We start from the raw sequence: 115,343 nt of genomic DNA on the forward strand, positions 1-115,343 counted from the left end.
GGCTCATGTGCTGCTCCCGCCTGTGTTCGCTCCGGAGTGGACGTCGAGGCGGGCATTGCTACTACGAGCAGGGCAGTCCCTTCTTGGGCCACACCTCGTCACGGTGCCCGGCAGGCGGCAGACCGATGGCGAGCCACACCCGGAAACGGGTGGGCAGCCCAATAGAGAGCGAACCCGCCGGGCACCTGGACCGAGTCTGGCCAGACACCGGCCCTACGGGAATCGTCTAGTAGCCCAGAGTGTCGCATCGCCTAGGGCGAAGTGCTGCGTTTGCTGGTTCTATCGCCTTTGTAGCCTGTCGTGGGGCCGCAGAACATCCCGAAAGGCCGCCCGCTTGTGAGCGATGATCGGCAACGTGGCGCAGCGTGCCGTTACTCGGACCGGAGGTATTCGGCGAACCTCTCGGATTCCGGCTACCACCCCCAGCGGCTCTCGCTGAGGGACACCTGCCGGGCGACGCCGGCGACCGTTCGGAGGGCGAACTTCAACTTCCCCTCCTCGATCGGGTCGCTCGGGTTGCCCACGTCGTCGGCGAGGATGAGCTCGCGTGCCTTGAGGTCGTCGATGAGCAACTCGAACGCAGGTTCTGCCCGGCGGGCGTAGAACGACGCGAAGCTCGGATACTGGTTGTGCTTGCATAACCATCAGTGCCTGCCTGGTAACAGCCCTGCCGGTGTTCATTCGCCGGGAAGGGTGTCGCCCAAGGCGGCGGCCCGCCTCATGCCGCGATCGCGCGTGAAAGCGGGATCGGATTCGTCATCCGATGTCGCGTGGCGCCCGGGTCGAGCTCCCTCAGGAGAGCGCACTGATCGGGCTTCAGCACTCTGGTGTCAGGCTGCATGCAAGCGGCCAGCAAGCGACGACTTGGTTTGGGTTACCCCGGTCGCGCCCGCGCCCCTCACTATTCCTAGCGCAAGCGCGCGTGACCCTGGCCCGAGGCGAAGCGGCGGAGCCCGTCGAGGTCGGTCACAACGATCCTGCGGCGCATCGTCCTGATCAGGCCTCTGGTTCGTAGTGTCCCCAATCCTCGAACAGCCGAGTCGCGCGAGCAGGAGATCAGCCCTGCCAGCTCCTCCTGCGTCAACGGGAAGGCGACGTCGATGCCGGATTCGCCTGCCATGCCATACCGGTCGGCGAGCTCGATGAGATAACTTGCGAGACTGCGTCCCACGTCCATGGACGCGGAGGCCTCGCGACGACGATCCGCCGAGATCAACCGGCCGACCAGAACCCGCATCAGCGCCAGCGCCAAGGCGGGATGGGAGGTCAGCGCGGTCATGAATCTCTCTCCAGCGATGACCAGACAATCCAGTCTCTGGACGGCAACGTTGCCCGCCATCCGAACCGACGCGCCGCCCTCGATGATCTCGAACTCACCGAGGAGGTCACCCGGGCCTAACAACGACAGAACGACCTCGCGGCCCTCCGGAGTGTCGACGGTGACCTTGACCAGGCCCGAGATCACGAGGAACACCGTGTCGCTGTGATCCCCCTGCACGATCGGCCTGGCTCCTGCACGGAAGGTCCTGGGCTCACCGAGCGAAAGCAGGAACTCCCGGTCGGCCGTGTCGAGCATGCCGAGGAACGAGCGGTGGTCAACAGACGCCGCAATGGCCACCTGGTCAGCGTAGTAGTGCATCCGGAGGTTTCCGGGTTCAGTGCGTGCCAACCGATCCATGATCCGCACAGCCGCTGTCGAGAATCCACGCGGTCAGGTTGGGGGAGTAGTCGACTCCGTGACCTCCGTAGGCACCGGGTGGCACCCGATCTCGCCGGATGGCCACGACGCGGTCGCCGATGATGTACACCGCAGGGTTGGACTCGCGAGGTGACGAACCGGACTCATCTGATCGAGGGTGGGCTGCGACCGGTGCGGTCAGCATCGCGGCGCCGAGGGCAATCACAGCACCGACTGCTGCGGCAGACAGCCAGCGCGGACGAGGGTTCGGCTTCATCGTCATCACTCCTTGGCCTGGATGAATCCTGCGTTCTTGATGGCCAGAATGCGTGCGCCCCAACTCGGTGTCTGCCGCAAATGACGCGGACCGAGTGCGTCATTTCCGCCACTCGGCAGAACCGAAAGGCCAGGAGCCGTCAACAGTGCTGACAGACTCCTCAACAACGTCACCTAGAAGGGGTGTCCCTTCGAGCGAGTGCACCTGACGCCACCGAGGTGCGTCCTACCGCCGCGTGTGACTGTCAAGCGCGAGAGGCCACCCGGCCCGGCACTCCGGTCCGTTCGTCCCGCATGCGGAACCTCTGCAGGACCCTCGATCACGCTCGGAACTGCGCTTGGCCGTCGTCCCGCAGGGGATCCCTTGCGGGACGGCCTGCGCGGGGCACCTCCCACCGCGTCGCACGGCTGGGCGCCCCGCACGCCGGTTCCGTGACTGAAACTGCTGCGCCCACTCCAGAATGATGCCGTACCCCACTCAGAAAGACTTGGCGCCGTTCATCGGTGCCATTCCCAGGGGCCCGCCCCTGGTCCCGGCGCACATGGCTGGGCCTGAAGTCGTGGGGATCAGATGTCCGTATCGTGTGGATTGTGGATGCTGACCTACGCGCGGCCGTGGCCAAGTCGCACCTGCACGCGCTGGCACCCGACGTACTGGAAGGGCTGATGGCCGGGGCGGTTCGTACCAGGATTCCGGCCGGGTCGGTCACCCACCGGGAAGGCGAGCAGGGCGCGCACCTCGAGTTGGTGATCTCCGGTCTCGTCCGGGTCTTCGTCACCGCGCCGGACGGTCGCACCATGACCGTCCGCTACTGCCGGCCGGGCGCACTGATCGGCGTCGCGTCCTTGTTCGCGGCCGGGTTTGCGCTGCCGGCCGCGATCCAGCCGCTGGTGGACACCGAGGTTCTCAGGATGTCTTCGACCATGGCGCGCCGAATGGCGGAGCGTGATGTGCGGGTGGCACTGGCCTTCCTCGGCGAGCTCAGCGAGAGGGTCATGAGCTTCATCCACGAGATCCCCGGCAGCGCCTTCGCAACCGTGCGGCAGCGGGTGTCCCGGCACCTGCTCGACCTCGCCGTCCAGCGGGAACCGGGACGCGACCGCGGAACCCAGATCATCGTCCCGGTCAGCCAGCAGGAGTTGGCCGATGCCGTGGGGACGGTGCGCGAGGTCGTCGTGAGAGTGCTGCGGGAACTGCGCCAAGAGGGCCTAGTACGGACCGAGCGCGACCAGATCGTGATCCTCCACCCGGCACGGCTCGTGGCAATGCAGGGATGGAACCCAGGTTCCTGACAACCTCTGCCCCGCGGGCCGACACTCGGTCCATGATCACATCGACCAGGCCCCAGCAAGTCCTCCTCGAGCCGCTTGCCGTCGATGTGTTCGCGACGACGCTCCGCGGTGAGCTCATCCCCCCAGGTGACCCCAGCTACGAGCAACACCGCAGGGTCTGGAACGGCTCCATCGACCGGCATCCCGGTCTGATTGCGCGCTGCGCCGGCATCGCTGATGTCCGGTCGGCCATCCGGTTCGCCCGGGAGCAAGGGCTGCTGGTCGCCGTACGAGGTGGAGGGCACAGCTTTCCCGGTTACTCGGTCTGTGACGGCGGCATGGTGATCGACCTGTCCCTGATGAAGGGGATCCGGGTCGATCCCGAGGCTCGTACCGCGCGCGTCCAGGCCGGGGCGCTGCTAGGCGAGCTGGACCGGGAGACACAAGAGTTCGGGCTCGCCGTCACCACGGGCATCGTCACCCACACCGGCGTCGCCGGCCTGACCCTGGGCGGCGGCCTCGGTTGGTTGCAGCGCAAGCACGGGCTGATGATCGACAACCTGCTCTCGGTCGACGTGGTCACCGCGGACGGCGAGTTCGTGACGGCAAGCCAGTCGCGCAACGCCGACCTGTTCTGGGGCCTGCGCGGAGGCGGCGGCAACTTCGGCATCGCGACCGAGTTCGAGTTCCGGCTGCACCCGGTCGGGCCCGACATCTTCGCGGGGCCGGTCTTCTGGGCGATGGAGGATGCGCCGGAGGTGCTGCGGTTCTACCGCGACTGGATCGCGGATTGCCCAGACGAGTTGATGACGATCGTCGTGCAGCGGCGGGCCCCCGACCTGCCCGTCATCCCCCGCGACCTAGTGGGGCGGCACATGATCGCCGTTGTGGCCTGCCACGTGGGCACGGTGAACGACGGCGAACGGGTTATGCGCCCGCTGAAGTCCTTCGGCCGGCCGCTGCTCGACCTCTGCCAGCCCAAGCCGTACCTGGTCCACCAGTCGATGTTCGATCCCAGCTACCCGCACGGCTGGTGGTACTACGTCCGAGCCTGCGACGTCGCCGAGCTCACCAACGACGTGATCGACATCATGGCCGAACACGGCCGGCGGATCGTTTCACCGATCTCGAGTATCGGTCTGTGGCAGATGGGCGGAGCGGTCGCCCGCGTCCGCGACGAGGACACCGCCTTCAACGGCCGCGGAGCCGGCTTCACGTTCAACATCAACGGGAACAGCTACACAGCGGACGGCTTCGACGCCGAGCGAGAGTGGGCGCGCGACTACTGGTCGGCGCTCGCGCCGTACCACTCCAGCGTCTACGTCAATTTCCTGATGGACGAGGGCAAGGGGCGGGTGCGTGAGGCGTACGGGCCGGCGAAGTACGACCGGCTGACGACGCTCAAGCGCCGGTACGACCCCGACAACGTCTTCCGACTCAACCAGAACATCCCGCCCGCCCCCTGAGGCACGACCTCAGCCTGACACCTCCCGCCCCTCGCCGCCGGAGAATTTCCCCCGGGGCTCGATCAACTCCGACCTGCATTCTTGGTTAATCTCCAACACGCGTGGCTCGGCGTTCGCAGCGTCCTCATCGAGCACCTCAACACCAGCCTGCCCGGATCGGAGCCGTAGGAGAAGACAACAAGGTGCCGCGTATACCGTCCCGGAGACGCGGCAATGCATGTCCGCGACTACCGTCCGGTGCGCCCATATCACCGCCATTGGGCGTGGTAGAGGTGCCGGAGTCTGTTACTCGCTCCCCCGCTTTGCCTCGGACGGGTCTACGTGAACGAGCTACCGCCGATACCACAGGCGTCAGGATTTCGGACCCGGTTGACCGCACCGGAAACCGTCGATGCCTTAGGTCGATAAGGGCCTCATCCGGCCCCTTGCGGATGTTGACCGCGGTGAAGAAAACCACTCTTGCTGGAACTGCAAGAACGCTCGCCAGAGTGCACCCGATCCGGCGCCGAGTCTCGAGCCGCCCCTCGCATGCGTTGGGCCTCCAGCGCCCCGGGGGCGTAAGGAACTCCGCGTCAGTTCGCCACTGACTAGGTCCTTGCGTGACTAGGTCCTTGCGGCGCGGACACTCGGTGATCCAGTTGAGAGGGCAGGATCTGTTCGCGGTCCGACAGCGAAGGCCGCCACGCCCTCGGGGCCGAAGATTTCCACGACCGGTCCGTCCACCAGGAGACGCACCGGTCCTCCCCTGCAGGGCATAGTCCAGCGCTGCGAGTCGATCTCGACAGCCAGGACGTCGTCGTCGAGCTGGAGGTTTGCGCGGCCGATCCTGCGGGCTGTGCCGGGGGGCAGGGGCTCGGCGGCGAACGCGACAACGGGATGCGGCTCTGCGAGCAGCCGGTCGCCCTGCAAGCTGAGGACATGGGAGACCGAATGGGCTCCGGCCCAGCCTCGCTCGGGGTCCACGACGTCGCGGAGCCAGTGGAGCAGGCAGGGCCGGCCGTCGTTATCTGTGAAGGCCGAGCCTGCGTAGTGACCGGGTCCGTAGGTCAGTCGGCGCCACGCCCTAGGCATGAATTTCCCGTCGACCAGGTCTCCCACGGCGTACGCCTCATAGCGGGTCTGGTGTTCCGCCCACACGGACACGACCAGCACCCAGGCGCTCCCGACTTGGAACAGCTGCGGGCACTCCCAGACTGTGCCCGTCCACACCGGGTCAACGCTGCTGCTCGGCCGGGACGCAAGGACGCCGACGTAACTCCACGTATCAAGGTCCGGCGAGGTCCAGCTCAGCGCCAGGGCCGTGCCGTCGGGCGTGCCTGCGCCGACAAGCATCCGCCACTGGTGACCGTCATGCAGCACATACGGATCGCGGAAGGCAGCAAGTCGTAGGCCCTCGGGCGGTGCTGCGACCGTGGCCTCCTTGTGCCACACGTTCCAGGAAGGGTCGGCGGGACGTGCCGCTCTCACGACGCCGATCTGCGGGTGGTCGACTCGTACGGCCGTGTAGAACATGCGGCCGTCACCGGAGTCGGTGCGCACGACGCTTCCCGACCAGATGCCACCGTCGATGTCATCTGGCGACAGGACGACCTCGTGCTCGGTCCAACGCAGGAGGTCGTCGCTGACGGCGTGGCCCCAGTGCTGTTCGGGTGCCCAGCTCACTTGCCCGGGAAGGTGCTGGAAGAACAGGTGGTAGCGGCCGTCGTGCCAGGTCACGCCGTAGGGATCGTTGATCCAGCCACTGGTCGGCGTGAAGTGGAAGCGTGGGCGGTTGCTGCCGCTCACACTGACTCCCGGATGATGATCGGGCATTCGATGACGTGGCGAAGCAGTCCTGGTGGCTCACCGGTGTCGATCCCGAGCAGCACCTGGACGGCGCGCACGCCGATCTCGTAGTGGGGAAGCGCCACGGTCGTCAGTGGGGGCCGGAGATGACCGGAAATGATCTCCTGGTTGTCGAATCCCACGACCGCCATGTCCGTCGGCACTCGGAGGCCCCGCTCACGCAGGGCGTCGTACAGGCCCATGGCAACTCGGTCGTTGTAGCAGAACACCGCCGTGGGCCGCTGTTCAATCTCGACCAGCTTGTCCCCTGCAATCGAGCCGCTCTCTTGGTGGCTCCCCAGTGTGAGGACCAGGTTCTCGTCGAATGGGATGCCGGCGGCCTCCAATGCGATGCGGTACCCCTGGAGTCGGCCCTTGGTCGCTGGGGCGTCCTCGACGGAGTTTACGAACGCAACCCGGCGGTGTCCGGCGGCGAGCAGCACTTCGGTCGCAGTCCGCCCGCCTTGGACCTCGTCGGGAACCACGCACGGCGCGACCGCGCCCTCCGCATAGCAGTTTGCCAGCACCACCGACGCGTTCCCTAGGGATGGGGGCAGCTCCACTTCCCGGTGGTAGTAGGTCGAGTAGAGAATGCCGGCGACCTGGTGCTCGAGCAGCATGCGCAGCGCCTGCACCTCGACCTCGGGTTCCTCGTCGGTGTTAGTCACCAGCAGTACGTAGCCGTGCCGCCAGGCCTCATCCTGCGCGCCCTGGATCAGCTGGCCGGCGAAGGGTGTGGTTGCGATGGCGTCGGCTACCACCCCGATGAAGCGTGAGCTGCCAGAGCTCAGGCTCTTGGCCAGCGCATTGGGTCGGTATCCCAGCTCGCGGACAGCGGCCCAGACCCGCTCGCGTGTGGCGGCGCTGATCCGCATGGCGTGCTTGTTGTTGATGACGAACGAGACCGTGGCCGAGGAGACCTCGGCCAACCTTGCTACGTCGGCGATAGTTGCGCGGCGGGTGTGGTGACCGTCCTGGGCCTTGCCACTCCCCGACGATTCAGCGTTCGTCATCGCCTCCACCCTCCCATGCGGCGTCCGGGGACATGTTGGATCATCCTTTGGTCGCACCGCTCTCGAGGCCGTAGATGATCGCCTTGTTCAGCACCAGGAAGATGAGCAGCAGGGGCGTGACGGTGACACACACTGCCGCGAACGTCGCCGTCCAGTCCATCGATCCCATCGCGCCCATGTAGTTCTGCAACCCCAGGGGGATCGTCTTCAGGTTCTCGCTCAGCACGAAGGTGTTGGCAAATACGAAGTCGTTCCAGATGAAGATGCTGTTGACGAACACCACCGTGATGACGGTGTTGGACGACAGCGGCGCGGTGATCTGCAGAAAGATCCGATACGGCCCGGCACCGTCCAGCTCCGCCGCCTCGTAGGTCTCGCGCGGAATGTAGGAGTAGAAGGACGAGAAGAGGTACACCGACATCGGCAACGAGAACCCGGCCAACGGCAGGATCATCGATTGATAGGTGTCAAGCAGGCCCACCCGTGAGTAGGTGATGAAGAGCGGCACGAGCGCGACGTGCACCGGCACGATGATGCCGATAAGGAACAGGCCCAGGACCACCTTGCTGCCGCGGAACCCGAGCACGGTCAGGGCATAGGCCGCCATCATCCCCAGGCCCACGATGAGCACGTTCGACACGACGGTCACGACCAGGCTGTTGATGATGAAGGTCGGCAGCGGCGCCATCTCCCACGCGCGGCGGTAGTTCTCCAGCGTCAGGTCCGTGGGCAGCGAGAATGGGTTGCCCGCCGCGAATTCACCGGCTGGCCGGAGGCTCGTCAGGAAGACCCACACCAATGGGTAGATCTGCACCAGAACGATGGCAGTGACCAGCGCCGGCGCTGCTCGGCGCGCCACGTGGAGACGCCTGCGACCGGCCGGCACCGGCACGCGTGTCTCGCTCCGCAGGGAGGCTGAGGGGGCGACCTGGACGCTCACGATGCATCCCTTCCGGTGCGGCGGACACCAAGAATGAGGGCGACCGCGACGATGCACTGCAGCACGATGAAGACTGACAACGTGCTGGCATAGCCGAAGTCAGTGTTCGTGAATGCCGTCTTGTACATGTAAGTCGTCAGGAGCTCCGACGCGTGACCGGGGCCGCCGTTGGTGAGCAGGTACGGGATGTCGAATCCGCGGAGGCTGTACGTCGCGGCCATGATGGCCGTGGTCAGGAACACCGGCCGGATGTAGGGAAACCGGATCTGGGTGAAGACCCGCCACTCTGAGGCGCCGTCAAGCCTCGCGGCCTCCTCGAGCTCTTTCGGCACGGCGATCAGCGCGGCGTACAGGATGAGCATGTACAGACCCGCGAACCGCCATCCCTCCGGCGCGGAGACGGCCACCAGGACGGTGTCCAGGTCCGACAAGAAGGGGCGCTGCAGGACGTCGAGGCCCACGGCCCCGAGTGCTGCGTTCACGAGGCCGAGCGGCTCCAGCGAGTAGATGCGACGGAACATCAACGCGATCGCCACCGTCGAGACGATCGCCGGCAGCAGGTAGACCGTCTTCACCAGCTCGCGCCCACGGCTGATGTACGTCAACAGGTTGGCCAGCATGAGCGCCACGACGAGCTGGAAGAAGAGGCTGACCGCCAGGTAGACAAGCCCGTGACCGGTTGCGGTCCAGAAGATGTCGTCGCTGAAGAGCATCTGTCGGTAGTTGTCCAGTCCAACAAAGCGCATGTCCGACAGTCCGTCCCACTCGAACAGGCTGAGAACGAGTGAGTACAGGATCGGTCCGACGACAGCGAGAAGGTACAGCCCGAGCGGCGGCAGTAGGAACACGACCACGGCAGTTCGCTGCTTGGTCCTGAGCATCGTTTTCGTTCCCTTCGGGATCGAGGCGTAAGGCGTACGCTCCGGCGTCTGGGGCGGGCGAGTTGCGGTCGCCCGCTCCAGACGTCCGTGAGCCGGGCGAGCTATTCCGCGTTCTCCTTGATCGTCTCGTCGACGATCGTCAGGAACTCCTCCGCCGTGATCTCACCTTGGGCAAGGAGGGTCAGCTCCTGCTGCAGGCGGGTGTTGGACGTGGGATCGAGCTGCGTGTCCCACGGCATGGCGGTCTCGTCGCCGAGATTGTCCAGCTCCGCGACCACCTTGTCGTACAGCGGCGAGGCACCCTCAGGCTTCGTCGTCTCCACATTCGTCGTCGGACTGAACCGGCCCTGCGCGGCGTAACGCTCCGGGTACTCCTGCAGCACGTAGGTGACGAAGTCCTTGACGAGCGGGTCGAAGGTGCGGGAGCTGAGTGCCGTGCCGATACCGGAGACGACGGTGTAGTCGTTGTCGTCGGTCACGGCACCGTCGACGGTGGGCAGCGTGAAGTAGTCCACGGCTCCCTCGGTCTCAGGGGGCAGTGGCCCCGCCAGCGTCGGCAGCTCCCAGGTGCCGATCTGGTAGATCGCTGCCTTCCCCGTCGTGAACAGGTCGCGTGCGTCGGTGTAGCCGGTTGACGAGAAGCCCTCGGGGAAACAGCCCGCCTGGCCAAGCTCGTAGATCCACTCAGCAGCGGCCCGGCCGGGCTCCTCGGTGATCGACGCCTCCCCCTTCTTCAGCTCCTTGACGTAATCCGGCCCGGCAAGGCGGAACGGGTAGTAGGACAGGTAGCGCTCCAGCGGCCACTGGTCCTGGCCATCCAGAGCTATGGGGACCACCCCTGCGTCCCGCAGCGGGCCACAGACATCCACGAGGTCGTCGAGCGTCGCGGGAACCTCCACGCCGGCCTTCTCGAAGAGCTTGGTGTTGTACCAGAAGAACTCCGCCTCGAACTCGAAGGGCAACATGAACAGGCCACCGTCGTCGAAGCGCTGGTAGTCAAGGGCGAGCGGCCGATAGTCGTCGAGCATGTCGAGCGACTCCAGCAATGCCTCGACGTCGACCATGTCACCCCGCTGCCGCAGCTTGTCGGCGAACGGCGTGGCGTCGGTGTCGAAGAAGTCCGGCAGCTTGTTGGCGGTGGCGAGGGTCTCGAACTTCTGCAGGTATGAGGGCCTGTCGGGCGTCGTGATCAGGTTCAGGGAGAAGCCCGGATGCTCCTCGGCGTAGTCGGCGGCGATCTCCTCGATCGTGGCAATGACCGCGCCATCGGCGGGGCGGGACAGCAGCCACGAGACCTCGCGCGGCTCGATCTCCCCCGTGACCTTGCTCGGATCGGTCTCCCCGCCCGCTCCCGCCCCATTGCAGGCCGAGAGGGCCAGGGCCATCGCGGCCGCCAGCGCCCATCGCGTGTGCTTCATGTCGTTTCCTCCATCAGTTCTCTCACAAGTGGCACGCCGGGTCGGCGCGTAGACCGGGTCAAGGGGCGCAGCCGCACGCTGACGTCCGTGAAGGTCGCCTGACCCTCGGTGACGAACAGCCCGAGCCCGCCGTCGCGTCGGTCGTACATGCGGCCGCTCATGGCGACCCGTTCGTCCAGGTAGGCGACGAAGGCGGTGCCGTCGACCAGCACCTCCAGCCGATGGGTGCCGGGCGTCAGGTCCGCGGCACGTTCCAGCTCAAGGACCTGCGGCACATCGCCGCCGATCTGCCACTGAGCCTCACCTGTGTGCTGCCGCGGCCAACGGTCGAATGTGATTCGCCCGTCTCGTGGTTCGAGCCGGACCGCGTAGCCCTCGTCGCCATCGTCGCTCGCGCGGAGAAGGACCCCCACCGCACTGGTTCCCGCGGCGACTTCGATGTCAGCCGAGAGCAGGAACTGGTCCGGCAAATCTTCTGCGACCGCGCAGGCGTGTCCGTCCGGCACCGACACGCGCAATCCCTCGTCGTGGCTGGACCATGCCCCGAGCACAGCCGTGAACCCCACTTCGACCGTCTCGGTGAACGAGTCCCTGATCGTCGCCGGGAGACGAAAGTCGAGCGTCCCGTCCTGGCGCTGGACGACCTGATGGACGGCCAGCTCTCCCGCCCACTCCCAGGCTCCGTCATCGCTGAGACCGAGCCGTGTCGGTATCCAGCCGAAGGCATACCGGACACCCCGCTCGTCGGCCGCTGTCTTGGCAGCATAGAAGGCGCGGGCATCGACGGAGCCGTCGCTTCCGGGAGGAAGCTGCCACGGGCCGAGGGGGCTGTGGCTCATTCGGTAACGAGTGGTGAAGCGCTCGGAGAACTCCGAGTACACCAGGTACCACCACTCACCCATCGAGAAGACGTCCGGACACTCATGGGTGACGTACAGGGCCGGATCCCAAAACGGCTCGGTCACCTCCCAGTTGTGCAGGTCCCAGGACACGCACTGGGCGATGAGGCCTCGTCGACGGCTGGGACCCGTCAGGTGCCGAGAGGCGATCAACATTCGCCATGGGCCCTGCGGATCCGGCCGGAACACGAACGGGTCGCGCCAGTCGGCCAGGTCATACCGGTCGGCCGGCGCCGTGAAGGTGTCCTCCGGCTGCTTCACCCACGTCGCCATTCCATCGTGGCTGATCGCGTGCATGACGACCTGGCGCGGGACGCCGGTGCGCTCGTCGAGGATCTTCGGGTTCTGCCCGGTGTAGAAGAGATGATGCTTGCCATCGGCCTCGACGATGCTGCCGGTGTAGGCGTTGAAATCGTCCGCCGCCGCGTCGCCATTCGCGAGTCCCGTGCCTGCCTCGACGAAGTCGACGAAGTCCCCGGTTCGCACCAGCCGCCACGGCGTTCCCTCACCCGGATGCCGATCCAGCAGGTAGTACAACCAGAACTCGCCGTCATGCCAGAACGGAATGACGTCGCCGACGAAGCCGTCCTGCGGCGAATAGAAGACCTGCTTGCCCTGTAGTGGCACGAGTGACGCCTCTCTGCTTAAGCGCTTTAGTTAACCGCTTAAGCAGACGATAGGGCCCCTCTCGTGTGACGTCAAGCACACAGGCTCCACAGCCGTCGCCGTGCTCCTCGGAAGCAACGGCACGTCGCACGGGGTCCGTCCCTCGTGGCAGCCAGGAGCTCTCCTCACCCTCACGCAGGCCCAGCTCGTCCCATGGGGCGGACCCACTGAACCCGTCTGCCACATCGACCGATGAGCGTGCCGCCCGTTTACGCACGGACGTGCCGCCCATGACCGCGCGCTTAGCACCGCGTCTATCCACCGCCATGGGGCGTGGGTGAGATGCCGGGATCTAGTACGCCGCTCCCCCTGCTGCCAGCGTCGATCTGCACGGGAGAGCTGCCGCCGAAGAACAGGCATCAAAGTTTTGTGGCGCCGGTTGATCGCACCGGAACCCGTCGACGCCTTAGGTGGATGGGGGCCTCATGCGGCTTACTTGCGGATGTTGACCGCAGTGAAGAAATCCACTGCAGGCTGTGATGGTCGCGTTCACATCGGCTGTCGTCACACTGATGCCGGGCGCCTTCAGGTGGTACATGCTCGGTCTAATTCATGCCGGCCTGATCGCAGCCGGCATGCACCTAATGCACTCGGCTTTCCTCGCGCACGACCGAGAAGCCCTCTGGCACGTCCGCGGTGCCTGGGGCGAGGACAACACCCGCAGCGGGCTGCAGCGCGCGAAACGGAGGCGCTTGACCTGGGGCTGGGTCGACAGCATCAGCCTCCAAGCCGGCGACCTCGACCACGTCGTGATCGCTCGGCGAGGTGGGCTCGTCGCGCTCGACTCGAAGTGGCGGAACGAAGTGACGGCACATGACACCGCCGACATGGCGCATGCCGCCCGCAAGGCAAAGACCAGAGCCGAGGGACTGGCGCGGACGCTACTGAAGAACGAACGCGGCGCCCGACACCGCGCCAATATCCCGTCCCTTACCGTCACACCCGTGGTCGTGCTGTGGGGCAGCTCATCGGACCGTGCCCGACGACGCCGTCATCGAAGGCGTCAGGTTCGTGTCCGGTCGACAGCTCCTGAAATGGCTGGGCGAACTGGACGGTCCCGTAGTCCCAAAGGACGCTGCCCTGGATGCGCTGGAGCGCCTAGAGAAGTACCGCGCATCAGCCGTGGCAGGCCGGAGTTGGCAGCTCGGTCCTGCTTTGTGGATTCGCTTGACGATCCGCCTTTTTGGGAGGGCGCGAGGCGCCCATTCCGCCTCCTGTCGGTGCCGCTGTACGCAGATTGTCGTTACCGGCGAATCAGCGTTCGCAGTGGCGGTCCAGTTCCGCAGCGCACCGGTCGCGGCCTTGATGGCCGTCCGCCCTGTCGCGCCCTCGGTTACCCAACAGAGTGTCGGGTCCAGGATTGCCTTTCAACGTGTCGTTGCCTCCGTTGCCCCGCAGGAGGTCTCGACTGGCGCCGCCCTCCAGTTCGTCGTTGCCCGCGCCTCCGAGCATCAGATCCGCGTCGGCGCCGCCCTGCAGGAGGTCGTTGCCGCGGTTGCCTGCCAGACGGTCGTGCCCGCCTCGTCCGCGGATCTTGTCGTCGCCCTGGCCGCCGGACAGGCGGGACTTCGTTTCGCACTCGAAGATCAGCGTGTCGTCGCCGGCGTAGGGATTGGAGATGATCCTGTCATCGCCGCCCGCGCCGTCGATCCGGAGGCTGCACCCTCGCACGGCCAGATAGTTGTCGTCGCTGTTTCCACGCAGCACCGCGCCGGGTGCCTGCACGTGGGCGAAGTGGAAGCCCGTGATCTCGGCAGCGGGAACGCCGTCAACGACCACCTGCCCGTCCAGCTCGACTGTGACGTCCCGGTCCGTGCTTCGCACTCCAATGAAGTCGACACCGGAACCCCTGTAAGAACCCGTGACACTTCCGGCGGGCCCGGTGATCTCGAGGGTCATACCGTTGGAACCCCCTGCTGCATCAAAGGTGTCATCTGCGCCATTGGCGGAGACGCTGTCCAGTCCGGGCGATCCGAGGTAGCGGTCGACTCCCAGACCCAGGTCAGCGGCAGTCCTTCGAGCGGTCGACGCGGAGGCGTCAACGACGTCGTCGCCTGGTCCGGTGTCCACCCAGATCTGGTCGGCAGCCGAGGGCGTGACGCACACCAAGTCGTTCCCGGCATGGGTGTAGGCCACGGTGGAGGTCCCGGTGACGATCACGTCGTCCCCGTCGGTGCCCTGGATGTCAGCGCCGGTGCCCACGATCGTGGCCGGCCTGCCTTGGCAACTCTCACCGACCGCCGTGGCAGGCGCCCACATCAGCAGCGCTCCGCCGAAGAGCGTGATGACTACAAGGGCGGTTGAACGCTGGTGCACGATTCCTCCCGGCTGAGCTGCCCTTCGAAGTCGAGGGAGTCGAGGAGCAGCATCTCGACCACGCTACCGACGAACTGATCAATCTCCCGGCTTGTGACGCATGGAACTCCGCACTGGTTGTTGGCGCGGTGTGCGTTACTTCGCCGCGTGAGAATCCCGGATGTCTCAGCGCTCTGCGGCCGCGTGCTCTCGCGCACAGGCAATGACCGCGGTCAGGTCGAGGCCGTACGCCGGACCGTGGCCAGCGTCGTACTGTTCGACTCGGGCCGCACCTCGCTCGAGGAGTCGGGCAGCTCCGGTGCTATTACCGCGGGCGGCGTGCGTCAGGCCGACACAGACCTGCGCGAGACCTTGCCACAAGTCGCTTTCCTCGTCCGGACCAGCCTTCCAGCGGGCCTCCAAGACCTCATGCGCAGCGAACGGCCGGCCTTCCTGCACGAGCTTCCGGGCCAGGTCCACTGTCTCCACCGGCGGCAGCGCCTCTTCCGGGACCGGCTCGACGCCGGCAGCCCCATAGGGCAGCGGGCGGCCAAGAGCATCCCGAGGGCGTGCCTGCCGTGGCCGACCAGCATCGTCCCGGTCTCGGCCCCGAGCGCCGGTCACTGCGGGCACCCACCCGCAGGGCCTCGACCAAGTACCGTCGTCATTCATCCATGGTAGGTGGCGGCCAGCTCAGCACGGCCAAGGGCAACGAATCGGAAGACCACGTCAACTGGTCTTGAGGTGCGTCAATTCGCCGCGAGACGACCATGGGCGGGAGCGAATCTAGAACTGGGGCGCATGACTCGTCGAACCTCCCGCTCCTCGTGACAGTTCGGCTCGCCACCAGGTGCCGCTCTCGATCCGTTCGACGCCCCGCAGGATGAGGCCGCCGCTCGCAAACTCCTCGAGCTCTGCACGGGTCAGCGGCCACGGCGGTCCCTTCACCTCGGACCCTTCGTCCCGTGTGGTCGCGAGGACCAGCAGAGTGCCTTCTGGAGCCACTAGAGCGGCTATGTTCTGCGCGGCTGCCGTGTGCTGCTCAGGCGGCATCGACTGCACGGTAAGACTCTCTACAACCAGGTCGAACCTACGATGCCACTCACGCGGAAGGTCCAAGACGTCGGCAACGAGGTAGTTCACCTTGCTGGCGGGATACTTTCGCCGCGCTGCAGCAATCGCGGTCGGCGCGAAGTCAAAGCCCGTGGTGCGAAATCCCAACCGCGCTAGGAACTCGGCGTCGGCGCCGTAGCCGCATCCCACCACCAGCGCCTCGCGGTCCCCGCCCGCTAGGTCTCGCGCCTCGGCCCACTCCACGAGCTGTGGACGAGGGGCGCCGTAGTCCCAGGGCGGCTTGGCTTCACCGGCCTCCGCGCCTGCGTAGATCGCCTCGAACATGCTGGAGGGCTCGCCCGTCACGATTCGAGGCTACCGACCACGCTGGACCCGCGGTCCCCAGTCGACCATGACGACGGAGCATGATCACTCGGCTCGCAGTCCCGGCCAGACGCGACGTTCCGAGGCGAGCTGGACACAGGATTTTTCGGATGAGCGAGTTCGTTGCCGCCCCGCGTTCCCGGCGGCCGGCGTGGGATGGTGGAGGCGATGAGACGACACCAGCACGTCACAGCCAGCGGGGTGCGCTGGCCGCAGAGCGAGCGGCTGCGCCGGCGTCAGCGGTGGTACTTCGCCCTGATGGGCGTTTGCCTGGTGCTGATCCTGCTGGCCTGGAACCTGGTCCGGTTGTGGTCGACGACGGCAGCCGTGGTCATGTCAGTCGTCGCTGCTGTGCTTCCACCGATCGCCGTGGTCATTGCCAACTGGGGCGAGGACCGCTGACGACGAGCGTGGCGGTCGTCATGCGCCGGGGTGCCGACCGAGAGGCGACTCGGCCGGCGCCTCGGAACTAGACGCGCTGCGACGTGCGTTGCGGCATCCGGACCTAGCGCGATCCGCTCGCCACCAAGGTGCCCCGTTCCGCCGCCTTTCGGCGCGGTCTCCGGTCAGTCCACGGACCACGGGCTGCACACTTGAACCGTGCCGCTGTTCGCCGAGGTCCTCAAGCGCAGAGTTGTGATCCTCGACGGCGGGATGTCCAACGCCCTGGAGGACCGAGGTCACGATCTCTCCGACGACCTGTGGACCGCGCGGCTGCTCCGTGATGACCCCGCTGAGATCGTCGCTGTGCACCGCGCGTACTTCGAGGCGGGCGCCGACGTCGCGACGACGGCGAGCTACCAGGCCAGCATGCCCGGCCTGATCCGCGCCGGTCTCTCCGATGAGGCCGCGGCCGGACTGATCCGGAGCAGCGTCCACCGTGCCCGGGAGGCGGCGGAAGCGGTCGCCGCGTCGACCGGTCGGGAGCTGCTGGTCGCAGCCTCGGTCGGGCCCTACGGTGCCGCGCTGGCGGACGGCTCTGAGTACCGCGGCAGGTACGGCGTCTCCGCGGCCACCCTCCGCGACTTCCACGCGCCGCGGCTCGAGCTCCTCGCCTCGGCGGCTCCGGACCTACTGGCGGTCGAGACCATCCCAGACCTCGACGAAGCCGAGGTCCTGGTGCCGCTGCTGGACGCGCTCGGCGTGCCGGCTTGGTTCTCCTACTCCGTCAGCGGCGGCGAGACGCGCGCGGGGCAGCCGCTGCTCGCGGCGTACGAGGTCCTCGCCGGGAGTACGGCGGTCGTCGCCGCCGGGGTCAACTGCTCCGCGCCCGCCGACGTCCTCACCGCCGTCGAGACGGCGGTCTCGGTCACCGGGAAGCCAGGTGTCGCCTATCCCAACCGCGGCGAGGCGTGGGACGCCCGGTCGCACTCCTGGGCGGGGCAGGGAGCGTTCGACCCCGCGCTCGCTACCACCTGGGTGGAAGCGGGGGCACGTCTGATCGGCGGCTGTTGCCGGGTCGGACCCGCGGACATCGCGCGACTGGCGACGACGCTCCTACGCTGATGGCATCAAGAGTCGGCGCGTCACAGCGCCGCCTATGACTGTCAAGCCGTAGAGGGGCGTCGGTCCGGCGTGGCCGTGCTCGGTTGCCCCGTTGAACCGGGCTCCCCTCTCCCCCGCTTTCGCACACACTGCAGGGGAAGCGGCTGCAGGCCAACATGGGCAGTGTGCAGCTCCACGCTCAAAGCGTGGGGCTAGGTCTCGCCAGACAACATCACCGCCCGATTTCGCCCACGCGGTGCGTCCAACCGCTGCGAGTGCGGCGGCTCGCCACACCCGTCGACGAGCACCGCTCGGCGTGTTCCTGAGCTGAGCCGGCAACCGTTGTCATCGGGGCCACGTGCGCAACTCGCGACGACGTGCCCGAGGTGATCGACGGAGCCGAGGCCCTGTCCCTCCCAGCGCCGTCCCGCGGGCCAACGCGCGTGCACCCCTGAGGGTGCACGTCGATTCGGAGATCGCCGTCATCTGTCCAGAAAGTTGCCGTGGAGTGATCGCCCAATGCCAGCACTTCGACTTAGGTGACTGGAACGAGCCCACAACCACACCAGGAGGGCCACGCCGCAGCAACGGCGCCAACCGAACATCGTGAGGCACTCCAAGCCCCCGGCGACACAGCGTTCGGCCGGAATGGACGAAGCCCCGGATCCGAGGACCCGGGGCCAGTCACTCACGTGCGCGAGGGGGGAGTTGAACCCCCACGTCCTTTCGGACACACGGACCTGAACCGTGCGCGTCTGCCTATTCCGCCACTCGCGCGTGAAGCGTGGGCAACGTTATCCCACGACGTCGGCGACTTCCCAATCACTGCCTCGAGTCTCGACACGCTCGCTCCGCCCGCTGCTCAACCGGCGAAACCTCGATGCCCCCGCTGACAGTACGATCGGGCGGGACCACCGGGGCGGACCAGTCGACGAGGAGGTGCGCGTGAACGGGCTTCAACGCTTCGAGCACAGGCTCGAGCAGCTGATCAGCGGCGTGTTCGCACGAGCCTTCCGCAGCGCGGTGCAGCCGGTCGAGATCGCGGCCGCCCTGCAGCGCGAGTGCGACAACAACGCGCAGATCCTCAGCCGGGACCGGCGGCTGGTCCCCAACGACTTCCACGTCGAGCTGTCCGACGTCGACCTCGAGCGGCTGCGCGACTACGACTCGGCACTCCAGAAGGACCTCGCCGACCAGCTGCAGGACCACGCCGAGCAGCAGGGCTACGTCTTCCCGGGCCCGGTGTCCATCGCGCTGGAGGCGGCCGACGACCTGACCACCGGCCGGTTCCGGATCCGCAGCCGCGCGCTGGCGCAGGTCACGGACAACGACCAGCGCACCAGGGCGCGGGCGGCGTCCGCGTTCCTCGAGGTCAACGGGACCCGCCACCCGCTGCGCCCGCCGGGCCTGGTGGTGGGCCGCGGCACGGAGGCCGACCTGCGCATCAACGACCCCGGCGTGAGCCGCCGCCACGTGGAGTTCACCGTGGAGGGCGAGACCGTGCACGTCGTCGACCTGGGCTCGACCAACGGGATGGCCGTCGATGGCGCCAAGACCACCCGAGCGAGGCTCAGGGACGGCTCGACCGTGAAGATCGGCCACACCGAGATGACCGTCCGGCTCGAACGAGGTGGCGATGTCTGAGCTGACGCTCTTCCTGATCCGCTTCGCCTACCTCGCGATCCTGTGGATCTTCGTCCTCTCGGCGATCTCGGTGATCCGGTCCGACATGTTCGGCGCCCGGGTGCCCGAGACCGCGCGGGGCGCGGCCCCCAAGCCCGCGGCCCGCGGCAAGGGCAAGTCGCCCAGCCGGCGCCGCGGGTCCCCGACCCACCTGATCGTGGTGGAGGGGGAGAACTCCGGCGCCCGCGCCGAGCTGGCCGACGCGCCCCTCATCATCGGTCGCGGTGCCGACGCCGCGATCAAGCTCGACGACGACTACGTCTCCACGCGACACGCCCGAGTCGCCGCCAGCGGCGAGGAGTGGTTCGTGGAGGACCTCGGCTCCACCAACGGCACCTACATCGGGTCCGTGCGGATCACCCAGCCGACCACGATCGGCCTCGGCGTGCAGGTGCGCATCGGCAAGACCGTCCTCGAGCTGCGGAAGTAGGCACCCGGACATGACCGAGCTCCGTCTGCAGTACGCCGCGATCAGCGACGTCGGGCGAGTGCGCCGGGACAACCAGGACTCGGGCTACGCGGGCCCCTGGCTGCTGACCGTCTGCGACGGCGTGGGCGGTGCGGCGCGGGGCGACCTCGCCTCCAGTACGGCGGTCCAGCAGCTCCGCCGCCTCGACACCCAGCCCAGCGACGACGTGCTCGGCCAGGTCGCCGGAGCGATCCACCGCGCCGACGACCGGATCGGCGAGCTGGTCGACGAGGATCCGTCGATCAGCGGCACCAGCACCACCGCGACGGTCGCGCTCTTCGACGGCACGAAGTTCGCCTTCGGCCACCTCGGCGACAGCCGCGCCTACCTCCTCCGCGACGGCGAGCTGCGCCAGCTCACCCACGACCACACCTTCGTGCAGAGCCTCATCGACGAGGGGCGCATCAGCGAGGAGCAGTCGCGCACCCACCCGCACCGCAACCTGATCCTCAAGGCGCTCGACGGTGTCCGGCACGAGGAGCCCGACCTCTTCGAGGTGCCCGCCCGGCTGGGCGACCGGGTGCTGGTGTGCAGTGACGGCGCCTCGGGCTTCCTCGACGACCTGCGCATCGCCGACATCCTCGGCACCGGCACTCCCGACTACGCCGCGGTCGAGCTGGTGCGCGCGAGCCTCGAGGCCGGCAGCACCGACAACGTGACCTGCGTGGTGGCCGAGGTCGTCGACACCGAGCCCGATCCGTCGCTGCAGCCGCTCCTGGTCGGCGCCGCGGCCGAGCTGCCCCGCCGGATGCCGCTCTCCGGCGGGGTGGGCGGGCTGTTCCGCGGCCACCGCTCGGGCGACACCGGCGAGATGGAGCCGATCCCCGACGACATCCCTGCCGACGTGCACGCCATCCCGGCCGACCCGATCGACCCGGAGACCGCCCGCTACGCGCCGCGTCCCCCCGGCCGACACCCGCGGCTCAAGCGGGTGATGGTGCTCGCCCTGCTCGGTGGCCTGGCCTGGGTGGCGCTCGCCGCGGCCTGGACCTGGAGCCAGCAGCAGTTCTACGTCGGCGTCCACGACGGCCAGGTGGCCATCTTCCGCGGTGTCAACGCGGAGATCCCGGGCATCCCGCTCTCGCACCCCTACGAGACCACCGACGTCGCCGTCGACAACCTCAGCGAGATCTACGCCGAGCAGGTCACCGAGGGCATCGAGGCCACCGACCTCGACGACGCGCGCGCCACGGTCGACAACTACGCAGCTCTCCAAGAGACGACGCAGTGACCCAGACCGGCTCCCTGATGGACTTCGTGCACCGACGGCGTCGGGGCGCGGAGCTGTTCCTACTGCTCCTCGCCCTCGTCGTCGGCATCGGCGCCTATGCCGCCGTGGGCCTCGGGGTCGAGGGCACCATTCCCGCCGACATCGCGGCGTACGGCGGTTGGCTCACCGCCCTGGTGGTGGCGGCCCACATCGCGGTGCGGCTCACGGCGCCGTACGCCGACCCCGTGCTCCTCCCGCTCGTCGCGGCCCTCAACGGCCTCGGCCTTGCGGTGATCCACCGGCTCGACCTGGCCTACGAGGCCAAGGGCCGCGACAACCACGACTTCGCCCAGCAGCAGCTGATCTGGATGACGCTCGGGGTGGTGCTCTTCATCGGCACGCTGTTCTTCCTGCGCGACCACCGGACGCTGCAGCGGTTCACCTACACCTCGGGGCTCGCCGCGGTTGTGCTGCTGCTCCTGCCGTTCCTGCCGTTCCTCGGCCGCGAGATCAACGGCGCCAACATCTGGATCTCCTTCGCCGGCTTCAGCTTCCAGCCCGGCGAGGTCGCCAAGGTGCTGCTGGTGATCGCGTTCGCCGGCTACCTCGTGCTCCACCGTGACGCGCTCGCCCTCGCCGGCACGCGGGTCCTGTTCGTCGACCTGCCGCGGGGACGCGACCTCGGCCCGATCCTGGCGATGTTCGCCATCGCCATGATGGTGCTGGTCTTCCAGAACGACCTGGGCTCCTCGCTGCTGTTCTTCTGCCTCTTCCTGGCGATGCTCTACGTCGCGACCGAGCGCCCCGGCTGGCTGGTGGTCGGGGGGCTGCTGTTCGCGGGCGGCGCGACCGCGGCGTACTTCGCCGTCGGCAACGTGCGCAACCGCTTCAACTTCTGGCTCGACCCGATGGCCTACTACGACCAGAGCCCGGGCAGCGGCCAGCTGGTGGAGTCGATGTTCGGGATGGCGTGGGGCGGGCTGATCGGCCGCGGCTTCGGCAACGGGATGCCCGACCGGGTGCCGTACGCCGAGTCCGACTTCATCCTCTCCGCCATCGGCGAGGAGCTCGGCCTGACCGCGGTGATGGCCGTCATCGTCTGCTACGGCCTGATCGTCGAGCGCGCCCTGCGCATCGCGCTGATCTCCCGCGACGGCTTCGGCAAGCTGCTCGCCGTCGGCCTGGGCAGCATCTTCGCGCTGCAGGTCTTCGTCGTCATCGGCGGCGTCACCGGCCTGATCCCGCTGACCGGCCTGACCACCCCGTTCCTCTCCTACGGCGGCTCCTCGCTGGTGGCCAACTGGGTCGTCGTGGCCCTGCTGCTGCGCATCTCCGAGCAGGCCCGCCGGCCGGTGCCCCGGCTCGAGGAGCCCGAGCCCGACAGCGAGACCACCCAGGTGGTGCGAGTCCTGTGAACAAGCCGATCCGCACGATCGCCGTCTTCTGCCTGCTGCTGTTCCTCGCACTGCTGGGCAACGCGACCTACCTGATGTACGTCGACGCCGGCGACCTCAACGCCGACGCCAAGAACCGCCGGGTGATCACCGCCGCGTTCTCCCGCGAGCGCGGGGCGATCCTGGTCGGCAAGGAGCCGGTGGCGCGCAGCGTGCCCTCGGACGACGAGTACGACTTCCAGCGCCGCTATCCCAAGCCGTTCATGTACGCCCCGATCACCGGCTTCTTCTCCTACTACAGCCAGTCCGGCATCGAGCGCTCGCAGAACGACGTGCTCTCCGGCGACGACTCGCGCCTCTTCGTGACCCGGCTCGTCGACATGCTCAGCAACGCCGAGCCCAAGGGCGGCAACGTCGAGCTGACCCTCGACCCCGAGGCGCAGCAGGCGGCCTGGGACGGCCTGCAGGCGCTGCCGGGTGACGCCCGTGGCGCCGTGGTGGCCCTGGAGCCGACGACGGGTCGCGTGCTCGCGATGGTCTCCAACCCGACGTACGACCCGAACGTGCTGGCCTCCCACGACTTCTCCGCCGTCACCAAGGCCTACGAGCAGCTGGAGGCGGACTTGGCCGACCCGCTCATCAACCGCGGGATCGGCACGACGCTGCCGCCCGGCTCGACGTTCAAGCTGGTCACCGCCGCGGCGGCGATCGAGTCGGGCAACTACGACGCCAGCTCGATGGTGCCCGGCGGCTCGTCCTTCCAGCTGCCGCAGTCGACGTCGCGGATCGGCAACCACGACGGCGGCAACTGCGGCGGCAACCGGATCACCCTGACCCAGGCGATGCAGGTCTCCTGCAACGTCACGTTCCTGACCCTGGCCAACGAGCTGGGCATCGAGAAGATGACCGCGCAGGCCGAGGCGTTCGGCTTCAACAGCACGGCGCTGGAGGACCTCGGCGGCCAGGCCCGGTCGCTCTACCCGCCGACGATGGACCCGCCGCAGACCGCGATGTCGGGCATCGGCCAGGCGTCGGTGACCGCGACCCCGCTGCAGATGGCGATGGTCGCCGCGGGCATCGCCAACGGCGGCACCGTGATGCGCCCCTATCTCGTCGACGAGGTGCGCGCCCCCAACCTCGACGTGCTCGACCAGAGCCAGCCCGAGGAGCTCTCGCAGGCCGTCTCGCGGGCGACCGCCGACGAGCTCACCGACATGCTGGTCGCGACCGTGGAGAGCGGCACGGCGACGCCCGCGCAGATCCCCGGCTACCAGGTCGCCGGCAAGACAGGCACGGCCCAGTCGACGCCGGACCGCCCGCCGTACGCCTGGTTCGTCTCCTTCGCCCCGGCCGACGACCCGCGGGTCGCCGTGGCGGTGATGGTGGAGGCGAGCGAGACGGCGCGCGACGAGATCGCCGGCGGCACGCTCGGCGGCCCGATCGCGAAGGCCGTGATGGAGGCGGTGATCACCCCGTGACCCCCCTCGCGCCCGGCGTCTTCGTCGACGACGCGCAGCGCTACGAGCTGGTCTCGCGGATCGCCACCGGTGGCATGGGCGAGGTCTGGCGGGCCACCGACACGGTGCTGCACCGAGACGTCGCGGTGAAGCTGCTCAAGGCGGAGTATGCCGACGACTCGCGCTTCCGCACCCGCTTCGAGACCGAGGCCCGGCACGCCGCCTCGCTGCACCACCCGGGCGTCGCGGCCGTCTTCGACTTCGGCGAGGCCTCCCCCGTGGCCGGCTCCACCACCCCGGTCCCCTACCTCGTGATGGAGCTCGTCGACGGCCAGCCGCTGTCGGTGCTGCTCCGGCCGTCGGCGCCCATGGACGCCACCGCGGTGCGTGACCTGCTCGCGCAGGCGGCCGAGGCTCTCGGCGTCGCCCACGCGCGTGGCCTGGTGCACCGCGACGTCAAGCCGGCCAACCTGATCGTCACGCCCGACCGCCGGGTCAAGGTCACCGACTTCGGGATCGCCCGCGCCGCCGAGGGGATGGCGCTCACCGAGACCGGCCAGGTGATGGGCACGCCGCAGTACATCTCCCCCGAGCAGGCCGAGGGCCACCGCGCCACGCCGGCCTCCGACGTCTATTCGCTCGGCGTCGTGGCCTTCGAGTGCCTCGCCGGCCGGCCGCCCTTCTCGGCCGAGACGCCGATCGCCACCGCCATCGCACACGTGCGCCAGCCGGTCCCCGACCTTCCCGCCAGTGTGCCCGCCGACCTGGCGGCGGTGGTCCAGCGGGCCCTGTCGAAGGCGCCGGGGGAGCGGTACGCCGACGGGTCGGCCTTCGCGGCTGCGCTGCGCCAGCCCGCCGCCGTGGCGGCTGGAGGACTGGAGTCGTCTGGTCCAACGGAGTCGAGACCCACCACCGTGCTCCCCGCCGCGCCCGTCACCCGAGCGGAGCCGGCCGATCGAGCGGAGTCGGTCGGTCGAACGGAGTCGGTCGGTCGAGCGGAGTCGGTCGGTCGAGCGGAGTCGAGACCACCGTCACGGCGCACTCCCATGGCCTGGCTACCGTGGGTCGGGATCGCCCTGCTGCTGTTGATCGCCTTCGCCGTCTGGCAGGGCGTCATCGCCGGCCGGGACGACCCGGGCGACGACAACACGCCGCAGCAGCCGACGCAGTCACAGTCGCCGACCGAGACGCCGACCGAGACGGCGACCGAGACCCCGGAGTCCCCGTCTCCCACCACGGAGGAGCCGGCGACGGTCGACGTCGACCCGGACGCCTACGTCGGCCGCGACCACAAGGACGTGGAGAAGGAGCTCGAGGAGCTCGGCCTCCTGGTCGACGAGGTGGAGATCGAGAACCCGGGCGACCAGGGCGAGGGCCTCGTGGCGTCGGTGGAGCCGACGGGACAGGTCGAGGTGGGCTCCACCGTGACGGTCACCTACTACGGCAAAGCGCCCGACGACAGCTCCGGCGAGGGGTCCGAGGGGGAGGGCGAGGGCGACGGCAGCTCGGGCAACGAGGGCCAGGGCAACGGCCAGGACCAGGGCCAGGGCAACGACGAGTGAGTGACGAGTGAGAGGGCGATGATGAGCCAGTCCGAGCCGACCATCATCGGCGGGCGCTACCAGCTCGGCGAGCTGCTGGGCCGCGGCGGCATGGCCGAGGTGCGCAAGGGCGTGGACACCCGGCTCGGCCGGACGGTCGCGGTCAAGCGGCTGCGCACCGACCTCGCCAGCGACGCGACGTTCCAGGCCCGGTTCCGCCGGGAGGCGCAGTCGTCGGCCTCGCTGAACCACCCCGCCATCGTGTCGGTCTACGACACCGGCGAGGAGATGGCCACCGACGGGTCCGACGTCGCGCAGCCCTACATCGTGATGGAGTGCGTCACCGGGCGTACCCTGCGCGACATCCTCCGCGAGGGCCGCAAGATCCTTCCCGAGCGCGCCCTGGAGATCACCAGCGGCGTGCTCTCGGCGCTCGACTACAGCCACCGCGCAGGGATCATCCACCGCGACATCAAGCCCGCCAACGTCATGCTCACGCCGACGGGCGACGTGAAGGTGATGGACTTCGGCATCGCCCGGGCCGTCTCCGACGCCTCGTCGACGATGACCCAGACGGCCGCCGTGGTCGGGACCGCGCAGTACCTCTCCCCCGAGCAGGCGCGCGGCGAGACCGTCGACTCCCGCTCCGACGTCTACTCCACCGGCTGCCTGCTCTTCGAGCTGCTCACCGGCCGCCCGCCCTTCGTCGGTGACTCGCCCGTCGCCGTGGCCTACCAGCACGTCCGCGAGCAGCCCGTCCCGCCGTCGGACTTCGACGACCAGCTCGACCCCGAGATCGACGCGATCGTGCTGCGCGCCCTGGCCAAGCGGGTCGAGGACCGCTACCAGAGTGCCGCCGCGATGCGCGCCGACATCGAGCGCTACCTCGCGGGCCACCCCATCCAGGCCGGCACGGCGCCTGTGGTGCCCCCCGACGAGGACGCCTCCGAGCGCACCACCACCATGGCGGCCGCGCCCAGCCTCGCGCCGACCCCGGACGAGCCCGAGTCGCGGGGCGGCCGCACCGGCCTGGTCGTCCTGCTCGCGCTGCTGCTCATCGGCGGCATCGCGCTCGCGGCGTACCTCCTGCCGAGGATGTTCGAGCAGGAGCCCGAGGAGGTCCCCGTCCCCAACCTGATCGGCCTCACCGAGGCCGACGCGCGGCTCGCGATCGCCGACGCGGAGCTCACGGTCGGCAACGTCCGCCGCGAGCCGTCGGACACCGTGCCGGTCGACCAGGTGATCGAGCAGGACCCCAACCGGGACATCTACGTCGCGCCGGACACGGCGGTCGATTTCGTGGTGTCGACCGGTCGACAGCAGGTGGAGATCCCCGTCGTCGCCGGGCAGCCGGTCGACGTGGCCCGGCAGCAGCTCGAGGCGCTCGAGCTGCGGGTCCAGGTCACCCGGGAGGAGTCCGACGAGCCGGCGGACGAGGTGCTGCGCACCGACCCGGCGGCGGGCCAGAGTGTCGCAGAGGGTGCCACGGTCGAGGTCTTCGTCTCCGACGGGCCCGAGACCGTGCCCTCGGTCGTGGGCAAGAAGGAGCAGTTCGCGATCCGGGCGCTGGAGAGGCGCGGCTTCGCGGTGGAGGTCGCTCCCGACCTGGCCTCGACCGAGCCGCGGGGCACGGTCGTCCGGCAGAACCCGGAGGGCGGCAGCACGGCCGACTCCGGCGCCACGGTGATCATCTTCGTCTCCGTCTACGAGCCTCCCACCGAGACACCGACGCCGACCCCGACGGAGACGCCGCTGCCGACGGAGACGCCGACGCCCACCGAGACGGTGCCGCCGACGGAGACGCCGACGACGCCGGTCCAGCGCCGGCGCTGAGCCTGCCTCAGCCCTGCTGCCGGCCGGGCTCCTCGAGCGGGGCGGCGTAGCGAAGGTCGAGCAGGCCGTCGTACGCCGGAGCCGTGGCCTCGGCCAGCACCTGCACGTCCCAGCCGACGCCGCCCGTCGGGTCGGCTGCGTCCTCGCGGTAGATGTCGAGGTAGCGGTCGCCCTCGATCGAGGACAGGAGCTCCCCCTGGTCGCCGATGCCGACGATGACGTACGGCGGGGAGTAGGGCACGCCGTGCAGGCTGACCGAGGTGCCGTCGCACTTGATGCCGGTGGTCGAGATCAGTCGCTGGCCCTGCAGCGTGACCGCGGTGGCGCCGGCACGCCACATCGCGTTGACCACGGCCTGGATGTCCTGCTGGTGCACGACGTAGAGGTTCGGGTCGTACTCCAGGTCGTCGTCCGGGTCGGTATCGGCCAGCGCCTTGGCGGCCGCCGCCTCCTCCGCCGTGGCGTCGGTCAGCGTCACCTGCACCGCAGGGCCGGTCTTCGGCACCATGCCGGCTCGGTCCTCCAGGACCTCGATCTCCTCCTGGTAGCGGTTGACGTCGCGGCCGCCCAGCTCGGCGCTCAGCTGCTCGACCTCAGCGTCGAGCTGGGCGACCTGCCAGGTGAGCTCCTCGGTCTCCTCACGCTCCTCCCGCACGACAGACGCGAGGTCGCCGTAGCGGCCGCCGCGCAGGTCGGTGCCCTCGCTGTGCTCGGCACTCACCGCGAAGAGCGCGCCACTGGCCAGCACCACCACCGGGGTGCCGATCCGCCATGCGAGTGCCCTGCCGCGTGCCACGACGACTACGCTAGCCCCCCGGTGGCGACTGCTAGCTGCCGCCGACGATCCGCGAAGAGGGAGAACCCCTGTGTCCAAGTCCAGCTCGTCCGTGTCCAGCTCGGTGGGCGCCGGCCCCGGCCCCAAGACCTGGTCCATCCGCTTCCTGGTGGCCCTCCTGCTCATCGTCGCCGGCATCGGCTGGATCGCCTGGTACTACACGTTCGTTCGCCCCGACCCCACCGCCTTCCCGCCCGTCGAGGGCAAGCCGAAGGCGATCGCCGACCTCGGCCTGTGGAACTACGCCATCGGCTTCGGCGCGTTCATGGTGGGCCTGGCGCTCTCGGCGCACCCCTCGACGCCCTTCGGCCGCGGCCGCGGCGTCGTGATCGGCATGCTCGGCTGCTTCCTGGCCGGCCTGCTGTGGATCTGCACGTTCTACGTCTTCTCCGACGACCTCTCCGCCCTGTGGGTCCTCAACGACCTGGGCCAGTGGAACCTCGTCGTCGGCATCGCCTTCATGGCCGTCGGCTTCACCTTCGCCACGCGCTGGGAGTGACCGAGCGCCTCTTCGTCTACGGCACCCTCGCCCCGGGTCGCCCCAACCACCACATCCTCGCGGAGGTGTCCGGCGAGTGGGAGCCGGCGACGGTCCGGGGCCGGCTGCTGCCCCACGGCTGGGGCGCCGCGATCGGCTACCCCGCCCTCGTCCTCGACGACCGCGCCCCCGAGGTCGCGGGCTACCTCTTCAGCTCCGAGCGGCTGCGCGAGCTCTGGGATCGGCTCGACGAGTTCGAGGGTCCCGGCTACGCGCGGGTGCTCACCTCGGTCACGCGCCAGGGCGGGGACGTCGTCGAGGCCCAGCTCTACGTCCTGCGCGAGCTCCCCGACGGCTGACAGGCGCGCACGGCGCCGAGCGCAGGCGACTCCCAGCACCGCTCGGTCTTGCCCCCGCTGAGCCGGGGCAAGACCGAGCGCGTCCGCGACCCCCATCGACTCGCGGGCGGGATGAACGCGCCGAGGCAGAAATCGACCGTCCAGTCTTCGCCGTCGAGACGGTTCGGTCATGCCCAAAAGTGGGTAGATCACCCGGTCCGTCCTCCACAGGTTGGGGAGGAACCTGTGGAGAGTTACACACGTGTAGTTCTCCACAGGTGAGTCCACAAGCTGGGGACAACTCAGGCGGGACAGCCCAGCCGAGGACAGCCGTCACGTCAGCGCGGCGGCGCGGACCGCGGTGAGCACGAGCAGCGCGGCGCCCAGCCCGCCGACGCCGAGCAGCTGCAGCTGGGACCGCCGGGCGCGCGGCGCGTAGACCAGGATGGCCGTCACCGCGAGGCCGGCGAGGAAGCCGCCGAGGTGGCCCTGCCAGGAGATGTTGGGCACGGCGAAGGTGATGAAGAGGTTCACGGCGAGCAGCCCGAGCATCGGGCGGAGGTCGGCGCCCACCTTGATCACGAGCACCAGCAGGGCGCCGAAGAGCCCGTAGATCGCGCCCGAGGCGCCGAGGGTGAGCTGCAGCGGCGACGCGAGCCAGAAGGCCGCGACCGACCCGGCGAGCCCGGCGATCAGGTAGAGCGCGAGGAACCGCACCCGGCCGAGCACCGCCTCGAGCTGCGGGCCGAGCATGTAGAGGGCCAGCATGTTGCCGGCGATGTGCCAGAGCTCGACGTGCAGGAAGGCGCTGGACACCAGCTGCCACCAGGCGCCGTCGACGACCCCGGGCAGCCACACGGCGCCCTCGGCCACGCACGTCCCCTCGGGCAGGTCGTAGACGTAGCCGTCACCCGGCGCGCACGCCCCGTCGGCCCGGAGCCCGAGCAGCTCGATCAGCCGGCTGTTTCGCCAGCCACTCGTCAGCACCCCCAGCCACACCGCGAGGTTGATGCCGATCAGGACGAGCGAGGTGAGCGCGGGATTGGCGCTGCGCGCCCCGCCGTACGCCGCGCGTCCCTGCCGCGTGGACTTCGCGCCCTCCGCGACGCAGCTGGGGCACTGGAAGCCGACGGCCGCGTCGCGCATGCAGTCGGGGCAGATCGGGCGTTCGCAGCGCTGACACCGGATCCAGGTCTCCCGGCCGGCGTGCCGGTAGCAGGTCGGCACGCCGGCGGGCGGCTCCCCTCCCGCGGAGGGGCCGTGCTGGGAGGGGGGCACCGTCATGTGCGTGAGGTCAGCGCTCGATCGTGACCGACTCGATGACGACCGGGTCGACCGGGCGGTCCATCTGGCCGGTGCGGGTCGTGGCGATGGCGTCGACGACGTCGCGCGAGGCCTGGTCGGCCACCTCGCCGAAGATCGTGTGCTTGCGGTTCAGCCACGGCGTCGGCGCCACCGTGATGAAGAACTGCGAGCCGTTGGTCCCCGGGCCGGCGTTGGCCATCGCGAGCAGGTAGGGCTTGTCGAAGACGAGCTCGGGGTGGATCTCGTCCTTGAAGGTGTAGCCCGGGCCGCCGGTGCCGGTGCCCTGCGGGCAGCCGCCCTGGATCATGAACCCGTCGATCACGCGGTGGAAGCCCAGGCCGTCGTAGAACGGGCCGGTCCTGCCGTCGCCGGCGTCGTAGGACTTGGTGCCCTCGGCGAGACCGACGAAGTTGTCGACCGTCTCGGGCGCGTGGTTGGGGAAGAGATTGATGACGATGTCGCCCCGGTTGGTCTTCAGGGTGGCCTTCGGCTCAGCCATGGTGTGCCTCTCTCGCGTACGTCGTGCGTGTCGCGTCGATCCTGCCACGACCCCATGTGTGCAGACGCCGGCCCCTCCGCAGGAGTTGATGCCGCCGGGCGTCGGGCTGGCCCCGGTTGGGTACCCATGGTGGGATGGTGGGACCAGGCGACATCAGTGGCGACCAGGAGGCACGCATGCACATCCGCCGGAAGCAGACGTTCATGGACCGGGCTCAGGACTACGTCGAGTCGGTCATCCCCCAGCTCGAGGCCGCAATCGAGTCGGCGATCGAGAAGGCCGGTCCGGCCATCGCTGACGCCCGCGACAAGGCCGCCCCGATCCTCGCCGAGGGCAAGGCGAAGGCCGCCGACAAGGCCGCCACCGGCGCTGCACTCGCGTCGACCGGCGCCGCCCTGGCCGCCGAGAAGGCCGCGGCCGGCCGCGACCTCGCAGCCGCGAAGGTCGCGGAGATCAAGGGGGGCGAGCCCGAGCCCAGCGGCGGCAAGCTGAAGAAGTTGCTCCTCCTCGGTGGCCTGCTGGCGATCGGCGGCGCGGTGTACGCCAAGCTCCGCGGCCAGCAGCACAGCAACTCCTGGCAGTCGTCCTACACCCCGACCCCACCGCCGTCGTCCGCCGGCTCCTCGACTCCCTCGACCGCGCCCGGCGCCGCGGTTACCGGGACCGCGCCCGGCGGCACGGACGCGCTCGAGGACCCGCTGACCGACCCGCTCCCGCCCTCGGGGGGCACCTACGGTGGGGAGACCGTGAGCGACGACATCGGCGGCGCCGAGCCCGGCGAGGCGCTCAGTGACGCCGCCGAGCACCCGCACCGTGCGACCACGCCCGACGACCCGGCCGAGAGCGTCGACGTCACCGACCCGGGCGCCCCGCGGCCCTGACCCCGTGCGGGCTGGCCGTCGACTGCTCAGACGAGCTCGGGGTGCTCCACCCGCAGCCGGCCGGCGACCCTGGCCTCGACCCAGAAGATGAGCAGCGGCACGAGGCCGGCGAGCAGCATCAGGCCCATGAACTGCATCGACCAGTTGGCCCGCCGCGCGAGCAGGAAAGCGACGACGACGTAGGCGATGTAGACCCACCCGTGGATCAGCCAGATGATGCTCAGCGACTCGCCGAGCTGCTGCAGGGTGCTGCCCTCGGCGAGCAGGTACTTCATCAGCGAGCCGATGCTGCCCACGACGAGCAGGACACCGACCACGAGCGCCAGGATCCGGTAGGCGGGGAAGAGCTTCACGCCGGCGAGTCTGTCACGGCGTCGGCGGCCGCCTCGGCGCGGGTGTCCCGCACCCAGCGCCACCAGATGAAGGCGGCGAAGCCCCCGAAGACCCACCACTCGATGGCGTAGAGCAGGTTGCGCAGCGCCGTGAACCGGCCGGCCTCCGGCAGCGAGGCGAGCGACGCCGGCTCCAGCCCGGTGCCAGCGGCGTCGGCAACGACGTACGCCGAGTAGAGGTCCGTGTCGACGCGCTGCACGGCGTCGGCGACGCGGAGCTCGGGCAGCACGTCGTCAGACGGGTCTTCGTCGACCGCCGTACCGCTGCCCTCCGGCGGCTGCAGCCAGCCGGTCACCTCGCCGGCCCCGGACGGCGCCGGCACCTCGGTCGTCGGGGCCCAGCCGCGCACCACGAGCACCGCCGCGTCCGCGGCCCCGAGCGCCAGCGGCGTCACAGCCCAGTAGCCGTCCCGGCCCGCGTCGGAGCGTGGCACCAGGAAGGAGCCCTCGGGCAGCCAGGTGCCGGAGACCGTCACCGGCCGGCCGACGTCCCCGCCCGGGAACGGGTCGTCGGCGCCCATCACCGACGTCAACGGCACCGGCTCGGCGCTGGTGAGGTCGCGCGCCTCGGCCGCCCGCCGCGCCTGCCACGCCTCGAGCTGCCACCAGCCCAGGGCGCCGGCGGCGCCGACGAGCACGAGCGCGACGAGCGTCGCGGCGACCAGCCGCCTCAGCAAGGACGTCACAGGCCCGTCGGCTCCTCCATCGGCGTCACCTCGGGGCACACCGCGAACGGCAGCACGTCGGTGAGCACGAGAGTGGCGGCGGCGGCCGGGTCGGCGACGTCCCAACCGATCCGCCCGGTCGAGGGGTCGGACACCTGCCGGGTGAAGCCGTCGGCCCAGCCGATCGAGCCGCTCATCGGGCCAGTCGTCGAGGACATGGACTTCACCAGCGCCGCCCGCGCGAAAACGTCGGTGCGGTCCAGTCCCAGCCGGGCCGTCGCCTTGCCGTCCACGAAGGAGATCGAGAACGCCTCGAGGCCGCCGAAGTGCGCCACGTCGTGCGCGGCCAGCACGGCGTCCTGGTCCTCGACGCCGGCATCCGGCCCGAGGACGTCGCCGAGCGGCACGCAGCCGGCGCGGTAGTACGCCGACTCCGCGGCGGCGTCGGGCACCAGCTCGGAGATCCCCGGCCGCTCGCCCCAGGTGTCCTCGCCCGCCTCGGCCATCCCCACGGAGACGAGGTGGCGCTTCCGGTCGACCTCGGCGCCGCCCAGCCCGGCGACCCCCGCCTTCACGGCGCCCGCCACCCGCGCCATGTCCAGGTCGGGCCGGAAGCCGAGGATCCAGCCCGCGCCCTCCGGCGTGGTGAACCGCGCCTCCCAGTCCACGTCGTCCTGGGTGAAGCCGTGGTCGAGCCAGAGCTCGGAGCTGTCCTCCCGGAGCATCCCGCCGGCCAGCAGCACCGTCGTGCGGGGCGCCTGCTCCCAGTAGGCGCTGCGGTCGGTCATCAGGTCGTCACTGGTCAGGTCCGGCACGCCCAGCTGCGCACGCGACTCGTCGAAGTCGGTCACGGTCACGACGGCGGCGTCCGCCGGGACGAGGGAGAGGGCGGCTTCCGCGGCGGGCTGCGCCGTCTTCGCGTCGTACGCCGCGATGGTGGGCTCCGGCGTCGGGACGACCGGGGCGGGCCGGAGCTCGGGCTCGCCGCCGCAGGCAGCAGCACCCAGCAGCACCGCCGCCGAGGCGAGCCGGGTGAGCGTGGGCAGCCTGGACACAGAGGGAAGTCTCCCCCACGCGTGGCCGAACGCCCGCGGGAGGGCCGCTCGATCCTCCCGCAAATGGGGCATGCCTGTGATGCAGTGCCTCGCCTAGCGTTCAAACCACACAAGCCAAGGGGCCGTGATGTGGGGTGCGCTCAGACGCTGGGCCGTGTGGCCGGCAGGTCTCGCCGTGGCCCTGGCAATCGCAGGCGCCGTCACGGAGCCGCACGGAGCCACCCTCGATGCGCCCGGGCAGGGATCGCTCCACGGGCACCATCGGCAAGCGCACGGTTCCATGCCGATGGTGGCCGTGCCGGCAGCGGCGTACGCACCCGTCGCGCCGACCCTCGACCGATCGGACTGGACCGCCATGTCGCCGCCGGGCCGGCCGGGGCGGCGCGCTCGCGCCGAGGCGAGGAAGAGGGCGATGAAGGTGCTCGACGACCGCCGGAGCACGGCGTGGCGCCCGGCCGAGCCGCTTCCGGGTGCGAGTCGCGCCACCATCCTCCGCCTGCACCGGCTCACGATCGATCTGCACGGCCCGGCCATGGTCTCGGCGCTGCGCTACACCCCAGGGCGCAGGCCTCTCGGGCGGATCGAGCGCTACGCCATCCACGTCAGCTTCGAGGGGCGGACGTGGCAACGGGTCACCCACGGCCGCTGGGCGAACACCTCGCGCACCAAGACGGCCACGTTCGCTCCCGTCCCGGCCGCCCGCGTCCGGCTCAGTGCCAGGCCCAGTGGCGGCAACCGGGTGGTGAGCGCGGCCGAGATCGAGCTCCTCGGGATGCCGCCGGTCGAGCCACCGCCCCCACCGCCCCCACCGCCCCCGCCGCCCCCACCGCCACCTCCACCGTCCGCGCTCCCCCCGCCGCCACCTCCACCGTCCTCCGAGCCACCGCCGGGCTTCCACCCGGGGCAGTGGAGTGCCCCGATCGGGCTGCCGATCGTTCCCGCGTCGGCCATTCTGCTGCCGAACGACAAGGTGCTGACGTTCTCGGGCGTGGCCGCGGACGGATTCACGACCGACACCACCAACGGCGGCAAGACCCAGGTCTCGATCCTCGACGTCGGCAAGGGTGTCCACGCCGGCAGGCGTGAGGTCGCCGAGACGGGCCACGAGATGTTCTGCACGGGCCTCTCGATCCTGGCCGACGGCCGGGTCGTGATCACCGGCGGTTCCGGCGGTTCCAACACCACGGTCTACGACCCCCGGACCGACACGTTCAGCACCGGGCCCCAGATGGCGATCCCGCGGGGCTACCACACGTCGGTGACCCTCTCCGACGGGCGGGTCTTCGCCCTCGGAGGCTCGTGGAGCGGCGGCGAGACCGACAAGGACGGCGAGGTGATGGCCGCTGCCGGGACCTCCTGGCGCCGCCTCCCAGGGACAACGGCCGATTCCATCCTGACCCCAGACTGGCAAGGCTGGTCGCGCCAGGACAACCACGCCTGGCTCTTCTCGACGTCGGGCGGTGGGGTCTTCCACGCCGGCCCCAGCACCCAGATGAACTGGTTCGGCACCTCGGGTGAGGGCACGACGACCCTTGCAGGCCATCGGGCAGACGCGCCGGTGATGATGAACGGCAACGCCGTGATGTACGACGCCGGCAAGATCCTCGCCGTCGGGGGTGCCCCCAACTACGTGGAGAACCACGACGACTCCGCGCGATGGGCCACGCCGCGGGCCTACACGGTTGACATCTCCGCCGGGTTCGGCCAGCCGGTCGGTGTACGCCGGGTCGGGGACATGTCGGAGCCGCGGACCTACGCCAACAGCGTCGTGCTGCCCGACGGCTCGGTCGTGGTCACCGGGGGTCAGCGGCGCGCGTGGCAGTTCACGGACACCGAAGGGGTCAGGGTGGCCGAGCTGTGGGACCCAGTGACCGGGCTGTTCACCGAGCTGGCCACCGAGGCCATCCCGCGTACGTACCACTCGTTCTCGCTGCTGCTCGCCGACGGCCGCGTGATGGCAGGTGGCGGCGGGTTGTGCTGGGGCTGCGAGACCAACCACCCCGATGTCGAGATCCTCACTCCGCCATACCTGCTCAAGTCCGACGGCACTCTCCGCACCCGGCCCGCCATGACGGGAGGCGTCCCCGCCCAGGTCTCAGCGGGTGCCACCCTCACCGTCACCACGGACAGGCCGGTCGCGTCGTTCGCGCTGGTCCGGGTGGGGACGTCGACGCATTCGATCAACTCCGACCAGCGCCGCGTGGCGCTGAGCTCGGCCCCGGCCGGGCAGAACGCCTACCAGGTGACGATCCCGGCTGACCGCGGCACGACCGTCCCCGGCCCGTGGCTCCTGTTCGCGCTCGACCAGTACGGCACCCCGAGCGTCGGCGCGTGGCTGCGGATCCCCTGACAGCGGTCAGCCCACGTGGACATGGGGCCGGCTGGCCCGGTTCGACTCGGCACGTCTGATGACCTCACGGGTGACCGGTGCGACGTCACCGACGCCGAACAGCAGGAACCGCAGCACGTGCATCAAGGGGTTGCCCTCGGTCCACTCGAAGTAGATGTGCGGCCGAACACCGGTCCGGTCCCGGATGTCGAGGACGAGTGCGGCCAGCGCGTTGGGGATCGAAGACGCCTCGACGGTGAGCACGCGATACCGCCCGTGCAGGGACACGCCGCGCACCTGGATGCTGCTCTCGAAGTCGGAGTAGTCCGGGACGGTGACCTCGACGAAGATGATGTCGCCGGAGTCGGGGAGGTCGTGGTCGTCGACGAGCTGGGCGATCTTCTCCTCGTACTCGGCCTCGTCCCGTGCGTCAGGCGCGTTGGCAACGAGCCGGATCGTGCGGCGTGCGCAGTCCCGCAGGAATGACTCCGCACGTGCGTCGTAGGAGATCTCGATGGCGCGCAGCTCGAGCGCGCGCGAGATCCTGGACAGCAGGGAGACGGTGATGATCGCGGCGATGAAGCAGGCACCGATCTTCGCGCCGTCCGGACGCTCGAGGACGTTGTCGGCAGTCGTGTAGACGAAGACCAGGCAGATCAGCCCGAACGCGACCGTCAGCTTGCGCTGCCCGGCCCGACGAGCGGCGAGCGTCACCGCGACGGCAGCCGACGTCATCAGCACCAGGACGCCCGTGGCGTACGCGCCGCCCTGCGCGTCAACGTCGGCGTCGAAGATCCAGGTGATGAGGAACGCGGTCAGGGTGAGGACGACGACCAGCGGTCGGACGGCGCCCGCCCACTCCGGTGACATGCCGTAGCGCGGCAGGTAGCGGGGGATCAGGTTCAGCATGCCCGCCATGGCCGAAGCGCCGGCGAACCACAGGATCAGGATCGTCGAGACGTCGTACAACGTGCCGAAGCCCTCGCCGAGGTAGAGATGTGCCAGGTACGCCAGCGCGCGCCCGTTGGCGCTGCCACCGTCCTCGAACTCGTGCGCCGGGATCAGCAGGGTGGTCACCAGGCTGGACGCGATCAGGTAGCAGCTCATGATGCAGGCGGCGACCGTGAGCAGGCGCTTCGTGTTGCGGATCCTTCCCGCAGGCCGCTCCGCGTCGTCACCGGGGTCGCCCTCGACGTGGCTCATCACGGCAACTCCGGTCTCGAACCCGGACATCCCCAGGGCCAGCTTGGGGAACAGGGTGAGCGAGACCGCGATCATCAGCGCGATGTTGCCGTGCTCGGCGGTGAGGGCACTGCTCCAGTCCGTCACCAGGTGGCCGTCCTCGAGGACGTGGGCCGCGGCCACGACGATGACCACGGCGTTCAAGGCCAGGTAGAGCACCACCAGCACCACGGCGACGCCGATCGCCTCACGAAACCCCTTCAGGAACACGGCTCCCAGCAGCGCGATCAGGCCTAGGGTGATCCACAGCTCCTGTCCGTGCAGCGCCGCGGGTACGTGCGGGTTCTCCACGATGTGCACGCTCGCGTCAGCGGCGGACAGCGTGATCGTGATGATGAAGTCGGTCAGGGCGAAGCCGATCAGACCGAGCACGAAGAGCTTGCCCCGCCAGAACGGCAGCAGCCGCTCGAGCATCGCGATCGAGCCCTGTCCGTGCGGGCTCTCGGCCGCCACCCGGCGATAGACCGGCAGCGCTCCGAAAAGGGTGAGCAGGACCAGGATCAGCGTCGCGAGCGGACTGAGCAGGCCAGCGGCGAGGAAGGCGATGCCAGGCTGGTAGCCGAGGGTCGAGAAGTAGTCGACGCCGGTCAGGCACATGACCCGCCACCACGGCTGCGGCTGATCGGAGGGCGGAAGGTCGGCGGGTGCCTCCTCCACGATGTCCAATGCGAGAGTCACGCAGGCCATGAAAGCCCTGGATCGTGGTCATTCCGGTGGACCTAACGACTCCCTAACGCGACCTGGGTCACACCTCGTGAGGGGATCGTCAGGGATCGGTGGGCGGTTGTGAGGATCTTGTCAGCGCGACGCTGGACGCGACGGTCGCCCGCTTGGCTGGGGGCGTGTGCGCTGCTCCTCGGTGGCGAGCGGTTCCCGGCACAATGACCGACATGCGGTCGGGAAACCTCAGCGCGCGCCGTCGGGCCTGGGGCTACGGCGTCGCGGTCGCCGGGCCCGTCGCGCTGCTGCCCGCCCTCGTCCCGCTCCGAGGCACGGTCAACCTCGCCGGTGACGTCGCGGTCTACCTGGTGCTCGTCGTGGCCGCCTCGCTGGTCGGGGGCCTCGGGCCCGCCCTCGTCGCGTCCGCGGTGTCGGCTGGCGTGCTCAACTTCTTCTTCACCCGTCCCTACCACAGGCTCACGATCAGCGACCCCGACAACGTCGTCGCGCTCTGTGCGTTCGTCCTGGTGGGCGTGATGGTGAGCTGGCTCGTCGACGTGGCCGAGCGTCGGGCGGCCGCGGCGGCGGCGGCCGCAGAGATCGAGGCCGCGGACCGGCTCCGTGCGGCGATCCTCACCGCGGTCGGCCACGACCTGCGCTCACCGCTCGCAGCCGCGAAGGCCGTGGTCTCGGGCTTGCGGGCCGAGGACATCACCCTCGACGAACGCGACCGGCGCGAGCTGCTCGAAGCCGCCGACGGCGCGCTCGACCGGCTCGCGGGCCTCGTCGACAACCTGCTCGACATGAGTCGTCTGCAGGCTGGCGCGCTGCCAGTCCATCCCCGTCCGACGGCGGTCGAGGACGTGCTCGCCCGCGCGCTGGACAATCTCGGTGTCGAGCCACGGGCCGTCGTGCTGGAGGTGGAGGAAGGACTCCCGGACGTCGTCGTGGACGCCGGACTGCTCGAGCGGGCGGTCGCCAATCTCGTTGCGAACGCACAGCGCTTCGCCCCGATCGGCGAACCGCCGGTGGTCCGGGTCGACCTCGATGGCGACACGGTGCGGCTGCGGGTCATCGACCGCGGTCGCGGGATCCCCGAGGCGGCCCGTGAGGAGGTCTTCCAGCCCTTCCAACGCCTCGGCGACACCGGGACCGGCCTCGGCCTCGGGCTGGCGCTCGCCCGCGGACTGGTCGAGGCGATGGGTGGCTCCGTGACGCCCACGGAGACCCCCGGCGGTGGCCTGACGATGGTCGTCACCCTGCCCACCGGGAGGCCGGCATGATCCGGGTCCTCGTGGTAGACGACGAACCCCGGATCCTCCGGGCGCTCCGGATAAACCTCGCGGCGCGCGGCTACGACGTGATCACCGCATCGGACGGTGCGGGTGCGCTCCGTGCCGCGGCAGAGGACCCTCCCGACCTGGTCGTCCTCGACCTCGGACTGCCCGACATCGACGGTGCCGAGGTCATCGCTGGGCTCCGCGGATGGACGAGCGTTCCGATCCTGGTCCTGTCCGGTCGGACCGACAGCACGGACAAGGTCGATGCCCTCGATGCCGGCGCCGACGACTACGTCACCAAACCGTTCGGCATGGACGAGCTGCTCGCACGCCTGCGGGCGATGCTGCGTCGGGCAGGCAGCGTGGACGACGAGCCACTCATCGCCTTCGGCGACGTGGTCGTCGACCTGGCCGCCACGCGGGTCACGGTGCGTGGCGAGGAGATCCGACTGACTCCCACGGAGTGGCACCTGCTCGCCGTACTCGCGCGCAACCCCGGGAAGCTGATGAGCCAGCGCCAGTTGCTCCTCGAGGTGTGGGGCCCCGGCTACGAGACCGCCCAAGGCAATCTGCGCCTCTACATGGCGCAGCTCCGCAGCAAGCTCGAGCCGGATCCCTCGCGGCCGGCGTACTTCCGCACCGAGCCCGGCATGGGCTACCGCTTCGACCCGTGAGCGACGACGGACTCGTTGGTTGCTAGACCTGGGTTCGCCTAGAAGCCGACCGTAGGAGTAGGCCTGAAGGCGTTAGCAGCTCTGTCTGCGACAACTTGGGTGTCGCTTCCGGAATCAAGGATCGTATTCCCAGATGATTCGGGGTCGACCAGGACGCTCGTAACGGAGAGTCTGACCGAAGCCTCAGTCGTCAACAGCGCGTCCACCTGAGCCGAGAAGCAGGAGTCACCTGACTTGGGGTGAACGTCCATCGCGACCACGTGGTTATTGGAGACAAAGTTGCCAGCGCCAGCCCTCAGCCGAATGATGACAGGCGTCGCACCGGCCGGCTGGATGCTCTGTGAGTCGATGATCTGGGAGAAGTGGTTGCCGATGACAGAGTTGTTGGTGCCGCTGACACAGAGAAGCCCGTTGAGGTCATCCAGCCCGTTGTCGATTCCCAGGAAGGGTGTCCAAGGCTCGTGGTCACGCAAGAAATGATTGGTGGCCACGAGGTTCTCCGAACTGCCCCCTCCGAGGATCAGCATCCCGGGGTAGAAGGAATGCAAACGGTTGTTGGTGACGCTTGAACGCGTGACGCCGTCGAGTCGGACGCTGCTCGCCCCTCGAGGGAAGACGTTGTTCGCGGTTATCAGGAGCCCGCCATGGTTCTCGGCGTAGATCGAGTGGCCCCGGAACCCTGCCCCGATCAGGTTGTCGCTGATCTTTGATGCCTGTCCCCACCCGCGGAGCTCTATGCAACTTCCGCATTCAGCAATGAAATTGTCATGAACGGAAAGCGCGTCTGCGTGGTAGATGGTGAGGGCGTTCTCCAGGTAGACGAAGCCCATGCCAGTAACGCGGAATGAGTCATTGGAGCTGGCGACATAGATACCGGTCTTGCCGTTGACGTACGTGTTCTCGGGATGCATCCCGGAGCCATCCGGCTTGAAGTGCAATCCGTCGATGCAGAAGTCGGAGAACTCGACCGAGCTGAGTCGCGGGCTCCCGTTTCGCTCGACGTAAAAGGCAGCCCCCTTGGACTCATCTTCGTCTACCTCGAGCGGAAGGTCGACCAGGATGCGGCTCCCTCCGGGCCACAGCTCATGTAAGTCGGGCCATTCTTCTTCGGGAACGTTGAAGCGGATGCTCGACGACGTGAAGCCGTGTCCGGAGCCCTGGATCCTGAGGAAGCTGACGTCGATCACTACCTGCGTACGGAGACGGTAATCCCCGGGGGGAATGTAGATCACCGCGCCTGGCTTTCCCCCGTTGCTCGCGTCGGCAACGGTCTGCCGACACTTGATGTCAGCGATCATGCTGTTGATTACTTCACCGACGTCCTGAGACGGGTTGCCCACGGGCCAGGTGGTGACGTCGTAATAGTTGCTGCTTGACATATTCTTCCTCTTACGTTTGGGGTTTCGCAGCAAGTCCCGGCAGTCCCGTTCAGGAGCCAGTCGGGTAGCGGGTCGCACCCAGCACAACCTCGTGCTCCTCCGGGACCCACTCCGCGGGGGGATCGACCAGTCGAAGTGCCGTCCCGTCCGCGTTCCAGGCGACCGGGACGGGGTCGGCGATCTCACCCACGAACGAGCCGTCGCCGTCGACGTGGCGGAACGCCAGCATCACCCACCGGCCCGACGGGTCCTGGAGGACCCGCCCGCTGTAGGCGGCCTCGGTGGTCAGGCGCCGGGCCTTGGTGATGTCGAATGGCCCCGTTGCCCTGTCAATCGGGACGGACCAGACGCCGCCGAGCTGGCCTGCGGTGCGTCGCTCGTGGGACATCTCGGTGTGCAGGCATGAGAACAACAGCACCCGCCGCCCGTCGACCTCCGCGATCTGGAGCACCTCCAGCTGGCCGAACCCGGCATCCGGTTGACTCAGCGGGGGCTGCAACGCCCAGCGCTCGAGGTCAGGCGACGTGGCGTGTCCCACGACCCCCCGGTCGTACTTCGGGCCGGTGCGGGCTCGTGCGGTGATCAGCATGTGCCACGGCCCGTCGGGCGTCTCGCGGAAGACCCACGGGTCGCGGAAGGCCTCGTCCTGCCAGTTGTCGTCGGCGAGGTTCTCGTACCAGCGGGGGTCGCTCTCGAGGATGAGGTCGGCGTGCTTGTGCCAGGTCATCAGGTCGGTCGAGGTGGCGGCGCGGATCCGCTGGACCTGGCCTTGATCCAACCGGTCGACGCCGGTGTAGAACATCCACCAGCGGCCGGTGTCGTCCCGGACCACGGAGCCCGTCCAGGTGGCGAGGTCGTCTGGCGCTGGGCTGTCCGAAGGCACGAGCGCGTCGGCCACTTCCGTCCACGAGCGCAGGTCGTCGCTGACGGCGTGTCCAATGGTCGCTCGCCAATGGCGTTGGTCGGGGTCGTGCAGGGCACGCGAGGCCTTGAGGAAGAACAGGTGGTAGGTCTCCTGGTCCTTCGCCAGCCAGAAGTCCCAGGTCCAGGAGGCGGGGAGTCTCAGCAAGGTAGTGTCCTTCGTTCTCAGTGCAACGGTTGGCGGCTCAGGACGGCGCGGCGACGGAGGATCGGCGCACGAGCGGGCAGGGAAGGGCTACGGGGAAGGTGACTCCGTCGTCGGCCACTGGGCGCCCATCGAGGAGTGCGATGAGTGCTTCGACCGCCCACGCGCCCATCTCGTAGTGGGGCAGGGCCACCGTCGTCAGCTCCGGATAGAGACCCTCGGCCAGGAGGAGCTGGTTGTCGAAGCCCACCACGGACAGGTCCTCGGGGATCCGGAGCCCCAGCTCGGCGGCGGCGCGGTAGGCACCCATCGCCATCCGGTCGTTGTAGCAGAACAGCGCGGTCGGACGATCCTCGCGGTCGAGCATCTGGCGGGCGGTGCGGTACCCACCCGCTGTGACGGACTCATCATCGAGGACCAGGCCGGGATCGAAGTCGATGCCCGCGCGGGTCAGTGAGTTGCGATACCCCTCGAGACGGCCGTGGGTCGCAGGTACGTCGTCCTGGTTGGTGAGGAACCCGATCCGTCGGTGACCGTGGGCGAGCAGCTCCCCGACCGCTGCCTCGGCTCCGCCGACCTCGTCGGGGACCACCGACGGCAGCTCGGCCCGGTCCGAGGCCGCGTCCAGGAGCACCGTCGGGACACGCTCCAGCGCCGGTGGCAGGTCCACCCGGCGGTGGAACATGGTCGCGTAGAGGAACCCGTCCACCTGGTGCCTCAGGAGCGCGTTGGCCGACTCCTGCTCCACCGTCGGGTCGCCGTCGGTGCTGACCAGGACGAGCGTGCAGCCGTGCTTCAGCGCGGTGTCCTGGGCACCGACCACGATGCTGCCGGCAAATGGGGTGGTCGCGATCGTGTCGCTGATCAGCCCCAGCATTCCGGATCGCCCGGTGCGCATCCCGCGGGCCAGCCGGTTGGGGACGTAGCCGAGGTCGGCCGCGGCCCGATGGATCCGTTGCCGGGTCTCGACGCTGATCCGGGAGCCGGGCACCTCGTTGAGCACCTGCGAGACGGTTGCTGCGGACACTCCGGCCAGCCGAGCGACGTCCTTGATGCCCGGCGGCTTTGCGGAGCGCCCCTGCGGGTCGGTCCCCTCTGGTCGACTCATGTCACTCGTCCTCCGAGAGGGCTGTTGGGGTCCGGAAGTCCACGAGGATTCTGCTTTCTGGGTTGTGTGTTGTCTCGAAGTGCGCGGGTCAGCCCTTGACTGCACCCAGGGTCATCCCGGCCACGATGTAGCGCTGGAGGAGAAGGGTCAGCAGGATCACTGGGAGTGAGTAGACCGTGGCGAGCGCTGTCATCGCTCCCCACTCCAGACCGAACTGGGTCTGGAAGTTCGCGATCACCAGCGGCGTGGTCTGTGCCCGGATGGCGGTGAGCAGCAGGGCGAAGAGGAACTCGTTCCACGAAGCCAGGAAGGCGAAGATGGCGGTGACCGCGACCCCGCCCCGGACCACGGGGAGGATGATGTACCACAGCGCGGCGAGCCGGCCCGCGCCGTCCACCCGTGCCGCCTCGTCCAGCTCGTCGGGAACCGACTCGAGGAAGCTCGACATCAGCCAGATCGAGAGTGGCAGTGAGATGGTCGTGTGCGCGATCGCAACCCCGGTGGGGGTGTCGGTCAGCCCCAACGCCCGCATCATGCCCACCATCGGGACCCCGATGGCGACGGGAGGGATCATCCGCGTCACGAGGGCCGCCATCACGAAGACGCGGCCGCTGACGGTGCGGAACCTGGTCACGCCGTACGCCGCCGGCACTGCCAGGACCAGGGAGAGCACAGTGCTGATCGTGGCGGCACTGACGCTGTTGATGAAGGAGGCGAGGACCCCTTCTCGGCTCAGCGCCCTCTCGTAGTTGGCCAGCGTCCACTCATCCGGGAGGACCTTGGGCGGGACGGCGAGCGCATCCAGCGGGGTCTTGAACGAGGTGAGCAGCAGGTAGAGGAACGGGAAGGCGTAGAGGACCACCATCGAGCCGAGGAGGAACCACAGCAGCAGGCGGGTTGGGGTCTTGCGTACCTCGAGCGTGCTCATGCTTGCCTCCCACCGGGTCGCCAGATGAGTCCGACCGCGACGACGGCCACCACGAGCATCGCGACGAGATAGAGGGTGCCCATGGCGCTGGCGGTGCCGGGCTCCCCGAAACGAACCATGGTCTGGTAGATCAGCAGGCTGAGGGTCTCGGTGGAGTTCTGCGGCCCGCCCCCGGTCTGGATCAGGATGATGTCGAACGCCTTCGCGGCGTCGACGCCGCGCACCACGAGGGCCACGGCGATCACCGGCCGCAGCAGCGGCAGGATGATGCGGAACAGGGTTGAGACGGGGCCGGCGCCGTCGATCCGGGCGGCCTCGATGATGTCCCCGGGGATGTTCTGCAGTCCCGCGAAGAGGACGAGGGTCATGAACGACGTGGTCAGCCAGATGTCGGGCACCGCGACCGCGAACAGGGCGATCGAGGAGTCGCTGAGCCAGCCGATGTCGTTGCGGTCGTTCAGGATGCCGAGGCGGAAGAGAAGCTCGTTGACGATGCCGAAGTTGTCGATGAGCAGGAAGCGCCACAGCAAGCCGGCGACGATGGGCGCGATCATCAGCGGGTACAGGAACGCCGTGCGCAGGATGCGGGATCGATTGCCCAGGCTGTTGAAGAGGAGTGCGGCGGCCAGGCCGAGCACGAACTCGAAGGTGACCACGAGCGTGGTGTAGCCGAGGGTTCGGGCCGCGGCCGCCTGGAACGCCGACGAGCCGAGGACATCGACATAGTTGTCGAGACCGACGAAGGTGCGCGGGCCGCCGGCAATCGGGGAGATCTCGAAGAAGCTGTCGACGACCAGCTTGACGAGCGGCCAGGCCACGAACGCGAGCATGAACAGTGCGGCCGGGATCATCAGCAGGAGCGCGAAGCGCCGGTCATCGATGCGGGAGCCCTTGCCAGGTCGCCTGCCGTGCTCCGCGCGGGTCGGGCGGGGCAGGGTGGTGACCTGCCCTGGTTCGCTGACGCTCATGTCTCTCCTCTCAGGGGCGGAACGAGCGGGAATGGGGTGTCCGGTCGACGCCCGCCTTGACGGAGGCGGGCGCCGACCGGGAGTGGTCAGCCGAGGATTTCCTCGATCTGGGCCTTGGCCTCGTCGAGCAGGGCCTGGTTGTCGGCTCCCGGCTCCACAGCCTTCTGGAGCATCGGGATCAGTGCCGTGTCGACGATCTGCTGCCACTTGGCGTTGGCCGGCCGCGGCATGGTGGCAGGACCCTCGAGGGTGGCGATCAGCGCCTCGAAGTGCTCGTAGCCCGGCTGGTCGGCGTACTTCTCGAAGGCCGACTTGCGTGCCGCGAGCCCCAGCGCGGAGTCGATGCTCAGGTCGTTGTGGTCATAGGCGAACTGGATGAACTCCTGGGCGAGCTCCTTGTTGTCCCCCGCCTTGGGGATCGAGAGGTACCAGTTGCCCGGCACGGCGCCGATACCAGCATCTCCTGCGATCATCGGCGCGGCGCCCACCTTGCCCTTGACCTTCGAGTCTTCAGGGATCTGGGGATACGCGTGTGCCCAGAACTTCGTCATCGCCACCTGGCCCTGGTTGAACAGGTTCTGCGCTGCAGCCCAGTCGACCTGGGACGCACCCTCGGGCGCATCCGCCACGGCCTCGGTGTAGAAGTCCAGGGCGGCCAGGTGCTCGGCGTTGTCGATGATGACGTTGCCGTCCGCGTCGAGAACCATGCCGGGCGAGCCAGCCTGCGCGACATGTGCCAGCCACTCCGTCTCGACCGCACCCTTGACGTCGGTGCCGTAGAGGTCGGTCGTGCCGTCGCCGTCGGTGTCCTGGGTGAAGAACGCCGCCATGTCCTGGAACTGCTGCCAGTCGGTCGGGGGCGCCAGCGGGTAACCGTACTCCTTCTCGAAGGCAGCCTGCTGCTTGGGGTCCTCGAACAGGTCGGTGCGGTAGAACAGGATCTCCGCGTTGGTCCACACCGGCATCCCGACGAACGTGCCGTCGACCTGGGCCTCTTCGACCAGCGCCGGGAAGAGGTCCGCCTGGACCTCGTCGGTGAACATGTCGTCCAGGGGCTCGACCCCGTCCGCGAACCCGGTCAGCCAGATGGCGTCCAGGGCCGCGACGTCGAACGACACCGACCCCGAGGAGAACTCACTCGAGAGCCGGTCGTACAACCCGTCGTAGGGCAGCTCGACCAGCGAGACCTTCGTGCCGGTCTCCTCAGTGAACGCCTCGGCCACCGGTTCGAGCTCGGCCTTGCCGCCGCCCTCGACCAGGACCGTGACCGTCTCGGCCCCGTCACTCGACGACGCGTTCCCGCCTGCGCCGCAGGCAGCCATCCCAGCCGCCATCACGAGCGCTGTTGCCGCGGCTCCCATCGTGCGGCCGAACCTCGGCCGAAGCGCTACTTCCGGAAGTCCATGTCCCATCGCATTGCCCTTATCTGTGTGCCCGAGGAGGTTGCCTAATCGTTTAGGCTAAACGTTTAGGCAAAGGTAGATGTGACTGCGATCACGTGTCAATGCCCAAGGCGGGCGGATCTCGTGATCGTGGCCGCACCAGTCACCGTCAGGGACCAGAGATCAGGAGGGGAGGCCCCTGGAAGTGCCAGGTACCGGAGGGTGACCTGCGGTCTCACGTGGGGGAGCCCAGGGGACCCGCGGTGAGGCGCACCCATGAGTAGCCGCGGATGCGGCGGCCCTCCCCGCCGCCGCATCTCCCATCAGAAGGCAGGCACGGATTGTTCTGCAGGCTGGCCTCGACGACGTGCCTCGAGTACCGCGGCTCGTAGCCGGTCCCGAGCCAACGTCAGGCCCGCGTACGCGGCGCCTCGAGCCGTCGACAGACCGAGGACGTGTGTCACCGCTTTGATCTCTGGGACTGTTGGATGGCTCTTGTCGAGTCTTCCGCGCAGCTCGGGCAGTACCTCGTCGACGAGCGGGCGCAATCGGCCCACGAAGTACACCGATTCAGGGTCTAGCGTCACGGCAACGGCACTGACAGCAGTCACGAGCGCCGTGGTGAACGCCTCCAGCACCTCGGCGCGCGCCACCTCGTTGTGCGGCTCCAGCCAGAGATCGTCGATGCGCTGAAGGTTGAGCCCCCGCCCGCGAGCGAACCGTAGAAGCCCGCTCGTGCTCAGCAGCCCGTCCAGGGTCTCGTTGTCGACCCCGGAGAAGAGCACGCCGAAGTCCCCGAAGAAAGAGGTGCGCCCACGGACGAGCTCGTGATCCGTGCAACTTGCGAAGTTCAGGATGCTGCTGACGTTGAAGAGCGCGGCGTTCCTGATGGTGGCGTCATCGATCATGATGCCCAGCAAGGCGGAATTGGCGTCACTCTCGAGCAGCATCGGAGCGTCGACCAGGTCTTCGAGGCTCCGATGCAGCTCGGCGCCCGCGAAGATCTTCATCGACTCCGCGGGACCGAAGATTTCCCTGCCGTCGCGGACACGGCCGGGGACCGCGACGACAATCTGTCGTAAGGGCCCCTCCGCTGACTCGCAGGCCCGCGCGATCAGGTCGACCAGCCATACGGCGGCGCTCCTGACGTCGGGGTGGTCGACCGTCGGGACAATCACGTGCTCGATCTCGCGACCCCTGAGGTCTGTCACCATGGCGCCCGTGGTCTGCGCGCCGAAACTGACACCAACGACGTGGCCGGCCGTCCGGGGCACGTCGACATACGTGGATCGACGGCCGCGGCCGCTGATCGCATCGACTCCGCCGTCGATGACGAAGCCATCGGCGCGAACATCCTCCACCGCCCTGTACACCGTGGCCTTGCTCAAGCCCGTCAGCTCGATGAGCTCGTTGCGCGTCACGGGCGCCCGGGAGAGGACCACGTCAAGGACCGACGCCTTGGTGTAGTCCCGTGACGTGGGGTTGCTGCTCACCGCATCACCCTAGCGAGCCCGATTCGCCGAGTGAGCCGATCCGGGCCTGCCGGCATCGCTCACTTCCCGGGTCCGGGCACGAGCGTCGTCCGCTCAGTCATCACAGTTCCCTGGCTGCTGACGACAGCGCCTGATCTGCGTCGCCTTGGCGGACGGCATGGGCGATCTTGCGGTGTCCCGCGACGACGTCCTCGCGAGTCCGTCCGGCGGAGACCATGCCGAGACAGACCCGCATCTCGGGGGAGACGACGGTGGTGAACATGCGCTGCAGCCGCGGGCTCCCCGTGGCTGCGACGAGCGCCGTGTGGAACTCGATGTCGAACGTGCCGACCGCTGCCCAGTCGCCGGCCGCTGCGGCCGTCTCCATCTGGGTGACGTACTTGTCCAACGCTTCGTACGCCGTCTCCATGAGGCCTCGAGCGATGATCGCCCGGATTGCCGCTGACTCGAGCGCGCCGCGGGCAAGGTAGCCGTCGGCGACGTCCTGATCGGTGAGGACCGGGACAAGGACGCCTCGCTGCGGCTTACTTGCCAGGGGCAGGGCTGCCGACAGGCCGGTCAACCCTGCCCCGACCACCGGCAGGTCCACATCGCCGCCGACCTCGGTGGTGGACCGGTCCGGTCCCTGACAGGAGGTGTCGAGCCAGTACGGCGTGAGCTTCATCGGTGGTTTCTCCAGTACTCGTCGACCCGCGTGGTCTCAGCGGGCATGCCGGGGCGCTAGCTGACAGTGAGCTCTGAGGTGAGCGCGTAGAAGTTGAGCGGGTGCTGCTCGAAGTTCTCGACTCGAGCCGTCGTACCCACTACTGCGGACTCGTGCACAAGGAACACGTTGACCGCCTCGGACTGGAGCCGCTCCGCGAGCTCGGCGTAGGTCTGGAACCGGGCGTCCTGGTCCTCCTCCTGGAGGGCCTGGTTGATGGAGGCGTCGGTCTCCGCATCGCAGTAGTGCGCGAGGTTGTAGCTGCCCTTGCAGGTGTAGTCCGCAGCCAGGTACCCAGCCGGATCGCCCAGGTCGATCAGGTAGCCGCGCGAGAGCAGAAAGGCGTCGTAGTCGCCGGCCAAGACATCGGGCTCGAACGATGCGTATTCACCGGACTTGACCTTCACCTCGACGCCCAGCTCGCCGAGCTGGTCCTGGATCACCGTGGCGAGGTCGCCGAACTCCGGCCGGGAGTTGTAGGCCAGCAGCTCGATCGACAGCGTGCTCGGGTCCACGCCGGCCTCGTCGAGGAGACGCCTGGCCTCATCGAGGTCACGCGAGACCGGGGCGGCGCCTTCGGGCGCCCACGGCAGCTCCGGCGAGAACGGGCCGGTCGCGGGCGTCATCACGCCTTCGTAGATGCTCCCGGAGATGGCCTCGGTGTCGATCGCCTTCTGGATCGCCTGACGCACCAGCGGGTCGTCGAACGGCGGCCGGGAGTTGTTGAGCATCATCGCGGTCGTCCGGGGCATCTCGACCGTGCTGACCTCGACGTCGTCGTTGCCCTCGAGCTCGGCCATGCTGACCACCGGCAGGACGGGGGCGATGTCCACCTCCCCAGTCTGCAGCTGGGTGGCTCGTACGGCGCCGTCGACGATGTACCTGACCTCCGCGGTGGCGAGCGCCGGGGTGCCACCCCAATAGTCCTCGTTGCGCTCCAGGCTGAGCGACTGCTGGGGGATCTCCTCGACGATCTCAAACGGGCCGGTGCAGGTGCCTTTGACGTCTAGCTGCTTCCCCTCGTAGGCCTTCGGGGCGAGGATGCCGGTGTTGGGGGTGGCCATCCGGTATGGGAGCAGCACGTCGGGCTGCTTGGTCCTGATCCGGATCGCGGTCTCGTCCACCGCCTCCACCCCGGCCACCACGTCGGAGTTGAAGGAGCGGGCAGGCGTCTTGCGCTCCAGCAGGTGCGTCAGCGCTCCGGCCACCGCCTCGGCGTCCATCGGCGTGCCGTCCTGGAACTGCACGCCCTCGCGCAGCTGGAACTCCCACGCTGTCGGCTCCACCTGCTCCCACGTCGTCGCCAGCTTCTCTCCCAGGGACCCGTCGGACTCGTACTGCACGAGCGGTTCCAGGCAACCCGTCCGGGCGAGCGTGAAGGAGTCGTCCGTCTCCAGCGCCCACGCAGCGATCGGCGGGTAGAACTCGGCATAGGCCACGTGCCCGTTGCCGGTGCCTTCGCCCTCGTTGGTCTGTCCGGCGTCGCCACCGCTCATGCCGCATGCCGAGGCGGTCAGCGCGAGAACCGCCAGGCCACCTGCCAAACGCAATCGAGTCATGTACTTGGTCCTTCGTTCGTGGGCGGGATCACGCTCACCCGCGTCAGTCTTGGTGTCGAGGTACTTCGCAGCCAGATGGCGTTTCACTGGTCGGGGCCGATCGGGTCGTCGATCGGCCAGCTTCCGGGTCCGTTCGGACCAACTTCATGAAGGGGGCTCCCGGAGTTGCGCGATGACGTCGTCCAGGGGTACGGCCATGGCCCGAGCCACGTTCGTCCAGTCGTCCTTGGCATGGGCCAGCAGGTAGTCGCGGCGTGCTGGGACACGCCCGGCACGCCAGTTGGTGATCAGCGCGCGCAGCGTGAGACGAGCCAGCGCCGCAACCGGCAGCAGGGGAAGCTCCGATTCCTGGATCGGCCGTGCCTGCTCGTAGCCGGCGACGAAGCTGCAGGCCTCCCGCCACGGGCCGTCGGGCGCCCGTCCCAGCAGGTTCGCCAGCGTGACGGCCGGGTCGAAGATCACGGCACTGCGCACGGTGTCACCGAAGTCGATGATGCCGGTGACGAAGTCGTGGCGCCGCGGGTCCACGACCACGTTGTGAGGGCTGTAGTCACCGTGGATCACCTGCGTCTCGAGATCACCCAGCCTCGGAACGACTGCTTCCTCGAAGAGCCGGAAGACCTCCTGTGCCAGGTGACGGTGCTCGGCGTTCGGCGTGTGCTCGACGAGTCCTGTCAGCTGGTGGAAATGCCGGATGTCCCACACCAGGACCCGCTGGTCGGCAGGGTGCGCGAACCCCGCGAGCGCCACGTCAACTCGCCCGAGCATCTCGCCCACCTTGGCGAGCTGATCCTGGTCCGGGTTCGTCCCGGCCAGGACGGGCCCATCCACGAAGGTGAACACCCGAAGGACTCGCGTCCTGCCGTCGTTCAGATCGATGTTGACGTGGTCGTCTCCGTCGACGGTCAGCTTCACCCGCTGGACCGGCAGTTCCGGAGCGTTGCCTTCGAGGAAGCGCATCGCGGCCGTCTGGAGCGCGACCACCAACTCTGGCTCGTCAGGTGGTGAGACCTTCACCAGGTAGCCCGACGAGTCGGTGCTGATTCGGAACGTGTCGTCCTTCTCCGTGGCCAGTGGCTCGAGATCTCCGCTGACGTCGTAGTGGCGTTCCAGGAGGAGGCCCACCAGCATCGCGTCGATGGGCTGGTGAGACGACCCCAGGCCGCTCTCCTGGAGGAGCTGATGGGTGGGGCTCATGGGCGGTGAGGCGCTCACTGTCAGTCCCTTCTGCCCGCCCGCTACAGGCGATCCTTCGCCACTTCGGCGAAGGTCTCCAGGAATCGGGTCACGTCGTCGGAGGTGAAGGCCAGCGGCGGGCGGATCTTCAGGACGTTCGCCGACTGGCCCGTGCCGTTGATGAGGATCCGACGGTCACGAAGGTCGTTGATGACGTCCTCGGTGCGGGCGCGGTCGGGCTCGAGCGTCGCCCGGTCCTTGACGATCTCCACACCGACGTACAGACCGCTGCCACGCACCTCAGCGACGTAGGCGGAGTCCTTGGTGATCTCCTCGAGTCCGGCGCGCAGCGCCGTGCCGTTCTCGAGGACGCGCTGCTGCACGTTCTCCATTTCGAAGACGTCCAGCACCGCAGCGCCGGCGGCCACCGGGATCGAGCTGCCACCGAAGGTGTTGAAGTAGCGCACGTTCCGTCCGAACTCGTCGGAGACCTCGGGACGGAAGACCACACCGGAGAGCGGCAGCCCGTTGCCCATCGGCTTGCCCATGGTGACGATGTCCGGCAGCACGCCGTGCCGGCTGAAGCCCCACATCGAGTCTCCGAGCCGGGCGAATCCCGACTGCACCTCGTCGGCGATGTAGACACCGCCCGCCCCATGGACCTCCTCCACCACCCCGTGCATGTAGCCGACCGGGTCCGTGAAGATCCCGTCACTGGTGTAGGCACAGTCGGTGACCAGCGCCGCGAGCCGGTAGCCGTGGCGCTCGAGGTCATCGATCGCGTCGCGCACCTGCTTGCGCATGTGCTCGGCCAGAGTTGATCCGGGCGCCGCGAGTCGCGGGTCAGGAGGGTCGATGAGCCGCACGTTCGGACCCAGTGGTGACCCTGTGCCGAGATGCGGCGAGAAGCTCGCAACTTCGCGGGTGATGCCGTGGTAGGCCCATCGGGTCACGATGATTCCCTCACCACCGGTGTGGTACCTCGCCACCCGCACCGCGAGGTCGTTGGCCTCCGACCCGCTGCAGGCCAGGCTGATCTTCGAGAGCTCCTCGGGGAAGGTCGCGAGCAGGCGCTCTGCGTAGTCGACCAGGGACTCCTGGACGTAGCGGGTGTTGGTGTTGACTGCCGCCATCTGGCGGGCGACGGCTTCGACGACGTGCGGGTGGGCGTGCCCGACGCACGGAACGTTGTTGTACGCGTCGAGGTAGTCGTTGCCGTCACGGTCCACCAGGTGCGCGCCATGGCCTGCGACGAACTCGACCGGCTCCTTGTAGATGAGCGTGTAGCCGGGACCCAGCACGTTGTTCCGGCGCTGGATGGTCTCCTGGAGATGCTCGGGGAGCTCGCTCAGTACACCTGGGTCGAACCGGTTGGGGTAGTTGACGATCGCTCGACTCAGGGTCGATGTCATCGGGGGGTCACCTTCACTCTTGTTTGATCGGTTGGGCCGAGTCTCGGGGGCTGGACCTGCGTTCTGGGGTGCCAACTGCTCAGATCCCGAGCATCGTGTTCAGCTCGTCCAGGGACTTCACCACCGTGAGGTCGTAGCCCGGCGGCACCGGGTCGTAGCCACGGTCCAGCAGCACCAGGTTGCGGAAGCCCATGTCGTGCATCGGCATGTGGTCGTAGCGGGTGTGCGAGGCGACGTGCACGAAGTCCTCGGGTGTGGCGTCCAGCTGGTCGAGCATGTACTCGAACGCGCCGTACCGGGGCTTGTAGTAGCCGGCCTGCTCGGCAGTGAAGACCGCGTGGAAGTCCGCACCCAGCCGCGGCACGCTCTCGGCAAGGAAGGAGTCGTCGGCGTTGGAGAGGATCACCAGCTTGTAGTGCTCGCCCATCTTCTTCAGCGGCGCCGGCACGTCCGGGTGCGGGCCCCAGCTCCGGACGCCGTCGGCGAACCGCTTCCCCGCGCTCGGGTCCGACTCGATCCCCCACTTGCGGCAGACCCGGTCGAAGGAGTCCTGCAGCACCTGCTCGTAGGGGTAGTACTCCCCGTGGACTTGGTCGTAGCGGTAGCCGCGGAACTCCGCCACGAACCGGTCCCACTTCTCGGCGGGGATCTGGTCGCCGACCAGCTCCTTGGTGATCGGCGTCATCGGCCAGCTGATCAGGGTGCCGTAGCAGTCGAACGAGACGTACTTCGGACGGAAGGAGGGGTTGCTCATGGGATGCCTTCTGATCGGGGGCTCGGAGAGGAACTGAGGGTCGATCTCGGTTCAGTCGTTGTTGTGTCTCATTCTCAGACTGAGACTATAGTAGGACTCTGCCGTCTTCGGGCCGGCATGTCAAGAGTCGCCGCGGCCGGTGTGAGGCGGCCTCAGGACTGCACGCGGGTAGTAACCCAGGAACGGCGAGGCGTTCTCGATCGACGTGGGGGGCACGACGACTCCGGTGCAGCCTCGTAGCGCGGACGAAGCCCATCCTGGTCGTCACCGCGTTCGACGATGCATTGCTCGCCACGCCATGCCGCATCCCTCACCGTGCACCGCGGTGAGTGCGGTGAACGCCGGGCACCGAGTGGAGCGACGAGCTGCGCAGCCACGGGGCTCGCTTCCCCACCAGTCCCCTACCGAGCGCAAGGTCAGCAGGGGGATAGGCCCGAGAATGCCAGAAACCGCAGGCTGACCTGCGGTTTCTCGTGGTGGAGCCTAGGGGACTCGAACCCCTAACCCCCTGCTTGCAAAGCAGGTGCGCTACCAATTGCGCCAAGGCCCCGGGTGGCCGGACGAGCCGGCCAGGGTGTGGATCAGGCTGCGTCCACCAAGCGCTGTGGTCAGGCCTTGTCGACCGGGTCGGTCGCCTCGGCCCACAGCGCCTGCTCGGTGCGGCCCTCGTCGAACTTCTTCTTCGCGATCGCGGCGCCCGCGGCGGCGATCAGGACGAGCAGGATCTTCTTCATGTTCGCTCCTATGGCCTGCTCACGGCGGGCCGTCCGGGGGCTGGCCTTGCGGGGGTTGGTGGGCCTAACAGGACTTGAACCTGTGACCTCTTCCTTATCAGGGAAGCGCTCTAACCGTCTGAGCTATAGGCCCGCACCGGCGGATTCGCCGAGGGGGAACACTACAACAAGCCGAGACGTGCCAACAAAACGTCAGTGCTCGTCCTCGGCGAGGGTGACCTCGATGCCGCCGAGCAGGGCCGCTGCCATGTTGTAGAGGAACGCCCCGAGGGTCGCGATCGCGGTCAGCAGCACCACGTCGATGACGCTGACCAGGAGGGTGAAGCCGAGCACCCGCGACATGCCGACGTAGTTGGTCACGTCGAAGGTGCTGGTGTTGTTGTCGCCCTCGACCACGCTGGCGACGGCCGAGTTGATCGAGTCCCAGACGCCGGCAGCGCCCAGCACCGACCACACCATGAAGACCGCCACGAAGGTGACGACGCCGAAGGCGACCGACAGCAGGAAGGCCGTCTTCATCACCGACCACGGGTCGACCCGGGTCAGCCGGAGCCGGGCCCGGCGGGGTGCCCGGGGACCGGGGCGGCGCGGGGACGCCTCCGGCTTGGCGTTGGCAGCGTGCTCGCGGGCAGCACCGGCGAGCCGGGACTGGAGGCGCTCGGCCAGCGACGGACGGTCCGCTGCTCTCTCAGGGGAGGTCGCGGTGCGCTCCGACATGGATCACTCCTCCGTCTCGGTGTCGTCCTGGCTCTCGATTGTTGCACCCTCGGCCTCCTCGGGCGATTCGCCCGCGTCGGCGGTCGGCTCCGCGGCGTCCTCGCCGGCGGCGTACGGCGACGCCTCGGTGTCGGTCGGGTCCGCGGACGGAGGCTCGTCCTCGACGCCCTCCTCCTCGCGCGCCTCGACCGAACGGGCGACGACGGCGACGGCGTCCCCGGCCTTGGGCGCGACGAACTTGACGCCCATCGTGGACCGGCCCATCGGGCGGAAGTCGGCGTTGATCGGGCTGCGCACGACCTGGCCGGCCTGGGTGATCGAGAGGACCTCGTCGCCCTCCTCGACGATGAAGGCGCCGACGAGCCCGCCGCGGTCCTCGTTGGCCAGCGACATCGCCTTGATGCCGATGCCGCCACGGGACTGCAGCCGGTAGTCGTTGATGCGGGTGCGCTTGGCGAAGCCGCCGTCGGTGATGGTGAAGACGTACTGCTCCTTCACGCCCGGAAGCCCGTCTGCCTCGTCCTCGGCAGAGGCGTCAGCGGCCAGGGCAGCCTCGGCGGCCTCCTCGGCCGCGACCTGGGCCGCGCGGATGACCGACATCGAGAGCAGCTGGTCGCTGTCGCGGAACTTCATGCCGGTGACGCCCGACGTGGCGCGGCCCATCGGCCGGAGCTGGGTGTCGTCGGCCTTGAAGCGGATCGCCTGGCCCTTGCGGGAGACGAGCAGGATGTCGTCCTCGGCGTTGACCAGCTCGGCGCCGATCAGCTCGTCGTCGTCCTCGCGGAAGTTGATCGCGATGACGCCGGCCTGCCGGGGGCTGTTGTAGTCGGCGAGGCGGGTCTTCTTGACCAGGCCGTTCTTCGTCGCGAGCACGAGGTAGGGGGCCTGCTCGTAGTCGCGGATCGCCAGCACCTGCGCGATCGACTCGTCGGGCTGGAAGGACAGCAGCCCGGCGACGTGGCCGCCCTTGGCGTCGCGCTGCGCCTCGGGGAGGTTGTAGGCCTTGGTGCGGTAGACCCGGCCGGCCGTCGTGAAGAACAGCAGCCAGTGATGGTTGGTCGTGGCGATGAAGTGCTCCACCACGTCGTCGCCGCGCAGGGTCGCGCCGCGCACGCCCTTGCCGCCCCGCTTCTGGAGGCGGTACTGCTGGCGGGAGGTGCGCTTGGCGTAGCCGCCTCGGGTGATCGACACGACGAGGTCCTCGTCGGGGATCAGGTCCTCCATCGAGAGGTCGCCGTCGGCCGCGATGATCTGGGTGCGCCGCTCGTTGCCGTACTTCGCGACGACCTCGCCGAGCTCATCGGTGATGATCTGCCGCTGGCGGGTCTCGTTGGCGAGGATGTCCTGCAGGTCGGCGATGACCGTCTCGAGGCGGGCGAGCTCGTCGATGATCTTCTGCCGCTGCAGCGCCGCGAGCTGGCGCAGCTGCATCTCGAGGATGGCGTTGGCCTGCAGCTCGTCGATGTCGAGCAGCTGGATCAGGCCCTGGCGCGCCTCGCTGACGTCGGGCGAGCGCCGGATCAGGGCGATCACCTCGTCGAGCATGTCGAGCGCCTTCACCAGGCCGCGGTAGATGTGCGCCTGCTCCTCCGCCTTGCGGAGCCGGTAGCGGGTCCGGCGCTGGATGACGTCGACCTGGTGCGCGACCCAGTTGCTGATGAACTGGTCGATCGTCAGCGTGCGCGGCACGCCGTCGACGAGCGCGAGCATGTTGGCCGAGAAGTTGGTTTGCAGCTCGGTGTGCTTGAAGAGGTTGTTCAGTACGACGCGCGCCACGGCGTCGCGCTTGAGCACGACGACCAGGCGCTGGCCGGTGCGCGAGGAGGTGTCGTCGCGCACGTCGGCGATGCCCTGGATGCGGCCGTTGTCGGCGAGCTCGGCGATCTTGAGCGCCAGGTTGTCCGGGTTCACCATGTAGGGCAGCTCGGAGATCATCAGGCAGGTGCGGCCCTTGGAGTCCTCGTCGATCTCGACGACTGCCCGCTGGGGGATCGAGCCGCGGCCGGTGCGGTAGGCCTGCTCGATGCCCTGGCGGCCCACGATGAGCGAGCCCATCGGGAAGTCGGGGCCCTTGATCCGCTCGACCAGGGCGTCCTGCAGCTCCTCGCGGGTGGCGTCGGGGTGCTCGAGGGCCCAGATCGCGCCCTCGGCGACCTCGCGGAGGTTGTGGGGCGGGATGTTGGTGGCCATGCCGACCGCGATGCCGGCGGACCCGTTGACCAGCAGGTTGGGGAACCGGCTGGGCAGGATCGTGGGCTCGGTCGACTTGCCGTCGTAGTTGGGCTGGAAGTCGACGGTGTCCTCGTCGATGTCGCGGACCATCTCCATGGCCAGCGGCGCCATCCGGCACTCGGTGTATCGCATGGCGGCCGCGGAGTCGTTGCCCGGCGAGCCGAAGTTGCCCTGGCCGTTGATCAGCGGCGCGCGCATCACCCAGGGCTGGGCGAGGCGGACCATGGTGTCGTAGATGGCCGAGTCGCCGTGGGGGTGGTACTGACCCATGACGTCGCCGACGACGCGGGAGCACTTGTTGAACCCGCGGTCGGGCCGGTAGCCCCCGTCGTACATCGCGTAGAGGATGCGGCGGTGCACGGGCTTGAGGCCGTCGCGCACGTCGGGCAGCGCGCGGCCGACGATGACCGCCATCGCGTAGTCGATGTAGGAGCGCTGCATCGACTGCTGGAGGTCGATGGGCTCGATGCGGCCGCCGCCCCCGCCGTCGCCGATCAGGTTGCCGGTCGTCTCAGTCATTCTGCGTGCCTCTCGGGCTCTCTAGCTCGTGTCCTAGATTCCTGGATAGTTGTGCATCGGTGGTCGAGGAGGCGCGCCAGCGCCGTCTCGAAGCCACCGCGCCACTAGATGTCCAGGAACCTCACGTCCTTGGCGTTGCGCTGGATGAAGGACCGCCGCTGCTCGACGTCCTCGCCCATCAGGATCGAGAAGATCTCGTCGGCCTGGGCGGCGTCCTCGAGGGTCACCTGCAGGAGGATCCGGCCGTTGGGGTCCATCGTGGTCTCCCACAGCTCGTCGGCGTTCATCTCGCCGAGACCCTTGTAGCGCTGGACCGGCATCTCCTTGGGCAGCTTCTTGCCCTGGGCCAGGCCGTCCTTCATCAGGGCGTCGCGCTCGGCGTCGGAGTAGACGAACTCGTGCTCGTGCGGCTTGTTCCACCGCAGGCGGTAGAGCGGCGGCTGAGCCATGTAGACGTAGCCGTGCTCGATGAGCGGCTTCATGAAGCGGAACAGCAGGGTGAGCAGCAGGGTGTTGATGTGGTGGCCGTCGACGTCGGCGTCGGCCATCAGCACGACCTTGTGGTAGCGCAGCTTCTCGATGCTGAACTCCTCGTGGATGCCGGTGCCGAGCGCCGAGATGATCGCCTGGACCTCGCTGTTGGCGAGCACCTTGTCGATGCGCGCCTTCTCGACGTTGAGGATCTTGCCCCGGATCGGGAGGATCGCCTGCACGCGCGGGTCGCGGCCCTGGCGCGCGGAGCCACCGGCCGAGTCACCCTCGACGATGAAGACCTCGCACTCCTCCGGGTTGGTCGACTGGCAGTCGCTGAGCTTGCCGGGGAGGCCTCCGCCACCGAGCAGCCCCTTCCGGCTGCGGGCCAGGTCGCGCGCCTTGCGGGCCGCGATCCGGGCGCTCGCCGCCGCCTGGGCCTTGCGCACGATGTCCCTGCCCTCGGCCGGGTTCTGCTCCAGCCAGGCGCCGAGCTGGTCGTTGACGATGCGCTGGGTGAAGCCCTTGGCCTCGGTGTTGCCGAGCTTGGTCTTGGTCTGGCCCTCGAACTGGGGGTCGCCGAGCTTGATCGAGATGATCGCCGTGAGGCCCTCGCGGACGTCGTCACCCGAGACACGGTCCTCCTTCTTCTTGATCAGGCCCCACTCCTCGCCCCAGTTGTTGACCAGGGAGGTGAGCGCCGCCCGGAAGCCCTCCTCGTGGGTGCCGCCCTCGTGGGTGTTGATCGTGTTGGCGAAGGTGTGCACCGACTCGGTGAACGAGGTGTTCCACTGCATCGCCACCTCGAGGCTCATATGCTGGGTCGAGTCCGTGGCCGCGGCCTCCGCCTCGAACGAGATGACGGTCGGGTGGGCCTTGTCCTTGCGGCGGTTGAGGTGCTCCACGTAGTCGACGAGGCCGCGGTCGTACTTGAAGACGCGCTCGAGGCCCTTGTCGATGCGATGGATCGCGTCGGAGCTGGCCTGGTCGACGCTCGCGTCGATGGTGCCGTCCTCGACGGCCGCCGCGATCTCGTCGGCGATCTCCCGCTCGTCGCGGACCACGATCTCCAGGCCCTTGTTGAGGAAGGCCATCTCGCGGATGCGGGTGGTGATCGTCTCGAGGTTGTACGTCGTGGTCTCGAAGATGTCGGGCGAGGCGAACCAGGTCACCGTCGTGCCCGTGCCCTCACCCTCCTCGAGGTCGCGCACCTCGCGCAGCTCGTAGTCGGGGACGCCGAGGGAGAACTCCTGCTCCCACAGCTTGCCGCGGTTCTTCACCTCGACCTTGAGGTGCGTCGAGAGCGCGTTGACGACCGAGACGCCGACGCCGTGGAGACCGCCGGAGACCTTGTAGCCGCCGCCGCCGAACTTGCCACCGGCGTGCAGCATCGTGAGCGCCATCGTGACGGCGGGCATGTCCTGCCCGGGCGCGGTGTCGGTCGGGATGCCGCGGCCGTTGTCCTCGACCTTGACGCTCCCGTCGCGCTGCAACGTGACGACGATGCGGTCGCAGTAGCCCGCGAGCGCCTCGTCCACGGCGTTGTCGACGATCTCCCAGATCAGGTGGTGGAGGCCGCGCTCGCCGGTGGATCCGATGTACATGCCGGGACGCTTGCGCACCGCCTCCAGGCCCTCGAGCACCTGGATCGCGGATGCGTCGTAGGCGACGCCGTTCGGGGGCTCGGGCGGGGTCTGCTGGCTCAACACTGACCTCTTCTGCCGGCCCCGTCTGGGTGGTGACGGAGCGCAGGGACATGGTTCGGGGCATGACGAGGGTCGCGACTGCGAGGAGTCGGCGACCCGCGCGCCAGTCTAGCCGTCAGGGGCCCAGAATCCACTCACCCACCCGCCCGGGGGGACATCTGTGGAGGAAACAGGCCCCTGAGGGCTCCGGAAAGGCCTCGGGAAGCCCCGCACAGGGGGCCGGACAGGTCCCGATATGGGCGGGAGGCCCGCAGATCGTCCAGATCGGGGCAGGCCGCCCGGGTCACCGGTCACCCGTAGGTGTCGCGGGGACCCCGGCCGTCGCGGGAGGAGAACCGGCCCTTCTTCCACGTCGGCAGGTGCGGGCCGAGGACCTCGATGCGCAGCACCGTGCCGTCGCCGAGCTCCTGGTTGAGCCGCCTGACGACCTGGGGGGCGAGCAGCTTGAGCTGGGTGGCCCACGCGGTCGAGTCGGTGCGCACCACGAGGGTGCCGTCGGCGAACGACTCCGGCGTGCAGTGGCCCGCCACCTCGCCGCCGACCAGCTCGGCCCAGCGGCCGAAGACGCCCTGCACCTTGAGGTCGAGCTCCCAGCCGTGACTGGCGACCAGCCGCTCCAGCGCCGTCTCGAGCAGCTGCGGGTCGCGGTCGTCCGGGTGCGCGCCGCTCGCCTTGGCGCGCGTACGCCGCCGCCACAGGTCGCCGCCCGCCTTGCCCTTGCGGGCGGGCCGGCCGGGCGCGGCGCCGGCCGCCCTCCGGGCCGCCTTCGCCAGGTCGAGCCCGTCGGGGCGGTGCTCCTCGGCCTCCTCAGGCACCGGCCGGTCGAGCGAGTCCGGCCGGTCGAGCGAGTCCGGCCGGTCGAGCGGAGTCGAGACCTCCGGCTCTTCCTCAGTCATCGCGCACGACCGTGCCCTCGGAGACGACGTACCGCACCCCGCGGAGCGCCGCCGGCACGTCCTCGGCCACCGCGGCCGTGACCAGCACCTGCTCGGCGCCGGCGACCAGGTGGGCGAGCTGCTCGCGACGACCCGTGTCCAGCTCGGCGAAGACGTCGTCGAGCACCAGGATCGGGTCGTCGCCGTCGGCGCGGAGCAGGTCGTAGGACGCCAGCCGCAGGGCGAGCGCGAAGGACCACGACTCGCCGTGCGAGGCGTAGCCCTTCACCGGCAGCCGCAGCTCGCCGTTGCCGAGCGAGCAGAGGAGGTCGTCCCGGTGCGGCCCGACGAGGGTGATGCCGCGGTCGAGCTCGTCGGAGCGGCGGGCCTCGAGCTCCTCGAGGAGGCGCTGCTCGAGGGTGGTGTCGAGGCTCGTCGCTTGCGCGCCTCGCTCCTCCACCACCGAGAGGTCCAGGTCGAGGCTCGCCTTGTAGTCGATCTCCGCGTCGTCCCGCCCGGCACCACGGGCGACCGCCTCGTAGGCCTTGCCGAGGTAAGGCCGCAGATCCGCGACCAGCTCGAGCCGCGCGCCGAGGATCTCCGCGCCGACCCGGGCCAGGTGCGAGTCCCAGACCGTCAGCGTCGAGAGCGCGGACTCGCGCGACGAGCCGCGCGCCAGGCCGGCGGTCTTGAGCAGCGAGTTGCGCTGCCTGAGCACCCGGTCGTAGTCGCTGCGCACGCCGGCGAAGCGGGGCGCCCGCAGCACCAGCAGGTCGTCGAGGAAGCGGCGCCGGTCGGTCGGGTCGCCCTTGACCAGGGTCAGGTCGTCGGGTGCGAAGACCACCGTGCGGACCAGGCCGATCAGGTCGCGCGGACGCGCGAGCGGCGACCTGTTGACCCGGGCCCGGTTGGCGCGGCCCGGGTTGAGCTCCACCTCGAGCACCGCCGTACGCCCGTCGCGCACGACCGCGGCCCGCACCAGAGCCTGGTCGGCGCCCGCCCGGACGAGCGGCGCATCGGACGCGACCCGGTGGGACGAGAGCCGGGAGAGGTAGTCGATGGCCTCGACCAGGTTGGTCTTGCCCTGGCCGTTGCGTCCCAGGAACGCTGTCGCGCCCGGCTCCAGCTCGAGGTCGAGGTCGGCGTAGGAGCGGAAGTCGTGGAGCGTGAGGTGCGCGACGTGCAAGGACGACCTAGCTCTCGCCGGGCTCGAAGCCACTGCCCGCGCCGGCCTCCTCCGCGGCGCCGGACTGCTCGGGGTGGCTGGTGGCCGGCTGCTCCACAGGGGTGGCGGCCGCGACGTCGCCGCCCGCGGGCGGTGCGGTGCGCACGGCGTGGCCACCGAACTGGTTGCGCATCGCGGCGACCGCCTTCATCGTCGGCGAGTCGTCCTGCCGGGAGACGAAGCGGGCGTAGAGCGCGGCCGTGATCGCGGGGGTGGCGACGGCGTGCTCGATGCCGGCCTCGACGGTCCACCGGCCCTCGCCCGAGTCCTCGGCGTAGCCGGCGATCTGGGACAGGCCGGGATCGGCGTCCAGCGCCGCCACCATCAGGTCGAGCAGCCACGACCGGATGACGGTGCCCTCACGCCAGGACCGGAAGACCTCGGTCACGTTGTCGACCAGATCGACGGTCTCGAGCAGCTCCCAGCCCTCGGCGTAGGCCTGCATGATCGCGTACTCGATGCCGTTGTGGACCATCTTGGAGAAGTGACCGGCGCCGACCTTGCCGGCGTGCACGGAGCCGAACTCGCCCTCCGGCTTGAGGGCGTCGAAGGCCGGCTGCACCTTCTCGATGTCGGCCGCGTCGCCGCCATACATCAGGGCGTAGCCGTTCTCCAGGCCCCAGACGCCACCGGAGACACCGCAGTCGACGTAGCCGATGCCCTTCTCGGCGAGCGAGGCGGCGTTGGCGAGGTCGTCGGTCCAGCGGGAGTTGCCGCCGTCGACGACGAGGTCGCCCTCGTCGAGGAGCTCCTTGAGCTCGGCGACCGTGGCACGGGTGGGCTCACCCGCAGGCACCATCACCCAGACGACCTTCGGCGTGGGCAGCTTGTCGACCAGCTCGGCCAGCGAGCCGACGTCGCTGACCTCGGGGTTGTGGTCGTAGCCGACCACGTTGACCCCGGCGCGGCGCATCCGCTCGCGCATGTTGCCGCCCATCTTGCCCAGGCCGACGAGTCCGATGTCCATACGTTGCCCTCCAGCTGGCGGGTGCGGTGTCGTTGCCACTCAACCACGCGGCTGCGCGGCGGAGAAGGCTAGGAGAGCAGGCGCCGCGGCATCAGCAGGTAGCGGAAGTCGCCGGTCTCCTCCGAGCCCTCGCCCAAGGTGTTGGAGATGACGACGGGCTTGGTGGCCTGCGTGAAGGCGAGATCGACGTATTCGCCCTCCAGGGCCGTGAGGCCGTCCAGCAGGAACTGGGGGTTGAAGCCGGTGGTGAGCGCGTCGCCGTCGATCTCGGCGTCGATGACCTCGGTCGCCTGGGCCTCGTCGCCGGAGCCGGCGTCGAGGACGAGCTGCTGGTCCTCGAACTTCAGCTGCACCGCGGTGTTGCGCTCCGCCACCAGGGCGACGCGCTTCACGGTCTCGACGAGCTCGTTGCGGTTGACCTTCGCGACGGTGAGGTGCTCGCTGGGGAACAGCGAGCGGACCTTGGGGAACTCGCCGTCGAGGAGCCGGGTGGTGGTGCGCCGGATGCCTCCCTGGCCGGTGCCCTCGAACCCGATCAGCCCCTCGCCGCTGCCGGACGTGCTCAGGGCGATCGTGATCTCGGGGCCGGAGGTGAGGGACTTGGCAGTGTCGCCGAGCACCTTGGCCGGCACCAGCGCGGCGATGGACGCATCGGGGACGGCGGGCTGCCAGGTCAGCTCGCGGTGGGAAAGGCGGAAGCGGTCGGTGGCCAGCAGGGCCATCGTCGAGCCCTCGATCTCGATGCGTACGCCGGTGAGCACGGGCAGCATGTCGTCGCGACCCGCGGCGGTGACTGCCTGGGCGACGGCGTGCGCGAACTCGCTGCTCGCGACCGTGCCGCTCGGCGCCGGCATCTCGGGCAGCTTGGGGTAGTCCTCGACGGGCATGGTCTGCAGGCTGAAGCGCGCAGAACCACACGTGATCGAGACCCGCGGACCCTCGTGCTTCACCTCGACAGGCTTGGCCGGGAGGCTCCGGCAGATGTCGGCGAGCAGTCGGCCGCTGACCAGGGCGCTGCCCTCGTCGCTGACCTCGGCCTTGAGGTCCGCGCGGGCGGAGGTCTCGTAGTCGAAGGTCGAGAGGACCAGGCCGTCGTTGTTCGCCTCGATCAGGAGGCCGGCGAGCACCGGAGCGCTGGGGCGCACCGGCAGGCTGCGGGCCGCCCAGGCGACGGCGTCGGCGAAGACGTCGCGGTCGACGCGGAACTTCACGGATGGCTCCTCGAGCAGGTTTCGTCAGGGCGGTGTCGTCTGGGACCAGGGCACGCACGCCCGTGGGGTGTGCATCCTGCCATGCCGTGTCGAGTGCTCGGGAGGGGTTGTCCCCAGCTCAGGGCGTGGGTGTCGTTTTCGGGGGATCGTTCCATGGAGAGGTCCGTGGGAGTCATAGCGTCTGTGGAGACTGTGGAGAACTCCCGTTGTCGCAGGTCAGTCGCGGAAGTCGTGGTGCACAGGGGCTGTGCGCCGGGCTGTCGGCCCACTGTGGTGCGTGTGTACGGCGAGGGGTGCGGCGGTGCGTCGGCGCGGACTGCGCACAGGTGCTGTGGACGACGCACCGGGCGGGCCCACACGTTTTCCACAGGCGGGTCGGCGCATCTGCGTATCGAGACCTCAGCCTTGGCGCGCGTGCATCTTGATCCGGTTGGTCAGCTCGCTCACCTGGTTGAAGACCGCGCGGCGCTCGGCGAGCAGCTGGTTGATCTTGCGATCGGCGTACATGACCGTGGTGTGGTCGCGGTTGCCGAACTGGGCGCCGATCTTCGGCAGGGACAGGTCGGTGAGCTCACGGCACAGGTACATGCCGATCTGGCGGGCCATCACCAGGTGGCGGCCGCGGCTGGGGCCGGTGAGGTCGTCGATCGATACCCCGAAGTAGGCCGCGGTCTGCGCGATGATGAGCGCCGGGGTGATCTCGGGCTCGCCGCCCTCGGGGATCAGGTCCTTGAGCACGATCTCGGCCAGGGTCATGTCGACCTCCTGGCGGTTGAGGTTGGCGAAGGCGGTCACCCGGATGAGCGCACCCTCGAGCTCGCGGATGTTGGTCTGGATCTTGCTGGCGATGAACTCGAGCACGTCCGGCGGCGCGGTGAGCCGGTCCATGGCGGCCTTCTTGCGCAGGATCGCGATGCGGGTCTCGAGGTCCGGCGGCTGCACGTCGGTGATCAGGCCCCACTCGAACCTGTTGCGGAGCCGGTCCTCGAGCGCCTCCAGCCGCTTGGGCGCCCGGTCGGAGGTGAGGACGATCTGCTTGTTGGCGTTGTGCAGCGTGTTGAACGTGTGGAAGAACTCCTCCTGGGTCTGGGTCTTGCCCTCCAGGAACTGGATGTCGTCGATGAGGAGCACGTCGACGTCGCGGTAGCGCCGCTTGAACCGGTCCTGCCGGTCGTCGCGGATCGCGTTGATGAATTCGTTGGTGAACTCCTCGCTCGACACGTAGCGGACCTTGGCGCCGGTGTAGAGGCTGCGCACGTAGTGGCCGATGGCGTGGAGCAGGTGGGTCTTGCCGAGCCCGGACTCGCCGTAGACGAGCAACGGGTTGTAGGCCTTGCCGGGCGCCTCGGCCACGGCGACCGCGGCCGCGTGGGGAAACCGGTTGGACGAGCCGATGACGAAGGTCTCGAACGTGTACTTGGGGTTGAGCCGGGTTTCGAGAGCCGAGGGGCCGCGGCGGTCGGCCGGGTCCGTGCCCGGCATCGGGCCGGGGATGGCGCCCGGGTCGGCGACCGGCGCAGCCATGGTGAGGTCGCCAGCTGCCTGTGGATTTGTCGACAAGTCGTCTTGTCGATGGATCGGCTCGTCCACGTGCGCGGCGGCACGCTCCTCGAGCGCCGGATTGACCGAGACCGCGAGCCGGATCTCGCGGCCGAACGCCTCGCTGAGGGAGTCCTCGAGCTGGCCGCGGAGCCGGCCCTCGAGCTGGCCGCGGGTGAAGTCGTTGGGCACGGCGATGATGGCCGTGCTCTCGTGGAGGGTGACGGGCTCGCTGGCGCGCAGCCATGCCCGCTGGTTGGGCTGGAGCTCACCGACGATCACGCGCCAGGCCGTCCCGAGATCGGTCGTTCGGTCGTCCACAGGGTCCACCTCTGCTCGCAGGTCGTGCCACGCTCACGCCGGTCCTCGTCGCCGACCGCGTCTCCACAGAGTTTTCCACAATCTGTGAACCAAGGGTCATCGGTGTGGAGAAAGCCCGCAAGGCACTGGCCGCCGTCCCCGCTTGCCCGGTATTTGCGCAGGTCACAGGCCTGTGAACGAACGATGTGAGCCAGACCACAAGGGCCCTGCACAGCCTGAGAGACCAGCCTCGACCGAGAGTGCGGGAGCTCGCAACGTAACAAGCGCCCCAGGCACCGGCAAGCGTTTCTCCACAGGTTGTGGCCGGCGTGGGATCGCGCTGGTTTGACCCCCCTCCTCGGTGCCGCGTACCGTTGGCCGGTCACTCCTCGTGGCCGAGCCATGTCACGGGGGATCACGCCGTCACATTGAGTCGACGGGTGCCGCATGTCCATGACTCGCTCCCCGGGGCGAGCGCGTGGGTGGGCGGTGCCAGCCGAAGAGGCAGCCCTCCGCAGCATCAGCGGGGAGCGCACTGGATCCCGCAGTGGAGTGAGACCCGAGATCCCGCACTGAGAAGAGAAGCTCGTGAGCAAGCGTACGTACCAGCCGAACAACCGCCGCCGTCACAAGGTGCACGGCTTCCGCCTGCGGATGCGCACCCGCGCCGGCCGCGCGATCCTGTCGTCCCGCCGACGCAAGGGCCGCAAGAGCCTGGCCGTCTGAGGCCAGCGCCCGCGGCGACCACGCCCGTGCTGCCGGCCGCACACCGTCTCACCGACGCTGACTCCTTCCGGGTCGCCGTGCGCTCCGGCCGCCGCAGCGGGTCGACCACCGTGGTGGTCCACCTCCTCACCGGGCCGGGTGACGACACGCCGGCCCAGGTGGGGTTCGTGGTCAGCAAGGCCGTGGGCATCGCCGTGGTCCGCAACCGCGTGAAGCGTCGTCTCCGACACCTGACCCGGGAGCACCTCGCCCAACTGGGCGGGCTCCCGGGTCCTGTCGTGCTCGTGGTCCGCGCGCTGCCCGCCGCCGCGCACGCGTCGTACGAGGAACTCGGCCGCGACCTGGGCCGTTGTCTGGCCAGGGTGACGGCGTGAAGTATCTGCTCATCGGCCTGTTGAAGGCCTACCGCGCGGTGATCAGCCCGCTCTACGGGCAGGTCTGCCGCTACCACCCGTCGTGCTCGGCGTACGCGCTCGACGCGGTGCGTGAGTACGGCGCGCTGCGCGGCAGCTGGCTCGCCGCGCGCCGCCTCGGCCGATGCCACCCGTGGGCCGCCGGAGGCTACGACCCCGTCCCACCCCGCCGTACCACTCCGCAGCAGGCCACCGACGTGGTCGCGGATCCGTCCCTTACTCGAGGAGCTTGAGTGCTCGACTTCTTCGGTGCCATCGGCAGCTTCATCATGACGCCGCTCTACTACGTGATCTCGGTCGTCCTGATCGGCTTCCACAACCTCTTCAGCGCCATCGGGCTCGACCCCACCGGTGGTGCCGCCTGGGCACTCTCGATCGTCGGTCTCACCCTCGTCATCCGCGCCGCACTGATCCCGCTGTTCGTCAAGCAGATCAAGTCCAGCCGCAACATGCAGCTCATCCAGCCGAAGGTGAAGGAGCTGCAGAAGAAGTACGGCCACGACCGGGAGAAGCTCGCCCAGGAGACGATGAAGCTCTACCGCGAGTCGGGCACCAACCCGTTCGCGTCGTGCCTGCCGATCCTGTTGCAGATGCCGATCTTCCTGGCGCTCTTCCGCCTGCTCGACCGGGCGTCCCACGGAGACCCGAAGGGCATCCTGACCCAGACCCAGGCCGACCAGTTCGGCGAGGCGGAGCTGTGGGGCGTGCCGATCTCGCAGACGTTCATGCGCGCCGACGGAGACGTCGGCGTGATGGTGCTGGCCGCGGTCCTGGTCGTCGCGATGACGGTCACCACGTTCCTCACCCAGCGGCAGCTGATGAGCAAGAACATGCCGGCCGACGCCCTGACCGGTCCCTACGCCCAGCAGCAGAAGATGCTGCTCTACGTGCTCCCCGTGGTCTTCGCGGTCGGCGGCATCGCCTTCCCGATCGGTGTCCTCATCTACTGGACCACCTCGAACCTGTGGACCATGGGCCAGCAGTTCTACGTGATCCGCAACAACCCGGCCCCCGGTACGCCGGCGGCCGCGGCCAAGGAGCAGCGCGACCGCGACAAGGCGCACCGCAAGGGGCAGAAGACACCGGCCGAGCTGGAGCAGGAGCGCCTCGCTGCGGAGGCCGAGGCGGAGCGCCAGGAGCGGCAGGCCCACCGGACGCAGCCCAAGCGGCAGACCCGCAGCCAGCGTAAGAAGCGCTGACCCTCGATTGTCCCGCCGGCCAGCCCGGCGATTCCCATCCACGCAGGAGTGACACGTGACCGACGAAGTGACCGAGACCCGCGACGTTGTGGCGAACACCGGGCAGCAGCCCGAGGCCGATGAGGTGTCCGAGGCTCCGGAGACCACCGACGAGCAGACCGACGAGCAGAACGAGCAGCCGGAGGGCCCCACGCGACCGTCCAAGGTGCAGCGGCTCGAGCAGGAGGGCGACATCGCCGCCGACTACCTCGAGGAGCTGCTCGACATCGCCGACCTCGACGGCGACCTCGACATGGACGTCGAGGGTGACCGTGCCGCCGTCTCGATCGTGGGTGCCGACCTCTCCCAGCTCGTCGGCCGCAACGGCGAGGTGCTCGAGGCGCTCCAGGAGCTGACCCGCCTGGCGGTCTACCGCGAGACCGGTGAGCGCTCGCGCCTGATGCTGGACATCTCGGGCTACCGTGCCGAGCAGCGCAAGCGCCTCCTCGAGCTGGCCGAGGTCTCGATCGAGAAGGTCAAGTCCTCCGGCGCCCCTCTCTCCCTCGAGCCGATGTCTGCGTTCGAGCGCAAGGTCGTCCACGACGCCGTTGCAGCCGCCGGTCTCTCCTCCGAGTCCGAGGGCGCCGAGCCGCGCCGCCACGTGGTGATCCTGCCGGCGTGAGCGACTTCGTTTCACGTGAAACAGAGGGGTCGCGAGAGCCCTCTTCGACACCCTCCACGCCCGCTGTGGCGCGGAGGGTGTTCGCCTCTGAGCGGCTTCCCCTGGTGGAGAGGTATGCCGAGCTGCTGGCCACCGAGGGCGTCGTGCGCGGTCTCATCGGACCGCGCGAGGCGCCTCGGCTCTGGGAGCGCCACCTCCTCAACTGTGGGGTGCTGGGCACCGTGGTGCCGGACGGCAGCACGCTGTGTGACATCGGCAGCGGTGCCGGGCTCCCCGGGCTGGTGCTCGCGCTGGCCCGGCCCGACCTCACAGTGACGCTCGTCGAGCCGCTCCTGCGGCGCACGACCTTCCTCTCCGAAGTGGTGGAGGAGTTCGGGCTCTCCCACGTCGAGGTGGTGCGCGGCCGTGCTGAGGAGCTGCACGGCTCCCGGACGTTCGACGTGGTCACCTCGCGCGCCGTTGCGCCCCTGGAGCGGCTGCTGGGTTGGTCGATGCCCCTCGTCGCGCCGACCGGGATCCTGGTGGCGATGAAGGGTTCCTCCGTCCACGAGGAGATCCAGGCCGCCGAGGCTGTTCTCCACAAGTTCCGTTGCGCGCCCCCGGAGGTGCTGCCGCTGGGCCAGGATGTCCTGGACGATGTCACCCACGCCCTCCGAGTGGCTTGGGCTGACCCGGCGCAGGTAGGTTGGCCCTTCCCGCCCACTCGTGGCTCCCAGCGACGTCGTCGCCGCACCCCCCGCGCCTGACGCGAAAGGTTCTGGTCGTGAACGAGGAACTGACCTCCGGCACCGTCCCGGGGCAGCCCGCCCACACGTTTTCCACCGATGTCGACAAGGGGGTTGAGCGCACTTCTCCACAGGATGGCCCTGGTTCTCCACAGATCGGGGACGAGGCGGGTGCCGGTGACCGGGGGACCGCGGGACCCGGTTCTGGAGACTCTGTTTCACGTGAAACCTCCCTGAGTGCCGGTGTTTCACGTGAAACGGCGCGGCCCTTCGCGGTGCGGACGGCCGGCGAGCTGGCCGAGTCGATACCGTCCTTCGACGACGACACGACGCCCCTGGCGCGCGCGGCCCAGCACTCTGTGATGGCGCGGACCGGCGGACTGCACCGTGGCAGCCCGGTCCCACGACCGGACGCGACCCGGGTCTTCGTGGTCGCGAACCAGAAGGGCGGGGTCGGGAAGACCACGTCCGCGGTGAACGTCGCGGCCGGCCTGGCGCAGCTGGGGCAGCGAGTCCTGGTCATCGACCTCGACCCGCAGGGCAACGCCTCGACCGCGCTCAGCGTCGAGCACCACCGTGGCGTGCCCTCGACGTACGACATGCTCGTCGACGGCGTCCCGCTGACCGACGTGGTGTCCACCTGCGCGGAGGTGGCGAACCTGTGGGCCGTGCCCGCGACGATCGACCTCGCCGGCGCGGAGATCGAGCTCGTCAGCGTGGTGGCCCGGGAGAGCCGGCTGCAGAAGGCGCTGGCCGGACACCCGTGGATCGGCAGCGCGGCCGAGGCAGGGGAGGAGCGCTTCGACTACGTCTTCGTCGACTGCCCGCCCTCCCTCGGCCTGCTCACCCTGAATGCCCTGGTGGCCGGCCGGGAGATGTTCATCCCGATCCAGGCGGAGTACTACGCGCTCGAGGGTCTCGGCCAGCTGCTCGAGACCGTCGAGATGGTGCGCCAGCACCTCAACCCGGCGCTGACCGTCTCCACGATCCTGCTCACGATGTACGACGCGCGCACCAGGCTCGCGGCAGGCGTCTCCGAGGAGGTGCGCAGCCACTTCGGTGACCAGGTGCTGGCCACGGCCGTGCCCCGCTCGGTGCGCGTCTCGGAGGCCCCCTCCTACGGGCAGACGGTCATGACCTACGATCCTGCGTCGGCCGGCGCGCTCAGCTATCTCGAGGCAGCCCGGGAGATCGCACGCAAGGGAGCACCCCGATGACCAGCCCCACCCCGCCCCGTCGTGGCCTCGGTCGTGGCCTCGGCTCCCTGATCCCCACGGCGCCCCCGCAGCGGGTCGCGCCGCCCGAGGGCGAGCCGACGAACGGCACCGGACCCGCCGGCGGCCTCCCGGTCGATGGCACGTCCCGTGAGGCGACCGGCACGACGGAGGCCCCAGCCCCGGGTGCTGACGGCACGGGCCCCGCGACTCCTGCGCACGCCGGTCAGGTGGACGGGTCCTACTTCGCAGAGCTGCCCATCGCGTCGGTGCGGCCGAACGCCCGCCAGCCCCGCCAGGTCTTCGACGAGGAGGCCCTCGCCGAGCTGGTCCACTCGATCCGCGAGGTGGGTCTCCTCCAGCCGGTCGTCGTACGCCGCTCGGGAGACGACGACTACGAGCTGATCATGGGTGAGCGCCGGTGGCGCGCCTCCCAGCAGGCCGGTCTCGCGACCATCCCGGCGATCGTCCGCGACACCGAGGACACCGACATGCTCCGGGACGCGCTCCTGGAGAACCTGCACCGCTCCCAGCTCAACCCGCTCGAGGAGGCGGCCGCCTACGGCCAGCTCCTGGAGGACTTCGGCTGCACCCACGACGAGCTCGCCCAGCGGATCGGCCGCTCGCGCCCCCAGATCAGCAACACCCTGCGCCTGCTGAAGCTCTCCCCGGCCGTCCAGCGCCGGGTCGCCGCAGGCGTGCTGTCGGCCGGGCACGCCCGGGCCCTGCTGTCCATCGATGACGCCGACCTCCAGGACCGGCTCGCCTCCCGCGTCGTCGCCGAGGGCATCAGCGTGCGCGGCCTGGAGGAGATCGTCTCCACCGGCCCCAGCCAGTCCTCGTCCAGCCGCTCCCCGCGCAACAAGCCGGTGGCCCCGGGGCTCACCGACCTGGCCGAGCGGCTCTCCGACCGGCTGGAGACCCGGGTCAAGATCGACCTCGGGAAGTCCAAGGGCAAGGTGACCGTCGAGTTCGCCTCCCTCGACGACCTGCGCCGCATCATCGACATCATCGACCCGCGCAACCGCATCGACCGCCCCATCTGAGTCGGCTCCCACGGCCGCTGTCCGCGGGACGTCAGACGTTGGGCCGGGACCGGGGCTGATGCAGGTGCGTACGACGCTCGGGCGGCCGAGGTGGTCGAACGGTGTGCACCGACATGCGACGGCCCGCGGGACGTCGTAAGCGGCGGCATCGCCGGTTGGCAGAGCCGAAGCCGCACGGCCCCAAGGCCATATGTCGATAAAACGACATGTCGATAGAGCGACGTATCGCCGAGTCACCCAGCCTTGGCGGCGCGGGCAGCCTTGCGGCGGGCGCGCTCGCGCTTCTCCTCGACGTCCATCCGGGCGGCCTCCTCCAGCGTCGGCGCGGAGCCGCCCAGGCGGGCCGGCACCCACCAGGCGCCGGGGGGCTGCTCGTCGGCGGGATAGCGCGCGATCGCGTCGTCGAGCATCGCCGACATCCGGGCCTTCAGCTCGGCCGTCTCTGCCATCGGGTCGGCACCGGTGGGGTGGAACGGCTCCCCGACGGTGATCGAGATGGTCTTGCCGCGCGAGAAGTCCTTGGGGTGGTCCTTGGTCAGCATCCGCTGGGTGCCCCACAGGATCACCGGGACGATGGGGACGCCCGCCGCAGCGGCGATGCGCACGGCGCCGGTCTTGAACTCCTTGAGCTCCATCGCCCGCGAGATCGTCGCCTCCGGGAAGATCCCGACGGCCTCGCCGGCGCGCAGCGCCTCCACTGCGGCGTGATAGGACGCCAGTCCGTCGCCGCGGTCCACCTGGATGTGGTGCAGCGAGCGCATGAACGGGCCGCCGACCACGTGGTCGAAGATCTCCCGCTTGGCCATGAAGCGCACGAGCCGCTTCGACGGGTTGGCCGCCAGCCCGCCGTACACGAAGTCGACGTAGCCGATGTGGTTGTAGACGAGCAGCACGCCGCCCGTGCGCGGCACGTGCTCGGTGCCGGTCATGGTGAACCGCTGGCCGAGGGCCCTGAAGGCCGCCTTCGCGGTGAGGATGACGGGGGGATAGGTGAGGTCGCGCATGTCGGGGAGCCTAGGGCGTACGCCGCGGCGCGGGGAGTGCCCGTATCAGCGACGAGTCGCCAGGAAGTCGGCGATCCGGCCGATCGCCTCCTCGAGGATGCTCGCCTCGGGCAGCGTGACGAGACGGAAGTGGTCGGGGCGCGTCCAGTTGAAGCCGGTGCCGTGGGTGACCAGGATCTTCTTGGCGCGCAGCAGGTCGAGCACGAACTCCTGGTCGTCCTCGATCTCGTAGACCTCGGGGTCGAGGCGGGGGAAGCAGTAGAGCGCGCCGCGGGGGCGGACGTTGGAGACGCCGGGGATCTCGTTGAGCAGCCGGTTGGCGAGCATCGACTGCTCGTAGAAGCGGCCGCCGGGGACGATCAGCTCCTCGACCGACTGGTAGCCGCCGAGCGCCGTCTGGATCGCGTGCTGGGCGGGCACGTTGGGACACATCCGCATGTTGGCGATCAGGGTGAGGCCCTCGAGGAAGTCGGTGGCGAGCTCCTTGGGACCCGAGACCATCAGCCAGCCGGCGCGGTAGCCACAGACCCGGTAGGCCTTGGAGAGGCCGCTGAAGGTCAGGCAGAGGACGTCGTTGCCGGCGAAGGTGGCCGCGTGGTGATGCCGCGAGTCGTCGAAGATGATCTTCTCGTAGATCTCGTCGGCGAAGACGACGAGCTGGTGGCGCCGCGCGATGTCGATGAGGCCCTTGACGACCTCCTCGCTGTAGACCGCCCCGGTCGGGTTGTTGGGGTTGATGATCACCAGGCCGTGCGTGTTCTCGGTGATCTTCGACTCGATGTCGGCGAGGTCGGGGCACCAGCCGTTGGACTCGTCGCACTCGTAGTGCACGGCCGTGCCGCCCGACAGCGTGATGGCGCCGGTCCATAGCGGGTAGTCCGGCGCCGGCACCAGGATCTCGTTGCCGTCGTCGAGGAACGCCTGCAGCACCATCGTGATCAGCTCGGAGACACCGTTGCCGATGAAGACGTCCTCGACGCCGACGTCGCGGAGGCCGTGGGACTGGTAGTAGTGCATCACCGCGGTGCGGGCCGACCAGATGCCCTGCGACTCGCTGTAGCCCTGCGACTCGGGCAGGTGGTGGATCATGTCGGCGATGATCTGCTCCGGCGCCTCGAAGCCGAACGGCGCGGTGTTGCCGATGTTCAGCTTCAGGATGCGGTGGCCCTCTGCCTCCAGCCGCTGGGCCTCGACGAGGATCGGTCCGCGCACGTCGTAGCGGACTCCCTGCAGCTTCTTGCTCTGTCGGATGCGGCGCACGAAAGCCATCCTCTCAGGCGCACCGCGCCCCTAGCATGGGGATATGGCGCGCCGGACAGTGCACCTGACCCTCGACCACCTCGAGGAGCTCCGCGCGCCCTGCCGCTCCTGCCTGTTCTGGGAGCTCGACGCGGTCAGTCGCGCGCGGCTCGACGGCGAGGAGCCCGAGCGCGAGAAGGAGGCCTGGCTCTCCGAGGTGCTGCGCGAGTGGGGCTCCTGCGGCCGGGTCGCCATGGTCGACGGCGTCCCGGTCGGGTACGTCGCCTACGCGCCGGCCGCCTTCGTGCCGGGAGCCGGGTCGATCCCGACCGCACCGCCCTCGCCGGACGCCGTGCTGCTCACCACCGCCTGGGTGGCGCCCGAGCACCGACGCGGCGGACTGGGCCGCCTGCTGGTGCAGGGGATGGCCCGCGACCTGGTCCAGCGCGGATTCGGCGCCGTCGAGGCGTTCGGTGACACCCGCGGGCGGGCGGTAGGCTGCGTGCTGCCGGCGGAGTTCCTCGGCCGCGTCGGCTTCAAGACCCAGCGCGCGCACCCCACGACGCCGCGGATGCGGATGGAGCTCCGGTCGGCCATCTCGTGGAAGGACGAGGTGGAGCAGGCCTTGGAGCGCCTCTGGGGTGCCGTGCGCCCCTCGGCAGCCCGCCCGGGTGCCACCCACGGCTCGGTCAGGCACGCAGCGCCGCGTTGAGCCGCGCCGCCTGGCGCAGCAGGTGGTCGCGCTCGGCGAGGTTGGGCGCGGCCCGGGCCGCCTCGGCGTAGAGGCGCGCCGCCGTCACCGCGTCGCCGTCGCGCTCGCGGAGGTACGCCGAGACGGCGGTGTGGCGGGGCAGGCCGGGATCGAGCCCGGCCAGGGCCGCGAGGCCGGCCCGCGCGCCATCGGCCTCGCCCACGGCGACCGCCCGGTTGAGGCGGGCGACGGGGCTGCCGGTGAGGCGGACGAGCTCGTCGTACCACTCGACGATCTGCGGCCAGTCGGTCTCGTCGGCTCGCGCCGCGTCCGCGTGCAGCGCCGCGATCGCGGCCTGCGCCTGGAACTCGCCGAGCCGGTCCCGGGCGAGCGCGGCCTGGAGGATGTCGACGCCCTCGGCGATCATCCGGGTGTCCCACCGGCTGCGGTCCTGCTCGGCCAGGGGCACGAGACTGCCGTCCGCGCCCCAGCGGGCGGGCCGCCGCGCGTGATGGAGCAGCATCAGGGCGAGCAGGCCCGCGACCTCCTCGTGGTCGATCCTCGCCGCGAGCTCGCGGGTCAGCCGGATGGCCTCGGCCGCGAGGTCGACGTCGCCGGAGTAGCCCTCGTTGAACACGAGGTAGAGGACCCGCAGCACCGTCCGCACGTCACCGGGCTGGTCGAACCGGACCTCGGCGACCGTGCGCTTGGCACGGCTGATGCGCTGGGCCATCGTCGGCTCCGGCACGAGGTAGGCCTGGGCGATCTGCCGCGTCGTGAGTCCTCCCACCGCGCGGAGCGTGAGCGCCACGGCCGAGGCGGGCGTGAGGGACGGATGGGCGCAGAGGAAGTAGAGCTGCAGGGTGTCGTCGGCCGCCTCGCCCGGCCCCGGACCGGGCTCCTCCCCGACGCGCGCCTCGCGCCGCCTCCGCGAGGTGTCGGCACGGACGGTATCGAGGAACTTGCGCCACGCCACGGTGACCAGCCAGCTCTTCGGCTCCCGCGGCGGCTGCTCAGGCCACACGCGCAGCGCCTCGAGCAGGGCGTCCTGCACGGCGTCCTCGGCCGCCGCGAAGTCAGCTCCGCGGCGGACGAGGACCCCGATCACGCTGGGCGTGAGGGACCGGAGCAGCGCCTCGTCCACCGCCCGTCACTCCGTGACGGTCGGCGGCGCGGCCAGGAAGGGCCGCACCTCGAGCCACTCGTGGATGGGCTTGCCGCCGGCTCCGGGAGCCGCCGAAAGCTCGCCCGCGAGCTCGACCGCCCGGTCGTGGCTGTCGACGTCGATCACCATCCAGCCCGCGATCAGGTCCTTGGTCTCGGCGAAGGGACCGTCCGTGACCGGCGGCCGGCCCTCCCCGTCGTACCGGACCCAGCTGCCCTCCGGGGACAGGGCCTGCCCGTCGACGAACTCGCCGGTGTCCTGGAGCCGGGCGGCGAAGTCCTCCATGAACTGGAAGTGGGCCGAGATCTCCTCAGGGGTCCACTGGTCCATCGGCACGTCGTTCACCGGAGCCGGGGCGCCGCGGTAGTGCTTGAGAAGCAGGTACTTGGCCATGGTTCATCTCCTTGTGCGGTGCGGCCCCTGGTGGCCGCGTTCGCACCGGGGACGAAGCCACCGGGCACGTCTCGACATCCCGGCTCGAGGATTCATGGACATCTTCGCCGGAGAGTGCAGACGGGCGCACGACCCGATGGGTCGTGCGCCCGTCCGTGCCGAGCTCCGACGACTCGACTCATCCGGTGGATCGAGCCGAGTCGGTCGATCGAGCGGGGTGAAGCTCTCAGATGAAGCCCTCGAGCTCCTTGAGGAGCGCGGCCTTGGGCTTCGCGCCGACGATGGACTTCACGACCTCGCCGTTCTGGTAGACGTTGATCGTCGGGATGCCCGTCACGCGGTAGTTCGACGGGGTGACCGGGTTTTCGTCCACGTTCATCTTCAGGAGCGTGATCTTCTCGCCGTGCTCGGCGTTGATCTCGTCGAGGATCGGGGCGACCTGGCGGCACGGGCCGCACCACTCGGCCCAGAAGTCGACCAGGACAGGCTTGTCGGACTTGAGGACCTGAGCTTCGAACTCGGCGTCGGTCACGGCGGCGATGTTGCCCACAGCATTTCCCTTTCGTAGGTCCCGCCCGGTGGCGGGGTGTCAGCGCAGAGGCTTAGTACGTCCCAGTCAACACCACCGCACGGACAGTTTGTTCCCAGCACCGGAGGCGTCCGGGACTGGTGATGCCACCACATAGTGAAGTACCTTCACTACATGTCAGGAAGCACGATGCCGCCCACCAGGGCACTGGACGGCCTGCTGGCCCTGAGCGCCCTGATGACCACCGACATACAGCGCTTCGAGCGCGAGCACGGCCTCACCACCGCGCGCGTCCACCTGCTCTGGCAGCTCGGAGCCGCCGGTCCGAGCACCCAGCGTGACCTGGCCGAGGCGCTGCGGGTCACCCCGCGCAACGTCACCGGCCTGGTCGACGGCCTCGTCGGCTCGGGCCACGTGACCCGCGAGCCGCACCCCGGCGACCGCCGCGCCACGCAGGTCACCCTCACCGCGGCCGGCAGCCGCTTCGTCACCGAGCTGCAGCGCAGCCATCAGGACCTGGCCGACCGACTCTTCGGCGACCTGCCGGAAGACCGGCTCGTGGCCTTCGTGGCCGTCCTGGACGAGACGCTCGAGCGCTTCGCCGGGCTGATGGGGGAGACAGGCGAGCAGGAAGGGACCGCATCATGACCGTCGTACGACGCGCCGCCCCGCTGCTGAAGGACGCCGTGCTGCTCGAGCTCGCGCTCTACAAGGCTCTGCTGCGCTGGCTGCTGCGCCGCCCCGACGTCCCGGCCGGCAGCACTCCGGTCGGCTACTCCCGGCTCGCGGGACCGATGATCTGGCTGTGGATCTTCGGCTCGGCCGTGGAGGTCGTCGTCCTCGACGTGGTGCTGCACCGCTGGCTGCCGTGGCTGCGGATGCCGCTGCTGGTGGTCGGGATCTGGGGCCTGCTGTGGATGCTCGGCTTGCTGGCGTCCTACCGCGTGCGACCTCACCTGCTCACCGACACCGTGCTGCGGGTGCGCAACGGCGGCCGCACCGAGGTCGTCGTACCCCTGGAGGCCGTCGAGTCGGTGCGGACGGTCGAGCACGAGCTACCGGGCGTCATCAAGGCGGTCCACGTCGAGGACGACCTGCTGCTCGTCGGCGTGAGCAGCCGCACCAACCTCGAGCTCACGATGCGCGAGCCGACGGCGCTGCGGCTGCCCCACGGCACGGTCACGGTGAGCCGGGTGGGCCTGTGGGTGGACGAGCCGCGGGAGGTCGCCGCCCGGCTGCGGGTCAGGCGCCCGCAGACACCTCGGCGATGACGACGGCCGCCGTCTCCTCGGCCGAGCCGGCCGTCGAGGCGTGGTGGTCGAGCATCGCGATGTAGCGCTCCGCGTCGAGCGCGGCCGCGCAGCCGGTGCCGGCGGCAGTGACGGCCTGGCGGTAGTGGTGGTCGACCAGGTCGCCGGCCGCGAAGACACCGGGGATGTTGGTGGTCGTGAAGGGGTGGTTGACCAGCACGTAGCCGTCGTCGTCGAGGTCGACCTGGCCGGTCAGCAGCTCCGAGCGCGGGTCGTGGCCGATCGCGATGAACAGGCCGGTGACGTCGAGCTGGCGCTGCTCGCCGGTGACCGTGTCGCGCAGGGTGATCGACTCGAGGCGGTCGTCGCCGTTGATCGCGGCGACCTCGGAGTTCCACACCATCTCGAGCTTGGGGTCGGCGAAGGCGCGCTCCTGCATGATCTTGGAGGCGCGCAGCTCGTCGCGGCGGTGCACCAGGTAGACCTTCGAGGCGAAGCGGGTCAGGAAGGTGGCCTCCTCCACCGCGGAGTCGCCGCCGCCGATGACCGCGATCGCCTGGTCGCGGAAGAAGAAGCCGTCGCACGTCGCGCACCAGGAGACGCCGCGGCCGGAGAGCTCCTCCTCGCCGGGCAGGCCGAGCTTGCGGTAGCCGGAGCCCATCGCGAGGACCACGGACCGGGCCGTGTAGGTGTCGGTGGCGGTCCTCACGACCTTGATGTCGCCGGTCAGGTCGACCTCGACCACGTCGTCGGTGACCAGCTCGGCGCCGAACCGCTCCGCCTGCGCGCGCATCTCGTCCATCAGGGCCGGACCCATGATGCCGTCGCGGAAACCCGGGAAGTTCTCCACCTCGGTGGTGTTCATCAGCGCACCGCCCGCGGTGACCGAGCCCTCGAAGACCAGCGGCTTCAGCGAGGCGCGCGCGGCGTAGACCGCCGCCGTGTAGCCCGACGGGCCCGACCCGATGATGATGACGTTGCGGGTCTGGTCATCTGCGGGGGTCTCAGGGGTCACGACGGGGCTCCTCGGTATGGCTCGGCACAGATCAGGCGTACGACGACGCAACCGATCGTAGGCGAGCGATGTTCCCGACGCGCGACGCGCCCACGGCGGCCGTCGCTCAGGGGCGCGTGAGCGTGACGGAGTCCACGGGCAGGGTCGCGCCGCACAGGTAGACCGCTACCCGCTGCCGGCCCGGGGAGACGTCGCGCACGAGCATCACGGCCCGCGCCCCGTCGTACGTCACGGGCACCCGGCGACCGGGGACCGTGGTCGGCACCACGCACCCGGCGGCGTTGTCGGTGGTGGCGTCGGCCGGAGGCAGGGAGCCGAGGGCCTCGGCGGCCTGGCGCTCCAGCGAGCCGTCGCTGGACAGGCGGGGGAGGCCGCTGTCCTTGTCGGTCCGCAGCTGGGCCCCGCCGCTCAGCGGCGACTCTCTGGGGGCAGCCTCCCCGGAGGTCGCGTGGGGGTCCTCGCCGGCCTCGGAATTGCCCTCGCCCGAGTCGTCGGCCTGGCCCTCGGCCACGGTGCCACCCGTGTCGGTCGCCGCGTCGAACCCGTCGGGCGGAAGCAGCTGGGGGAGCGCCACGCCGCCGGCGACGAGGGCGGCCGCCGCGACGAGGAGGGAGGCGGCCCGGCGGCGACGCCGCGCGGCCAGGGGTACGACGGTCGCGGCCGGGCTGTCGTCGCGGGGGGCAGTCAGCTCGGCGAGCCGCGCGTCGAGCCGGGCGACGACGTGCTCCGGGGTCGGCTCGGTGTGGCGGGCGCCGCGCAGGAGGGCGCGCACGGACTCCTCCTGGGCCGGGGTCAGCTCGGGATCGGTCATGGGGCACCTCCTTCGGGGCAGCGGTGGGCGCGCAGGGCGGGGAGCGCGGGGGTCAGGTCGCGGGGCGTGGGGGACCGCGTGGCGGGCTCGTGGTTGGGACGTCCTCAGCGGCCGGAGGGTTCCCCGGGTCGGCCGGGTCGGCCCGGTCGGGGCGAAGCACGCCGAGCAGGGTCGCGAGCCGGACGCGGCCGCGGGAGCAGCGCGACTTCACCGTGCCCTCGGCGCAGTCGAGGATCTGCGCGACCTCGGCCACGGAGTAGCCCTCCATGTCGACCAGCACGAGCGCCGCCCGCTGCTCCGCCGGCAGCGAGGCCAGGGCGGTGAGCACCAGGTGCCGGCGCTCGTCGGCGACGGCGACCTCCGCCGGGTCGTCCACGGGCGTCGCGGCCGCCACGAGCGACCCGCGGTCGTCGAGGTCGTCGGGCAGGGCGTCGGCTGCACGCACCTTGGCGGCGCGCAGCCGGTCGAGGCAGGCGTTGACGACGACCCGGTGCAGCCAGGTGGTGACGGCGGCCTCGCCGCGGAAGGAGCCGGCGCGCCGGAACGCCGCGACCATGCCGTCCTGGAGCCCGTCGGCGGCGTCCTCGGGGTTGCCCATCGTGCGCAGCGCGACGGCCCAGAGCCGGTCGCGGTGGCGGGCGAACAGCTCGCCGAACGCGTCCGCGTCTCCCGCCACGTGGGCGCTGAGCAGCTCGTCGTCGGACCGTTCGCTCACCCGCGCACCTCGACCTCGGCGACGTGGCCTCGGTAGCGCCCGTCCTCCTGGTCCTGGGGCAGCGAGGTGAGCCAGACGGTGACGAACTGGCCCGACACCGCCTCCTCCAGCGTGAAGGTGAGCCTGCCCGTGCCTGTCTGCTCGCCGACCGGCGTGAGCCCGTCCACGGTCGTGGGTCGCTGGGTCGTCACATAGATCGACACCGACGTCGGTCCGCCGAGCGTGGTGACGTCGACCTCGCGGACGCCCTTGGTGCCCTGCAGGTCGAGGATGAGGCCGACGCCCTTCTTCAGCGCGGGCACGGCGGGGCCGAGGTTGTCGTCGTAGCCCGCCGTCTGCCACGACGTCTGGTCATTGCCGTCGAGGACGAGCGGCACGAGCTCGGGATACTCGTCCTTCGGCTCCGCGCCCTGCGGATCGAAGTCGTCCGCAGTGATCCCGGCCAGCGGCCTCGGCTCGGCGGGCGCCACGCCGCCCTGGTTGGTGGTGCCGGGGTCGGGGCTGTCGGGCGTGCCGAGCTGGTACGCCGCCACGGCGGCCACCAGGACGAGCATGCACAGGGCGACCAGCATCGCCAGCCGGATCCAGCTGCGCCCGGGCACGACGTCGCCCGTGGTCTCCTCCCAGGAGGGCCACGAGCCGCTCCCGGCCGAGGACGCACTCAGCGGTCCGCTGCCGCTCGCCTCCCATGGCCAGTAGTCCGGCGCGGCGGCCGCGCGGCTGCCGGGCTTGGGCCGGCGGACTGGCTCACCCTCGGGCGGGTCGGGGGCGAAGAGCGGCTTGGCCTCGGGCTCTGCCAGCGGTGGCGGAGGAGCGGGCTTCTCCGTGCGCAGCCGGTGCCAGTCGACCTCGTCGGTGTCGTCGTGGAAGACCGGCATCCCGGCCTCGGTCGGCAGCTCTGCCGCGGTGACCGGCTGGCCCGGTGTGCCCGCTCGCGGGGGTAGTCCGTGACGAACGGACCCTGAACCGGGCGTCTCGAGGGTCCGATCGTCACGGACTACCCCGGCGCCAGGCTCCGGCGCCGCCGGCTTCGCCCGGGTCGGCGCCTCGAGCTGGACCCGGAGGGTGGGGTCGACCGGCGCCTGGACCGTGGGCTCGTCAACGGGTTCGGGTGTCGGCTCGGCCGGGGGCTCCGGCTCGGGGGCGGGCCCTGCCTCCTGCCCAGGCTCCCGCTCGGGCGCTGTCACGATCCACCGAGCCGGCGCCGGCGGGAGCGGGCGGTGCGCGCGTGCGGGCTCGGGCTCGGGCGCGCGGTCGCCGAGGAAGGCCCCCAGTGCCGTCGCGATCCCTGCCGCGGTCGTCAGGTCGTGCTCGCTGCGCTGCGGCTGGTCCTTGGCGGGGTTGAGCACCTGGTCGCAGAGCAGGTCGAGCGCGCGCGGGATGCCGGCCCTGACGCGCCGGGGCCGGAGCACCCACCCGTGGTCCTGCAGCGCCGGCGGCACCCGGGAGCCGGAGACGCCGGCCCAGCGGCCCGTGAGCGCGGCGTACAGCAGGCCGGCCAGGTCGACGACGTCGGCGGTGAGCCGGCCCGGGGGCAGGCCGTGCAGCGCGGCGTCGACCTCGAGGCCGATCAGCCGCACCTCTCCGTTGACGTCGACGAGCACGTTCTCCGGGTTGAGCCGACCGTGCGCGATCCCCACGGCGTGCGCCCGGGCGATGGTCTCGGCGACCTCGGCGACCAGCCAGGCGGCCCGGCGGGGCGCGAGCGGTCCCTCGCCGGACAGCATGACGTCGAGAGAGGTGCCCTGGCCCCACTCGTTGACGACGTAGCAGCGGTCGTCGAGGCACTCGGCGTCCAGCACCCGGAGGATCCGGCGGTCGACGACCCGCGCCGACCGCTTCGCGGCGTCGAGCATCAGCGGCACCCGCTCGTCGCCCGCGGGGATGAGGTGCACGGCCACGTGCCGCGACAGCACCCGGTCGTAGGCGCGCCAGAAGCGGCCGCCACCAGCCTCCGAGAGCAGGTCCTCGAGCTGGTAGCGGGCACCCAGGACGTCGCCGGCGCGCGTGGAGTCAGCCACGGGTGCTCTCACTCTCCTCCCGGCGCGGATGCGCTCCCATCCTAGGACGCGTCATGATCGCCGCAGGCGTCCCACGAGGGTGTCCAGCAGCACGGTTACCTCACGGATCCGCAACGCCCTGGCCAACGCGACCAGCACGACGAGGGCCGCGGTGCCGGCGAGGCCGCCGCGCACGGCGGAGACGACCGGGTGCGGCTGGTCGCCCAGCCCCGCCAGGCCCCGGGTGACGGCCCACGCGGCCAGCGTCGCGAGGCCGACGGCGACCACCATGCGGACCAGGAAGCGCACCAGCACCGGCGTGTCGAGGCCGCCGACGAGGCGTCGGAGCGCGCCATAGCTGAGCAGGGAGCCCACGGCGTACGCCGCGAGGTAGGCCAGGGCCAGGGCCGGCGACGTGTGCTCGGCGGGGGCCCGGGAGACGAGCGTGACGGCGACGACCACGTTGGTCGCGGCGATGGCGCACTGGATGACGAAGACCCGCCGGGTCAGCTCGAGGGCGTAGAAGCCGCGCAGCATCAGGTAGTGCACGGTGAAGAAGACGAGGGCCGGGCCGAAGATCGCGAGCGAGGGCACGATCAGGTGCACGTCGTCGCGGCCCGCGCCCCAGCCGAACATCGCGTTGGCGACGTCGGGGGCAACCACCGGCAGCAGGGCGGCGAAGGGCAGCACCAGCACCAGGCAGGTGCGCAGGGTGCTCGCCAGGGTGTGCCCCAGGTCGGCCAGCCGGCCGTCGTGGGCCTGGTCGGAGATCCGGGGCAGGATCGCGGTGGCGAGCGAGACGGTGACGATCGAGTGCGGCACCATCACCAGCAGGAAGGCGCTGGAGTAGACCGTGTAGCCGGTGCCCTCGCCCCCGTGCACGGTGCCGCCGGACGCCAGCCACACCACGACGAGGTAGGCGACCTGGTTGACGACGACGAACAGCACGGTCCACAGGCCCAGCCGCAGGGTGCGGGCCAGGCCGGGGTCGCGGAAGTCGAACCGCGGCCGGTAGTGGAAGCCCGCGGCCTTGAGGTAGGGCACCAGGATGAGCAGCTGGGCGACGATGCCGAGCGTCGAGCCGAGTCCGAGCAGGACCTCCTGGTCGGGGGCGTACGCCGCGTACTTCCCGGCGCCGGTGGCCTTGCCGTAGAGCACGAGGTAGGCCGTGAGCATCACGACCGCGATCAGGTTGTTGGCGATCGGCGCCCACATCATCGGGCCGAACCGGCCGCGGGCGTTGAGCACCTGTCCGACCAGCACGAACATGCCGTAGAAGAACACCTGCGGCAGGCACCAGCGGGTCAGGTCGACCATGGACTCCAGGTGGGCGGCACGTGCGGGCTCGAAGTACCCCGGGTGGAGGTAGAGGCGCAGCAGCGCCGGTGCCGCGACAACCAGGACGAGCGTGACGGCGGCCAGGAAGAGCGCCGAGAGCGTGATCACCCGGCTGGCGTAGGCGTCGCCGCCGTCGGGGTCCTCCTTCATCGCCCGCACCAGCTGGGGCACCAGCACCGCGTTGAACACGCCGCCCGCGACCAGGATGTAGACCATGTTGGGCAGCGTGTTGGCGATCGAGAAGAGGTCGCCGTGCAGCAGCACGCCAAGGGCCGCCACCAGCAGCATGCTGCGCACGTAGCCGCTGAGCCGTGACACCACCGTGCCCGCGGCCATCACGGCGCTCGAGGCGAGGATCCGCTGGTCGGTCACGCGGTGGCCTCGCGGGCGGCGACGAGGCGGCGGCGCAGGCGCAGGGCCATGGCGCCGACGAGGATGGCGGCACCGAGCCCCATCACCACCCAGATGATCCGGCTGGCCTGCGCGGCCCGGACGGGGAGCACGTCGCTCCCGCCGAGCGGCCTGCCGTCGACGTCGGTGACGACGAGCCGCACGTCGTGGATGCCGAGCCGGTCGGTCGTGATGTCGGGACGGATGCGCGTGCGGGACGCCGGCGCGAGCGTGATCGGGCCGAGGTCCTCGAGACTGACCTCGTCCTCCGACTCGGCGGCCACCCGCACGGTCACGATCTGGTCGAGGCCGTTGACGAGGGTGGCGCCGAACCGGCCGGTCTGGCTGGACAGGGTGACCTTGCTGGGCGCCTCGACCTCGATGGAGGCGAGCTGTCCGCGGAGGTATCTCGTGGTGGCCTCGGCGGCGGCCACGCCCCGGCCAGGGCGTTCGCGGTGGGCGGAGGAGAGCGTCGTGAGAGCCTCGTCCGCGACCTGCGCCTCGACCGTGGTCACCGCGGTGAGCACCTTCTCCAGCTGGCTGGCGGCCGCGATCATCTCGCGGGCCGCGGCGAACGCCGGCCGGTCGAGCTCGCCCTGCAGGTCCTCCTCGGTGTAGACCAGGTCACGGGCGGTCGCCGAGACGGCCGGCCGATCGACGACCTCGTTGATGCCGACGGCGCGCAGCCACGGCAGCTCCAGCGGCCCGAAGAGGTCGGCCGGGTCGCGGGGGTGCCAGTCGGCGGGCAGCATCACGACCACGGGAGCGGTGTCGCCGGCGGCGAGCCGCAGGGACGCCTCGCTGAGCAGCCGCTGGCGGACGGCGATCGGGTCGCCGTCCGGGGCGGGTGCGGGACCGCCGGCCGCGGCGGCCGTGCTGGTGACGATCACCTTGTGGCCCAGCATCCGCACCATCGAGGTGGGGCTGGCCGGCGGTACGGCGAACGCGGTGTCGCCCAGCAGCACCGTCGACTCGGGAGCCGCGGCCTCGACCGCGGCAGCACTGAGGATCCCGTCGCGCGGGGCGAGCGCGGGGGTGGCGAACACGCCCGTGGCCTCCATCACCACGCGCGACCGGGTGACGCTCCGGTCGAACAGCTCCCGGTCGTGGGCCAGGGCCGCGGACGCGTCGATGTCGCCGTAGGGCAGGGCCAGCACGTCCTGGCCGGCCATGGCGGTCCGGAAGCGCTCGAGCCACGCGGTCGCGGCGGCCTGGGCGGCCGCCTGCTCGTCGGTCGTCTCGTGGTCCGGCTCCTCGGAGACGAAGGGGGAGGGGGACTCGCCCTCCTGGCCGGCTCCCGTCTCGCCGCCGTCGGGCTCGGCCTCACCGTCGCCCTCCGCGCCCTCGGCCGGGAGCTTGGCCGGGTCGGGGGCGAGGCTGCGAGGCGGGTTGCCCTTGGCGAGCCGGTCGACCGCGACGAGGACGGCCGGGTCGACCAGCCAGGAGAGCCGGGAGGCGCCCGCCGCGTCGGCCACGTCGAGGAGCGACTCCAGGCGCCCGCCCTCGGACAGCGACCGGGTCCACTGCGGGACGCGGGCGATCTGGCCGTCGGGCTCGTGCCAGACCGTGCCCCGCACGGGCACCACGAACGCCGCCTCGACCTGGCTGTCCGTCTCGGCGACGAGCGGCAGGAAGGTGCGCGCCCGCCCCACGGCGTACTCGGGACGCACTCCGTCGACCGCCCCGAGCGCGTGCACGCCGAACCAGTAGACGCCGGGCGCCGCCGCGTCGATCGTGAGCTCCTCCCACGGGATGGAGAGGGTGAACGGCGCCGACTGGCCGGGCTCGAGGACGTCGACGGTGGTCCAGGTGCTGGGCGTGATGACCCGCTCGCCGACATACTCCAGCGGGTCGATGGCCGCCGAGGCAGCCAGCGAGCCGGTGTCGGTGATCGGAGTGGTGGAGCGGAAGGCGTGGAGGTTGACGTCGGTCCAGGTCTCGTCGCTGGCGTTGGTCACCGTGCCGCCCACGACGACGGGCTCGCCGGGCTGCAGGGTGCTCGGCAGGAGGGCGTCGATGCGTACGACGAGGGGGTCGTCCTCGGCCCGCGGCGCCGCGTGTGCCGGGGCCCGGGCCAGGCCGAGGGACAGCACCACGACGAGCCCCGCGAGGACCGCCACCACGACCCTCCGGGCAGGCGAGGACGAGGACGGGCGGGGCACGCACCGACTGTAGTTGTTTCCACACACACGGCCCCCGGGGGGCACGCACTAGAGTGGCCTGTCGTGTCCGACGCCCCCCGCACCTCCCTCGATCGCCCCGCGGCGCAGCCTCCCGGGCTGCCGCCGCTGCAGATCGCCGAGGTGCAGCGCCGTGTGGGCGCGGAGCTGGACCGGATCGGCCCGGTCATCGACGAGCTCGGCGAGCGGTTCGCGTCGGCGGGGGAGCAGCTGGCCCTGGTCGGAGGCCCCGTGCGCGACGCGATGCTCGGCCGCCTGCAGAACGACCTCGACTTCACCACGTCGGCGCGGCCGGAGACCACCGAGCGGCTGATCGCCGGCTGGGCCGACGCCGTGTGGGACATGGGCCGCGCCTTCGGCACGATCGGCTGCCGCAAGGGCCCCTGGCAGGTCGAGATCACCACCTTCCGTGCGGACACCTACGACCCGACGTCGCGCAAGCCCGACGTGGAGTACGGCGACACGCTGGCCGGCGACCTCGGCCGGCGTGACTTCACGGTCAACGCGATGGCGGTGACGCTGCCCGACCGCGGCTTCGAGGACCCCTTCGGCGGCCTGCTCGACCTCGCGCACCGGGTGCTCCGCACCCCGGGCCGTCCCGAGGACTCCTTCTCCGACGACCCACTGCGGATGATGCGGGCCGCGCGCTTCGCCGCCCAGCTCGGCTTCGGGGTCGCCCCCGAGGTCGTCGAGGCGATGACCGCGATGGCCGGCCGGATCGAGATCATCTCCGCCGAGCGGGTGCGCGACGAGCTGGTCAAGCTGGTGTGCGCACCCCACCCGCGGCTCGGGCTCACCCTGCTGGTCCAGACCGGGCTCGCCGACCACGTGCTGCCGGAGCTGCCGGCGCTGGCGCTGGAGCGCGACGAGCACCACCGCCACAAGGACGTCTACGAGCACACGCTCACCGTCCTGGAGCAGTCGATCGCGCTGGAGGACCGGCTCGGCGGCGGTCCGGACTTCATCTCCCGCTTCGCGGCGCTCATGCACGACGTCGGCAAGCCGCGCACCCGCCGCTTCGAGGCCGGCGGCATCGTCACCTTCCACCACCACGACGTGGTCGGCGCCAAGCTCACCCACAAGCGGATGCAGGCGCTGCGCTTCTCCAACGCCGAGATCGACGCGGTCAGCAAGCTCGTCGAGCTGCACCTGCGATTCCACGGCTACGGCACGGGCGAGTGGACCGACTCGGCCGTACGCCGCTACGTCCGCGACGCGGGCGACCAGCTCGAGCGGCTGCACATCCTGACCCGGGCCGACTGCACCACGCGCAACCGCCGCAAGGCCGAGCGCCTCCGGCGTACCTATGACGACCTCGAGACCCGCATCGCCCGGCTCTCGGAGGAGGAGGAGCTCGCGGCGCTGCGCCCCGACCTCGACGGCAACCAGATCATGCAGATCCTGGGGATCGGCCCCGGGCGCGAGGTGGGCGAGGCCTACAAGCACCTCCTCGACCTGCGCCTCGAGCACGGCCCGGCGACGCCGGAGGAGGCGAAGGCTGCGCTGCTCGAGTGGTGGGCCGAGCGGACCGGCGGCGGCCCCGCGACCGCGAAGTGACGAGCGCCACCTCGCGCTGACGAGGCGGGTACCCGCAGGTAGCGTGCGCCGCACATCCGTCCTCCGAGGAGTCTCATGCCGCTCACCGACGTCGCCCCGCTCGAGGCCACCATCGCGATCGACGCCCCGCCCGCCCGGGTCTGGTCGCTGGTCTCCGACCTGACCAACATGCGCCGCTGGAGCCCGCAGAACCGCCGCACGATCGTCCTCGGCGGCGAGACGAGGAACGGCGCGAAGTTCGTCAACATCAACCGCCGCGGGCTGCTCGTCTGGCCGACCCAGGGGATGGTCGTGGAGTACGAGGCGCCCCGACGGATCGCCTTCCGGATCAAGGAGAACTGGACGATCTGGTCCTACACCCTCGAGCCGACCGGCACCGGCGGCACCCGCCTGGTCTCCCGGCGCGAGGCGCCCCAGGGCATCTCCGACCTGTCCGTCGGGCTGACGAAGACCGTGCTCGGCGGCGTCGACACCTTCACGGCCGAGCTGCAGGCGGGCCTGGAGGAGACGCTGGCGAAGATCAAGGCCGACGCCGAGCGCCCGTAGGTGCATCTCCTGGTGAAGCCGCACGCTCCGGCCGGCGCGCAATGCAGCGACCCGGCAGGAGCCTGCGGCTCCTGCCGGGTCGTCGGTCAGCGCGAGGTCACTCGCCGCGGATGAACTTCTCCAGCTCCTCGCGGCCGTGCGAGTCCTCCATCTGCACCGGCGGGGACTTCATCAGGTACGCCGAGGCGGGGAGGATCGGGCCGCCGAGACCGCGGTCCTTGGCGATCTTCGCCGCGCGGACGGCGTCGATGATGATGCCCGCGGAGTTGGGGGAGTCCCACACCTCGAGCTTGTACTCCAGGCTGAGCGGGACGTCACCGAAGGCGCGGCCCTCGAGGCGGACGTAGGCCCACTTGCGGTCGTCGAGCCACGCCACGTAGTCGGACGGACCGATGTGCACGTTGCGGCTGTCGATCTTGTCGGCCAGCTCGCCCGACAGGTTGGACGTGACGGCCTGGGTCTTGGAGACCTTCTTGGACTCCAGGCGCTCCCGCTCGAGCATGTTCTTGAAGTCCATGTTGCCGCCGACGTTGAGCTGGTAGGTGCGGTCCAGCGCGACGCCGCGGTCCTCGAACAGCTTCGCCATCACGCGGTGGGTGATGGTGGCCCCCACCTGGCTCTTGATGTCGTCACCGACGATCGGGACGCCGGCGTCCTCGAACTTCTTCGCCCAGACCGGGTCGGAGGCGATGAAGACGGGCAGCGCGTTGACGAAGGCGACCTTCGCGTCGATGGCGCACTGGGCGTAGAACTTGTCGGCCTCCTCCGAGCCCACCGGCAAGTAGGAGACGAGCACGTCGACCTGCTTGTCCTTGAGCACCTGGACGACGTCGACCGGCTCGGCACCGGACTCCTCGATGGTCGCCCGGTAGTACTTGCCGAGGCCGTCGAGCGTCGGGCCGCGCTGCACCTCCACGCCGAGCGTCGGGACGTCGCAGATCTTGATCGTGTTGTTCTCCGAGGCGTTGATGGCCTCGGAGAGGTCCTTGCCGACCTTCTTGTCGTCGACGTCGAACGCGGCGACGAACTCCACGTCGCGGACGTGGTAGTCGCCGAACACGACGTGCATGAGACCAGGGACGGTGCCCGCCGGGTCGGCGTCCTTGTAGTAGGTCACGCCCTGGATGAGGGAGGTGGCGCAGTTGCCCACCCCCACGATTGCGACTCGTACGGAACCCATCGGGGTCTCCTTCTAGCTACTCGGGTGCTGGTCGGTCTGGATGCCGGTATCGGCCGAGCCACGCTCGGCCTGGATGAGGTCGGAGAGCCAGCGCACCTCGCGCTCGACCGACTCCACCCCGTGCCGCTGGAGCTCTGCGGCGTAGCGGTTGACTTCTGCCTGCGTGCGCTCGAGCTCCTGCTGGACGCGCGTGAGGCGCTCCTGGAGGCGGGTGCGCCGCCCCTCGAGCACGCGGAGGCGGATCTCCATGTCGGTGCGCCCGAAGAAGGCGAACCGGATGTCGAAGTTGTCGTCCTCCCACGCCGTCGGGCCGACCTCGGACATCAGCCGCTCGAACTCGGCGTGCCCGGCCTCGGTCACCTGGTAGACGATCCGCGGCCGCCGGGTCACCGGAGTGGTCTCGGCTGTCTCCTCGATGAGACCGCCCCGGAGCATCTTCTTCAGCGCGGGATAGAGGGAGCCGTAGGACAGCACCCGCCCCCACCCCAGCATCAGGTTGAGACGCTTGCGCAGCTCGTAGCCGTGCATGGGTCCCTCGTGCAGCAGTCCGAGGACTGCCAGCTCGATGTTCTCACCACGACGACGTGCCATACGACCTATCGTAACGATATATCCACCACACGTGAACTCGTGGCGAACGAGTCGTGACTTCGGCTCGTCGGCGGGCGGCGCCGTACCCTAACGGCCGTGAGTGCGAAGCGAAGGGCCTCGGGCCCGGCCGTGACCCGGCGATCCACCCGGCCGCCCACGGGCCGCGAGCGCCTGGTCTCCTGGACCAGGCGACTGCTCGTGGTCAGCCTCGTCCTCTTCGTCGTGGGTGCGCTCGGCTTCTTCGTCCTCTACAAGGCGATCCCGATCCCGCAGGCCAACGAGGCCTTCAAGGCGCAGACGACGTTCGTCTACTACTCCGGCGGCAAGGACCAGCTCGGCACCTACTACGACGAGCAGAACAGGGAGTCGATCCCGCTCTCCGAGATGCCGCAGACCGTCAAGGACGCGGTGGTGGCCTCGGAGAACCGCTCCTTCTGGACCGACCGCGGCATCGACCCCGTCGGCATCCTCCGCGCCGCGTTCAACAACGCCGGCGGCGGGCCGCGACAGGGCGCGTCGACGATCACCCAGCAGTACGTGAAGATCCTCTACCTGAGCAGCGAGACGACCTACAAGCGCAAGATCAAGGAAGCGGTCGTCGCGCTCAAGATCGTCCAGGAGATGAGCAAGCCCGAGATCCTCGAGGGCTACCTCAACACCATCTACTTCGGCCGCGGCGCCTACGGCATCCAGGCCGCCGCGAAGGCGTTCTTCGCCAAGGAGGCCAAGGACCTCAACCTCCGCGAGAGCGTCGTGCTGGCCAGCGTGCTCAACAACCCCTCGGGGATGGACCCGGAGAACGGCCGGGAGGCCCGGCAGGCGCTGCGCGAGCGTTACCACTACGTCATCGACGGCATGGCCGACATGGGCACCATCACCGCCCAGCAGGCCACCCGCGCGCACAAGCACCTTCCCGCGTTCCCCGAGGTCGAGCAGGAGAGCCAGTTCGGCGGTCAGCGCGGCCACGCCCTCCAGCTGGTCAAGAACGAGCTGCTCGCGACCGGCAAGTTCACCGAGGAGCAGATCAACAGCGGAGGCCTGCGGATCACCACGACGCTGACCCCCAGGGCGATGGCCGCCGCGGAGCAGGGCGTGCTCGAGGCCAGGCCCGAGGGATTCGGCGACAAGGAGCTGCACGTCGGCGCGGCCACCGTCGAGGTGGGCACCGGCGCCCTGCGCGGCTTCTACGGCGGCCAGGACTACCTCGACTCCCAGATCAACTGGGCCGCCACCGGAGGCATGGCGGGGTCGACGATGAAGGGCTTCACCGTCGCCGCCGCCATCAAGGAGGGCTTCGAGCTCACCGACACCTTCGAGGGCAACTCGCCCTTCGAGTTCCCCGACGGGCTCGCGGTCCGCAACGAGGGCACCGGCACCGACGGCCTGGGCAACGACTACGGCTCGTCGGTCTCGATGCTCGACGCCCTCGAGGAGTCGATCAACACCGCCTTCGTCGACATGTCCGACTCGATGGACGACGGTCCGGAGAAGATCTACGAGATGGCCCGCGCCCTGGGCATCCCGGGATCCGGGCCCTCGAAGAAGAATCCCGGCATCCCGCCACGGTCCGTCGACTTCTCGGCCGACGACGCCCTGGTCACCCTGGGCCGCGCCCGGGTCAGCCCCATCAACATGGCCAACGCCTACGCCTCCTTGGCCGCCGGGGGCGAGCGCGCGAACGTCCACGTCGTCGAGCGGGTCGAGGACGCCGCCGGCGAGGTGCTCTACTCCTGGAAGCAGTCCACCGAGCGGGTCCTCGACGAGGACATCGCCGCGGACACGACGTACGCCCTGCAGCAGGTGGTGGAGAGCGGCACGGGCCAGGCGGCGCTCGCCCTCGGCCGGCCCGCAGGGGGCAAGACCGGCACCGCGACCAACGACAAGGACGAGGTGTCCTCGGCCTGGTTCGCCGGCATCACCCCCCAGCTCGCCACCGCGGTGATGTACGTCCGCGGGGACGGCGACAACGGTCTCGACGGCTGGCTGCCGTCCTACTTCGGCGCGGACTACCCCGCCGACACCTGGACGGCGATCATGCAGCGGGTGATGGAGGGCTACGACATCGAGGAGTTCCCGCCGCCGGCGTACGTCGACGGCGAGGCCCCCGAGGAGGGTCACGAGTACGTGCCGCCGCCCCCGCCGCCCTCGACGTCGCAGCCGCAGCCGACGAGGAAGCCCAAGCCCAGCGCGACGGTCAAGCAGAAGCCGACCAAGACCCCGACGCCCACGCCGACGGAGACCGTCACGCCGACGCCGACGGACACGCTGGTGCCGACGCCCACTCCGACTCCGACTCCGACGGAGCCGCAGTGCCCGCCCACCGGCTGCACACCGCCGCCGTCGCCGTCGCCGACAGCCTCGCGAGTGCCGGCACGACGGTGACGGTCCAGCCGCCGCGCCGGGGGTCCCGGGCCAGCGACCCGGGACCGGTCTCCCCGACCCGGGACGACTCGCTCGTCCGCGGACTCAGCGAGGTGGTCGGCGGGCCCGTCGGCGAGCACGCGAGCCGCCACCCGTGGTGGTCGCCGCTGAGGGTCGTGCTGGTCGTGGCCGCGGTCGTGATGGCCGTCGGCATGCTGGGGAAGGCGCCGTGCACCGGCGGCCAGTGGCTCGTCGGGGACCAGCGGTTCACCGAGCTGTGCTGGAGCGACGTCGCCTCGACCTACACCGGCGCGGGCTACGCCGAGGGCATCTGGCCGTGGACGGAGGACGAGCAGATCCGCCTCCGCTACCCCGTCGGCACGCAGCCCGCACTCACGTCGTACGCCGCGTGGCTGGCGGCGCGGGTCACGCACTCCCTCTCGGGCTCTCCGGACCTTGCGGCGCGCTCGGCGCTGACCGTGGCGGAGGTGAGCGAGCGGCCCGAGGTCAAGCGGGAGGCGCGGCTCTTCACGGTCATCAACGGCCTGCTGCTCGCGGCGCTCGGGCTGCTGGCCGCCGCGGCGGTCACCCTGCTCGACCGGCGCCGCCCGTGGGACGGCGCGGCCTTCGCTGCCGCACCGCTGCTGGCGCTGGCGTGGCTGACCTCGTGGCAGCTCGCGGCGGCCGCCGGCGTGGCCGGCGCCCTGTGGGCGTGGTCGCGCGGCAGGCCCGCGCTCGCCGGGCTGTGCGTCGCGCTCGCCGCGTCGGTGTCGCTCCCGGCGGCCATGGTGCTCGTCGCGGTCGTCGGCGTCGCGGCCCGGGCGCGCCAGTGGCGCGACCTCGCCCTCGCGGTCGCGGCCGGAGTGGTTGCCTTCGTCGTCGTGCAGCTGCCCGCGTGGGCCACGGGCCCCTCGACCTGGCGCACCCACTGGTCCCAGGCGTGGGACTCCCGGCCCGAGATCGGCTCGGTCTGGCTGCTGGTGGAGCAGGTGCGCGACATCGAACTGCACCCGGCCGGCCTGACCCTGGCGCTGATGCTCGGCTACTCCGTCGCGCTCGTCGTCCTCGCCCTCCGCGCGCCGTCACCGCCCCGGCTGGCCCAGCTCGGGCTGCTCGCCGTCGCCGCGGCCCTGCTGCTCGGCGACGCCGGCTCCCCGTCGTACCCCCTCGTCCTGCTGCCGCTTGCCGCCGCGGCGGTGCCCCGCTGGCGCGACCTGCTGGTGTGGCAGGGCTGCGAGGTCTTCCACCTGGTGATGACCGGGTTCTACCTGGGCGCCGAGCTCGCTCCGGGGGCCGGTGGCGACGCCAAGGCCTACTGGCTCGCGATCATCGTCCGGCTGATCGGGCTGCTGTGGCTCGTCGGTGTCGTGGTGCGCGACCTGTGGTGGCCGGCTCAGGAGACCACGACGGAGTCGAACGCCGTCGCGGTGTAGCGCACCCGGACGTCGACCTCGTCGCCGACGGCGGGCACCCGCGCCCCCGCCGGCAGGAACAGCATCGACGCCTGCATGTGCGGCGGCTCGGCGAAGAGCCGCTGCGTGCCGTCGATGCTGAACGGCGAGCGCACCAGGCCGACCGCGTCCAGGCCGCCGCGCGCCAGGGTGGCGGCGCGCGAGCGCAGCGACTGGTCGCCGGTCGGCGCCTCGAGGCCGATGCCGTGGGCGGTGCCGCCGCTGACGACCAGCAGGTGCCCCGCGCGGGGGGCGTGGCGGCCGCGGTAGCCGTAGAGGTCGCCGCGCTCGACCTGGTGCACGTCGAGGACGGTCGCGGTCACCTTCAGTGCGCCGCGCTCGCCCAGCCACAGGTCGGTGCCGATGCGCGGCCGGAAGGTGAAGTCCGGCCAGCCGGCGCGCAGCCGCTCCAGCTCGTCCGCGGTGAGGTGGCTGACGAAGACGGTGCGTGTCGGCAGCCCGGAGGCGACGACCTCGTTGACCAGGCGGTTGACCTCGCCGAGGTGGGAGGCGGTGTTGAGCGGGAGGTGTACGGCGACCCCGACGAGGCCGCGGATCCCCTGCTCGCCCAGGAGGGTCGCCGCAGCGGCGAGCTCGCGGCGCTGCATGCCGTGGCGGAGCATCGAGGTCAGCTGCTCGAGCACGAAGCGGGCCCCTGGCTGGTGGCCGGCCAGGGCGGCGACGTCGTCGAGCCGGCTGACGGTGTGCACGACGCGTGCGTCGTGCTGCTCCAGGGCGGGGCCGAACGGGCGCCACGGAGTGAGCACCAGGAGGTCGCCGGCGTAGCGCGTTGCCACCTCGGGCAGCTCGGAGTAGGTGCCGACGGCCATCAGGTCGAGCGCGGCGCCCGTCTCCTCGGCGTGGTCGGCCAGCCACTGGCAGCGCCGTGCCAGGCGACCGAGGCCGAAGCCGTAGCCGTTGCCCTTCGCGACGGGCACCAGGCCGGGCTGGGCGCGGGCGGTCTCGAGCAGGTGGCGGCGCCAGCAGTCGCCATCGACCGTGAGGACGAGGCTCACTGTCCACCCCGATGGTCCCGCAGTTCGTCCGCGACCTTGCGGTCGGCGGGTGGGTGCGAGCCGATGCGGGCTCTCGCTTCGACCATCATGAGCGCCTCTTCATGTACACCTCGAACGCCTTGTAGAGCGCCCGGTTGAGCGGGAGGTCCCACTCGCCGACGTACTCCATCGCCTCGCCGCCCGTGCCGACCTTGAACTGGATCAGCCCCACATGCGGGTCGTCGGCGTCGAGGGTCTCGGTGATGCCGCGCAGGTCGTAGACCTCAGCGCCCTGGGCGAGGGCGTCGCGGATCATCGCCCACTGGATCGCGTTGGAGCCGCGCACCTCGCGCTTCTCGGTCGACGAGGCGCCGTAGGAGTACCAGGCGTGCGTGCCGACGCGGATGCCGATGGTGCTGGCCACCAGGTCGCCCCCGTGCCGGGCCAGCCAGAGCGAGATGCGCCCCTCCGCCTCGGCCGACAGCGCGTCGTACATCGTCTGGAAGTAGGAGAGCGGACGCGGGGTGAAGTGGTCGCGCTCGGCGGTGTGGGCGTAGAGGGCGTGGAAGTCGGCCAGGTCGTCGCGGGTGCCTCGGGTGACGTGGACGCCCTCCTTGTCGGCCTTCTTGATGTTGCGGCGCCAGAGCTGGTTCATGCCCTTGAGGACGTCGTCCTCCGACCGGGGCTTGCCGTCCTCGTCGACCAACGGGATCACGAAGTTGAACTGCGGCTGCCCGGCGGCGAAGCCGCCCTCGACGGCCTGCGGCCGCCAGCCGAGCTCGTGCAGCTGCGCGGCGACGGCCGCGCCGGTCCGGGTGCGCTCGAGAGGAGGTACGTCGCCCAGCCGGCGCACCGCCTCGTCCGCTACCCCGGCCTTGACCTGCTCGGCCGACCATCGACGGGTGACCACCGGCGGGCCCATCCGCACCGCGAAGGCGCCCCTGGCCTCGAGGTGCGCCGCCATCGGTGCCAGCCACGCCGCGAGGTCGTCGGACTCCCAGTCGATCACGGGGCCCTCGGGGAGGTAGGCGAGGTAGCGCCTGACCTTCGGCAGCTGGCGGTAGAGGACGAGCGCACCGCCCACGAGGCGTTCGCCGCTGAACCAGCCGAGCGACTCGGCCCGCCACCCCGGCTTGACCGCCGCCCACGCCGGGGTCTGGAGGAAGCTGGCGGAGGACTGGCTCGCGATGAAGTCGCGGTGCTCATCGACGGAGATGGCCCGGACGGTCAGGGGAGTCGTCACGGCCCCGAGGCTACACAGCGGGACTGTCGTCCCCGGACACGGAGGAGGGACCAGACAAGACCCCCGTCCCTGTCTGGTCCCTGCTCTCCCCCGCTATGACGCACCATGCCCTCGAACGGTTGCCCGCAAACCGCAAAATGTTCGCGAGCCGGATGGTCGAGCGGAGTCGAGACCCTCAGACGCGCTCGCGGAGCCAGGCGATGTCGGCGCCGTGGTCGGCGGCGCCGCCCGGCGTCTCGAGCATCACCGGGGCTCCTGCGTCGCGGACGACCGCGGCGAGCAGGTCGGGGTCGATCTGGCCGGCGCCCAGGTTGGCGTGCCGGTCGGCGCCCGAGTCGAACGCGTCGCGGCTGTCGTTGCAGTGCACCAGGTCGATGCGCCCCGTGATGGCCAGCACGTCGGCGACCACCGTCTCCAGCGCGTTGCCACCCGCGTGCGCGTGGCAGGTGTCCAGGCAGAAGCCGACCATCTCGGCCTGCTCGGCATTCTCGATGGCGGCCCACACGCCGGCGATGCGGTCGAGGTAGCGGGTCATGGCGTTGTCGCCGCCCGCGGTGTTCTCGATCAGCAGCGGGACCTTGAGGTCGGTCGCCTCGACGGCCTTGCGCCAGTTGTCGAAGCCCACCGCGGGGTCGTCGGCCTTGTTGACGTGGCCGCCGTGGACGATGAGGCCCTTCGCGCCGATCTCGGCGGCGGCGTCGACGTGCTGCTGGAGGAGCTTGCGGCTCGGGATGCGGATCCGGTTGTTCGTGGTGGCGACGTTGACGATGTACGGGGCGTGGACGTAGAGGTCGATGCCCGCGGCCTCGGCGTCGGCGCGCAGGGCGGCCGCGCCGCCGGCGTACCGGATCTCGGGCCCCTTGTAGCCCTGCGGGTCACCGAGGAAGAACTGCACGTGCGAGGCGTTGCGGGCCTTGGCCTCGGCGATCGGGTCGGCCTGGTCGACGTGGGCGCCGATGCGGATGCTCATGACAGTCCTTCGGTGGTCGAGTAGCGAGCGCTGGCGATCTCGGAGGTCGAGTAGCGAGCGCTAGCGAGCGTATCGAGACCCGTATCGAGACCTCAGACCAGAGCGGCGAGCCCGACCACCAGGCAGCCGAGCACCACCGCGACGCACGCGGCGACGGCGGCCCAGCCACCCCAGTCGACCGGTCCGCGCGGCGCCGGGCCGAGGCGGTCGTGGATCGGGGGGCCGGGCTCCGGGGGCACGTCGAGGCGGCGCAGGAGGCGGAGCGCCGCGTCGGCGGTGGGCAGCCGCTGCTCGGGGTCGGTGACGAGCAGCGGCTCGAGCAGCGGGCGCAGCGGGTGGGACGGCACCTCCACCTGCCGGGCCGGCGGGAGGCCGGTGACCAGCTGGAGCCCCACCCGGCCCACGGCGTAGAGGTCCTGGCGCGGGTCCGGCAGCGCGCCCTGCGCCTGCTCCGGCGCCATGTAGCCGTCGGTGCCGATCGCCCCCGGGACGGTGGTGTAGCGCTGGTCGGCGATCGGCGCGGCCACTCCGAGGTCGGCCAGCCGCAGGTGGGGGGTGCCGGTGCCGGTCGCCTCGAGCAGCAGGTTGGCGGGCTTCACGTCCCGGTGGACGAGCCCGGCCCCGTGGACGGCGGCGAGCCCGAGCAGCAGCTGCTCGAGCAGCAGCGCCGCGAAGCCGGCGGGCAGCGGCCCGTGCCGGTCGACGAGCTCCTTGACCGAGCCGCCGGACACCAGGTCCATCGACAGCACGACGAGGTCGTCCTCTGCGGCCCAGCCCGTCGGCGCGACGACGTGCGGGTGCCGGATCCGCACGGACTGCTCGCGGACGAACCGGACCAGCAGGGCCCCGCTGTGCTGCCCCAGCACCTTGACGGCGACCTCCCGGCGGGCGCGGGTGTCGCGGGCCCGCCAGACCGAGCCCATCCCGCCCACGCCGATCTGCTCGAGCAGCAGGTAGCGGCCGGCGACGGTGGCGGTGGGCTGCGGGCGGAGCACGGCCTCGACGCTAGGCGAGTACGCCGCCGGCCGCTCCGGGCCATCCACAGGCCGGCGATTCCGCGGGCGCCCGGGCGCGCTGATAACCTGCACTGTCCTTGTCCGGCCCCGACCGACGGGTGCCCGGCCAGGAGACAGCGGCAGGCGGCGTAAAGCCCCTGCCGAACGCACAGCCCTCCTGCCACGGAAAGTCCGTGGCCGCCTGAGTCCAGAGGAGGTGGAGACCGCTATGCGTGCCTATGAAGTCATGGTCATCCTCGACCCGAGTCTCGAAGAGCGCACCATCGAGCCTTCGCTCGACAAGTACCTCAACGTGATCCGCAAGGACGGCGGGACCGTCGAGTCCGTCGATGTCTGGGGCCGTCGTCGCCTCGCGTACGAGATCAAGAAGAACGCCGAGGGCATCTACGCCGTCATCCAGCTGCAGGCCGAGCCGGCCACGGTCAAGGAGTTCGACCGCCAGCTCACGCTCAACGAGTCGATCCTGCGCACCAAGGTGCTGCGCCCCTCCTGAGGGGTGTGGATGACCCACTACCCGTTGTCCCCGGCGTCGGACACGATGTCGACGACAAGGACAACACTCTTGGATCAAAGGGAGACCTGACATGGCAGGCGAGACCGTCATCACCGTCGTCGGCAACCTCGTCGACGACCCGGAGCTGCGCTTCACCCCCTCGGGTGCGGCCGTGGCCAACTTCCGGATCGCGTCGACGCCGCGCACCTTCGACCGGCAGACCAACGAGTGGAAGGACGGCGACGCGCTGTTCCTCTCCTGCTCGGTCTGGCGGCAGGCCGCGGAGAACGTCGCGGAGTCCCTCCAGAAGGGGATGCGCGTGGTGGTGCAGGGGCGCCTGAAGTCCCGCCAGTACGAGACCCGCGAGGGCGAGAAGCGCACCGTGTTCGAGATCGAGGTCGAGGAGGTCGGGCCGTCGCTGAAGTATGCGACTGCCAAGGTCTCCCGCACCACCCGTCAGGGTGGCGGCGGCGGTTTCTCCGGCGGCGGCGCTCCCGCGGACGACCCGTGGGCCACGCCCGCTGCTCCGCAGCAGGGTGGCTACGGCGCGCCGCAGGGCGCGCCGCAGCAGGGCGGCGGCCAGGGTGGCTGGGGTGGTCCTCCGCAGGGCCAGCCGCAGTCCGCTCCGGCCAACGACCCGTGGGCCACCCCGGGTGTCTCGTCCGAAGAGCCTCCCTTCTGACCGCCCGGTGCCGAGCCTGCGAGGCACCGAAGGGGCGGGCAGATCGAGTAGCGCCACGGCTGAGCCTGCGAAGCCGTGACGCGCGTATCGAGATCCAGTACTAACCGAATTCACCTCAACCATTCCGGCACAACCCCGCCAGGGGGCCGGGCTTCTAGGAAGGAAGCACCACAATGGCCAAGGCAGTGATTCGCAAGCCGAAGAAGAAGGTTTGCCAGTTCTGCAAGGAGAAGGCGTCCGGTGTCGACTACAAGGACACCACGCTGCTCCGCAAGTTCATCTCCGACCGCGGCAAGATCCGTGCCCGTCGGGTGACCGGCAACTGCGTCCAGCACCAGCGCGACGTGGCCACGGCCGTCAAGAACGCCCGCGAGGTCGCTCTGCTGCCCTACACGTCCACCGGTCGTTGATCAGGTAGCGAGGAGATCGAAGACATGAAGCTCATCCTGACGCAGGAAGTCGACGGCCTCGGCGCCCCCGGCGACGTGGTCGAGGTCAAGGACGGCTACGGCCGCAACTACCTCGTGCCCCGTGGCCTCGGCATCCGCTGGACCCGTGGTGGCGAGAAGACCATCGAGTCGATCAAGGCCGCCCGCGCGGCCCGTGCCGCTCGCGACGAGGGCCACGCCGCCGAGATCAAGACCAAGCTCGAGGCCGCCCAGGTCAACGTGCAGGTCCGCGCCGGTGAGGGTGGTCGCCTGTTCGGCGCCGTCACCACCGCCGAGATCGCCGACGCGCTGTCCGCGGCCTCGGGCGAGGCGGTCGACCGCCGCACGATCGTGGTCGCCAACCCGATCAAGTCGCTGGGCGCGCACGAGGTCACCATCAAGCTGCACGACGAGGTCTCCGCCACGGTGGCCCTCAACGTGGTGCCTGCCTGACGCACCTCCCGCGCCTCGGCGCACCACCACGGCCCGCTGCCCCTCCGGGGTGGCGGGCCGTGCTGCGTCCCAGTCGCCGTGGAAGTAGTCCTTGTCGCTCAGCGTCCTCCAGCCCCTGCGGGCAACGCCCGAGCACTCCGGAAGGCTACGAGACGTGCCGTGACCGCGCCCACGGGCGACCGGCATACGTCAGCAGCAGCACGACCAGGGTGAGCAGGCTGAGCGAGGCGATGACGTACGCCGCCGGCTCGAGGTCACGGACTCCCGCGCCGAACACGACGATCGGCAGCACCGCCACGACGACGGTCGCGACCACCACGATCCGCAGCCACACGGCGGCCGCGGAGTCGCCCTCCGCGCGGGCCCGTCGCGACAGCTCGTGGGCGAGCAGCCCGGCGAACAGCGCCTGGGGGAGGTTGACCGCCCAGAGCAGCGACTCGTGCCGGTCGTCGAACCAGTCGAGCACGCTGGGCCACCACAGGCCTGCCGACACCACCAGGCAGACGCCGGCGGTGAGGAGGAGGGCGCCGCGACGCTCGACGGCCAGGTCGCGGACGCCGAGGAGGACGAGCAGCCAGCCGGCGGAGTCCGCCAGGACGTCGTAGCCCTTGAACCCGACGACCAGCATCACGATCGCGAGGCCGAGGGCGATCGGCTGCAGCGGCTTCATGGCGGCCGAACCTATCGGGCCGGCACCGCAGGCGGCTCAGCGCCGACGGGCGCGCGTGGCAGTGCCGGTAACCAGCCACGCATCGCCGCGGGCGCGAAGGGTCAGCAGCACGGCGCGGGAGCCGATGAAGGCCACCTGCATCGCGACCCACACCCAGACGATCGAACCGCCGAGGATCGCGGCGAGCAGGACGACCGGGGCGTAGGCCGCGAGGACGGCGAGGCCGGCCCAGGCGAGGTAGGTGCCGTCGCCGGCGCCGATGAGGACGCCGTCGAGGACGAAGACCAGGCCCGTGACCGGCTGGCCCAGGGCCGCGACCAGGAGGACCGGGACGAGCAGGTCGCGGACGGCCTGGTCCTCGGTGAAGAGCGGACCGAGCAGCGGGCTGGCCAGGGCGAGGGCGAGTCCGGTCGCGATGCCGCTCCGTAGGCCCCACCTCATCATCGTGGCGGTCAGGGCGCGGGTGGTCTCCACGTCGCCGGCGCCCAGGCTGCGGCCGGTCAGGGCCTGGGCGGCGATGGCGATGGCGTCGAGCGCGAAGGCCAGGAAGGTCCAGACGGTGAAGGCCACCTGGTGGGCGGCCAGGTCGACCTCGGTGCCGTGGCCGCTGGCCGTGAGGGTGACGGCGTAGGTGCCGACCAGGAGCGCGGCCCGCAGGGTGAGCGTGCGGATGACGAGGGCGACGGCTGCGTGGGCCGCCGCCTTGATCCCGGAGAGGTCGGGGGAGAGGGGAGCACCCTCGCGGCGTGCCGCGCGGACGACCACGGCGAGGAGGGCGGCAGCGCTCGCGACCTGCGCGATCACCGAGCCGATGGCGGACCCGGCGATGCCGAGGCCGGGCACCGGCCCCGCCCCGTACACGAGGAGGAGGTTGAGGGCGATGTTGAGCGCGTTGCCGGCGACCGCGACCACCAGCGGGGTGCGGGTGTCCTGGAGGCCGCGGAGGATGCCGGTGGTCGCAAGCATCACCAGGAGCGGGGTGGTGCCGAGGAACGCGAGGCGGAGGTAGGTCTCGGCGTGCCGGGCCGTCTCGCCGCCGACGCCGAAGGCCGCGACCAGCGGGCCGGTCAGGACGACGCCCAGGACAGTGGTGACGGTGCCGATCAGGACGGCGAGCCAGACCCCGTCGATGCCCTGGGCAAGGGCGCCACGCCGGTCGCCGGCGCCGAGGTGGCGGGCGACGCTGGCCGTGGTGCCGAAGGCCAGGAAGACGCACAGGCCGACGGCGGTCTGCAGGACGACGGCGGCGATGCCGAGTCCGGCCAGCTCCGGAGTGCCGAGGTGGCCGACGATCGCCGCGTCGGAGAGCAGGAAGAGCGGCTCGGCGATGAGTGCCAGGAAGGCGGGCACGGCGAGGCGCAGGATCTCCCGGTCGGTCGCGGACACGTCGACCAGCGTAACGAGTACACCGGAAAGTGCCTCATACATGGGAAATCCGCGGACAAGGGCGGGGCTGCCTGTGTATGAGCTTGTGGGTAGCCGGGTCTTCGGGCGCTATGTCGACAAAACCGATGGGCGACATCCAGATGACGGACAGGTGGACCGGCTCCTCGAGCGAGGGATTTTTCCCCACAGCCTGTGAAGAGCGTTTCCGCAGGTCAGCGACGAAGACGCGGGGATGTCACCGCAGTTGTCCACAGCTCTGTCCACGACTCGTGCACACGACACCGGGTGTCGTCCACCTGCCTGGGCCAGTTATCCCCAGCCGCCTGTGGATAACGAGGCTCCCAGGGTTCGGCGTGTCGCCGTCCCCGGACATACGGTCACGGACGCAGTGGGGCACGGATGTCGGTGGTCGTTCCTACTGTGCCTGTCAGGGGTCGGTCGACGGTGACGAGTGGGGAGTCCTCGGGTGAGCATCACGGAGCACGGGCGCGGTCCGACCGATCCGGACTACGACTGGGGCGACGGCCCTGCGGCCTACGAGCCGGGTCAGGCGCCCCGCGGCCCGGAGGGCCGCACCCCGCCCCAGGACAACGCGGCCGAGCAGTCGGTGCTGGGCGCCATGCTCATCTCCAAGGATGCGATCGCCGACGTCGTCGAGGTGCTCAAGGGCTCCGACTACTATCGCCCGGCGCACGAGGTCATCCACGAGGCGATCATCGACCTCTACGGGCGCGGCGAGCCCGCCGACGCGGTCACCGTGTCGGCCGAGCTCCAGCGCAAGGGCGAGCTCCAGCGGATCGGTGGCGCGCCATACCTCCACACCCTGACCGCCAACGTCCCGATCGCCGCCAACGCGGGCTACTACGCCGAGATCGTCCGCGAGAAGTCGATCCTGCGTCGCCTGGTTGATGCCGGCACCCGGATCGTGCAGATGGGCTACGCCGGCGAGGGCACGGTCGACGACGTGGTCGACAGCGCCCAGGCCGAAGTCTACAAGATCACCGACGGCCGCACGAGCGAGGACTACGCCCCGCTGTCGGACATCATGAACCCGGTCCTCGACGAGATCGAGGCGATCGGCAACCGCGAGGCCGGCCTCTACGGCGTGCCCACCGGCTTCGCCGACCTCGACGAGCTGACCAACGGGCTCCACGCCGGGCAGATGATCATCGTCGCGGCGCGCCCGGCCATGGGCAAGTCAACGTTGGCTCTGGACTTCTGTCGCGCGGCGTCGATCCACAACAACCTCACGAGCGTCTTCTTCAGCCTGGAGATGACGCGCTCGGAGATCATGATGCGCCTCCTCTCCGCCGAGGCGAAGGTGCCGCTCAACCACATCCGCAACGGAAACATGGGGGACGCCGACTGGGACAAGCTGGCCCGCAAGATGGGCCAGGTGTCCGGGGCGCCGATGTTCATCGATGACTCGCCCAACATGACGATGATGGAGATCCGGGCGAAGGCGCGGCGGCTCAAGCAGCGCCACGACCTCAAGCTCATCGTCATCGACTACATGCAGCTGATGACGTCCGGCCGGAAGGTCGAGAGCCGCCAGCTCGAGGTCTCGGAGTTCTCCCGCAACATCAAGCTCCTGGCCAAGGAGCTCGAGGTGCCGATCATCGCGCTGTCCCAGCTCAACCGTGGTCCCGAGCAGCGTGGTGACAAGCGGCCGATGATGAGCGACCTTCGCGAGTCGGGCTGCCTGACGGCCGACACCCGGCTGATGCGCGCCGACACCAATTCCGAGATCACGCTCGGCGAGCTGATGGAGTCGGGCGCGCGCGACATTCCGGTCTGGTCGCTCGACGACCGGCTCAAGCTGGTGCCGCGCACGCTGACGTACGCGTTTCCGTCGGGGGTGAAGCCGGTCTTCGAGCTCACGCTCGCGTCCGGGCGCCGCATCAGGGCGACGGGCAACCACAAGTTCCTGACGTACGACGGGTGGATGTCGCTGTCCGAGCTGGCTCCTGGGTCGCGCATCGGGTCCCTGCGGCACGTGCCGCCCCCGCTCGATGTGAAAGCACGGGACGAGGACGAGGTCGTCCTGCTGGCGCACCTGCTGGGCGACGGCTCGTTCGTGAAGCGACAGCCGATCCGCTACGCCAGCATCGACGAGGCCAACCTGGGAGCCGTCGGTGAGGCTGCGGCGCGCCGGTTCGGGATCACCCCGATCCGCGACGACTACGCCGCAGCCCGGGTGACGACGCTGCGACTTCCCGCGCCCTACCGACTCGCGCGGGGCAAGCGGAATCCGATCGCCGCCTGGCTGGACCAGGACGGGCTCTTCGGCCTGCGGAGCCACGAGAAGTTCGTGCCGGAGTGGGTCTTCGGGCTGCCGAAGGCCCAGGTCGGCCTCTTCCTGAAGCACATCTGGGCGACCGATGGCTCGGTCACCTACGACCAGAAGCGCAACCTCGGCCGGATCTACTACGCCTCCACGAGCCGTCGCCTCGTCGATGACCTCGCCCGCCTGCTCCTGCGCTACAACGTCTTCTCGCGGATCAAGCGGGTGAGGAAGTCCGGCTACCGCGACGGATGGCACCTCTACATCTACGGTGCGGAGAACCAGTTGAGGTTCTGCGACGAGATCGGGGTGCACGGCGCCCGCGGCGAGCTGGCGGCCCTCGTCGCCGAGAAGCTGCGGGACGTCCGGAGCAACACCAACCTCGACACCGTCCCCAGCGAGGTATGGGGCAGGGTCCGCGAGGTGCTGGTCGAGCAGCGGATGACGCACCGGCAGTTCGCTGCCGCGATGGGCACACAGTTCTGCGGGTCGACGATGTGGAAGCACTCACCGAGCCGGCAACGGATGGCGCGGGTCGCGGAGGTCCTCGGTGACGCCGAGCTCGAGGTGATGGCCACCAACGACGTCTTCTGGGACTCCGTCACCTCGATCGAGCCGATCGGCGAGATGGACGTCTATGACGCGACGGTGATGGGGACGCACAACTTCGTGGTCAACGGGATCGCCGCCCACAACTCGTTGGAGCAGGACGCCGACATGGTGATCCTGCTGCACCGCGACGACGTCTACGAGAAGGAGTCGACGCGTCCTGGCGAGGCCGACCTGATCGTGGCCAAGCACCGCAACGGCCCAACTCGGGACCTCACCGTTGCGTTCCAGGGGCACTACTCGCGGTTCGTCGACATGGCTCACTGAGGCGATGCGACTGTTCTTGTCGAGATGCAGACCGACGCCGTGAGGGCCGCCGTCCACGACTGCCTGCGCGCCTCGGGTGCCACGGAACGATCCCCGGCTTGAGACGACGCCGGTGACGGTGACGAACACGACGACCGAGAACCAGCTCGCCCGCCGGTCCGGGCAACTGCTCCTGACCACGTACCGAGGAGACCCCGGGACACAGTCGGGACATCCCGGCGATGTGGCCGGGACACTGGGCGCGCGACGGTCATGGCATGACAAACCTGACTGACACAACCATGTACACCGTTCCTGTTCTCGAGCCGGTACGCAGGCCGCGCGCCCTTCGACGCGTCGCCATCACCGCCAGTGGCATCTTGGCCTGCGCGATTCCCGTCGTCTTCACGGTCACGATCAGCGTGATGCTCCTGACGGGGACCGAGTCCAGCCATCGGTTCCACCAGCTCACCGGCCAGGGCCTCATCCTCACGTCCCTGTGGCTCGGTGGCCTGGTCCCGCTGCTGCGCGCCGGCTGGGCCGGACGTCGACCGTCCTCAGCGGCCGGCCTGCTGCACCTGAGCTTCGTCCTCGCCGGCATCTTGTGTGCGGTCGTCACGCCTGGCGGGGGTGCGCCGATGCTGATGGTCGTCATCGCGGTTCCCGGTGCGCTGGTCTGGCTTAGCATCCCGCAGCGGCCGCGGCTGAGGCTTCCGGTCCGGGTGCACCCGCTGCTGACGCCGTTGGCCCTTGGCGCGGTGGCCGCGCTCACGCCGTACGTGCTCGACCAGATCGCGCTCCAGGACGCCGCGACCGGCTACCACGCCGACAACCCGCACCACTTCGACATGGCGTGGTTGGTCTGCGTCCTGCTCGCGTCGACCGTCCTTGGTGCGCTGCTTCCGGCCGTCCGCAGGCTCGTGGTCGTCGGTGGTGCAGGGCTGGCCGCCCTCGGGACCGCGGGTGTGGCCCTCGGCGCGGACTTCCCGTGGACGCCGGTCGCCCTCGCCTCGGGTGCTGCGCTGATCCTCGCCTCCAGGGTCCGTCGGTGATCTAGGATCCGCGCCATGTCGAGCACCGTCGCGCGCCCGGGTAGCGCCGGGCGCGCGGCGCCGCGTGCCAGCTCCGCCGTCGTCTTCGTCGTGGCGGTGGGCCTGGCGCTGGTCGCGGCCGCCGCCACCCTCGGCGGGGTGGCGGCCGTGACCGCCGTCGGCGCGTGGGGCCAGCGCGCTGCCCGCGACTTGCCGGTCGACGCGGCGGTCGGCGTCTCCTTCGCAGCCGCGTCGCTGTTGGTCCTCTCCGGCACCGAAGGCCGTCGGATGGGGTGGCTCCTCCTGGTGATCGGGGTGGCGGGAGCTGGCGCCACGGCCGGCTCCGCCACCGCCCTCGTAGCGGGGGCGTCGGGGGTGGCCTCGGCCGGGGAGTTCGTGCAGAGTTGGATCTGGGTGCCCGGCTTCGTGCCGCTGCTCACCCTCGTGCCACTCCTTTACCCAGACGGGCGGCTGCCCGGCCCGCGCTGGCGTTGGGTCGCAGTCGCCTCCGTTGTCGGCATGACGATGCTGGCGGCCGGCTCCGCGCTGTTCGAGTACGCCGAGGGTCCGGCCAAGGCGCTTCACCTCGGAGCCGCCGTGCTCCTGCTCCCCTCCGTCGTCGCCGGTCTGGCCGCAGCCGTGGTGCGCTGGCGCCGGGCCGACGGCCTGGGCCGGAGGCAGTTGAACGTGCTGCTGGTCGTGGCCGCCGTGTTGGCCGCCGACACCGCCGCGCAGCCGCTGCTGCCGTGGCCGGTCGGTGCGCTCACCCAGGCGGTCGCGGTCGCCCTGGTGCCGGTGGCGATCGGGATCGCTGTCACGCGGCACCGGCTGTACGACCTCGACCTGGTGGTCTGCCGCGCCATCGGTGGCGCGAGCCTCGCTGCCTGCCTCGTTGGTGTCTACCTTTCGCTGTTCTTCGTCGTCTCCGCGCTGCTGCCGGGCGGTCCGACGGTCGGCGCGGTCACCGCGGCGGCGGCGTGCGGCCTTCTCCTGCACCCTCTGGGCGTCCGGCTCAACCGCGGCGTGGACCGGATGTTCTATGGCGACCGCGCCGAGCCGGCCCGGGTGCTGCAGGCGATCGCGGTCGGGATCCGGGAGGGCATGGACCTCGGTGGCCTCCCCGATGAGGTCTGCCGGGTCGTCGTCGACTCGCTGCGGCTCGGCTCCGCGGCGCTTGCCCTCGGCGATGGTGCCGACGCGCGCGTCGTGGCGACCCTCGGTGTGCCAGTCGGCCCGGTGACCGAGTTGCCGATGCGGCATCGCGGCGACGTCGTCGGTGCGCTGCGCGTGACCGCCCGCCCCGGAGAGGTTGGCCTGGGGGAGCGGGACGCCGACCTGCTTACGGTGGTTTGCGACCAGGTGGCCCCGGCGGTCGCCGCGGTGCGGCTCTCCGATCGGCTCCAGCAGAGCCGGGCCTCGCTGGTCACGGCCCGCGAGGAGGAGCGACGCCGGCTGCGCCGCGACCTGCACGACGGTGTCGGCGCGGCACTGGCCGGAGTACGGCTCCAGGTCGAGACGGCCCAGGACCTGGCCGCCGACCCGGCGGTGAGCGGGCTCCTGCGCTCGGCCGCCTCCGGTCTCGCCTCCGCCGTCGACGACCTGCGCGGTATCACCGAGGACCTCCGTCCGGCCGCCCTCGACGACCTCGGTTTCGGGCCCGCGCTGCGGGGCCTGGCCGAGCGCGTGTCGACCCCGGTGATCACCGTTGGTGCCGAGGTCAACCTCGCCGCGTCGCTGCCCGCGGCGGTCGAGGTGGCTGCCTACCGGATCGCGGCCGAGGCGCTCGCCAACGCGGTCCGCCACTCCGGTGCGCGACGGGTCACGCTCCGCGTGACGGGGACGGCGGCCCGCCTGTCGGTTTCGGTGGTCGACGACGGCTCGGGACTGCCGGAGCGCGTCCGTCCCGGCGCGCTCGGGCTGGCCTCGATGCGCCAGCGCGCCGAGGAAATCGGCGGCGCCCTGATGATCATCAGTGGCCAGGACGGCACCCGGGTCGAGGCAGACCTGCCCGCGGAGGCCCGATGACCCGGATCCTGCTCGTCGACGACCATCCTCTCTTCCTAGACGGAGTCCGCGCGGCGCTCACCGGTGCCATGGACCTGCAGGTCGTCGCCGAGGCGCACGACGGGGGCAGCGGCGTGACCCTCGCGCGTGATCACAGGCCCGACGTCGTACTGATGGACCTCAACCTGCCGGACCTCTCCGGGGTCGAGGCGACCGCCCAGATCCTGGCCGCCGCGCCGGACACCCGCGTCCTGATGATGACGATGAGCGCCGACGACGACGCCGTGGTCGCGGCGATGCGCGCCGGCGCCCGGGGGTACGTCGTGAAGGGCGCAGGGCGCAACGACCTGCTGCACGCGATCCGTACTGTTGCGGCCGGGGGAGCGGTCTTCAGCCCGACCGTCGCGGACCGGCTCGGCCGGTTCTTCACCGGCATGGCGGTGGGCAGCAGTCGGGAGGCGTTCCCCCAGCTCACCCAGCGGGAGCGGGAGGTACTCGACCTGATGGCGCGCGGCCTGGAGAACCGGCGGATTGCCCGTGAGCTCTACCTATCCGACAAGACCGTGCGCAACCACGTCTCCAACGTGCTCACCAAGCTCGGCGCCGAAGACCGGTCAGAGGCAATCGCCCGCGCTCGCGCCGCCGGCCTGGGCGGGGGGTGACGCCCACCCGGGCGGTGGGTCGGGCACCGTTTCGAGCGACCGAATGGCCCAACCCACCACCACTGAGGCCGGCTCTCTGGTGTGCCTACGGGGCGAAGGTGGACGTCGGCCGGCGACGCGGTTCACCTTCGTACGAAGGTCCGCCGGAAGGACGCGAGAGAGGCGGCGACAGCGGCACGTATGCGCTTCGCGTACGCGGCTTCAAACATTCCGCGTCCGGGCATTCGCTCGCCATCCTGGGGGTGAGCCAGCATGGCTCGGCCGAGTGCGTTCGTTGCCCGCGCCCTCAGCCCTGATCCACCTCGGTGGATCAGGGCTGAGTTCGAGACAGTTCCCGCTCCCGGACTGCGTAGGTCAAGTGGGTCACCCGCTGCGTCGGCTCCGCGCGGACCTGCTCCAGGGCCACGCGGTCCGCGTCCACGCCCTCGAACAGGCGGATCCCGGAGCCGAACAGCACGGGTGACAGCGCGATCGAGAACTCGTCGATCAGGCCGGCGTTGACGTACTCCAGGATCGTTGCGCCGCCGCCTGCGATGCGGACGTCGCGGTCGCCGGCGGCCTCGCGCGCCTGGTCGAGCGCGGGCTCGATGCCGTCGTTGACGAAGTGGAAGGTGGTCCCGCCGGGCCGCTCCCAGGGGTCACGCTTCTCGTGCGTCACGACGAACACCGGCGTGCGGAACGGCGCCTCCTCCGGCCACGCCTGCTCGCCGGCGTCGAACATGCGCTTGCCCATCACGCTCGCGCCGGTGCGCTCGAACGTCTCCCGGGCGATGTCGTTGTCGCGCCCCTCCTCGCCGCCCTCGCCGAGCAACAGGTTCTCCCGGAAGAAGCGCTGCGGGAAGATCCACTGCTGCAGCTCCATCCACTGCTGCCCCATCAAGTCCTCGAGGGACTCGGGCGCGATGAACCCGTCCAGCGACATCGACACGCTGAAGAACACCTTCCCGGCCATCAGCCCTCCGCTCCCGACCGAGCGACCTCGGTGACGTAGGCAGCCAGGTTGCTCAGGGTCTGCTGGCCGCCCTCGATCGCGTGGTACTTCGCGACCGCCTCGTCGCGCAGCTCCTTGGTGGGAAACACCGTGCACATCTCGATCCGGGTCGCCGCGCCGTCGGGCTCGAACGTCAAGACCGACTCGAAGGCGTTCGGGTCGCCGCGGGACTCACCGTGGAGCAGTGCGATCCGCTCCGGCGGGGCGATCACCGTCCAGGAGATCCACTCGGTGTAGTCCGTCCCGTCCGGTCCGTGCAGCACGAAGTCCCACTCCCCGCCGACGCGGAACTCGAACGCCCGCGTGGTGGTGGTGAACCCCTCCGGTCCCCACCACCGCGACAGGTGCCGGACCTCGGTGAACGCCTCGAACACCAGCTCCCGCGGGGCGTCGATGACCCGGGAGATCACGATCTCCCGGTCGGCCGCCGCCGGCTCCGCCCGCGCTTCTTGCCTTGCCCCTGCCATCGGTCACTCCTCCTGCCGTGCCTGCTTGAGATCCTGCACGTACGCGTTCAGCCGGTCGAAGCTCTCGTTCCAGAACCGCTCGAACCCGCCGGTCCACTCGTGGACCGGTCGCAGGCCGCGGGCGTCAAGGCCGTACAGGCGCTGCTTGCCTGCCTTGCGGTCCCGCACCAGCCCGACCTCCCGGAGCACCCGAAGGTGTTTGGACGCCCCCGGCTGGGTCATCCCCAGCTCCTTGGCCAACTCGGTCACCGGCCGCTCACCCGCCCGCAGCAGCACCAGGATCTCCCGGCGCTGCGGCTCGGCGATCGCGTTGAAGACGTCCGACGTCGTCGCAGCCCGTGCCATGGGCGCCATCATATTCTGATATCGGCATGCGTCAACCGGAGGTATCCGTTCAGCCATGTGCGTCCTTCTGGACCACTGGAAATCGCCCGGACCTGCCGCTGAGCGGGCAAGAGTCGATCAGCCGCTCGGTACCTTGCCCAGCTGCTTCTCATGGACCGGATCCGTCCAGCGGCGGGCGATCGAGCCGAATTCGTCAAAGTAGCTCGCGGGACCGCCGTAATGCTTCCTGCATCTCGTCAACAGCGGGGTTCGCAAGCGCGGCGTGTTCGCCTCGACGACGATCTTGTACAACAGGGCGCTGCTCGAGGGTGTCGTCGCCACGTTCGACCAGCTGCCACACGTCATGAGGACCGGGGACGGGCAGGCGCTTGACGGTCACCGTAACCGCTGGCCACCGCGGGCACCCGCTGCGGAGCAGTGGCCCAGGCCACGAGGGCGCCGGCCAGCCCGGCCACCGCCGCCACCACGATGGCCTGGCGCACACCGATGCTGTCGGCCAGAAGCCCGACGAGCGGTGGACCGCCGAGGAAGGCTGTGTAGCCGATCGAGCTCACCACCGCTACCCGTCCGGCCGAACGGCGTTCGTCGTCGGCGGCCGCACTCATCCCGAGTGGGAAGCCGAGGGACGCCCCGACGCCCCACAGCGCAGCTCCCGCCAGGGCACCGGGAAGACCCGGGGACCAGACCACGCCGGCGACCCCGAGAGCCACCAGGACACCGGTGATGCGCAGCGTGGTGACGCGCCCGAGCCGCTCGACGACCGATCCGCCGAAGATCCGGCCGAGAGTCATGGCGCTGACGAACACGGCGAACCCGGCCGCAGCCAGGGACTCCCCGGCGTCGTACCCGTCGACGAGCGCCAACGCCACCCAGTCGTTGGCGATGCCCTCACAAAGCGCGAAGGCGAGGACGACGAGTCCGATCATCAGGGTGCGCGGCTCCCGCCAGGCGGTCAGCACGCTGGGGGAGGGTTCGGCGTCTGGGTCCTCGGTCTCGACCGGGGTGAAGGACCGGACGGCTACCGGTACGGCCGCCAGCACCACCACGGCGGTGCCGACCAGTTGCGTCGGCAGGCCGATGTTGAGCCGGGCGCAGCCGGCGCCGGCGAGGGCGCCGATCACCGTGCCGGCGCTGAAGCCCGCGTGGAACCGGGGCATGAGGGTGCGGTCGAGGCGTCGCTCGACGTCGGCCCCTTCGACATTCATCGCGACGTCCCAGGCGGACGTGCCCATGCCGTAGACGAGCATGCCGACCCCGACCACGGGGATGGCGGTGGCCGCGAGCCCCGCCGCCATCACGACGAGACCGACGGCCCCCATCAGCGACGTGAGGAGGATGGTTCGCGCCGGTCCGATGCGCGACACGACTGCGCCGGACAGGGGGAGTGCGACCGCCGTGCCGGCGGACAGGCAGAGCAGCAGCAGGCCGACGCGGCCCGGGGTGAGGTCGAGGCTGTCCCTGATCGCCGGGACCCGCGACACCCATGAGGCGAACGCCAGGCCGTTGAGGATGAAGACGGCGGCGACGGCCAGCTTGGCGCGCTCGGTGGTGGTCACGCGCCACAGGCTAGGGCGTGGCACCGAAGCACTCCCACGGAAATTGGGCTTCTCGGCCGATGTCTGTCGTCGGATTTCCGACCTCTGGTGAATCGAGGTCAGGTCGGTTGCGTCAGTGCCGTGCGTTCGATGGGCGTCCCCCATAGGGCGGACCGATAAGTTCGGGAACGTTCTTCGCGACGAGACTCGTCGGGAATGCGCTGCTTGGCCGTCGTTCCCGCCACCGTCCACGACGCTGTCCTGGAGGCCACGATGTATCCGAGGATCTGCTCGTACCACGCCTCCGGTGGCATCGCGGAGGAGTTGTTGTGATGACGACGGTCGAGGCTAACGGCGTCACGCTCGGCGTCGAGCACTTCGGCGACGCGGCGGCGCCGCTCGTTCTTTGCGCGGGGGGCACGACCATGCTCTCGTGGCCCGACACGCTCTGCGAGTCCCTCGCGCGCGGCGGGCGTCACGTCGTGCGGTACGACCTGCGCGATTCCGGTGCGTCGATCACTGTCGATCCCGAGGCGCCGGCGTACACACTGCGCGATCTTGCCGCCGACGCCGCGGCACTCGCCCGCGAACTCGACGACCGGCCGGCCCACCTGGCGGGCATCGGCGTCGGCGGGATGGTCGCCCAAGTTGCCGCGCTCGACCACCCGGAGGCGTTCTCGGCTCTGACCCTCGCCGCAACGCGACCCGTCGCCCCCGGCCCGGTCGACGACGACCTGCCTGACCATGACGCGGCGACGATGGGCCGGCTGTTCTCGCGCTCGATGCCTGACTGGTCCGACCGCGACGCGGTGACGGAGTACGCCGCCGAAGGCGCTGAGATCCTCGGAAACGACCCGGCCGTCACCCGAGCGGTCGCCGCCCGCACATGGGACCGCACACCGGGCACGGTGCCCGCAGTGCAGATGGCCAACCAGCTGGGCATCGTGTTCGCCAGGCTCGACTGCAAGCCGCGCTGGCGCGAGCGGCTGGCCGAGCTCGCGATGCCGACGCTGGTGGTGCACGGTCGTCGCGACCCGTTCTTCCCGGTCGGCAGCGGCAAAGCGCTCGCACGCGAGATCCCCGGTGCACGGCTCCTTGTACTCGAACGGGCCTCGACGGCGATCCCCGACGCAGCCGCCGATCAGGTCGCGCTGGCGATGCTGGACCTCTAACCCGACCCCACGGTCCTCGCCGAAACACGCCGACAATGGCGTCGCCCGACTCAGCATTACCGTGTGGCCATGGAGTTGATCGAGGCCGCGTCCGCCGAGTTCGAGCGCGCCGTTCGTCGGCTGCCGGAGTCCTCGTGGGACCGTCCGACCCCGTCGGAGATGTCGGTGCGAGAGCTGGTCGAGCACGTCGTCTTCGGGAACAGGTTCACCGCCCTGCTGCTGGCAGGCGTGGGTCGAGACGACGCCCGCGCCGTACTCTGCACTGAGCAGCTCGGAGACGATGCCGTCACGGCAGTGGTCGAGTCGGCGCGCAACCAGGCGGAAGCGTTCGCCGCCGCGTCACCCGATCAGACCGTCCCGGGTCCGAGGGGCGACATCCCCGCCAGCGCCTTCCTCCGCTTTCGACTCGTCGATCTCGTCGTCCACGCCTGGGACCTGCTTCGGGCTGCCGACCTCGATGAGACGCTCGATCCCGCAGTCGTCGACGGACTGTGGAGCCTCGTCGAGCGGCACCTGGACGAGATGCTCGCCTACGGCGCCTACGGCGCCGGTACGAGCGACAGCATGCCGTCCACTGCGTCGCCTCAGCTCCGGCTCCTCGACGCGTTCGGACGACGGCCGTAGCCGTCGCTCCGTCGACGGGCGCGACGAGCTCCTCGCGCCGCAAGGTCGCGCTGACCTCAGCTCTCGGGACCACTCTGCGGAGGCGCTTGACCAATAGCGTGCTGCTGGGCGACCCAGGCGGCGATCTGCGCTCGGGAGCGAAAGCCGAGCTTGGTCAGGATGCGCTGCGCATGGGTCTCGGCGGTGCGCACGGAGATCGTCAGCCGGGTCGCGATCTCTCTGTTGCTCAGGCCCTCTGCGATCAGCTCGGCGGTCTCGAGCTCGCGACCCGTGAGCACCGTGTCCGGCGTCGACGACACGGCCGTGGCTGGAGGGGTTTGCTCGCCGAGGGCATAGCCGATGCCGTCGTCGAGACTGGCCGCCCGGCCCCTCTGGAAGGCAGCCTCGAACCTCCCGTCGCCCAGCCGCTCGCGGCCGCGCTGGACGCATGCTTCGTGGAAGGGATACATGTGC

General features: G+C 70.1%; 106 protein-coding genes and 3 tRNA genes (1 of these 109 running past the window's edge). 42 read left to right on the forward strand and 67 right to left on the reverse strand.

Annotation, left to right across the window (positions count from 1 at the left end):
- Window positions 1-413: 413 nt before the first annotated feature.
- Together DDE18_RS22700 and DDE18_RS00005 are read right to left on the reverse strand one after the other, a co-directional pair.
- Entirely contained in the window at window positions 414-572 is a 159-nt protein-coding gene (locus DDE18_RS22700; RefSeq protein ID WP_165820955.1) for a hypothetical protein, read from the reverse strand.
- A 335-nt stretch (window positions 573-907) separates the two neighbouring features.
- Window positions 908-1,618: a Crp/Fnr family transcriptional regulator gene (locus DDE18_RS00005; protein WP_165820956.1), complete on the reverse strand. Its 711-nt coding sequence runs from the start codon at window positions 1,616-1,618 to the stop codon at window positions 908-910.
- Between the two features lie 951 nt (window positions 1,619-2,569).
- Between DDE18_RS00005 and DDE18_RS00010 the strand changes: the two genes are divergently transcribed.
- A complete protein-coding gene (locus tag DDE18_RS00010; RefSeq protein ID WP_133241106.1) occupies window positions 2,570-3,247 on the forward strand; it encodes a Crp/Fnr family transcriptional regulator in 678 nt (225 codons plus the stop codon).
- A gap of 32 nt (window positions 3,248-3,279) precedes the next feature.
- The gene (locus DDE18_RS00015) at window positions 3,280-4,692 is read left to right on the forward strand and encodes an FAD-binding oxidoreductase (RefSeq protein ID WP_116570209.1); all 1,413 of its coding nucleotides are present in this window, start codon (window positions 3,280-3,282) and stop codon (window positions 4,690-4,692) included.
- Between the two features lie 603 nt (window positions 4,693-5,295).
- Here DDE18_RS00015 and DDE18_RS00020 read toward each other — a convergent pair.
- The 9 genes from DDE18_RS00020 to DDE18_RS00060 form a co-directional block, all read right to left on the reverse strand.
- The gene (locus tag DDE18_RS00020; protein WP_165820957.1) at window positions 5,296-6,477 is read right to left on the reverse strand and encodes a glycoside hydrolase family 32 protein; all 1,182 of its coding nucleotides are present in this window, start codon (window positions 6,475-6,477) and stop codon (window positions 5,296-5,298) included.
- On the reverse strand, window positions 6,474-7,529 hold the full coding sequence (locus tag DDE18_RS00025; RefSeq protein ID WP_116570934.1) for a LacI family DNA-binding transcriptional regulator: 1,056 nt from the start codon (window positions 7,527-7,529) through the stop codon (window positions 6,474-6,476). Before DDE18_RS00025 ends, DDE18_RS00020 begins: the two co-directional genes overlap by 4 nt.
- A gap of 40 nt (window positions 7,530-7,569) precedes the next feature.
- On the reverse strand, window positions 7,570-8,469 hold the full coding sequence (locus DDE18_RS00030) for a carbohydrate ABC transporter permease (RefSeq protein WP_170313251.1): 900 nt from the start codon (window positions 8,467-8,469) through the stop codon (window positions 7,570-7,572).
- Window positions 8,466-9,350, reverse strand: a complete 885-nt coding sequence (locus tag DDE18_RS00035; RefSeq protein ID WP_116570211.1) for a carbohydrate ABC transporter permease — start codon at window positions 9,348-9,350, stop codon at window positions 8,466-8,468. Before DDE18_RS00035 ends, DDE18_RS00030 begins: the two co-directional genes overlap by 4 nt.
- Before the next feature lie 101 nt (window positions 9,351-9,451).
- Complete coding sequence (locus DDE18_RS00040) at window positions 9,452-10,768, reverse strand: ABC transporter substrate-binding protein (RefSeq protein ID WP_116570212.1); 1,317 nt, start codon at window positions 10,766-10,768, stop codon at window positions 9,452-9,454.
- Window positions 10,765-12,294, reverse strand: coding sequence for a GH32 C-terminal domain-containing protein (locus tag DDE18_RS00045; protein ID WP_116570213.1), 1,530 nt, complete (start codon window positions 12,292-12,294; stop codon window positions 10,765-10,767). Before DDE18_RS00045 ends, DDE18_RS00040 begins: the two co-directional genes overlap by 4 nt.
- A gap of 1,293 nt (window positions 12,295-13,587) precedes the next feature.
- A complete protein-coding gene (locus tag DDE18_RS00050) occupies window positions 13,588-14,649 on the reverse strand; it encodes a calcium-binding protein (RefSeq protein ID WP_133241107.1) in 1,062 nt (353 codons plus the stop codon).
- Between the two features lie 165 nt (window positions 14,650-14,814).
- The gene (locus tag DDE18_RS23535; RefSeq protein WP_245916361.1) at window positions 14,815-15,117 is read right to left on the reverse strand and encodes a DUF309 domain-containing protein; all 303 of its coding nucleotides are present in this window, start codon (window positions 15,115-15,117) and stop codon (window positions 14,815-14,817) included.
- A gap of 297 nt (window positions 15,118-15,414) precedes the next feature.
- On the reverse strand, window positions 15,415-16,047 hold the full coding sequence (locus tag DDE18_RS00060) for a class I SAM-dependent methyltransferase (protein ID WP_211754335.1): 633 nt from the start codon (window positions 16,045-16,047) through the stop codon (window positions 15,415-15,417).
- Window positions 16,048-16,233: 186 nt separating this feature from the next.
- Between DDE18_RS00060 and DDE18_RS00065 the strand changes: the two genes are divergently transcribed.
- Both DDE18_RS00065 and mmuM read left to right on the forward strand, forming a co-directional pair.
- Window positions 16,234-16,467: a DUF3099 domain-containing protein gene (locus DDE18_RS00065; protein ID WP_116570937.1), complete on the forward strand. Its 234-nt coding sequence runs from the start codon at window positions 16,234-16,236 to the stop codon at window positions 16,465-16,467.
- Between the two features lie 198 nt (window positions 16,468-16,665).
- Window positions 16,666-17,571: a homocysteine S-methyltransferase gene (gene mmuM, locus DDE18_RS00070; RefSeq protein WP_245916362.1), complete on the forward strand. Its 906-nt coding sequence runs from the start codon at window positions 16,666-16,668 to the stop codon at window positions 17,569-17,571.
- A 672-nt stretch (window positions 17,572-18,243) separates the two neighbouring features.
- Here the strand turns inward: mmuM and DDE18_RS00075 are convergent.
- Window positions 18,244-18,327 (reverse strand) — tRNA-Leu (locus tag DDE18_RS00075).
- 168 nt (window positions 18,328-18,495) lie between these two features.
- On the opposite strand from DDE18_RS00075, the gene DDE18_RS00080 reads away from it, so the two are divergent.
- The 7 genes from DDE18_RS00080 to pknB are packed head-to-tail and all read left to right on the forward strand — an operon-like array spanning window position 18,496 to window position 27,137.
- On the forward strand, window positions 18,496-19,194 hold the full coding sequence (locus DDE18_RS00080; protein WP_116570216.1) for an FHA domain-containing protein: 699 nt from the start codon (window positions 18,496-18,498) through the stop codon (window positions 19,192-19,194).
- On the forward strand, window positions 19,187-19,663 hold the full coding sequence (locus DDE18_RS00085) for an FHA domain-containing protein FhaB/FipA (protein WP_116570217.1): 477 nt from the start codon (window positions 19,187-19,189) through the stop codon (window positions 19,661-19,663). Before DDE18_RS00080 ends, DDE18_RS00085 begins: the two co-directional genes overlap by 8 nt.
- A 10-nt stretch (window positions 19,664-19,673) precedes the next feature.
- Entirely contained in the window at window positions 19,674-20,933 is a 1,260-nt protein-coding gene (locus DDE18_RS00090) for a PP2C family protein-serine/threonine phosphatase (protein WP_116570218.1), read from the forward strand.
- On the forward strand, window positions 20,930-22,327 hold the full coding sequence (locus DDE18_RS00095) for an FtsW/RodA/SpoVE family cell cycle protein (protein ID WP_245916363.1): 1,398 nt from the start codon (window positions 20,930-20,932) through the stop codon (window positions 22,325-22,327). Before DDE18_RS00090 ends, DDE18_RS00095 begins: the two co-directional genes overlap by 4 nt.
- Window positions 22,324-23,784, forward strand: a complete 1,461-nt coding sequence (locus tag DDE18_RS00100) for a peptidoglycan D,D-transpeptidase FtsI family protein (RefSeq protein WP_116570219.1) — start codon at window positions 22,324-22,326, stop codon at window positions 23,782-23,784. Before DDE18_RS00095 ends, DDE18_RS00100 begins: the two co-directional genes overlap by 4 nt.
- The gene (locus DDE18_RS00105; RefSeq protein ID WP_116570220.1) at window positions 23,781-25,325 is read left to right on the forward strand and encodes a serine/threonine-protein kinase; all 1,545 of its coding nucleotides are present in this window, start codon (window positions 23,781-23,783) and stop codon (window positions 25,323-25,325) included. The genes DDE18_RS00100 and DDE18_RS00105 overlap by 4 nt, the downstream gene beginning before the upstream one ends.
- 21 nt (window positions 25,326-25,346) lie before the next feature.
- Window positions 25,347-27,137 (forward strand): Stk1 family PASTA domain-containing Ser/Thr kinase, encoded by a 1,791-nt coding sequence (pknB, locus tag DDE18_RS00110; protein ID WP_116570940.1) that lies wholly within the window; start codon window positions 25,347-25,349, stop codon window positions 27,135-27,137.
- Between the two features lie 7 nt (window positions 27,138-27,144).
- Here pknB and DDE18_RS00115 read toward each other — a convergent pair whose 3' ends face one another.
- Window positions 27,145-27,933, reverse strand: a complete 789-nt coding sequence (locus DDE18_RS00115) for a DUF881 domain-containing protein (RefSeq protein ID WP_245916364.1) — start codon at window positions 27,931-27,933, stop codon at window positions 27,145-27,147.
- A 70-nt stretch (window positions 27,934-28,003) separates the two neighbouring features.
- Here DDE18_RS00115 and DDE18_RS00120 point away from each other — a divergent pair, with 70 nt between their 5' ends.
- Both DDE18_RS00120 and DDE18_RS00125 read left to right on the forward strand, forming a co-directional pair.
- A complete protein-coding gene (locus DDE18_RS00120) occupies window positions 28,004-28,471 on the forward strand; it encodes a cell division protein CrgA (RefSeq protein ID WP_245916365.1) in 468 nt (155 codons plus the stop codon).
- Entirely contained in the window at window positions 28,468-28,809 is a 342-nt protein-coding gene (locus tag DDE18_RS00125; protein WP_116570223.1) for a gamma-glutamylcyclotransferase family protein, read from the forward strand. The genes DDE18_RS00120 and DDE18_RS00125 overlap by 4 nt, the downstream gene beginning before the upstream one ends.
- 312 nt (window positions 28,810-29,121) lie before the next feature.
- Here the strand turns inward: DDE18_RS00125 and DDE18_RS00130 are convergent, their stop codons facing one another.
- Window positions 29,122-30,072: a rhomboid family intramembrane serine protease gene (locus DDE18_RS00130; protein ID WP_116570224.1), complete on the reverse strand. Its 951-nt coding sequence runs from the start codon at window positions 30,070-30,072 to the stop codon at window positions 29,122-29,124.
- Window positions 30,073-30,082: 10 nt separating this feature from the next.
- The gene (locus tag DDE18_RS00135) at window positions 30,083-30,592 is read right to left on the reverse strand and encodes a peptidylprolyl isomerase (protein WP_116570225.1); all 510 of its coding nucleotides are present in this window, start codon (window positions 30,590-30,592) and stop codon (window positions 30,083-30,085) included.
- Window positions 30,593-30,768: 176 nt separating this feature from the next.
- On the opposite strand from DDE18_RS00135, the gene DDE18_RS22705 reads away from it, so the two are divergent.
- Complete coding sequence (locus DDE18_RS22705) at window positions 30,769-31,473, forward strand: hypothetical protein (RefSeq protein WP_165820958.1); 705 nt, start codon at window positions 30,769-30,771, stop codon at window positions 31,471-31,473.
- A 26-nt stretch (window positions 31,474-31,499) separates the two neighbouring features.
- Here DDE18_RS22705 and DDE18_RS00150 read toward each other — a convergent pair whose 3' ends face one another.
- The 3 genes from DDE18_RS00150 to DDE18_RS22715 are packed head-to-tail and all read right to left on the reverse strand — an operon-like array spanning window position 31,500 to window position 33,585.
- Window positions 31,500-31,826, reverse strand: coding sequence for a DUF3817 domain-containing protein (locus DDE18_RS00150; protein WP_116570228.1), 327 nt, complete (start codon window positions 31,824-31,826; stop codon window positions 31,500-31,502).
- Window positions 31,823-32,551 carry an SURF1 family protein gene (locus DDE18_RS22710; RefSeq protein ID WP_165820959.1) on the reverse strand — a complete coding sequence of 243 codons (729 nt, stop codon included), beginning with the start codon at window positions 32,549-32,551 and terminating at the stop codon, window positions 31,823-31,825. Before DDE18_RS22710 ends, DDE18_RS00150 begins: the two co-directional genes overlap by 4 nt.
- Complete coding sequence (locus DDE18_RS22715; protein ID WP_165820960.1) at window positions 32,548-33,585, reverse strand: hypothetical protein; 1,038 nt, start codon at window positions 33,583-33,585, stop codon at window positions 32,548-32,550. The genes DDE18_RS22710 and DDE18_RS22715 overlap by 4 nt, the downstream gene beginning before the upstream one ends.
- Window positions 33,586-33,874: 289 nt before the next feature.
- Between DDE18_RS22715 and DDE18_RS00160 the strand changes: the two genes are divergently transcribed.
- Entirely contained in the window at window positions 33,875-35,935 is a 2,061-nt protein-coding gene (locus DDE18_RS00160; protein ID WP_165820961.1) for a galactose oxidase family protein, read from the forward strand.
- A gap of 6 nt (window positions 35,936-35,941) precedes the next feature.
- On the opposite strand, the gene DDE18_RS00165 is transcribed toward DDE18_RS00160, so the two are convergent.
- Window positions 35,942-37,843: an APC family permease gene (locus DDE18_RS00165; protein WP_425437536.1), complete on the reverse strand. Its 1,902-nt coding sequence runs from the start codon at window positions 37,841-37,843 to the stop codon at window positions 35,942-35,944.
- A 203-nt stretch (window positions 37,844-38,046) separates the two neighbouring features.
- Here DDE18_RS00165 and DDE18_RS00170 point away from each other — a divergent pair, with 203 nt between their 5' ends.
- Together DDE18_RS00170 and DDE18_RS00175 are read left to right on the forward strand one after the other, a co-directional pair.
- Window positions 38,047-39,099 (forward strand): sensor histidine kinase, encoded by a 1,053-nt coding sequence (locus DDE18_RS00170; RefSeq protein WP_165820962.1) that lies wholly within the window; start codon window positions 38,047-38,049, stop codon window positions 39,097-39,099.
- Window positions 39,099-39,770 carry a response regulator gene (locus tag DDE18_RS00175; RefSeq protein ID WP_281258335.1) on the forward strand — a complete coding sequence of 224 codons (672 nt, stop codon included), beginning with the start codon at window positions 39,099-39,101 and terminating at the stop codon, window positions 39,768-39,770. Before DDE18_RS00170 ends, DDE18_RS00175 begins: the two co-directional genes overlap by 1 nt.
- Window positions 39,771-39,808: 38 nt before the next feature.
- Here DDE18_RS00175 and DDE18_RS00180 read toward each other — a convergent pair whose 3' ends face one another.
- The 23 genes from DDE18_RS00180 to dnaA form a co-directional block, all read right to left on the reverse strand.
- On the reverse strand, window positions 39,809-41,149 hold the full coding sequence (locus tag DDE18_RS00180; protein ID WP_116570233.1) for a NosD domain-containing protein: 1,341 nt from the start codon (window positions 41,147-41,149) through the stop codon (window positions 39,809-39,811).
- A gap of 49 nt (window positions 41,150-41,198) precedes the next feature.
- Complete coding sequence (locus tag DDE18_RS00185; protein ID WP_116570234.1) at window positions 41,199-42,218, reverse strand: glycoside hydrolase family protein; 1,020 nt, start codon at window positions 42,216-42,218, stop codon at window positions 41,199-41,201.
- Between the two features lie 37 nt (window positions 42,219-42,255).
- Complete coding sequence (locus DDE18_RS00190) at window positions 42,256-43,323, reverse strand: LacI family DNA-binding transcriptional regulator (protein WP_116570235.1); 1,068 nt, start codon at window positions 43,321-43,323, stop codon at window positions 42,256-42,258.
- Window positions 43,324-43,411: 88 nt separating this feature from the next.
- The gene (locus DDE18_RS00195) at window positions 43,412-44,251 is read right to left on the reverse strand and encodes a carbohydrate ABC transporter permease (protein WP_116570236.1); all 840 of its coding nucleotides are present in this window, start codon (window positions 44,249-44,251) and stop codon (window positions 43,412-43,414) included.
- Window positions 44,248-45,219, reverse strand: coding sequence for a carbohydrate ABC transporter permease (locus tag DDE18_RS00200; protein ID WP_116570237.1), 972 nt, complete (start codon window positions 45,217-45,219; stop codon window positions 44,248-44,250). Before DDE18_RS00200 ends, DDE18_RS00195 begins: the two co-directional genes overlap by 4 nt.
- Before the next feature lie 86 nt (window positions 45,220-45,305).
- On the reverse strand, window positions 45,306-46,580 hold the full coding sequence (locus tag DDE18_RS00205) for an extracellular solute-binding protein (protein ID WP_211754336.1): 1,275 nt from the start codon (window positions 46,578-46,580) through the stop codon (window positions 45,306-45,308).
- Window positions 46,581-46,924: 344 nt separating this feature from the next.
- A complete protein-coding gene (locus DDE18_RS00210; RefSeq protein WP_116570239.1) occupies window positions 46,925-48,094 on the reverse strand; it encodes an ROK family transcriptional regulator in 1,170 nt (389 codons plus the stop codon).
- A gap of 100 nt (window positions 48,095-48,194) precedes the next feature.
- On the reverse strand, window positions 48,195-48,758 hold the full coding sequence (locus DDE18_RS00215; RefSeq protein WP_116570240.1) for a GntR family transcriptional regulator: 564 nt from the start codon (window positions 48,756-48,758) through the stop codon (window positions 48,195-48,197).
- 56 nt (window positions 48,759-48,814) lie between these two features.
- Window positions 48,815-50,356, reverse strand: coding sequence for an ABC transporter substrate-binding protein (locus tag DDE18_RS00220; RefSeq protein ID WP_211754337.1), 1,542 nt, complete (start codon window positions 50,354-50,356; stop codon window positions 48,815-48,817).
- Window positions 50,357-50,500: 144 nt separating this feature from the next.
- On the reverse strand, window positions 50,501-51,553 hold the full coding sequence (locus DDE18_RS00225) for a phosphotransferase (RefSeq protein WP_116570241.1): 1,053 nt from the start codon (window positions 51,551-51,553) through the stop codon (window positions 50,501-50,503).
- Between the two features lie 41 nt (window positions 51,554-51,594).
- Window positions 51,595-52,944, reverse strand: coding sequence for an aspartate aminotransferase family protein (locus DDE18_RS00230; protein WP_116570242.1), 1,350 nt, complete (start codon window positions 52,942-52,944; stop codon window positions 51,595-51,597).
- Between the two features lie 79 nt (window positions 52,945-53,023).
- Window positions 53,024-53,698: a haloacid dehalogenase type II gene (locus DDE18_RS00235; protein ID WP_116570243.1), complete on the reverse strand. Its 675-nt coding sequence runs from the start codon at window positions 53,696-53,698 to the stop codon at window positions 53,024-53,026.
- Between the two features lie 474 nt (window positions 53,699-54,172).
- Window positions 54,173-54,248: transfer RNA gene (locus DDE18_RS00240), tRNA-Ala, on the reverse strand.
- 58 nt (window positions 54,249-54,306) lie between these two features.
- Window positions 54,307-54,432, reverse strand: a complete 126-nt coding sequence (locus tag DDE18_RS23270; RefSeq protein ID WP_211754338.1) for a DLW-39 family protein — start codon at window positions 54,430-54,432, stop codon at window positions 54,307-54,309.
- Window positions 54,433-54,488: 56 nt separating this feature from the next.
- Window positions 54,489-54,565, reverse strand: a tRNA-Ile gene (locus DDE18_RS00245).
- A gap of 59 nt (window positions 54,566-54,624) precedes the next feature.
- Window positions 54,625-55,149, reverse strand: coding sequence for a DUF3566 domain-containing protein (locus DDE18_RS00250; protein WP_116570244.1), 525 nt, complete (start codon window positions 55,147-55,149; stop codon window positions 54,625-54,627).
- 3 nt (window positions 55,150-55,152) lie between these two features.
- Window positions 55,153-57,900: a DNA gyrase subunit A gene (gene gyrA, locus DDE18_RS00255; RefSeq protein ID WP_116570245.1), complete on the reverse strand. Its 2,748-nt coding sequence runs from the start codon at window positions 57,898-57,900 to the stop codon at window positions 55,153-55,155.
- 104 nt (window positions 57,901-58,004) lie between these two features.
- Window positions 58,005-60,080, reverse strand: coding sequence for a DNA topoisomerase (ATP-hydrolyzing) subunit B (gene gyrB, locus DDE18_RS00260; protein WP_133241108.1), 2,076 nt, complete (start codon window positions 60,078-60,080; stop codon window positions 58,005-58,007).
- Window positions 60,081-60,367: 287 nt separating this feature from the next.
- On the reverse strand, window positions 60,368-60,973 hold the full coding sequence (locus tag DDE18_RS00265; protein ID WP_116570247.1) for a DciA family protein: 606 nt from the start codon (window positions 60,971-60,973) through the stop codon (window positions 60,368-60,370).
- Window positions 60,966-62,138, reverse strand: a complete 1,173-nt coding sequence (recF, locus tag DDE18_RS00270; RefSeq protein ID WP_116570248.1) for a DNA replication/repair protein RecF — start codon at window positions 62,136-62,138, stop codon at window positions 60,966-60,968. Before recF ends, DDE18_RS00265 begins: the two co-directional genes overlap by 8 nt.
- Before the next feature lie 7 nt (window positions 62,139-62,145).
- A complete protein-coding gene (gene gnd / locus DDE18_RS00275) occupies window positions 62,146-63,144 on the reverse strand; it encodes a phosphogluconate dehydrogenase (NAD(+)-dependent, decarboxylating) (protein WP_116570249.1) in 999 nt (332 codons plus the stop codon).
- A 68-nt stretch (window positions 63,145-63,212) separates the two neighbouring features.
- Entirely contained in the window at window positions 63,213-64,355 is a 1,143-nt protein-coding gene (gene dnaN, locus DDE18_RS00280) for a DNA polymerase III subunit beta (protein WP_116570250.1), read from the reverse strand.
- Window positions 64,356-64,754: 399 nt separating this feature from the next.
- Window positions 64,755-66,236 carry a chromosomal replication initiator protein DnaA gene (dnaA, locus tag DDE18_RS00285; RefSeq protein ID WP_116570251.1) on the reverse strand — a complete coding sequence of 494 codons (1,482 nt, stop codon included), beginning with the start codon at window positions 66,234-66,236 and terminating at the stop codon, window positions 64,755-64,757.
- A 546-nt stretch (window positions 66,237-66,782) separates the two neighbouring features.
- On the opposite strand from dnaA, the gene rpmH reads away from it, so the two are divergent.
- The 8 genes from rpmH (at window position 66,783) to DDE18_RS00325 (ending at window position 72,178) form a co-directional block, all read left to right on the forward strand.
- Entirely contained in the window at window positions 66,783-66,920 is a 138-nt protein-coding gene (gene rpmH, locus DDE18_RS00290) for a 50S ribosomal protein L34 (protein ID WP_011758123.1), read from the forward strand.
- A gap of 26 nt (window positions 66,921-66,946) precedes the next feature.
- Window positions 66,947-67,294: a ribonuclease P protein component gene (gene rnpA / locus DDE18_RS00295; RefSeq protein ID WP_116570252.1), complete on the forward strand. Its 348-nt coding sequence runs from the start codon at window positions 66,947-66,949 to the stop codon at window positions 67,292-67,294.
- Window positions 67,291-67,566: a membrane protein insertion efficiency factor YidD gene (gene yidD, locus DDE18_RS00300; protein ID WP_116570253.1), complete on the forward strand. Its 276-nt coding sequence runs from the start codon at window positions 67,291-67,293 to the stop codon at window positions 67,564-67,566. The genes rnpA and yidD overlap by 4 nt, the downstream gene beginning before the upstream one ends.
- A complete protein-coding gene (yidC, locus tag DDE18_RS00305) occupies window positions 67,567-68,532 on the forward strand; it encodes a membrane protein insertase YidC (protein WP_116570254.1) in 966 nt (321 codons plus the stop codon).
- Window positions 68,533-68,737: 205 nt separating this feature from the next.
- Complete coding sequence (locus DDE18_RS00310; protein ID WP_425437538.1) at window positions 68,738-69,193, forward strand: Jag family protein; 456 nt, start codon at window positions 68,738-68,740, stop codon at window positions 69,191-69,193.
- Between the two features lie 77 nt (window positions 69,194-69,270).
- Complete coding sequence (rsmG, locus tag DDE18_RS00315) at window positions 69,271-69,939, forward strand: 16S rRNA (guanine(527)-N(7))-methyltransferase RsmG (RefSeq protein ID WP_116570255.1); 669 nt, start codon at window positions 69,271-69,273, stop codon at window positions 69,937-69,939.
- Window positions 69,940-70,193: 254 nt separating this feature from the next.
- Window positions 70,194-71,135 carry a ParA family protein gene (locus DDE18_RS00320; protein WP_281258309.1) on the forward strand — a complete coding sequence of 314 codons (942 nt, stop codon included), beginning with the start codon at window positions 70,194-70,196 and terminating at the stop codon, window positions 71,133-71,135.
- Window positions 71,132-72,178 (forward strand): ParB/RepB/Spo0J family partition protein, encoded by a 1,047-nt coding sequence (locus DDE18_RS00325; protein WP_116570256.1) that lies wholly within the window; start codon window positions 71,132-71,134, stop codon window positions 72,176-72,178. The genes DDE18_RS00320 and DDE18_RS00325 overlap by 4 nt, the downstream gene beginning before the upstream one ends.
- Before the next feature lie 233 nt (window positions 72,179-72,411).
- On the opposite strand, the gene DDE18_RS00330 is transcribed toward DDE18_RS00325, so the two are convergent.
- A complete protein-coding gene (locus DDE18_RS00330; RefSeq protein WP_116570257.1) occupies window positions 72,412-73,182 on the reverse strand; it encodes a lysophospholipid acyltransferase family protein in 771 nt (256 codons plus the stop codon).
- Between the two features lie 45 nt (window positions 73,183-73,227).
- Window positions 73,228-74,451 (reverse strand): pyridoxal phosphate-dependent aminotransferase, encoded by a 1,224-nt coding sequence (locus tag DDE18_RS00335; RefSeq protein WP_342748895.1) that lies wholly within the window; start codon window positions 74,449-74,451, stop codon window positions 73,228-73,230.
- 34 nt (window positions 74,452-74,485) lie between these two features.
- Between DDE18_RS00335 and DDE18_RS00340 the strand changes: the two genes are divergently transcribed.
- Window positions 74,486-75,133, forward strand: coding sequence for a GNAT family N-acetyltransferase (locus tag DDE18_RS00340; RefSeq protein ID WP_116570259.1), 648 nt, complete (start codon window positions 74,486-74,488; stop codon window positions 75,131-75,133).
- On the opposite strand, the gene DDE18_RS00345 is transcribed toward DDE18_RS00340, so the two are convergent.
- The 3 genes from DDE18_RS00345 to trxA all read right to left on the reverse strand — a co-directional run bounded on the left by DDE18_RS00345 (window position 75,111) and on the right by trxA (window position 77,220).
- Window positions 75,111-76,256, reverse strand: a complete 1,146-nt coding sequence (locus tag DDE18_RS00345) for an RNA polymerase sigma factor (RefSeq protein WP_116570260.1) — start codon at window positions 76,254-76,256, stop codon at window positions 75,111-75,113. The two genes, DDE18_RS00340 and DDE18_RS00345, sit on opposite strands and share 23 nt — an antisense overlap.
- A 6-nt stretch (window positions 76,257-76,262) precedes the next feature.
- Window positions 76,263-76,670, reverse strand: coding sequence for a YciI family protein (locus tag DDE18_RS00350; RefSeq protein ID WP_116570261.1), 408 nt, complete (start codon window positions 76,668-76,670; stop codon window positions 76,263-76,265).
- Window positions 76,671-76,896: 226 nt separating this feature from the next.
- Window positions 76,897-77,220, reverse strand: coding sequence for a thioredoxin (gene trxA / locus DDE18_RS00355; protein WP_116570262.1), 324 nt, complete (start codon window positions 77,218-77,220; stop codon window positions 76,897-76,899).
- Window positions 77,221-77,373: 153 nt separating this feature from the next.
- On the opposite strand from trxA, the gene DDE18_RS00360 reads away from it, so the two are divergent.
- Both DDE18_RS00360 and DDE18_RS00365 read left to right on the forward strand, forming a co-directional pair.
- Entirely contained in the window at window positions 77,374-77,847 is a 474-nt protein-coding gene (locus DDE18_RS00360; protein WP_133241109.1) for a MarR family winged helix-turn-helix transcriptional regulator, read from the forward strand.
- The gene (locus DDE18_RS00365; protein ID WP_116570264.1) at window positions 77,844-78,470 is read left to right on the forward strand and encodes a hypothetical protein; all 627 of its coding nucleotides are present in this window, start codon (window positions 77,844-77,846) and stop codon (window positions 78,468-78,470) included. The genes DDE18_RS00360 and DDE18_RS00365 overlap by 4 nt, the downstream gene beginning before the upstream one ends.
- Here the strand turns inward: DDE18_RS00365 and trxB are convergent.
- From trxB to DDE18_RS00395, 6 genes are all read right to left on the reverse strand, one after another.
- The gene (trxB, locus tag DDE18_RS00370) at window positions 78,442-79,464 is read right to left on the reverse strand and encodes a thioredoxin-disulfide reductase (RefSeq protein ID WP_116570265.1); all 1,023 of its coding nucleotides are present in this window, start codon (window positions 79,462-79,464) and stop codon (window positions 78,442-78,444) included. The two genes, DDE18_RS00365 and trxB, sit on opposite strands and share 29 nt — an antisense overlap.
- 106 nt (window positions 79,465-79,570) lie before the next feature.
- Window positions 79,571-80,275 carry a hypothetical protein gene (locus DDE18_RS00375; protein ID WP_116570266.1) on the reverse strand — a complete coding sequence of 235 codons (705 nt, stop codon included), beginning with the start codon at window positions 80,273-80,275 and terminating at the stop codon, window positions 79,571-79,573.
- Window positions 80,276-80,327: 52 nt separating this feature from the next.
- Complete coding sequence (sigM, locus tag DDE18_RS00380; RefSeq protein ID WP_116570267.1) at window positions 80,328-80,990, reverse strand: RNA polymerase sigma factor SigM; 663 nt, start codon at window positions 80,988-80,990, stop codon at window positions 80,328-80,330.
- Entirely contained in the window at window positions 80,987-83,011 is a 2,025-nt protein-coding gene (locus tag DDE18_RS00385) for a lipopolysaccharide kinase InaA family protein (RefSeq protein WP_116570268.1), read from the reverse strand. The genes sigM and DDE18_RS00385 overlap by 4 nt, the downstream gene beginning before the upstream one ends.
- A 51-nt stretch (window positions 83,012-83,062) precedes the next feature.
- Window positions 83,063-84,700: a murein biosynthesis integral membrane protein MurJ gene (murJ, locus tag DDE18_RS00390; RefSeq protein ID WP_245916366.1), complete on the reverse strand. Its 1,638-nt coding sequence runs from the start codon at window positions 84,698-84,700 to the stop codon at window positions 83,063-83,065.
- Window positions 84,697-86,880: a hypothetical protein gene (locus DDE18_RS00395; RefSeq protein WP_133241110.1), complete on the reverse strand. Its 2,184-nt coding sequence runs from the start codon at window positions 86,878-86,880 to the stop codon at window positions 84,697-84,699. The genes murJ and DDE18_RS00395 overlap by 4 nt, the downstream gene beginning before the upstream one ends.
- A gap of 132 nt (window positions 86,881-87,012) precedes the next feature.
- Between DDE18_RS00395 and DDE18_RS00400 the strand changes: the two genes are divergently transcribed.
- Window positions 87,013-88,455, forward strand: a complete 1,443-nt coding sequence (locus tag DDE18_RS00400; RefSeq protein WP_116570945.1) for a CCA tRNA nucleotidyltransferase — start codon at window positions 87,013-87,015, stop codon at window positions 88,453-88,455.
- Window positions 88,456-88,530: 75 nt separating this feature from the next.
- Window positions 88,531-89,001, forward strand: coding sequence for an SRPBCC family protein (locus DDE18_RS00405; RefSeq protein ID WP_116570270.1), 471 nt, complete (start codon window positions 88,531-88,533; stop codon window positions 88,999-89,001).
- Window positions 89,002-89,098: 97 nt separating this feature from the next.
- Here DDE18_RS00405 and DDE18_RS00410 read toward each other — a convergent pair whose 3' ends face one another.
- The gene (locus DDE18_RS00410; RefSeq protein WP_116570271.1) at window positions 89,099-90,181 is read right to left on the reverse strand and encodes an inositol-3-phosphate synthase; all 1,083 of its coding nucleotides are present in this window, start codon (window positions 90,179-90,181) and stop codon (window positions 89,099-89,101) included.
- A gap of 12 nt (window positions 90,182-90,193) precedes the next feature.
- On the reverse strand, window positions 90,194-90,772 hold the full coding sequence (locus DDE18_RS00415; protein WP_116570272.1) for a PadR family transcriptional regulator: 579 nt from the start codon (window positions 90,770-90,772) through the stop codon (window positions 90,194-90,196).
- A gap of 96 nt (window positions 90,773-90,868) precedes the next feature.
- On the opposite strand from DDE18_RS00415, the gene DDE18_RS00420 reads away from it, so the two are divergent.
- Both DDE18_RS00420 and DDE18_RS00425 read left to right on the forward strand, forming a co-directional pair.
- Window positions 90,869-93,154, forward strand: coding sequence for a transglycosylase domain-containing protein (locus DDE18_RS00420; protein ID WP_116570273.1), 2,286 nt, complete (start codon window positions 90,869-90,871; stop codon window positions 93,152-93,154).
- Window positions 93,082-94,566 carry a glycosyltransferase 87 family protein gene (locus DDE18_RS00425; RefSeq protein ID WP_116570274.1) on the forward strand — a complete coding sequence of 495 codons (1,485 nt, stop codon included), beginning with the start codon at window positions 93,082-93,084 and terminating at the stop codon, window positions 94,564-94,566. The genes DDE18_RS00420 and DDE18_RS00425 overlap by 73 nt, the downstream gene beginning before the upstream one ends.
- Here the strand turns inward: DDE18_RS00425 and DDE18_RS00430 are convergent.
- The 4 genes from DDE18_RS00430 to DDE18_RS00445 all read right to left on the reverse strand — a co-directional run bounded on the left by DDE18_RS00430 (window position 94,527) and on the right by DDE18_RS00445 (window position 98,787).
- The gene (locus tag DDE18_RS00430; RefSeq protein WP_116570275.1) at window positions 94,527-95,600 is read right to left on the reverse strand and encodes an alanine racemase; all 1,074 of its coding nucleotides are present in this window, start codon (window positions 95,598-95,600) and stop codon (window positions 94,527-94,529) included. The genes DDE18_RS00425 and DDE18_RS00430 overlap by 40 nt on opposite strands.
- Window positions 95,601-95,685: 85 nt before the next feature.
- On the reverse strand, window positions 95,686-96,822 hold the full coding sequence (locus DDE18_RS00435) for a lipid II:glycine glycyltransferase FemX (protein ID WP_116570276.1): 1,137 nt from the start codon (window positions 96,820-96,822) through the stop codon (window positions 95,686-95,688).
- A gap of 175 nt (window positions 96,823-96,997) precedes the next feature.
- Window positions 96,998-97,792, reverse strand: a complete 795-nt coding sequence (locus DDE18_RS00440; protein ID WP_116570277.1) for a deoxyribonuclease IV — start codon at window positions 97,790-97,792, stop codon at window positions 96,998-97,000.
- A 92-nt stretch (window positions 97,793-97,884) separates the two neighbouring features.
- Window positions 97,885-98,787 carry a serine/threonine-protein kinase gene (locus DDE18_RS00445; protein WP_245916367.1) on the reverse strand — a complete coding sequence of 301 codons (903 nt, stop codon included), beginning with the start codon at window positions 98,785-98,787 and terminating at the stop codon, window positions 97,885-97,887.
- A gap of 229 nt (window positions 98,788-99,016) precedes the next feature.
- On the opposite strand from DDE18_RS00445, the gene rpsF reads away from it, so the two are divergent.
- From rpsF to rplI, 4 genes are all read left to right on the forward strand, one after another.
- The gene (gene rpsF / locus DDE18_RS00450; RefSeq protein ID WP_116570278.1) at window positions 99,017-99,301 is read left to right on the forward strand and encodes a 30S ribosomal protein S6; all 285 of its coding nucleotides are present in this window, start codon (window positions 99,017-99,019) and stop codon (window positions 99,299-99,301) included.
- 91 nt (window positions 99,302-99,392) lie between these two features.
- Window positions 99,393-99,983, forward strand: a complete 591-nt coding sequence (locus DDE18_RS00455) for a single-stranded DNA-binding protein (RefSeq protein WP_116570279.1) — start codon at window positions 99,393-99,395, stop codon at window positions 99,981-99,983.
- A gap of 173 nt (window positions 99,984-100,156) precedes the next feature.
- A complete protein-coding gene (rpsR, locus tag DDE18_RS00460) occupies window positions 100,157-100,393 on the forward strand; it encodes a 30S ribosomal protein S18 (RefSeq protein WP_116570280.1) in 237 nt (78 codons plus the stop codon).
- Between the two features lie 24 nt (window positions 100,394-100,417).
- Window positions 100,418-100,864: a 50S ribosomal protein L9 gene (rplI, locus tag DDE18_RS00465; protein WP_116570281.1), complete on the forward strand. Its 447-nt coding sequence runs from the start codon at window positions 100,418-100,420 to the stop codon at window positions 100,862-100,864.
- A 145-nt stretch (window positions 100,865-101,009) separates the two neighbouring features.
- Here the strand turns inward: rplI and DDE18_RS00470 are convergent, their stop codons facing one another.
- Complete coding sequence (locus tag DDE18_RS00470; protein ID WP_116570282.1) at window positions 101,010-101,534, reverse strand: hypothetical protein; 525 nt, start codon at window positions 101,532-101,534, stop codon at window positions 101,010-101,012.
- Window positions 101,535-101,570: 36 nt separating this feature from the next.
- Complete coding sequence (locus DDE18_RS00475) at window positions 101,571-102,962, reverse strand: MATE family efflux transporter (protein WP_116570283.1); 1,392 nt, start codon at window positions 102,960-102,962, stop codon at window positions 101,571-101,573.
- Between the two features lie 424 nt (window positions 102,963-103,386).
- Here DDE18_RS00475 and DDE18_RS00480 point away from each other — a divergent pair, with 424 nt between their 5' ends.
- From DDE18_RS00480 to DDE18_RS00495, 4 genes are all read left to right on the forward strand, one after another.
- Complete coding sequence (locus DDE18_RS00480; protein ID WP_211754343.1) at window positions 103,387-106,080, forward strand: replicative DNA helicase; 2,694 nt, start codon at window positions 103,387-103,389, stop codon at window positions 106,078-106,080.
- Between the two features lie 257 nt (window positions 106,081-106,337).
- A complete protein-coding gene (locus DDE18_RS00485; protein WP_133241111.1) occupies window positions 106,338-107,111 on the forward strand; it encodes a hypothetical protein in 774 nt (257 codons plus the stop codon).
- Window positions 107,112-107,126: 15 nt separating this feature from the next.
- Window positions 107,127-109,115, forward strand: a complete 1,989-nt coding sequence (locus tag DDE18_RS00490; RefSeq protein WP_116570285.1) for a sensor histidine kinase — start codon at window positions 107,127-107,129, stop codon at window positions 109,113-109,115.
- Complete coding sequence (locus DDE18_RS00495) at window positions 109,112-109,756, forward strand: response regulator (RefSeq protein WP_116570286.1); 645 nt, start codon at window positions 109,112-109,114, stop codon at window positions 109,754-109,756. The genes DDE18_RS00490 and DDE18_RS00495 overlap by 4 nt, the downstream gene beginning before the upstream one ends.
- Before the next feature lie 310 nt (window positions 109,757-110,066).
- Here DDE18_RS00495 and DDE18_RS00500 read toward each other — a convergent pair whose 3' ends face one another.
- From DDE18_RS00500 to DDE18_RS00520, 5 genes are all read right to left on the reverse strand, one after another.
- A complete protein-coding gene (locus tag DDE18_RS00500; protein WP_116570287.1) occupies window positions 110,067-110,708 on the reverse strand; it encodes a dihydrofolate reductase family protein in 642 nt (213 codons plus the stop codon).
- Complete coding sequence (locus tag DDE18_RS00505; protein ID WP_116570288.1) at window positions 110,708-111,214, reverse strand: SRPBCC family protein; 507 nt, start codon at window positions 111,212-111,214, stop codon at window positions 110,708-110,710. Before DDE18_RS00505 ends, DDE18_RS00500 begins: the two co-directional genes overlap by 1 nt.
- 3 nt (window positions 111,215-111,217) lie before the next feature.
- Window positions 111,218-111,559: an ArsR/SmtB family transcription factor gene (locus tag DDE18_RS00510; RefSeq protein WP_116570289.1), complete on the reverse strand. Its 342-nt coding sequence runs from the start codon at window positions 111,557-111,559 to the stop codon at window positions 111,218-111,220.
- Between the two features lie 117 nt (window positions 111,560-111,676).
- Window positions 111,677-111,850, reverse strand: a complete 174-nt coding sequence (locus tag DDE18_RS22720; protein ID WP_165820963.1) for a hypothetical protein — start codon at window positions 111,848-111,850, stop codon at window positions 111,677-111,679.
- A gap of 50 nt (window positions 111,851-111,900) precedes the next feature.
- Window positions 111,901-113,115, reverse strand: coding sequence for an MFS transporter (locus tag DDE18_RS00520; RefSeq protein WP_211754345.1), 1,215 nt, complete (start codon window positions 113,113-113,115; stop codon window positions 111,901-111,903).
- A gap of 311 nt (window positions 113,116-113,426) precedes the next feature.
- Here DDE18_RS00520 and DDE18_RS00525 point away from each other — a divergent pair, with 311 nt between their 5' ends.
- Window positions 113,427-114,266: an alpha/beta fold hydrolase gene (locus DDE18_RS00525; protein ID WP_116570292.1), complete on the forward strand. Its 840-nt coding sequence runs from the start codon at window positions 113,427-113,429 to the stop codon at window positions 114,264-114,266.
- A 69-nt stretch (window positions 114,267-114,335) separates the two neighbouring features.
- Window positions 114,336-114,890, forward strand: a complete 555-nt coding sequence (locus DDE18_RS00530) for a TIGR03086 family metal-binding protein (RefSeq protein WP_116570293.1) — start codon at window positions 114,336-114,338, stop codon at window positions 114,888-114,890.
- A gap of 56 nt (window positions 114,891-114,946) precedes the next feature.
- On the opposite strand, the gene DDE18_RS00535 is transcribed toward DDE18_RS00530, so the two are convergent.
- On the reverse strand, window positions 114,947-115,343 hold the end of the coding sequence (locus DDE18_RS00535) for an ATP-binding protein (RefSeq protein ID WP_165820964.1). It continues 1,970 nt past the right edge of the window; only the last 397 of its 2,367 coding nucleotides appear in the window; its start codon lies off the right edge, out of view; its stop codon occupies window positions 114,947-114,949.

The organism is Nocardioides gansuensis (genome assembly GCF_003076135.1).
Classification (GTDB): domain Bacteria; phylum Actinomycetota; class Actinomycetes; order Propionibacteriales; family Nocardioidaceae; genus Nocardioides; species Nocardioides gansuensis.

Excerpts from the sequence above, each read along its gene's own strand:
- DDE18_RS00015 (WP_116570209.1), top strand. The coding sequence starts at position 3,280 with ATGATCACATCGACCAGGCCCCAGCAAGTCCTCCTCGAGCCGCTTGCC.
- DDE18_RS00025 (WP_116570934.1), bottom strand. The coding sequence starts at position 7,529 with ATGACGAACGCTGAATCGTCGGGGAGTGGCAAGGCCCAGGACGGTCAC.
- DDE18_RS00035 (WP_116570211.1), bottom strand. The coding sequence starts at position 9,350 with ATGCTCAGGACCAAGCAGCGAACTGCCGTGGTCGTGTTCCTACTGCCG.
- DDE18_RS00040 (WP_116570212.1), bottom strand. The coding sequence starts at position 10,768 with ATGAAGCACACGCGATGGGCGCTGGCGGCCGCGATGGCCCTGGCCCTC.
- DDE18_RS00065 (WP_116570937.1), top strand. The coding sequence starts at position 16,234 with ATGAGACGACACCAGCACGTCACAGCCAGCGGGGTGCGCTGGCCGCAG.
- DDE18_RS00085 (WP_116570217.1), top strand. The coding sequence starts at position 19,187 with ATGTCTGAGCTGACGCTCTTCCTGATCCGCTTCGCCTACCTCGCGATC.
- DDE18_RS00090 (WP_116570218.1), top strand. The coding sequence starts at position 19,674 with ATGACCGAGCTCCGTCTGCAGTACGCCGCGATCAGCGACGTCGGGCGA.
- pknB (WP_116570940.1), top strand. The coding sequence starts at position 25,347 with ATGAGCCAGTCCGAGCCGACCATCATCGGCGGGCGCTACCAGCTCGGC.
- DDE18_RS00130 (WP_116570224.1), bottom strand. The coding sequence starts at position 30,072 with ATGACGGTGCCCCCCTCCCAGCACGGCCCCTCCGCGGGAGGGGAGCCG.
- DDE18_RS00135 (WP_116570225.1), bottom strand. The coding sequence starts at position 30,592 with ATGGCTGAGCCGAAGGCCACCCTGAAGACCAACCGGGGCGACATCGTC.
- DDE18_RS22705 (WP_165820958.1), top strand. The coding sequence starts at position 30,769 with ATGCACATCCGCCGGAAGCAGACGTTCATGGACCGGGCTCAGGACTAC.
- DDE18_RS00165 (WP_425437536.1), bottom strand. The coding sequence starts at position 37,843 with ATGGCCTGCGTGACTCTCGCATTGGACATCGTGGAGGAGGCACCCGCC.
- DDE18_RS00170 (WP_165820962.1), top strand. The coding sequence starts at position 38,047 with ATGCGGTCGGGAAACCTCAGCGCGCGCCGTCGGGCCTGGGGCTACGGC.
- DDE18_RS00180 (WP_116570233.1), bottom strand. The coding sequence starts at position 41,149 with ATGTCAAGCAGCAACTATTACGACGTCACCACCTGGCCCGTGGGCAAC.
- DDE18_RS00190 (WP_116570235.1), bottom strand. The coding sequence starts at position 43,323 with ATGAGTCGACCAGAGGGGACCGACCCGCAGGGGCGCTCCGCAAAGCCG.
- DDE18_RS00195 (WP_116570236.1), bottom strand. The coding sequence starts at position 44,251 with ATGAGCACGCTCGAGGTACGCAAGACCCCAACCCGCCTGCTGCTGTGG.
- DDE18_RS00200 (WP_116570237.1), bottom strand. The coding sequence starts at position 45,219 with ATGAGCGTCAGCGAACCAGGGCAGGTCACCACCCTGCCCCGCCCGACC.
- DDE18_RS00205 (WP_211754336.1), bottom strand. The coding sequence starts at position 46,580 with ATGGGAGCCGCGGCAACAGCGCTCGTGATGGCGGCTGGGATGGCTGCC.
- DDE18_RS00215 (WP_116570240.1), bottom strand. The coding sequence starts at position 48,758 with ATGAAGCTCACGCCGTACTGGCTCGACACCTCCTGTCAGGGACCGGAC.
- DDE18_RS00220 (WP_211754337.1), bottom strand. The coding sequence starts at position 50,356 with ATGACTCGATTGCGTTTGGCAGGTGGCCTGGCGGTTCTCGCGCTGACC.
- DDE18_RS00225 (WP_116570241.1), bottom strand. The coding sequence starts at position 51,553 with ATGAGCCCCACCCATCAGCTCCTCCAGGAGAGCGGCCTGGGGTCGTCT.
- DDE18_RS00230 (WP_116570242.1), bottom strand. The coding sequence starts at position 52,944 with ATGACATCGACCCTGAGTCGAGCGATCGTCAACTACCCCAACCGGTTC.
- DDE18_RS00235 (WP_116570243.1), bottom strand. The coding sequence starts at position 53,698 with ATGAGCAACCCCTCCTTCCGTCCGAAGTACGTCTCGTTCGACTGCTAC.
- DDE18_RS23270 (WP_211754338.1), bottom strand. The coding sequence starts at position 54,432 with ATGAAGAAGATCCTGCTCGTCCTGATCGCCGCCGCGGGCGCCGCGATC.
- DDE18_RS00250 (WP_116570244.1), bottom strand. The coding sequence starts at position 55,149 with ATGTCGGAGCGCACCGCGACCTCCCCTGAGAGAGCAGCGGACCGTCCG.
- gyrA (WP_116570245.1), bottom strand. The coding sequence starts at position 57,900 with ATGACTGAGACGACCGGCAACCTGATCGGCGACGGCGGGGGCGGCGGC.
- DDE18_RS00265 (WP_116570247.1), bottom strand. The coding sequence starts at position 60,973 with ATGACTGAGGAAGAGCCGGAGGTCTCGACTCCGCTCGACCGGCCGGAC.
- gnd (WP_116570249.1), bottom strand. The coding sequence starts at position 63,144 with ATGGACATCGGACTCGTCGGCCTGGGCAAGATGGGCGGCAACATGCGC.
- DDE18_RS00325 (WP_116570256.1), top strand. The coding sequence starts at position 71,132 with ATGACCAGCCCCACCCCGCCCCGTCGTGGCCTCGGTCGTGGCCTCGGC.
- DDE18_RS00330 (WP_116570257.1), bottom strand. The coding sequence starts at position 73,182 with ATGCGCGACCTCACCTATCCCCCCGTCATCCTCACCGCGAAGGCGGCC.
- DDE18_RS00335 (WP_342748895.1), bottom strand. The coding sequence starts at position 74,451 with ATGGCTTTCGTGCGCCGCATCCGACAGAGCAAGAAGCTGCAGGGAGTC.
- DDE18_RS00340 (WP_116570259.1), top strand. The coding sequence starts at position 74,486 with ATGGCGCGCCGGACAGTGCACCTGACCCTCGACCACCTCGAGGAGCTC.
- DDE18_RS00350 (WP_116570261.1), bottom strand. The coding sequence starts at position 76,670 with ATGGCCAAGTACCTGCTTCTCAAGCACTACCGCGGCGCCCCGGCTCCG.
- DDE18_RS00360 (WP_133241109.1), top strand. The coding sequence starts at position 77,374 with ATGTCAGGAAGCACGATGCCGCCCACCAGGGCACTGGACGGCCTGCTG.
- DDE18_RS00365 (WP_116570264.1), top strand. The coding sequence starts at position 77,844 with ATGACCGTCGTACGACGCGCCGCCCCGCTGCTGAAGGACGCCGTGCTG.
- DDE18_RS00375 (WP_116570266.1), bottom strand. The coding sequence starts at position 80,275 with ATGACCGATCCCGAGCTGACCCCGGCCCAGGAGGAGTCCGTGCGCGCC.
- DDE18_RS00405 (WP_116570270.1), top strand. The coding sequence starts at position 88,531 with ATGCCGCTCACCGACGTCGCCCCGCTCGAGGCCACCATCGCGATCGAC.
- DDE18_RS00410 (WP_116570271.1), bottom strand. The coding sequence starts at position 90,181 with ATGGGTTCCGTACGAGTCGCAATCGTGGGGGTGGGCAACTGCGCCACC.
- DDE18_RS00415 (WP_116570272.1), bottom strand. The coding sequence starts at position 90,772 with ATGGCACGTCGTCGTGGTGAGAACATCGAGCTGGCAGTCCTCGGACTG.
- DDE18_RS00440 (WP_116570277.1), bottom strand. The coding sequence starts at position 97,792 with ATGAGCATCCGCATCGGCGCCCACGTCGACCAGGCCGACCCGATCGCC.
- rpsF (WP_116570278.1), top strand. The coding sequence starts at position 99,017 with ATGCGTGCCTATGAAGTCATGGTCATCCTCGACCCGAGTCTCGAAGAG.
- DDE18_RS00455 (WP_116570279.1), top strand. The coding sequence starts at position 99,393 with ATGGCAGGCGAGACCGTCATCACCGTCGTCGGCAACCTCGTCGACGAC.
- rpsR (WP_116570280.1), top strand. The coding sequence starts at position 100,157 with ATGGCCAAGGCAGTGATTCGCAAGCCGAAGAAGAAGGTTTGCCAGTTC.
- rplI (WP_116570281.1), top strand. The coding sequence starts at position 100,418 with ATGAAGCTCATCCTGACGCAGGAAGTCGACGGCCTCGGCGCCCCCGGC.
- DDE18_RS00470 (WP_116570282.1), bottom strand. The coding sequence starts at position 101,534 with ATGAAGCCGCTGCAGCCGATCGCCCTCGGCCTCGCGATCGTGATGCTG.
- DDE18_RS00475 (WP_116570283.1), bottom strand. The coding sequence starts at position 102,962 with ATGTATGAGGCACTTTCCGGTGTACTCGTTACGCTGGTCGACGTGTCC.
- DDE18_RS00485 (WP_133241111.1), top strand. The coding sequence starts at position 106,338 with ATGACAAACCTGACTGACACAACCATGTACACCGTTCCTGTTCTCGAG.
- DDE18_RS00490 (WP_116570285.1), top strand. The coding sequence starts at position 107,127 with ATGTCGAGCACCGTCGCGCGCCCGGGTAGCGCCGGGCGCGCGGCGCCG.
- DDE18_RS00495 (WP_116570286.1), top strand. The coding sequence starts at position 109,112 with ATGACCCGGATCCTGCTCGTCGACGACCATCCTCTCTTCCTAGACGGA.
- DDE18_RS00500 (WP_116570287.1), bottom strand. The coding sequence starts at position 110,708 with ATGGCCGGGAAGGTGTTCTTCAGCGTGTCGATGTCGCTGGACGGGTTC.
- DDE18_RS00505 (WP_116570288.1), bottom strand. The coding sequence starts at position 111,214 with ATGGCAGGGGCAAGGCAAGAAGCGCGGGCGGAGCCGGCGGCGGCCGAC.
- DDE18_RS00510 (WP_116570289.1), bottom strand. The coding sequence starts at position 111,559 with ATGGCACGGGCTGCGACGACGTCGGACGTCTTCAACGCGATCGCCGAG.
- DDE18_RS00525 (WP_116570292.1), top strand. The coding sequence starts at position 113,427 with ATGACGACGGTCGAGGCTAACGGCGTCACGCTCGGCGTCGAGCACTTC.
- DDE18_RS00530 (WP_116570293.1), top strand. The coding sequence starts at position 114,336 with ATGGAGTTGATCGAGGCCGCGTCCGCCGAGTTCGAGCGCGCCGTTCGT.